The organism is Photorhabdus sp. RM71S, assembly GCF_042879355.1.
Lineage (GTDB): Bacteria > Pseudomonadota > Gammaproteobacteria > Enterobacterales > Enterobacteriaceae > Photorhabdus > Photorhabdus kayaii.
Genome location: NZ_JBHFKV010000001.1, coordinates 57,672 through 173,014 on the forward strand (window position 1 = coordinate 57,672; position 115,343 = coordinate 173,014).

Annotated in this window: 84 protein-coding genes, 1 tRNA gene, 1 other RNA gene, 6 pseudogenes and 1 other annotated feature (2 of these 93 cut by a window edge); of the genes and pseudogenes, 37 read left to right on the forward strand and 55 right to left on the reverse strand. The window is 40.6% G+C overall.

All coding sequences use genetic code 11. The features are described 5' to 3' along the window. The 4 genes from ACGF5R_RS00240 to ACGF5R_RS00255 form a co-directional block, all read right to left on the reverse strand. Window positions 1–181 carry the 5' portion of a glycoside hydrolase family 18 protein gene (locus ACGF5R_RS00240; RefSeq protein ID WP_387689099.1) on the reverse strand. It extends 1,688 nt beyond the left edge of the window, so only the first 181 of its 1,869 coding nucleotides appear in the window; the start codon lies at window positions 179–181; its stop codon lies beyond the left edge, outside the window. Between the two features lie 127 nt (window positions 182–308). Continuing rightward, window positions 309–4,400 (reverse strand): neuraminidase-like domain-containing protein, encoded by a 4,092-nt coding sequence (locus ACGF5R_RS00245; RefSeq protein WP_387689102.1) that lies wholly within the window; start codon window positions 4,398–4,400, stop codon window positions 309–311. Continuing rightward, window positions 4,393–7,914 (reverse strand): Tc toxin subunit A, encoded by a 3,522-nt coding sequence (locus ACGF5R_RS00250; protein WP_387689105.1) that lies wholly within the window; start codon window positions 7,912–7,914, stop codon window positions 4,393–4,395. The genes ACGF5R_RS00245 and ACGF5R_RS00250 overlap by 8 nt, the downstream gene beginning before the upstream one ends. Window positions 7,915–8,010: 96 nt before the next feature. Then, window positions 8,011–9,645, reverse strand: a complete 1,635-nt coding sequence (locus tag ACGF5R_RS00255) for a glycoside hydrolase family 18 protein (protein ID WP_387689108.1) — start codon at window positions 9,643–9,645, stop codon at window positions 8,011–8,013. Between the two features lie 792 nt (window positions 9,646–10,437). Further along, window positions 10,438–10,538 (forward strand) — a sequence feature (Trp leader region). A 28-nt stretch (window positions 10,539–10,566) separates the two neighbouring features. Here ACGF5R_RS00255 and ACGF5R_RS00260 point away from each other — a divergent pair. The 6 genes from ACGF5R_RS00260 to trpA all read left to right on the forward strand — a co-directional run bounded on the left by ACGF5R_RS00260 (window position 10,567) and on the right by trpA (window position 17,189). Continuing rightward, window positions 10,567–12,141, forward strand: a complete 1,575-nt coding sequence (locus ACGF5R_RS00260) for an anthranilate synthase component 1 (protein ID WP_262980034.1) — start codon at window positions 10,567–10,569, stop codon at window positions 12,139–12,141. Continuing rightward, a complete protein-coding gene (locus tag ACGF5R_RS00265; protein WP_387689111.1) occupies window positions 12,141–12,719 on the forward strand; it encodes a gamma-glutamyl-gamma-aminobutyrate hydrolase family protein in 579 nt (192 codons plus the stop codon). Before ACGF5R_RS00260 ends, ACGF5R_RS00265 begins: the two co-directional genes overlap by 1 nt. A gap of 13 nt (window positions 12,720–12,732) precedes the next feature. Further along, the gene (gene trpD / locus ACGF5R_RS00270) at window positions 12,733–13,731 is read left to right on the forward strand and encodes an anthranilate phosphoribosyltransferase (protein ID WP_225816101.1); all 999 of its coding nucleotides are present in this window, start codon (window positions 12,733–12,735) and stop codon (window positions 13,729–13,731) included. A 2-nt stretch (window positions 13,732–13,733) separates the two neighbouring features. Further along, the gene (gene trpCF / locus ACGF5R_RS00275) at window positions 13,734–15,098 is read left to right on the forward strand and encodes a bifunctional indole-3-glycerol-phosphate synthase TrpC/phosphoribosylanthranilate isomerase TrpF (RefSeq protein WP_387689114.1); all 1,365 of its coding nucleotides are present in this window, start codon (window positions 13,734–13,736) and stop codon (window positions 15,096–15,098) included. Window positions 15,099–15,192: 94 nt separating this feature from the next. Next, entirely contained in the window at window positions 15,193–16,383 is a 1,191-nt protein-coding gene (gene trpB / locus ACGF5R_RS00280; protein WP_112875908.1) for a tryptophan synthase subunit beta, read from the forward strand. After that, window positions 16,383–17,189, forward strand: coding sequence for a tryptophan synthase subunit alpha (gene trpA, locus ACGF5R_RS00285; RefSeq protein ID WP_387689119.1), 807 nt, complete (start codon window positions 16,383–16,385; stop codon window positions 17,187–17,189). Before trpB ends, trpA begins: the two co-directional genes overlap by 1 nt. A gap of 36 nt (window positions 17,190–17,225) precedes the next feature. Here trpA and ompW read toward each other — a convergent pair whose 3' ends face one another. Continuing rightward, entirely contained in the window at window positions 17,226–17,867 is a 642-nt protein-coding gene (gene ompW, locus ACGF5R_RS00290) for an outer membrane protein OmpW (protein ID WP_011146701.1), read from the reverse strand. 431 nt (window positions 17,868–18,298) lie between these two features. Between ompW and ACGF5R_RS00295 the strand changes: the two genes are divergently transcribed. Next, window positions 18,299–19,069, forward strand: coding sequence for a YciC family protein (locus ACGF5R_RS00295; protein WP_387689123.1), 771 nt, complete (start codon window positions 18,299–18,301; stop codon window positions 19,067–19,069). A 162-nt stretch (window positions 19,070–19,231) separates the two neighbouring features. Here ACGF5R_RS00295 and ACGF5R_RS00300 read toward each other — a convergent pair whose 3' ends face one another. From ACGF5R_RS00300 to ACGF5R_RS00315, 4 genes are all read right to left on the reverse strand, one after another. Then, on the reverse strand, window positions 19,232–19,765 hold the full coding sequence (locus tag ACGF5R_RS00300) for an Ail/Lom family outer membrane beta-barrel protein (protein WP_387689126.1): 534 nt from the start codon (window positions 19,763–19,765) through the stop codon (window positions 19,232–19,234). Between the two features lie 598 nt (window positions 19,766–20,363). Continuing rightward, complete coding sequence (locus ACGF5R_RS00305) at window positions 20,364–20,915, reverse strand: Ail/Lom family outer membrane beta-barrel protein (protein ID WP_112875883.1); 552 nt, start codon at window positions 20,913–20,915, stop codon at window positions 20,364–20,366. Window positions 20,916–21,324: 409 nt separating this feature from the next. Then, a complete protein-coding gene (locus ACGF5R_RS00310; RefSeq protein ID WP_387689129.1) occupies window positions 21,325–21,612 on the reverse strand; it encodes a MarR family transcriptional regulator in 288 nt (95 codons plus the stop codon). Window positions 21,613–21,643: 31 nt separating this feature from the next. Then, window positions 21,644–23,374, reverse strand: coding sequence for a SulP family inorganic anion transporter (locus tag ACGF5R_RS00315; protein WP_387689132.1), 1,731 nt, complete (start codon window positions 23,372–23,374; stop codon window positions 21,644–21,646). A gap of 349 nt (window positions 23,375–23,723) precedes the next feature. On the opposite strand from ACGF5R_RS00315, the gene ACGF5R_RS00320 reads away from it, so the two are divergent. Both ACGF5R_RS00320 and yciA read left to right on the forward strand, forming a co-directional pair. Beyond that, window positions 23,724–24,260, forward strand: coding sequence for a septation protein A (locus ACGF5R_RS00320; RefSeq protein ID WP_112875880.1), 537 nt, complete (start codon window positions 23,724–23,726; stop codon window positions 24,258–24,260). A gap of 77 nt (window positions 24,261–24,337) precedes the next feature. Beyond that, window positions 24,338–24,769, forward strand: coding sequence for an acyl-CoA thioester hydrolase YciA (gene yciA, locus ACGF5R_RS00325; RefSeq protein ID WP_112875879.1), 432 nt, complete (start codon window positions 24,338–24,340; stop codon window positions 24,767–24,769). Between the two features lie 61 nt (window positions 24,770–24,830). On the opposite strand, the gene tonB is transcribed toward yciA, so the two are convergent. Then, entirely contained in the window at window positions 24,831–25,511 is a 681-nt protein-coding gene (gene tonB / locus ACGF5R_RS00330) for a TonB system transport protein TonB (RefSeq protein ID WP_112875878.1), read from the reverse strand. 102 nt (window positions 25,512–25,613) lie between these two features. Beyond that, window positions 25,614–25,796 (reverse strand): YciY family protein, encoded by a 183-nt coding sequence (locus ACGF5R_RS00335; protein ID WP_112875877.1) that lies wholly within the window; start codon window positions 25,794–25,796, stop codon window positions 25,614–25,616. 371 nt (window positions 25,797–26,167) lie between these two features. Between ACGF5R_RS00335 and cls the strand changes: the two genes are divergently transcribed. Both cls and ACGF5R_RS00345 read left to right on the forward strand, forming a co-directional pair. Beyond that, window positions 26,168–27,628, forward strand: coding sequence for a cardiolipin synthase (gene cls / locus ACGF5R_RS00340; protein WP_112875876.1), 1,461 nt, complete (start codon window positions 26,168–26,170; stop codon window positions 27,626–27,628). A 111-nt stretch (window positions 27,629–27,739) separates the two neighbouring features. Beyond that, window positions 27,740–28,069: an HI1450 family dsDNA-mimic protein gene (locus tag ACGF5R_RS00345; protein WP_112875875.1), complete on the forward strand. Its 330-nt coding sequence runs from the start codon at window positions 27,740–27,742 to the stop codon at window positions 28,067–28,069. Between the two features lie 178 nt (window positions 28,070–28,247). On the opposite strand, the gene oppF is transcribed toward ACGF5R_RS00345, so the two are convergent. The 7 genes from oppF to ACGF5R_RS00380 form a co-directional block, all read right to left on the reverse strand. Next, window positions 28,248–29,249: a murein tripeptide/oligopeptide ABC transporter ATP binding protein OppF gene (gene oppF, locus ACGF5R_RS00350; RefSeq protein WP_112875874.1), complete on the reverse strand. Its 1,002-nt coding sequence runs from the start codon at window positions 29,247–29,249 to the stop codon at window positions 28,248–28,250. Continuing rightward, window positions 29,246–30,244, reverse strand: a complete 999-nt coding sequence (locus tag ACGF5R_RS00355) for an ABC transporter ATP-binding protein (RefSeq protein ID WP_112875873.1) — start codon at window positions 30,242–30,244, stop codon at window positions 29,246–29,248. Before ACGF5R_RS00355 ends, oppF begins: the two co-directional genes overlap by 4 nt. Window positions 30,245–30,253: 9 nt before the next feature. Continuing rightward, window positions 30,254–31,162, reverse strand: a complete 909-nt coding sequence (gene oppC / locus ACGF5R_RS00360) for an oligopeptide ABC transporter permease OppC (RefSeq protein WP_112875872.1) — start codon at window positions 31,160–31,162, stop codon at window positions 30,254–30,256. Between the two features lie 14 nt (window positions 31,163–31,176). Beyond that, window positions 31,177–32,097 carry an oligopeptide ABC transporter permease OppB gene (gene oppB / locus ACGF5R_RS00365; RefSeq protein WP_112875871.1) on the reverse strand — a complete coding sequence of 307 codons (921 nt, stop codon included), beginning with the start codon at window positions 32,095–32,097 and terminating at the stop codon, window positions 31,177–31,179. A gap of 85 nt (window positions 32,098–32,182) precedes the next feature. Further along, window positions 32,183–33,823: an oligopeptide ABC transporter substrate-binding protein OppA gene (gene oppA, locus ACGF5R_RS00370; protein ID WP_112875870.1), complete on the reverse strand. Its 1,641-nt coding sequence runs from the start codon at window positions 33,821–33,823 to the stop codon at window positions 32,183–32,185. A 138-nt stretch (window positions 33,824–33,961) separates the two neighbouring features. Next, on the reverse strand, window positions 33,962–35,599 hold the full coding sequence (locus ACGF5R_RS00375; protein ID WP_112875869.1) for an ABC transporter substrate-binding protein: 1,638 nt from the start codon (window positions 35,597–35,599) through the stop codon (window positions 33,962–33,964). A 554-nt stretch (window positions 35,600–36,153) separates the two neighbouring features. Continuing rightward, the gene (locus ACGF5R_RS00380) at window positions 36,154–36,798 is read right to left on the reverse strand and encodes a YchE family NAAT transporter (protein ID WP_112875868.1); all 645 of its coding nucleotides are present in this window, start codon (window positions 36,796–36,798) and stop codon (window positions 36,154–36,156) included. A gap of 411 nt (window positions 36,799–37,209) precedes the next feature. Between ACGF5R_RS00380 and adhE the strand changes: the two genes are divergently transcribed. After that, entirely contained in the window at window positions 37,210–39,843 is a 2,634-nt protein-coding gene (gene adhE / locus ACGF5R_RS00385) for a bifunctional acetaldehyde-CoA/alcohol dehydrogenase (RefSeq protein ID WP_387689135.1), read from the forward strand. Between the two features lie 130 nt (window positions 39,844–39,973). Here adhE and ACGF5R_RS00390 read toward each other — a convergent pair whose 3' ends face one another. Further along, window positions 39,974–40,579: a thymidine kinase gene (locus ACGF5R_RS00390; protein WP_112875866.1), complete on the reverse strand. Its 606-nt coding sequence runs from the start codon at window positions 40,577–40,579 to the stop codon at window positions 39,974–39,976. Between the two features lie 644 nt (window positions 40,580–41,223). Between ACGF5R_RS00390 and hns the strand changes: the two genes are divergently transcribed. Beyond that, window positions 41,224–41,628, forward strand: a complete 405-nt coding sequence (gene hns, locus ACGF5R_RS00395) for a histone-like nucleoid-structuring protein H-NS (RefSeq protein ID WP_112875865.1) — start codon at window positions 41,224–41,226, stop codon at window positions 41,626–41,628. A 298-nt stretch (window positions 41,629–41,926) separates the two neighbouring features. Here hns and ACGF5R_RS00400 read toward each other — a convergent pair whose 3' ends face one another. The 4 genes from ACGF5R_RS00400 to rssB form a co-directional block, all read right to left on the reverse strand. After that, window positions 41,927–42,940 carry an NAD-dependent epimerase gene (locus ACGF5R_RS00400; RefSeq protein WP_112875864.1) on the reverse strand — a complete coding sequence of 338 codons (1,014 nt, stop codon included), beginning with the start codon at window positions 42,938–42,940 and terminating at the stop codon, window positions 41,927–41,929. Window positions 42,941–42,948: 8 nt separating this feature from the next. Further along, a complete protein-coding gene (locus ACGF5R_RS00405) occupies window positions 42,949–44,292 on the reverse strand; it encodes a UDP-glucose/GDP-mannose dehydrogenase family protein (protein ID WP_262980025.1) in 1,344 nt (447 codons plus the stop codon). Window positions 44,293–44,317: 25 nt separating this feature from the next. After that, on the reverse strand, window positions 44,318–45,265 hold the full coding sequence (galU, locus tag ACGF5R_RS00410) for a UTP--glucose-1-phosphate uridylyltransferase GalU (protein WP_112875862.1): 948 nt from the start codon (window positions 45,263–45,265) through the stop codon (window positions 44,318–44,320). Between the two features lie 393 nt (window positions 45,266–45,658). After that, a complete protein-coding gene (gene rssB / locus ACGF5R_RS00415; protein ID WP_112875861.1) occupies window positions 45,659–46,684 on the reverse strand; it encodes a two-component system response regulator RssB in 1,026 nt (341 codons plus the stop codon). Window positions 46,685–46,841: 157 nt separating this feature from the next. On the opposite strand from rssB, the gene ACGF5R_RS00420 reads away from it, so the two are divergent. The 11 genes from ACGF5R_RS00420 to ACGF5R_RS00470 all read left to right on the forward strand — a co-directional run bounded on the left by ACGF5R_RS00420 (window position 46,842) and on the right by ACGF5R_RS00470 (window position 55,934). Beyond that, window positions 46,842–47,321 (forward strand): YchJ family protein, encoded by a 480-nt coding sequence (locus ACGF5R_RS00420; RefSeq protein WP_112875860.1) that lies wholly within the window; start codon window positions 46,842–46,844, stop codon window positions 47,319–47,321. Between the two features lie 45 nt (window positions 47,322–47,366). After that, on the forward strand, window positions 47,367–48,215 hold the full coding sequence (gene purU / locus ACGF5R_RS00425) for a formyltetrahydrofolate deformylase (protein WP_387689139.1): 849 nt from the start codon (window positions 47,367–47,369) through the stop codon (window positions 48,213–48,215). A gap of 250 nt (window positions 48,216–48,465) precedes the next feature. Then, window positions 48,466–48,550 (forward strand) — tRNA-Tyr (locus tag ACGF5R_RS00430). A 43-nt stretch (window positions 48,551–48,593) separates the two neighbouring features. Beyond that, window positions 48,594–48,729: non-coding RNA, RtT sRNA (locus tag ACGF5R_RS00435), on the forward strand. Between the two features lie 391 nt (window positions 48,730–49,120). Then, complete coding sequence (ltnD, locus tag ACGF5R_RS00440; RefSeq protein ID WP_112875858.1) at window positions 49,121–50,026, forward strand: L-threonate dehydrogenase; 906 nt, start codon at window positions 49,121–49,123, stop codon at window positions 50,024–50,026. Next, a complete protein-coding gene (gene otnK / locus ACGF5R_RS00445; RefSeq protein ID WP_112875857.1) occupies window positions 50,026–51,303 on the forward strand; it encodes a 3-oxo-tetronate kinase in 1,278 nt (425 codons plus the stop codon). Before ltnD ends, otnK begins: the two co-directional genes overlap by 1 nt. Beyond that, window positions 51,296–51,937 (forward strand): aldolase, encoded by a 642-nt coding sequence (locus ACGF5R_RS00450; RefSeq protein WP_112875856.1) that lies wholly within the window; start codon window positions 51,296–51,298, stop codon window positions 51,935–51,937. Before otnK ends, ACGF5R_RS00450 begins: the two co-directional genes overlap by 8 nt. Before the next feature lie 18 nt (window positions 51,938–51,955). Further along, window positions 51,956–52,735: a 2-oxo-tetronate isomerase gene (gene otnI, locus ACGF5R_RS00455; protein WP_387689142.1), complete on the forward strand. Its 780-nt coding sequence runs from the start codon at window positions 51,956–51,958 to the stop codon at window positions 52,733–52,735. Window positions 52,736–52,747: 12 nt separating this feature from the next. After that, window positions 52,748–53,515: a DeoR/GlpR family DNA-binding transcription regulator gene (locus ACGF5R_RS00460; RefSeq protein ID WP_112875854.1), complete on the forward strand. Its 768-nt coding sequence runs from the start codon at window positions 52,748–52,750 to the stop codon at window positions 53,513–53,515. A 65-nt stretch (window positions 53,516–53,580) separates the two neighbouring features. Next, a complete protein-coding gene (gene denD / locus ACGF5R_RS00465) occupies window positions 53,581–54,546 on the forward strand; it encodes a D-erythronate dehydrogenase (protein ID WP_387689146.1) in 966 nt (321 codons plus the stop codon). Window positions 54,547–54,548: 2 nt separating this feature from the next. Then, window positions 54,549–55,934, forward strand: coding sequence for a GntP family permease (locus ACGF5R_RS00470; protein ID WP_112875852.1), 1,386 nt, complete (start codon window positions 54,549–54,551; stop codon window positions 55,932–55,934). A 483-nt stretch (window positions 55,935–56,417) separates the two neighbouring features. Here the strand turns inward: ACGF5R_RS00470 and ACGF5R_RS00475 are convergent. After that, window positions 56,418–57,540: pseudogene (locus ACGF5R_RS00475) on the reverse strand (ISAs1 family transposase). A 233-nt stretch (window positions 57,541–57,773) separates the two neighbouring features. Then, a pseudogene (locus ACGF5R_RS00480) lies at window positions 57,774–58,718 on the reverse strand (IS1595 family transposase). 560 nt (window positions 58,719–59,278) lie between these two features. Between ACGF5R_RS00480 and ACGF5R_RS00485 the strand changes: the two are divergent. Continuing rightward, a pseudogene (locus ACGF5R_RS00485) lies at window positions 59,279–59,707 on the forward strand (transposase); the annotation flags it as partial. A gap of 235 nt (window positions 59,708–59,942) precedes the next feature. Here ACGF5R_RS00485 and ACGF5R_RS00490 read toward each other — a convergent pair. After that, window positions 59,943–60,946 (reverse strand): annotated as a pseudogene (locus tag ACGF5R_RS00490) (IS110 family transposase). A gap of 70 nt (window positions 60,947–61,016) precedes the next feature. On the opposite strand from ACGF5R_RS00490, the pseudogene ACGF5R_RS00495 reads away from it, so the two are divergent. Next, window positions 61,017–61,646: pseudogene (locus ACGF5R_RS00495) on the forward strand (IS630 family transposase); the annotation flags it as partial. 60 nt (window positions 61,647–61,706) lie between these two features. After that, the gene (locus ACGF5R_RS00500; RefSeq protein WP_387689150.1) at window positions 61,707–62,498 is read left to right on the forward strand and encodes a S1 family peptidase; all 792 of its coding nucleotides are present in this window, start codon (window positions 61,707–61,709) and stop codon (window positions 62,496–62,498) included. A gap of 158 nt (window positions 62,499–62,656) precedes the next feature. Here ACGF5R_RS00500 and ACGF5R_RS00505 read toward each other — a convergent pair whose 3' ends face one another. The 20 genes and pseudogenes from ACGF5R_RS00505 to ACGF5R_RS00600 form a co-directional block, all read right to left on the reverse strand. Continuing rightward, on the reverse strand, window positions 62,657–65,242 hold the full coding sequence (locus ACGF5R_RS00505) for a hypothetical protein (protein WP_387689153.1): 2,586 nt from the start codon (window positions 65,240–65,242) through the stop codon (window positions 62,657–62,659). A gap of 60 nt (window positions 65,243–65,302) precedes the next feature. Then, window positions 65,303–65,440 carry a hypothetical protein gene (locus ACGF5R_RS00510; RefSeq protein WP_387689156.1) on the reverse strand — a complete coding sequence of 46 codons (138 nt, stop codon included), beginning with the start codon at window positions 65,438–65,440 and terminating at the stop codon, window positions 65,303–65,305. Beyond that, the gene (locus ACGF5R_RS00515) at window positions 65,440–70,845 is read right to left on the reverse strand and encodes a hypothetical protein (RefSeq protein ID WP_387689159.1); all 5,406 of its coding nucleotides are present in this window, start codon (window positions 70,843–70,845) and stop codon (window positions 65,440–65,442) included. Before ACGF5R_RS00515 ends, ACGF5R_RS00510 begins: the two co-directional genes overlap by 1 nt. Window positions 70,846–71,042: 197 nt before the next feature. After that, the gene (locus tag ACGF5R_RS00520; RefSeq protein WP_387689162.1) at window positions 71,043–75,614 is read right to left on the reverse strand and encodes a hypothetical protein; all 4,572 of its coding nucleotides are present in this window, start codon (window positions 75,612–75,614) and stop codon (window positions 71,043–71,045) included. Between the two features lie 132 nt (window positions 75,615–75,746). Next, window positions 75,747–76,040, reverse strand: coding sequence for a hypothetical protein (locus ACGF5R_RS00525; protein ID WP_387689164.1), 294 nt, complete (start codon window positions 76,038–76,040; stop codon window positions 75,747–75,749). 68 nt (window positions 76,041–76,108) lie between these two features. Further along, window positions 76,109–76,699 (reverse strand): annotated as a pseudogene (locus ACGF5R_RS00530) (DUF4255 domain-containing protein); the annotation flags it as partial. Window positions 76,700–76,723: 24 nt separating this feature from the next. Further along, complete coding sequence (locus ACGF5R_RS00535; protein ID WP_387689167.1) at window positions 76,724–78,820, reverse strand: ATP-binding protein; 2,097 nt, start codon at window positions 78,818–78,820, stop codon at window positions 76,724–76,726. 9 nt (window positions 78,821–78,829) lie between these two features. Next, window positions 78,830–80,665: a contractile injection system tape measure protein gene (locus ACGF5R_RS00540; protein WP_387689171.1), complete on the reverse strand. Its 1,836-nt coding sequence runs from the start codon at window positions 80,663–80,665 to the stop codon at window positions 78,830–78,832. Between the two features lie 63 nt (window positions 80,666–80,728). Then, window positions 80,729–81,640 carry a tail fiber protein gene (locus tag ACGF5R_RS00545; RefSeq protein ID WP_387689174.1) on the reverse strand — a complete coding sequence of 304 codons (912 nt, stop codon included), beginning with the start codon at window positions 81,638–81,640 and terminating at the stop codon, window positions 80,729–80,731. A 141-nt stretch (window positions 81,641–81,781) separates the two neighbouring features. Continuing rightward, window positions 81,782–84,580 carry a hypothetical protein gene (locus ACGF5R_RS00550; protein WP_387689177.1) on the reverse strand — a complete coding sequence of 933 codons (2,799 nt, stop codon included), beginning with the start codon at window positions 84,578–84,580 and terminating at the stop codon, window positions 81,782–81,784. A gap of 13 nt (window positions 84,581–84,593) precedes the next feature. Beyond that, window positions 84,594–87,278 (reverse strand): hypothetical protein, encoded by a 2,685-nt coding sequence (locus tag ACGF5R_RS00555; protein WP_387689180.1) that lies wholly within the window; start codon window positions 87,276–87,278, stop codon window positions 84,594–84,596. Window positions 87,279–87,289: 11 nt separating this feature from the next. Beyond that, window positions 87,290–87,709: a hypothetical protein gene (locus tag ACGF5R_RS00560; protein WP_387689183.1), complete on the reverse strand. Its 420-nt coding sequence runs from the start codon at window positions 87,707–87,709 to the stop codon at window positions 87,290–87,292. Continuing rightward, on the reverse strand, window positions 87,706–88,140 hold the full coding sequence (locus ACGF5R_RS00565; RefSeq protein ID WP_387689185.1) for a GPW/gp25 family protein: 435 nt from the start codon (window positions 88,138–88,140) through the stop codon (window positions 87,706–87,708). Before ACGF5R_RS00565 ends, ACGF5R_RS00560 begins: the two co-directional genes overlap by 4 nt. 44 nt (window positions 88,141–88,184) lie before the next feature. Then, window positions 88,185–89,798, reverse strand: a complete 1,614-nt coding sequence (gene vgrG / locus ACGF5R_RS00570; RefSeq protein WP_387689188.1) for a type VI secretion system tip protein VgrG — start codon at window positions 89,796–89,798, stop codon at window positions 88,185–88,187. Then, window positions 89,795–90,469 carry a hypothetical protein gene (locus ACGF5R_RS00575; protein WP_387689191.1) on the reverse strand — a complete coding sequence of 225 codons (675 nt, stop codon included), beginning with the start codon at window positions 90,467–90,469 and terminating at the stop codon, window positions 89,795–89,797. The genes vgrG and ACGF5R_RS00575 overlap by 4 nt, the downstream gene beginning before the upstream one ends. Then, window positions 90,469–90,645 carry a DUF5908 family protein gene (locus tag ACGF5R_RS00580; RefSeq protein ID WP_387689194.1) on the reverse strand — a complete coding sequence of 59 codons (177 nt, stop codon included), beginning with the start codon at window positions 90,643–90,645 and terminating at the stop codon, window positions 90,469–90,471. The genes ACGF5R_RS00575 and ACGF5R_RS00580 overlap by 1 nt, the downstream gene beginning before the upstream one ends. After that, on the reverse strand, window positions 90,642–91,112 hold the full coding sequence (locus ACGF5R_RS00585; RefSeq protein WP_387689197.1) for a phage tail protein: 471 nt from the start codon (window positions 91,110–91,112) through the stop codon (window positions 90,642–90,644). Before ACGF5R_RS00585 ends, ACGF5R_RS00580 begins: the two co-directional genes overlap by 4 nt. Next, on the reverse strand, window positions 91,112–92,341 hold the full coding sequence (locus tag ACGF5R_RS00590; RefSeq protein ID WP_387689200.1) for a phage tail sheath family protein: 1,230 nt from the start codon (window positions 92,339–92,341) through the stop codon (window positions 91,112–91,114). Before ACGF5R_RS00590 ends, ACGF5R_RS00585 begins: the two co-directional genes overlap by 1 nt. 67 nt (window positions 92,342–92,408) lie before the next feature. Continuing rightward, a complete protein-coding gene (locus ACGF5R_RS00595) occupies window positions 92,409–93,794 on the reverse strand; it encodes a phage tail sheath family protein (RefSeq protein ID WP_387689203.1) in 1,386 nt (461 codons plus the stop codon). A gap of 63 nt (window positions 93,795–93,857) precedes the next feature. Next, window positions 93,858–94,307, reverse strand: a complete 450-nt coding sequence (locus tag ACGF5R_RS00600) for a phage tail protein (RefSeq protein ID WP_387689206.1) — start codon at window positions 94,305–94,307, stop codon at window positions 93,858–93,860. 600 nt (window positions 94,308–94,907) lie between these two features. On the opposite strand from ACGF5R_RS00600, the gene ACGF5R_RS00605 reads away from it, so the two are divergent. The 4 genes from ACGF5R_RS00605 to ACGF5R_RS00620 all read left to right on the forward strand — a co-directional run bounded on the left by ACGF5R_RS00605 (window position 94,908) and on the right by ACGF5R_RS00620 (window position 99,561). Then, window positions 94,908–95,390, forward strand: a complete 483-nt coding sequence (locus ACGF5R_RS00605) for a transcriptional regulator (RefSeq protein WP_387689208.1) — start codon at window positions 94,908–94,910, stop codon at window positions 95,388–95,390. 587 nt (window positions 95,391–95,977) lie between these two features. Then, window positions 95,978–96,766, forward strand: coding sequence for an Ig-like domain-containing protein (locus tag ACGF5R_RS00610; RefSeq protein WP_387689211.1), 789 nt, complete (start codon window positions 95,978–95,980; stop codon window positions 96,764–96,766). Between the two features lie 327 nt (window positions 96,767–97,093). After that, window positions 97,094–98,239, forward strand: a complete 1,146-nt coding sequence (locus ACGF5R_RS00615; RefSeq protein WP_387689214.1) for a hypothetical protein — start codon at window positions 97,094–97,096, stop codon at window positions 98,237–98,239. A gap of 368 nt (window positions 98,240–98,607) precedes the next feature. Further along, window positions 98,608–99,561: a hypothetical protein gene (locus ACGF5R_RS00620; protein WP_387689217.1), complete on the forward strand. Its 954-nt coding sequence runs from the start codon at window positions 98,608–98,610 to the stop codon at window positions 99,559–99,561. Window positions 99,562–99,957: 396 nt separating this feature from the next. Here the strand turns inward: ACGF5R_RS00620 and ACGF5R_RS00625 are convergent, their stop codons facing one another. Continuing rightward, a complete protein-coding gene (locus ACGF5R_RS00625; protein WP_112875830.1) occupies window positions 99,958–100,821 on the reverse strand; it encodes a LysR family transcriptional regulator in 864 nt (287 codons plus the stop codon). A 502-nt stretch (window positions 100,822–101,323) separates the two neighbouring features. Between ACGF5R_RS00625 and xthA the strand changes: the two genes are divergently transcribed. Continuing rightward, the gene (gene xthA / locus ACGF5R_RS00630; RefSeq protein ID WP_387689220.1) at window positions 101,324–102,130 is read left to right on the forward strand and encodes an exodeoxyribonuclease III; all 807 of its coding nucleotides are present in this window, start codon (window positions 101,324–101,326) and stop codon (window positions 102,128–102,130) included. Between the two features lie 59 nt (window positions 102,131–102,189). Here the strand turns inward: xthA and ACGF5R_RS00635 are convergent, their stop codons facing one another. The 3 genes from ACGF5R_RS00635 to ACGF5R_RS00645 are packed head-to-tail and all read right to left on the reverse strand — an operon-like array spanning window position 102,190 to window position 105,731. Further along, window positions 102,190–104,118, reverse strand: coding sequence for a DNA topoisomerase III (locus tag ACGF5R_RS00635; protein ID WP_262980010.1), 1,929 nt, complete (start codon window positions 104,116–104,118; stop codon window positions 102,190–102,192). Between the two features lie 5 nt (window positions 104,119–104,123). After that, entirely contained in the window at window positions 104,124–105,167 is a 1,044-nt protein-coding gene (gene selD, locus ACGF5R_RS00640) for a selenide, water dikinase SelD (protein ID WP_387689225.1), read from the reverse strand. 12 nt (window positions 105,168–105,179) lie between these two features. After that, a complete protein-coding gene (locus ACGF5R_RS00645) occupies window positions 105,180–105,731 on the reverse strand; it encodes an NAD(P)H nitroreductase (protein ID WP_387689228.1) in 552 nt (183 codons plus the stop codon). 170 nt (window positions 105,732–105,901) lie between these two features. Between ACGF5R_RS00645 and sppA the strand changes: the two genes are divergently transcribed. From sppA to pncA, 3 genes are all read left to right on the forward strand, one after another. Next, window positions 105,902–107,767 (forward strand): signal peptide peptidase SppA, encoded by a 1,866-nt coding sequence (gene sppA / locus ACGF5R_RS00650; protein ID WP_112875825.1) that lies wholly within the window; start codon window positions 105,902–105,904, stop codon window positions 107,765–107,767. Window positions 107,768–108,015: 248 nt separating this feature from the next. Next, window positions 108,016–109,035, forward strand: coding sequence for an asparaginase (gene ansA / locus ACGF5R_RS00655; RefSeq protein WP_112875824.1), 1,020 nt, complete (start codon window positions 108,016–108,018; stop codon window positions 109,033–109,035). A gap of 12 nt (window positions 109,036–109,047) precedes the next feature. Then, entirely contained in the window at window positions 109,048–109,686 is a 639-nt protein-coding gene (gene pncA / locus ACGF5R_RS00660; protein WP_112875823.1) for a bifunctional nicotinamidase/pyrazinamidase, read from the forward strand. A 63-nt stretch (window positions 109,687–109,749) separates the two neighbouring features. Here the strand turns inward: pncA and ACGF5R_RS00665 are convergent, their stop codons facing one another. Then, the gene (locus ACGF5R_RS00665; protein ID WP_112875822.1) at window positions 109,750–110,019 is read right to left on the reverse strand and encodes a YeaC family protein; all 270 of its coding nucleotides are present in this window, start codon (window positions 110,017–110,019) and stop codon (window positions 109,750–109,752) included. Window positions 110,020–110,101: 82 nt separating this feature from the next. After that, window positions 110,102–110,512, reverse strand: coding sequence for a peptide-methionine (R)-S-oxide reductase MsrB (msrB, locus tag ACGF5R_RS00670; protein WP_112875821.1), 411 nt, complete (start codon window positions 110,510–110,512; stop codon window positions 110,102–110,104). A 468-nt stretch (window positions 110,513–110,980) separates the two neighbouring features. Here msrB and gapA point away from each other — a divergent pair, with 468 nt between their 5' ends. Both gapA and ACGF5R_RS00680 read left to right on the forward strand, forming a co-directional pair. Then, a complete protein-coding gene (gene gapA / locus ACGF5R_RS00675) occupies window positions 110,981–111,976 on the forward strand; it encodes a glyceraldehyde-3-phosphate dehydrogenase (RefSeq protein ID WP_112875820.1) in 996 nt (331 codons plus the stop codon). A 128-nt stretch (window positions 111,977–112,104) separates the two neighbouring features. Further along, window positions 112,105–112,983 (forward strand): D-hexose-6-phosphate mutarotase, encoded by an 879-nt coding sequence (locus ACGF5R_RS00680; RefSeq protein ID WP_387689231.1) that lies wholly within the window; start codon window positions 112,105–112,107, stop codon window positions 112,981–112,983. An 80-nt stretch (window positions 112,984–113,063) separates the two neighbouring features. Here the strand turns inward: ACGF5R_RS00680 and ACGF5R_RS00685 are convergent, their stop codons facing one another. The 3 genes from ACGF5R_RS00685 to ACGF5R_RS00695 all read right to left on the reverse strand — a co-directional run. Then, window positions 113,064–113,816 carry a MipA/OmpV family protein gene (locus ACGF5R_RS00685; RefSeq protein WP_387689235.1) on the reverse strand — a complete coding sequence of 251 codons (753 nt, stop codon included), beginning with the start codon at window positions 113,814–113,816 and terminating at the stop codon, window positions 113,064–113,066. Between the two features lie 325 nt (window positions 113,817–114,141). Beyond that, complete coding sequence (gene dadX / locus ACGF5R_RS00690) at window positions 114,142–115,266, reverse strand: catabolic alanine racemase DadX (protein ID WP_387689238.1); 1,125 nt, start codon at window positions 115,264–115,266, stop codon at window positions 114,142–114,144. A 6-nt stretch (window positions 115,267–115,272) separates the two neighbouring features. Next, on the reverse strand, window positions 115,273–115,343 hold the final stretch of the coding sequence (locus ACGF5R_RS00695; RefSeq protein ID WP_112875816.1) for a D-amino acid dehydrogenase. Its footprint extends 1,240 nt past the window's final position; the window shows 71 of its 1,311 coding nt (coding positions 1,241–1,311); the start codon falls outside the window, past its right edge — the gene reads right to left on this strand; it ends in the stop codon at window positions 115,273–115,275.

A 115,343-nucleotide genomic window follows, 5' to 3' on the forward strand; every position in this document is an offset into this window, starting at 1 on the left:
CCGTAGGATCGGGAATATGCCAGCGTTCAACCCAATAAGTATTGGTATAAACACCACTATTAAAAATAACATTATAAACTTGGCCGCCTGCCTGATTATTCCATGCAGTTAATGGCTCACCAACAATATCACTTATGTCGGACATGGATTTCGATGAGGTATAAGTATATTTATTTACCATTTATAAACTCCAATGCGATTTATATTTAGCCTCCACATAATTAGAAGAGGCTAATTTGAATGTTAAAGATAATGAGTAAGCATTTTAAATTCAGGTGACTGATTCATTTAATGCTTAATTCTCGTTATCACAAATCTGGGTTTTCCTTTTTTAATAACTCTTTAACCGCCAGACCAAATGATGCAGATCCTTCTTGCGCGGTATATCGAATATGAAGAATAATATCGGTCAAACTTTCTAAATCCTGCGAGGTATTGGTAAATTGGAAATTCCAACTCGATCCTACTCCTACCCCCTCAAAGGGTAAGAAACGTTCATCATCGAAATTAAGCGTGAACATTCCGCTGTCATTAATCCCCGTAGATAAAGCAATTTGTTGATTAGGCTGGATACTGCGCACCGTATAAGGCGTTTCCGCACGAATTCCTTCTTTCAACATTTTTTCAACGGTTTTGAGATCCGCTTTTGTCGTATAACTGCTCACACCCGACAAACTTAGTTTGGCACAGATATCTTCATAAGGCCCAATTAACATAGGCAGCGTCACTGAAACTGATTTAATCCGCCGATTAAATAAACCCGGATAATCCGTACCAAATTGTTTTAACTCATCCAAATTAAAGGTGATTGCATTATGTGATTTCAGCACTTTGAGATTATCTTCCCAAGACTCGCCCAATAAAGATTTAAGCGAAATCGTTTTGATAATTTCCAATTTACGCGAATTTTGCTCAACGTAAGTGCGTTCCATACGTTGCAACGCCAATTTCAGATTTTCACCGACCAACAGCCCTTGATAGAGATCATTCCAGCTCGCGCCATCAATAAAATTCTGCTCGCCTAGCCCAAGTTCATATTGTAAAGAGGCTTGTGCGGATAAACACAACGATGAAACAGCATCATAAGCCTGCAAATAGAGGCTTGAGATCTGGCTAATCATCCAAGTATATAAGCTTTCATTAGTAAAACGGCTGGAGAAATACGCCAACAGTGCCTGAGATTGTTGTTGCTGTGCTTCAACTTGCGCCAAACGCTTACGTGCGGCACTAACCTGCAACTGCTGAATATTAATTTGCTGATCAATAGATTTTACTTCCCATTCAGCCTGTTTATATTGCAGTTCCCACTCTTGCCGGCGACGGCGATAAGATTCAGAAACACTGAGGCTATCAGCTTTAGTACTATCGGATTGATGTTTCAAGGTTGCTATTTCAGCAACAGCATTTAAAGCGGCCCCCCAATGTGAACCTCCAACTGCCAATCCATAAATATTGGGAACTAAATCCAGTGCCGCCGCCGCTGTTCTTGATACTTGTGAAGCCAACAGAGCAGAAGATGCCTGAGCCTGTAATTCAATAACCTGCTGTTCCGTTGACGAAATATTTTCATCATAAAGACTTTTATAATGTTCGTACCGCTCCTGAGCAGATTGTTTACTCACTTGCAACGCATCAAGACTGGCTTGGTTAATATTGATATCTTGTTGCTGAAGGTCAACCGCAAAACGGTAGAGATCATTATTCTGAACCATCTGAAATGATTCAAAACTCAAATTATCTTTCCGTTCCAACAAACTCAACAACGTGCTGCCAAATTGTATCAATGTATCGACACCCGATTTCGCCCGCGCCAACATCGGTTCAAAACGATAATTTGGTACTCTGAAATTCATTCTGCTGGCATTTCTGGCAGCAACAACCCGCTGATAACGCTGATTCATTAATCCACGAGGAGAAATTTTCGAATCATAAAGATCCATAGAAATTTCTTTACCATCCAGCGTTAAATTATGCCGTAAATTGTAAATCCGGCTTTCTATTTTATCCCACAGGGCCGTTAACTCTTCATTAATCGGTTTCATAAAGAGATCATTATCCAGCGCACGAATCGTTTTATCATGAACCACCGGGGCATAAGGCAAAGGATAACTTATCATCTCCAATGCACGTACTGTGCTACTCTTCTTATATAATGCATCCTCAAGAGTTATCGGCTGCCATGAACTGGCTAATTGGAGATCAGGACGCGCACCTAATAATGAACTTGCCGTTGCATAGCTCAGACGTGCCACCGTTCTGGCAGTAGGCTGTAACTTGCGATATTCCATGTCACCCTGATCGATAATATTCTTAACGTAGAAGTTAAAAATAGCCTTACGATAATGAATAGGTTCACTGGCAGAAATTGCATCAGGATCAGCCGGTTCTATTAAACTACGTAATCTCTTGGGTTCGTCAATGATCGGGCGACTATTCCAATAACGTGGCTTATCTTGTTCCAGCGCCGGTTCGTCATTACTTTCAAAAGGATTAAAAATAAACTTAATCCAGCGACTGGCTTCTTCATAACGCTGTTCGACATTAAACCGCCAGGCCACCATAAATGGCATATGGAAGAATAATTCCCAGAAATAAATACCATTTGCCCCTTTAAGGTCGATAGGTTTTGAAACATTACCGGTAATCGGCTCTTCATGAATATTTTGCGTTTCCCAACTGAGAACTTTATCCAGTTTTTGACTCGCCTTACTAATTAATTCTTTTGCAAACAGGGTATTTAGACGAATCGCCTTGTCAGAATACCAACTTTCTAATGGTTCCTCTGGTTGCTCTTCTTTTGGAAATTGCAAATACTGAGTTTGTTTAGTCTGTTTAATCTGAACCTTGTCACGGAGCAATTTCCCAACACTCAATTTTTGCTTAATTTTACCTGCAATATCTCCAGTTTCCGACGGCAAACTAAAACCCGTAACAACCGTCACATCACTCCTATCGCATCGATTCAATGTGACACTCAGCTTTGGATCATAATCTTCCGGGGTAAGCACTTTATAATTCAACCAACAGCGTTCACCCTGACTATCTTCTAACCAAATACAATAAAGGATATTTTTGCTTCTGCTAAAATCATATTTATACGTTGAAGTGGACGTAAGATACATATTCAATGTCCCGTCAACATAAGTCGCATCCAGCTTGAAATCGTCTATTTTACCCAGTTGTCCTTCAAATTCTTTTTCCCCTGCTATCGGCCATTTCATATTATTATTAACAGGGTAAAGCACCAATTGCTTATATTCGTCCGGCCCTCCATTTGCGGGTTCCCGGAAATAGAACCAGACTAAAGCAGCGCCATATGCATCCAGATCAGATAACTTCGAAGTGGATTTAGGCAAATCCGTTGCTTCCATTAATAAATTGTCACAAACATAGGTAAAAACTTCGTCATAATCGTATGCTTTTCCATCATTACCTGTACCCTGCATACGTACAAATGCCACCAACGCTAAACGTTCAACGTCTCCGGTACGATCGAGAACCGCAATCAACTCTTTCATAGAATGATCAAGTAAATCTTCACGAACGGTAGTGCCGGTACTCCAGGTACCATCAAACGCTAAATGAGCCAAATTAAGTTTGGTACGATATTTAATACTATTACCTTGATCTTGTTTTTCTTCAGAGACTTCAAACCAACTAATATATAATCGGTTATTCAAGATAATTGGACGAACAATACCGTTACACGCATTTTCCAAAGGAACATTAATCAGCTTCCACTCACTCCAGGCGGTAGGATAAAGTTCATCAGTCTGATTATTACGCTGTTTGGCATCTAAAGTTCGCCAGAAATAACGGTAAGGTTGAGTTCGTGTTTTAGCAATGAAATAGACCTTATCATCGGCAATATCAATACCATCTTCGTAGCCAGAAATAACCTCTAAATTACTGACCTCTTCGAAGTTATTCAAATATCCCAATATCGCTTTCTGAGCAACATCATCGGTGAGCTTACCCTGATTAAGTGCGCTTTCAAGTTGGAAAAAGAATTCTGTTTTGGTTAAACGTAATGTGGGATCAACATAGACTTCCGGGTAAATAGCCAGTTGTTGATTTGCCGCCCAATAACCATAACGATTAGCAAACTCCTGCCAATTATCTGCCTCTTCCTGAGTCATCGATAAACCTGACTCTAAATTCAAAACAATACGGTTAATATATTGTTGTATAGATTGGGTAATATGTGCGATACGGGCTGTTTTTACTTTGGAAGAGACCTGAGTGTCTAACAATAGAAAATCATACAAGTCATCAACATTTTGAATTCTTTCACGCAAGGATTGAAAAGCAGTATCATGCGGAACAATCTGACCAAGATAATAATCAACTAATGCATCACGCAAATTTTCCTGTAATTTTGCTTCAATTAAATTAGACATTCTCATTATCTCCTTGCGCTTTTAATGCAGCCATTACTGCTTCACCGATGCTTTGGAAAGCTTCAAAATCTGAATTAACATCAAGTGCACCAGCACCTAATAAAGGCTCAACGGATAAATTAGTTTTCACAGAAAATTGTTGTAGCCGTCGTATCCAATCTATTTGGGATAAGGTCATCGCACGTTTTCTTTCTAATCCTCCTTTATCGCAAGCAAGATAAATTTCATCAGGACCCCAATCTAAAATTTCAGCCAGTAATTGCGCACATTTATAATTATTATCATCCTCTTCCGTCTTCGGTAAAATTTCACTGTTAGCAAAAGTAAAATATTCCTGAACCTTATCTTCATTTTGTGTCGCATTTTCCAGTAAATCTTGATAGCGATTCAATAGGAAAATTTCATCTAAAGATAATGATATTTCTGTTGTTTCATCTATGGTTAGTCCAAGCCATTTAGGATTTGTCAGGCGCAATAACAATAGATTATTACCTATGCTCAACGCATTAATTAATTGGGTATAAATTAACAGACTATAGGTTAAATCCAGAAACTCTTTTTTAATATCTTCAACTTTTTCTGATGTATTATCTAACACCATTTTCAACACTGAATAAACACTACTTCCTAACCAACGCAATTGTAGTGGCACAATATCTCTTGATACCCCATATTCACCCGCAATAGCGCTAGATAATAGACTTTCTTGTGCGGTTTTAGCTTGCAATATAATCTGTACGACAATATTAATTTGATTATCATCTGGAATTTTATTCGCTACAATATCTTCTATCTTTTTCCTCAGAGATTCTTCATCTGTTTTTCCCCATACCAACGGAATATCTTTGATTAATCCATTATCCCTATCAAAAACACCATTTTCATCTGACAAAATGGTCCACCAATCTGTACCATTTATTTCTTGCCGATTAAAATCAGAGATTTGCAAACGTACATTATCAGTAAGACCGTCAGAAATTCCTTTATAAAAAGTTAACATACCACTTGTTGGCACGACCGGAAGCTGAGTTTTACCTAATAATAGAGAAAGCTTAATTGGTGTCAGTTTAGTTTTAGTGAGCCAGGAAGTTAAAACCTCCATTTGGGCAATAATACTGAGGATGTCATCTTTCTCTCCTAAATCCGGTATATTTGCCAGATATTCGCTTTTATCCGTTAAAATATCCACCAGAATTAATCCATCTTCCGCAGAAAAACCAAATAATCGTGGAATAGTCACCAAGCGATAAAGTCTGGATACGACATCAAGATTACGCACTAATTTGCCAGAAGAGAGTTTCAATGCTTTCTCAACGATAGGCGCAATCACTTGAAACGTGGATAAAGAAATAGCTAACCCTGCACATAATTGTTTAACTGTTTTTGCGCCATCTCCTTGATTTTCCGTATAATTAAATTCTTTCCCATCCAGAATTAAAGGCTGATCAAAAAGTTTAGACTGATTAAATAGTTGATCAAAAAATGGAATATTATTGCTAATAGCAAATGGCGTAATTTGATATATCCATCCGGCAAACGTCTCCGGTAATACTTTATATTGTGTCGATAAATGACGGAATAAACCTAATGCTCTTAATGTATTATTAGAGATAGCCAAATCGGTATTATTAGTCTCAGCTTTTATTGCTGAAATTACCAATAAATCAAGCTGATGATAAGGTAACGCTAACCAACGCTGTAAACGAATAAAGCGGTTCATTCGATCATAACGAAAATCAGAAACTGCATCTATTTCCCGTCCTGAGTCCGTTCTCACAATGCTTAATGCGTCTAATTGCCCCACATTTATATAAATTCCACCATAGTGATAAGGTGCAGGAAAGTGTTCTGATGTTTGCCCACTATCGAAGATAGGATTAGAAAATACCACATTTGGCGACACTAAAGGCCGGAAATCACCACTACTAAACAGGTGTTCGAGATCTGTCACTTTCGATCCTGTTTGTTGACCAAAAGATAAAATCTCTGTTAATTTCACACGTTCATCCGCAGAAACGCCATAGTTATCTTGGAAAAATTTTTCTGCTTCTGGCAATAATTCTGATTGTGCAGTCCCTTGCTTAGCAATAGCAAAACGATAAGTCATGGTCAGAAAATTAATGCCTTCAATATTTACCGTGGTATTATTTGTACTTTCTTTGGGTATCGCGGCATAAACTGTCATTTCACCAAAGAAAGGACCATTATCTAAATTACCGATATCACTATTATCACTTTCTACATAAGTTAATTTTAACTGTCGGCTAAATGGTGATGAATTATCGAAAGGCTCCATCCTCGCTTTTATGCGATTGTAGGTCAGAACATTTTCACCACGAAGTTTAACTTTGATCGTCTCTTTAGCTTTATTTTCACAGGTAACGACAATTTCATCATAAGCTTTATCAACATTATCACTCAATAATGTCGGGCCAGTGATATTTTCATCAGCATGAATAATATAAGCATGTTTTGCAACATCACGTTCAGGCAATATTTCTGTTGTACTTGTGCTGAAATAGCTATTAATAAGTTGTTCGCGTGATAAAAAGTTTTGCGCAAATGGGCTTTTCTCTGTCAGTAAACTCATTTGCTCCTTACTTAATTGAGTATAAGCAAGCAGAGCCTGATCACGTTTTTCCGTTAAGATATGCCAAGGAAATTGTTGATTCACTTGCTGAATAACTGTACCTAATTCAGTCTCTTTTTCGGCCAAACCTTTATTGATCTGTTGCGAGGGTAAACTATAGGGTAATGTAAAGGGAAAACGAGTCTCTCCCAAAACCTGATTAACCGGTTTTTCCGCCTGACCTGTCTGATCAATATATTCCCTGGCACTTTTCGACAAAACATCATTCACAATAGATATTGCCGTGATCTCTTTGTAAAGATTATCACTATTAAGTAATAAGTCAGGAATATCAGCACGCCTTTGCTCCAACCCCACGGCATTATTAGAGCCATCTAACTCTATTTGTTGTACAAACTTATAAAGATCAAGCAGGTAATTTACCGGACTGTCAAGAGATTCAATAGCGTTTGGCTGACAGAAGCTATCCCAAGGCTCAGGAAATAGGTTACTGTAATCAGGTAATTTTTCTTTCTCATCTGCATCATTATTGCTATAAGAAAAATATCTTGCCTGATGACTCGCTTTTGTTAATGATGCGCCATCGTAATCCCTCAATTGTCTTTGCCGATAACTTTGTACCAATTGATTAGCCGCACTCACTGCTTTATCAAAAATTACCTCTGCATGACCTGATAAAGATTGATTATGGCGTTTAATAAATCGTTGCTTTGATACTTCTACAATATCAAAAATTGAGTGATATCCCAGACGCTGGAGTGTATTAACCAGCGTGATAGTGGAATTATCTTCTTTCTCTACTGCGTTTAATAACATATAACCTGATGGCGATTTTGACGATTTGATTTCTGCCACCGCAGCTAATAATGGTGATACTTTTGTTATATCCTGTTTTTCACGAGAAATGCTTTTATATTTATCCATTATATTATTCCCAACCTAATTAATCGGAAACACCTGAACAGAACAGTTATAGAGACTATAACCATTTTAAGTAGTGAGATTTTTTAAAGCATAAATTCAATTTAATTTACATGCTTCACACTGTTTCTCTTTCGGTTTATCGTAAGAAGGAAGCTCACCTTCGAAATAGAATGGTTCCATTTCAATTACTTTTTTAATTGCTTTACGACCCAATCCTTCATGAACAGCATTTGTTAATAAGCCATTATCTTGATCGCCGCTCCAAATAAATAAACCACCAAGCCCTTTTTCTTTAACATAACGGCCTTTTTCTCTGACTGAGCGTGGTGTATCTAATGACATAAATACTTTGAGATCTTTATTGTAAAGATAATCAGCTTTCGCCACCGGATCATGGAAAACCGTAAAGCCATTACGACCTATTTGATTTTCATAATCAACATAGTTATAGATAATATCTGTCCATTCAATTACGCTGTATTCGAAACTCCCTACTGTGGATGTTCCATCAGTATATTTCCCAACCAGTTGTTCATTATCCTTACTCTCTAACTCCGCAGTTCTGGCATTACGAGTGTAACCCGAATAACCAATATAGATTGATTTTGGATTAATTTTTAAAGAAATAAGATAATTAACTGCATCATCGACTGAATATTTAGAATACTGGTCATCCTTATTGCGATAAAGATTAGTATGATGAGAAAGTTTTCCATCACCCAATGTAAAGAAATCATAAGTCATTAAGTTGATTTCATTGACACCGGCAGCGATCAATTCTGGAATATTCGCTGCTTTAATTTTTTCTACATCAGCAGAAGCTGCAATACTAATTCCTTTCAAATTACTGATATTTGCACTCTTCAAATCCTTAATAAGCTCAGCAAAGTACTTATAATCATCTTTATCAAATTGATTATTTTCCCCCGCAGAACCAGGATATTCCCAATCAAGATCAATATGGGTTAGCATGGGGAATCTGGTGTATAAATCTTTAACCCCCTCAACAAACCGTTGACGCAGTTTCTCATCACGACAAACTTTATAAAAAGCACCACTCATTGACCAACCGCCAACGCTAACAGAAATTTCCAAATCCGGGTTTTCTTCTTTGAGTAAGCGCAATCCTCCTAATACCCCTTGGGCTTTATCTTGCTGATATAAGTCTACAGGATTGCCCACCCACTGAGTAAAACCACAATTAAGATAGGCTGCAACATCAGCCCAGGGATCAATTGGAATAGGTTTGCCTTCGTGATTCTCAAGAATATCTTGTTCAGCATTCCCCATTTGCCATCCATTTTCACCCGCAGCAGCAATGATAGTTGTTCTTTTCTCTCCAGTGTCACCAATAATACCTGCAAAGCTAAAGATAATTCTCTGAAACGGCTTTCCCTTGTCTTTATCACCCTTAAGGCGCATTAAATCAGCGCCTCTGCCGCCATTCTTTTTAAAATCATCTTCGCTTGCTGTGTCAATAAAACGCGCATCATAAATTGACCAATCAGTTAAATAACAGAAAACACCAAAATCATCCTTCTCCTCATAAATATTAAAAACCGTTTTAGCAAGTCTTGTTGGGGTATAGGATAATGCGCTATCGGCCGTTTTAGGATCAAAACTATTTAACCGATAAGTTTTCTGCGCCGCACCTTCTTCCGAATCCTTAACCTTATATGGATCAGTTTCATATACCAATTGGCTATCTGCTTTTGGTTCATTTTCACTCATATATTACTCCACTAATAGTACAATTATTTTAAACATCAGAGAGTTAAATCATGGCAACCGATGCCAGAATTAAGTAGAGATCTATAAGTATTCAGATTAAAAATCGTTCCTCAGGCATACCTATAACGTATTAAATACAAATAATTACATAGTCTTAACTTATAAAGATCTAAATTTTAAATAACACGATATGTTAGAGTTATGAATACTACTTCTCACAGTAATATCGGTTAAACCTCTTTTTTTCATATACAGATATAAAAATTAATTATCTATTCTCCCCGTTTGCCTATTGACTCAAACAAAATCCAGCTAATTCTGCTCTTTAACCAATTTTTACTATCACTAAACTCTTTTTTTCATGAAACATGATTTACATACTTAATATTACTAAATATATATCATAGCTATGTCATAAAATAATATGATGAGTTATTTGTGACAATAAGATAATAATTTTATTAAAATTAAGTATCCGATATTATCTGATCTCTAACTATTAATTATTTTATGTTACACCGTAACAAAATGTCGCCAAATTAACCTTCAATTTTATCTAGTAATATTAAAATAGAGTTATCTCTTGAATAGATTCTGTGGGAAATTCACTACCTGTAACGTTGATCATTTCAAATTCGAGAAATAACACAGCAAATTAATAAACGCGCCAAAAAATACTTGACACACCAATTTCGTTCCAGTTTACTAGTACACAAGTGAAAACGATATTGTCTTGTATATCATCTAATCAATACTAAAGAGGCACTGAAAATGGCTGTATTTATGGCGTCTATCCGTTGGTGGCATAACTTCCCAGTAAGGGCGGTATGGTCACGCACATAAATCAACAGTGCCAAATTACCAAAACCCGCCTAATCAGCGGGTTTTTTTATATGCATAACTTATTGACAGGACGAAAAAATGACGGATAAACAACCAAAAATCACAGTAATTGAGCAGGAAACCGCTTACCAACCTGATCCTACGCTACTATTCAACCAACTCTGCGGTGAGCGACCAGCAACTTTATTACTAGAATCTGCGGAAATTAACAGCAAAAAAAACTTAAAAAGTCTGCTAATTATCGATAGTGCCTTACGCATCAGTGCCAACGGCAATCAGGTTACTTTTGACGCTTTAACAGAAAATGGCCGAAATTTATTACCCATTTTGGCCAACAAATTTTCCAGCAATATCCAATCTGAAATAACACACAATACTCTTCAAGTGATTTTCCCACCAATCAATCACAATATAGATGAAGATAATCGTCTGAAAGCAGTATCCGTATTTGATGCACTGCGTGCCCTGCTTTCTCTGGCGGAAGAGCCGTCACCATACAATTCGTCAAGCGCAGAAGCGATATTCGTTGGCGGCCTTTTTTCCTACGATCTGGTAGCCGGATTCGAACCATTACCCGCAGTAAAAACCGTTCAACGCTGCCCTGATTTCTGTTTTTATCTCGCAGAAACGCTATTGGTGGTCGACCACCAAAATAAAAATGCACGTTTGCAAATCTCTCTTTTCAGTGATTCTCAAGCAGAGGAGCAACGCCTTAAGCAACGATTGAAAACATTAGCGGCACTCATTACCGAGCCCATTGAGCCAGTACAACAAATCTCTCTGCCAACCATGAAAGTTTCATACAATCGGGATGACAAGACCTATGCAGAAATGGTGGCGCAATTACAACAATACATCCGCCAGGGGGATATCTTTCAGGTAGTGCCATCAAGACGCTTCTTTCTGCCCTGCCCGGCACCGCTTCATGCTTATCAAAAACTTAAGTACCACAATCCAAGTCCCTACATGTTTTTCATGCAGGACAAAGATTTCTGTCTGTTTGGCGCGTCTCCTGAAAGCGCGCTTAAATATGATGCATCCAACCGCCAAATTGAAATCTACCCGATCGCCGGCACACGCCCCCGTGGGCGCAATGCGGCTGGCGAGCTGGATGCTGATCTTGACAGCCGGACCGAACTGGAGATGCGAACAGATCATAAAGAATTAGCCGAACACCTGATGCTGGTCGATTTGGCTCGTAATGACCTGGCCCGCATTTGTGAACCGGGCAGCCGCTATGTCGCGGATCTGACAAAAGTCGATCGCTACTCTTTTGTTATGCATCTGGTCTCCCGCGTCGTGGGGACATTACGCCATGATTTAGACACCTTTCATGCCTATCAAGCTTGTATGAATATGGGTACCCTCACCGGCGCACCGAAAGTACGCGCAATGCAACTTATCGCTCACTATGAAAGCGAACGCCGTGGCAGTTACGGTGGTGCTGTCGGTTATTTCACCGGCAAAGGGGATATGGATAATTGTATCGTTATTCGCTCTGCTTACGTGGAAGACGGTATAGCCACTATTCAGGTTGGCGCAGGTATCGTACTGGATTCCGAACCTTTAGCCGAATCCGAAGAGACTCGTAACAAAGCAAGAGCAGTCATTCGTGCAATTATTGAGGCTCATCAGGCAGAGGAGACTTTCTAATGGCAAATATTCTTCTGCTCGACAACGTGGATTCATTCACCTATAACCTCGTCGATCAATTACGTCATCATGGTCATCAAGTTGTTATCTATCGCAATACGGTTGCAACTGAAATGATTATGCAGCAATTAAGAATGCTCTCCTCTCCGCTATTGATGCTTTCACCGGGACCGGGTAAACCATCTGACTCAGGTTGTATGCCTCAATTACTCCAACAAGTCATCGGCAAAATCCCAGTGATCGGCATCTGTCTTGGGCATCAAGCCATTATTGAAGCTTATGGTGGAAAAATTTCTGCTGCTGATGAAATCCTACACGGCAAAGCTTCTCTGGCAAAACACGATAATCAAGCTATGTTCGCTAATCTGGAAAACCCTCTACCCGTTGCCCGTTACCACTCTCTCATGGGTAGCCGAATTCCGTCTGAACTGACTATTTCTGCCCGTTGTGGCGACACCGTTATGGCCGTTCGCCACGATAAACATAAGGTTTGTGGATTTCAATTTCACCCAGAATCAATTCTCACAACTCATGGCGCTAAATTGCTTGAACAAACTCTGGTTTGGGCACTAAATTAAAAGGGAGATGAAAATGCAAGCTATTTTCAATAAATTGTTTAATGCGCAAACACTGACACAACAAGAAAGCCAGCAACTATTTGCCGCCATTATTCAAGGAGAATTAAGTGAACCACAACTCGCTGCTGTACTTATCAGCATGAAATTACGGGGTGAACAACCACAGGAGATTGCCGGTGCAGCCCAAGCATTATTGGCAAATGCCCTGCCATTTCCACGGCCGGATTACACTTTCTGCGATATCGTCGGAACGGGCGGTGATGGTGCGAACAGTATCAATATTTCAACCGCCAGTGCCTTTGTCGCCTCGGCTTGCCATATTAAAATTGCCAAACATGGTAACCGCAGTGTTTCCAGCCGATCAGGTTCTTCTGATTTGCTGGCAGCGTTTGGGATCGCCCTTGACATCAGCGCGGAATGTGCTCGTAGTGCACTGGATGAAATTGGCATCTGTTTCCTATTTGCGCCACATTATCATCTGGGATTCTGTCATGCGATGCCGGTACGTCAACAACTGAAAACCCGGACTATATTTAATATATTAGGTCCTTTGATTAACCCGGCACGTCCGCCATTGGCATTAATTGGCGTCTACAGTCCCGAGCTCGTTGAGCCTATCGCTCGAACCTTACTGGTTCTCGGCTATCAACGGGCAGCGGTTGTACACAGTGGTGGCATGGATGAAGTCGCACTGCATGCACCAACGAAAGTGGCGGAAATTAACGAGGGAGAAATTACCCATTATCAATTAAATGCCGAAGATTTTGGTTTACAACGTCATCCAATGTCCGCATTAAAAGGAGGTTCACCAGTGGATAATCGTGAAATGCTCAGTTTATTGTTACAAGGACGGGGTAAGAAAGCCCATGCAGATGCCGTTGCGGCTAACGTTGCTCTGTTAATGAAAATTCATGGACAGGAAGATTTACGTCATAACACACAACAAGCTCTCGAAACTATTCACAGTGGCCGAGCTTATGAACGAGTTATAGCACTTGCAACAAGGAGTTAATCATGCAAGCTACCATTTTACAGAAAATTGTTAATGATAAAGCCGAATATCTTATTAATCGCAAACAGCAACAACCATTGGAAAGTTTTATTAATGCTGTTGTTGCCAGCAACCGCCATTTTTATCAGGCACTAAACAGTGAACAGACGGTTTTTATTCTGGAATGCAAAAAGGCATCTCCTTCTAAAGGCGTTATTCGTCAGGATTTTGATCCCATTCAAATAGCGAAAATTTATCAGCCCCATGCAACCGCCATCTCTGTATTAACTGATGAAAAATATTTTCAAGGCAACTATGAATTTCTTCGTTTAGTCAGTGATACCGTTCACCAACCAGTATTGTGCAAAGATTTTATTATCGATCCTTATCAGGTTTATCTTGCCCGTTATTATCAAGCCGATGCGATTTTGCTGATGCTTTCTGTTCTTGATGATCAGCAATATATTACGCTGTCTGAACTTGCGCATAGCCTGAATATGGGCGTGCTGACTGAAATCAGCTCAGAGGAAGAGCGTGCCAGAGCAGTTGCACTAAAAGCTAAAATTATTGGTATTAATAACCGTGATCTGAGAGATCTTTCTATCGATTTAAACCGTACCAAACAACTTGCGCCACAGTTACCGGAAGAAACCATTGTTATTAGCGAATCGGGTATCCACCAGCATCAACAAATTCGCGAGCTTAGCCATTATGCTAATGGCTTTCTCATTGGCAGTGTTTTGATGGCCCAACCCAATCTGGACTTAGCATTACGTCAACTGATTCTGGGTGAAAATAAAGTCTGTGGATTAACTCGACCACAAGATGCGAAAGTGGCATTACAGGCAGGTGCTGTTTATGGTGGTTTGATATTTGCTGAACATTCACCACGTAAAATTAATATCCAACAGGCCCAACAAATTATCAATGCAGCAAATCTCAAATATGTCGGGGTATTTCAAAATCAATCATCTGCATTCATCAGTCATACCGCTCGTGCCCTTTCTCTGGCTGCGGTGCAATTACATGGTGCCGAAGGCGAAGTTTATATTGCGGAATTACGAAAAACATTGCCTGAAAATTGTCAAATTTGGAAAGCCATTGATATGTCGAAAGATGAATTTCACACCAAAGCCAGAAATGTTGACCGTTATTTACTTGATAACGGCAAAGGCGGAACCGGACAAAGTTTCGATTGGCAATTACTTGAAAAACAATCACTCGCCAATATCATGCTCGCCGGTGGATTAAATGAAGATAATTGCCAACAAGCAGCAAAATATGGCTGTTGCGGACTTGATTTTAACTCTGGCGTCGAAAACGCACCCGGCATCAAAAGCAGTCATAAATTAAATAAAGTGTTTCAGCTACTACGCTGTTACCAATAAACAGCAATTTTCCAATTAATTACTGTGTTCCGATTAATTACTGTGTTCCGATTAATTACTATGTTCCGATTAATAACAATGGACAAATAGAATGATGAGTAAGCTTAACCCCTATTTTGGTGATTTCGGTGGACAATTTGTACCACAGATCCTTATTCCAGCCCTTGAGCAATTAGAAGCCGCCTTTATTGCCGCTCAGCAAGATCCTGAATTCCAGCAAGAATTTCAAGATCTACTGAAAAATTATGCAGGCAGGCCAACGGCATTAACGTTATGCCGTAATCTGACGAAAGGCACCAAAACTCGCCTTTATCTGAAACGAGAAGATCTATTACACGGCGGTGCTCATAAAACCAATCAGGTACTTGGTCAGGCTCTATTGGCGAAACGCATGGGCAAAAACGAAATTATTGCAGAAACCGGTGCTGGTCAACATGGTGTAGCCACCGCCCTTACCTGCGCACTTTTAAATATGAAATGTCGCATTTATATGGGCGCTAAAGATGTGGAGCGCCAATCCCCTAATGTTTTCCGCATGCGTCTGATGGGAGCCGAAGTTATTCCGGTTCACAGCGGCTCTGCCACCTTAAAAGATGCTTGCAATGAAGCGTTACGTGATTGGTCTGGTAGCTATGATAAAGCCCACTATTTATTAGGAACTGCCGCCGGACCACACCCTTATCCGACGATGGTCCGAGAGTTCCAGCGTATGATTGGCGAAGAAGCCAAATCCCAGATTTTGGCAAGAGAGGGACGCTTGCCCGATGCCGTGTTGGCCTGTGTTGGTGGAGGCTCCAATGCCATTGGCATGTTTGCCGAATTTATTCCTGAAACATCGGTCCGCCTGATTGGTATTGAACCTGCCGGGCTTGGTATCGAAACCGGTAAACATGGCGCGCCATTGAAACATGGTAAATTGGGTATCTATTTTGGTATGAAATCGCCAATGATGCAGACAGATGAAGGCCAGATTGAAGAATCTTATTCTATTTCCGCCGGTCTGGATTTCCCTTCCGTTGGCCCTCAACATGCCTATCTGAACAGCATTGGACGGGCTGACTATGTTTCCATCACCGATAATGAAGCATTAGAAGCATTCAAAACCCTTTCCCACGAGGAAGGCATTATTCCAGCCCTCGAATCCTCTCATGCGCTGGCTTATGCTTTGAAAATGATCCATCAAGCTCCTGATAAAGAGCAATTACTGATCGTTAACCTATCTGGTCGCGGTGATAAAGACATATTTACTGTCCACGATATTTTAAAATCCAGGGGGGAAATTTAATGGAACGTTACGAGCAGCTATTTAAACAACTGGAAAGCCGTAAACAAGGTGCTTTTGTCCCCTTTGTCACACTCGGTGATCCAACCCCAGAATTATCATTGAAAATTATTGATGCACTGATTACCGGTGGCGCTGACGCTCTTGAGTTAAGTATTCCTTTTTCCGATCCGCTGGCTGACGGCCCGACAATTCAGAATGCTAATCTGCGCGCTTTCTCCTCAAATGTGACTCCTACGCTCTGTTTTGAACTATTAACAAAAGTTCGGGCAAAATATCCTGATATTCCTATTGGTTTATTAATGTATGCCAACCTGGTTTTTCATCATGGAATAGATGAGTTCTACCGCCGTTGCAAAGATACAGATATCGATTCAGTATTAGTTGCAGATGTTCCTATATCAGAATCACGGCCATTCCGTATTGCAGCCATGAAACATGGGATTGCCCCCATTTTTATTTGTCCCCCCGACGCGGAAGATGAACTATTACGTGAAATTGCTTCTTATGGCCGCGGATATACCTACTTATTATCAAGAGCAGGAGTGACCGGTATAGAAAAACGAGGTGAAAAACCGTTAAATCATCTAGTCAATAAACTATGGGAATATCATGCTGCACCACCGTTACAGGGATTTGGTATTTCAGAACCTAAGCAGGTAAAAGAAACATTAGCGAGTGGCACAGCGGGAGCCATTTCAGGATCTGCCGTCGTTAAAATTATCGAAGAAAATCTTTCTCAACCAGAAATAATGCTGAAAGAACTGACTGAATTTGTATCAAAAATGAAGTCTGCCACTCAACTTTAATACAAAAGATGGGGCAAAATCTGCCCCATCTTTTTATTAAAAGTGATAACCAACCCCAAACATAAATACCCACGGATCAAGCCGGGTATCAATTTTATATTGCTGGTCACCTGCTTTAAATTTCACATCCGTTTCAATGTTTACCCACCATACAGAGGCATTCAACATCCAATTCTGATCTAACTCATAATCCAGACCAACCTGCCCCGCAACCCCCCAGGAGTCCTTTAAGTCCAGACTATGTAAGTTATTATCTTTAACAGCCGAATTACCATTGAATTTTTCGTTAAAGAAAGTGGTATAGTTAAGACCAACACCAACATAAGGGCGGAAACTACTTTCTTTAGAGCCGAAATAGTATTGCGCCATTAATGTCGGCGGTAGATGTTTTACTTTAGCAATATCACCAACACCCGGTAAACTTACCCGATGCTGGAAGGGTGTCCCTGCCAGTAATTCAAAACCAATATTATCGGTCATCATATAACTGAAAGTTAAACCCATCTGGGTATTATTATCCGCACTAAAAGAACCCACCCCCAATACATTATCAGAACCTGTATTAGGTCTTACTGTTGCAGTACCTGTGCGGAAAATAAAATCACCCGCTTCATGAGCAAAAGCGAATGATGGTACTAAAGTTGCCGCTGCTAATACAAATGCAGAAATTTTTTTCATTATTCATCCCATTCCTGTGATTTAAAGTCAATCAAAATATACTCATATATTAGAAATTATGATCCAAGACAGATCACATCTTTCAAAGAATTTCAGTAAAACCGCATATCTATAATATTATTATTTCAATTAGGAATTATTTTAACTTGATCCAAATCAAAGTTTATTTATTATTAATCAGTTAGTAATCTTTTTACCCATTCCGATGTTTTATCTTTCCTCTCATTATATTTCCATTATGTTTTAATAAGGTTAATTTTATGTTTGTTTTTATCTTAAGAATATAATGTGAAGAATTTTTTTCTGTCATCAACAATCACAGCTAACCATTAATTTATCCGTATCATCTTGTTTCTACTATCCACGTTTCCCCATAACAAGGTACAATCATCCCCTATGTATTGTTGTTTAACCTGATAGGAGCTGTCTTCATGCCAATCACGGCGAATACCCTGTACCGTGACAGTTTTAACTTTTTCAAGAATCAACTGTTAAGTACCCTGACCCTAGCCGTTCTGGCGGCTCTGGTTACCACCTTATTGGGGCACCTGTTTATTCCTGACAGCGAACAGATGAAGTTGCTGACAGAAGCAGAATTCACGTTTGCCACCTCAGGCAAGGCCGGTATTCAGGAGCTGGTGTCTCAAATGACCCCAGAGCAACAGTCAATGATCATGCGGGCGGGAATCGGAACCATTTTCTCAAGTATGATTGGCAGCGTACTATTGGTCGGTGGTGTACTGACGCTGGTCGCAGCAGTTTCAGAGGGAAATCGTATCTCTTCATTACAGGCAATTGGTTTATCAGCAACCCAATTACCGAGATTGTTCCTATTACTGCTTATCTGCACCCTGCTGATTCAACTGGGCTTAATGCTTATGCTGGTGCCAGGCATTATTTTGTCGATCGCACTGGCTTTATCACCCGTTATTATGACTACCGAGCGTTGCGGCATTTTTGCTTCTATGAAAATAAGCTGGAAACTGGCATTTGCTAATATTCGCCTGCTGGTTCCGGCAATTCTTTTATGGCTGACTGCGAGGCTCTTGCTGGCATTTATTATTGACCGCCTAACACTCATTCACAACGAGATGGCAGGAATTATTCTTGGTGTGTTTAATAACCTCATTTCAGCCATTTTGCTGATTTACCTGTTCCGGTTGTATATGCTGGTTACCTCTTCACAACAAAAATCAATATAAAATAGCGATTCAAACAAAAACCCCGTAGCAATAAAACTATGGGGTAAACAGAATAAGCTAGTGATAGCTGGATTGAGCTAAAATGCAAAAAAATTCCCTGTTTTTTCAACAGGGAATTTTATAGAAAGGAGAGCTAATTAAATATCAATTAGCGAATTTCGGTTAGAATCGATAGCCAACACCAACTACCCAAGTTCCTACTTTAAGGTCATTCAGTTTTGAATATTCATAGGATGTATCAATTGTCCAATTTGGCACAGGGTTAAATTGTAATCCCAGTCCGTAGCCAATAGACGTTTTACTGTAACTCTCTGAATCAACAAAATCAGAGAGTTTAGCCTTTCCACGTGCAGCACCAACCATACCATATACGCTAACATAGTCATTAAAACGATATGTAGGCCCCGCCATCAAGGAATAATAATCTATATCAGCTTTAGCTACTTTTCGACCACCGTCATAAAATTCGTAACCCAAATGGGTATATGTGAGTGAGCTAATAACGCCCCAATTATTATCCAACTCATAACGGTATTTTAAGTTGAAGCCTTTTGGATGGTCGTCAATCTTATGATCTTTAAACTTTGCATGACTCTGAGCATAACCACCAGAAATCGTGCTTTCGCCGGCATTTGCCGCAAATGCAAATACAGATAAACCTGCTGCCACCACTGAGGCTACCAGTGCTCTTTTCATTCGAAATCCCTAATGTTATATAAAATATAGAAAAGATTAATTACGGGCCGCAATTATTTATCAGCAACTAATAGAAAACAACTCAATCCCGTTTATTGTTAACTTTTCGTTTAACTAAATAAACTAGTGACGCTCTCGCTATTATCATAAAAATCAACCCACTGCAATCGACTGTTGTTCGTATTTTATAGTTCTTTATTACTATTGGGATAAAAGCAAAAAAATTCCCTGTCTTACAACAGGGAATTTTGTCTAGAATAGATAGTGATAACTAATAAAGGAATAATCTTCAGATTACATGGCTAAACATGGACTAGCAATTTCAACTAAATACTAAATAGATATATGGACACTAAACCAACACAAATCTACAACTGGCAAAGTAGTCACAACATATATCCTGTTTCAATAATCCCTGATGAAAATCCGTACTCTCTATCCTCATTATTTCGACAGCCTTTAAATCAACCATCTAACAAGCTAACAGAGAGTTGGTTCTAACATTAATTTATTATCTTCAGTCACTTAATTGGATTTTTCAAATCACAAAAACTGGACTGAATTCCCTTTAAAGGAACAACTACATTGGAAACACTATTTAGAATCGATAACCCGCACCAATTACCCAAGTGCCTATTTTATAGTCACCTACTTTTGAATATTCATACGATGCATCAATAACCCAATTTGGCATAGGGTTAAACTGTAATCCTAGACCATAAGCAGCAGATGTCTTACTCTCTTTATATTCAACATCATAGCCCAACACAGCAGCATTACCCTTTGCCTTTTCCTTTCCGTGTGCAGCACCAACCAGACCATATACACTTACGTACTCATTAAAGCGATATGTAGGACCTGCCATTAAAGAATAATAATCTAAATCACCAGTGCCAATCTTTCTACTACCATAATAGTAATTATAACCCTGATGTGTCAGGGTGAATGAGCCAATAACACCAAAATTATTATCCAGCTCGTAACGATATTTCAGGTTAAAACCTTTTGGGTTTTCATCAAGCTTTTCACCATCAACCTTCACATGACTCTGAGCATAGCCGCCAGAAATCGAACTTTCTCCAGCATTTGCTGCAAATGTGAATACAGATAAACCAACTGCCACCGCTGAGGCTATCAATGCCTTTTTCATTGGAACGTCCTAAATAGTTATTGTACAAGTAATAATGATTTTGCTTTGTTAAAATATACTTATCAAAAAACAAAATGTAACGTGGTATTAAATACGTAATACTTCAATCACATTGTTTTTTAACAAGAAATATTAATGAAAGGCAGGGATTTAGGATCTGATATCTCAAATTAATAGAAAAGCAGTGGTCAATAATCACACGTGCGAAAATTAAAAACTATTTTTTTAATATAATTTCATATATGACTACTTTATTTATCGTATTCATTTGCTAATACCAATAATTCTATTACAAATGAACTATAGCTTAACAATTGTTCAATCAGACCTCACAGTAATAAAACTATGAGGCTGAAAGTCATAAACAAGTTTGCGTTGTATTAACTTACGTTGTATTAAATTTGCTATTTCAAGCTGCTATATTTTTAGCCCCACAAGAAGACATAACCCTTTCGCTGATTTTTTGTTCAATTTTTATTTCAAAATCAGTAAACAGCGCCTTTGGTTTTACGCTTCTATTACTTTTTTCCAGCGTTACAAAACCATGTTGGCTAAGCGTCTTTAATGTCACTGACAGATTGCTTGGTTTCCTTCCTGATAAATTAGCCAGCTCCGCGATTGTCTCTGGTTTGTGCTCATCTATAAGACGCAGAAGCGCAATATTATCACTGCTAAGTACTTGAGCAAGAGCAATCATGGAAGTAAACCAGATTTTAGGCTCTAAATTATTATCTTTTAGCGTAATTAGAGTACCATTCAGGCTTACTTTGAATCATTCGTACCGCAAAATAGAGATCGGGCGCCACAATCAGATCGTCATCGCTACTTTGCAGTTTATTCTGTTTTATCCAACGGGTAAGTTCTGTCCGACGACCGGCGAGCACCAATGTGATATCTCTTACTTTCAATTCACTAATCAACTCATCAATAGCAGCAAATACACTGACATCATCATGGGTAAAACTAACAGCCGCATCGACAACCAGCCAACCCGGACGTTTTTGCGTTTTGTTAATTTTTTGAATTCTGTCAACATGCCGTAGTACCCGTTTTTTAAAATAGCTAACATTGAAATAAGTCAATGGCGAGTTAAATCGGTACATCATCACACCATCTATTGGTTTAATATCATTGCCATGATTAATCGAATGAATCATTCCTTGGTCATTTACCCCCAAGAGCTGATCTGTCGGGCGGAATATAATTCGCAAAAACTGTAATAAACCAAGCAGAACAGCGAAACCAACACCGTTAATCAAACCAACCACCAGCACAGCAATCAACGTAAACAGTGATAAAGTAAATGCCTGATGATTTCGTTTCCTCAGTGACCAAATCCGCCGTAAATCCAACAGTGACGATGCTGAATAAATCAGTACTACACCAAGAGATGACAATGGGATATAAGCCAGGAAACGGGTCATAAATAACAAAACCAGCAAAATAATAGTCGCTGCAATAACAGAGACCAATTGCGTTTTCCCACCAATCGCATCATTAACCGCAGTACGACTGCTGGCAGCACTGACAGCAAATCCTTGTGATAAAGCAGAAGCAATGTTCGCAATGCCTAAGGCCCTAAGTTCACAATCTGCATCAATCTGATAACCGTTTTTACTGGCGAAGCTACGGGCCGTCATCATGAAACTGACAAAACTGATAACAGCAAGGTTCAAAGATGGGATAACTAGCTCACGCATAATGCCTGGCTGGAAATCGGGCATTGGCACAACAGGTAATCCCCCACCACTGACACTGCCAACAATCTGAATGCCATATTTTTCCAGATCAAATTGCCAGCTTATATAAGTCGCTAATACCATTGCCAACAAAGGCCCAGGCCAAGTCGGACGCAAGAAACGCACAGTGAGCAAAATCAATACTATAGCAACAGACATTGCTAACGTCGGTAAATGTGTACTCATGAGCTTGACAGGTAATGCGATCACCCGTTCAATCAATCCCGCCGGAACGCCAGCAAAACCAAAGACTTTAGCTAGCTGATCCACAATGATTGTCAATGCAACACCGTTCATTAATCCTTTCAGGATAGGTTTGGAAAGAAAATCAGCAAACGCGCCTAATCGGAAATGACTGGCGAGAACACACCATATCCCGGTCATTAAGGTCATGACGATCGTGAGCTGCCAGCGTACATCTTCATTATCAAAAACCAATGGCGCGACAGCCGCTGCAATAACGGCACACGTTGCGGCATCTGGCCCGACAATCAACTGTCTTGAAGTACCAAATAGTGCATAAGCGAACATGGGTAAAATGCATGCATAAAGACCAATAATTGCACTTATTCCCATCAATTCGGCGTAAGCAATAGCAACTGGCAGAGCAACTGCGGCGACAGAAAGCCCAGCTCTTAAATCATGACTAAACCATTCCTTACGATAATGAGAAAAATTACCCAACCCTGGCATCCAACGCTGTAGTTTTTTCCACTGCATCTGGTTTATGCCCTCTTATTTTTCAACGGGTTTTCGTTATAATGCTGCGTTATATGTTCACTGACAACCGGAAGTTAATTACGCCGCTCTTTATGGTAAAATTGTGCGAAACCGATCGATAAAAACCTTTTTTATTGATAGATATACCCTATGGATTTCAAGATGCATCGCGACGGCAAGGGAGCGAATCCCCGGGAGCATAGCAAACTATATGACCGGGGTGAGTGAGTGCAGCCAACAAAGAGGCAACTTGAAAGATAACGGGTATAAAACCATACTGTTGCTGCTAGTCCATTCAATGACTAAAACCGGATGATAATCAAATGCCGGAATTACAATAGGTTCAAATATGAAACAACTTTTAGACTTTCTACCTCTAGTCGTCTTTTTTGTCGTATACAAAATGTATGACATTTTCTACGCTTCCGGGGCGTTGATCGCCGCCACCGGTTTAGCTGTCGCTATTACTTATTCCATCTACCGGAAAGTAGAGAAAGCCTCCCTGATCACGTTTATCATGGTTGCTGTTTTCGGTACGTTAACTTTAGCTTTCCATAGTGATCTATTTATTAAATGGAAAGTCACTGTAATCTATGCATTATTCGCATTAGCTTTGCTAGGCAGCCAGTGGTTTATGAAAAAACCACTCATTCAGAAAATGCTAGGAAAAGAGTTAATTTTACCCGATCTTGTTTGGAATAAGCTCAATATGGCATGGGCGCTGTTTTTTACAGCCTGTGCGCTAGCTAATATTTATGTCGCATTCTGGTTACCACAAGATGTCTGGGTTAACTTTAAAGTATTTGGTCTGACTGCCCTGACTCTGGTTTTCACCGTGCTCAGTGTAGTATATATTTACCGTCACCTGCCACGCGAACAGAAGTAACCTTATTCAAATGGATACCTGCCTGCTATCGTCTGTAGGCAGGTATTGTTTTTTCATCAAATAAAGTAAAGTTTTCAATGACACAACAACAATTACCTAACGGAGAGTTAGTCCTCCGCACACTGGCTATGCCCGCTGATACCAACGCCAATGGAGATATTTTTGGTGGATGGTTAATGTCACAAATGGATATTGGTGGTGCAATTCTGGCAAAAGAAATTGCGGAAGGCCGTGTTGTCACTGTCAGAGTAGATGGTATTACTTTCCTGAAACCTGTTGCCGTTGGTGATGTCGTCTGCTGCTATGCGCATTGCCTCAAAACCGGTAACAGTTCGATTACCATCAACATCGAAGTCTGGGTGAAGAAAGTCGCCTCTGAACCTGTCGGCCAACGCTATCGTGCAACCGAAGCGGTATTCACTTATGTTGCGGTTAATGAAGATAATACCTCACGTCGGTTACCAGAAGGTAAAACTCAGTTCCAACTCGCTAGCAGTACTAGCGAATAAACATTAATGGAAAAAGGAGCGTGTTAATAATGCTCCTTTTTTATTTGCATTTCCCCGACAATCAGGATTGAGATATACCCGTAATTTTAAATTCGACGGTTGTGATATAACCAATCGCGGGTATTTTTTCAAAGCGCCATTTTCTCATCGCCTTTTTCACTTCCCTTTCAAAAACATTGGGTGGATTAGCGCCAATCACTTCTATATTTTTTACCCGTCCATCTCCATCAATATCATATTTGACTTTCACATAACCTTCGGTGCCCAATGCTGAAGCTCTGGATGGGTAGACAGGTAACGCTTTACTTAATGCTCTTGGCCCATTCTGCGGTTTAACCACCGGTTTATTCTGATTATTATCAGTACGGTTAGCCAATGCATTCTGATTAAACAACGGCTTTTCCGGTTGTTCAGCCCTCTTTTCAACGGGTTCAGATTGCTTTTTAACAACCTTTTTCTTCACTTCCGGTTTCGGCTTCTTCACCTCTGGTTTTGGAATTACCGGCTCTGGAACAGGTTCCGGCTCCTCTGGCTCTGATTCAGGCTCAGGCGCTGCCGGCTCTGAAACAGAAGCTTCCTCGGCAGCTAACTGAATCATAGCAACAGACATAAGTGCAGCATCAGGCTGCTTTTCCGGTATTGCAGAACAAAAAAGTGCGGCAGCAACAGAAACGTGTAAACAAACTGACAACAATATTGGCCAATGTATCCAGCGCATAAGGGAATTCTTGATTAGCAGCATAATAGTCAATCCTCGAATGACTGCTAGTTTAAATGCAAATAGCAATCATATTCAATAAAGATTGTAGGTGAGCGTGAATATAAGGCCAAAAATATTATTTTTTCAATGTATCCATTCGCCATGCTGAACAAACAATAAAGCTCGACGCTGTTTATAACCATCTAATTTACGCAGTGAATAAATACGCAAATTACGTCTTGACTGCCCTTCCAGCCAACGGCGACGGCGGTTGAAATTCTGGCGTAATATCCGCCACCGCCCTACTTCATTCCGACTACGTTTCATAAAACCTACCTATAAAAACATCACGCTCATTATAAGCCTTTAAAAAAGATATCCAAGGCGTATCTGGATAGTACTTTTTATATCAATAATGCGAAATGACCAATATCAAGTATGATGCTTGCAGTATATTTGCCGATTTTTTGGTAAATTCACCAAGTTAATTAGATCGTTTATATACCCTATTGATTTCAAGATGCATCGCGACGGCAAGGGAGTGAATCCCCGGGAGCATAGCAAACTATGTGACCGGGGTGAGTGAGCGCAGCCAACAAAGAGGCAACTTGAAAGATGACGGGTATATCTCGAGTCTTGAGGAAACCATGTTAAACGCCACCAAAGATGTCTGAACAAAACAGGATTGATTGCCGAATATGACAACCTTTTATTCCGTCCTAAGTTGGCTTGCTATTTTCTTTTATTGGCTGATTGTTGCCAGTATCACTTTACGCATTCTGATAAAACGCCGGCCTGTCACTTCTGCCATGACCTGGCTGCTGATTATTTATATCCTACCCTTAGTTGGAATCATCGCTTACCTGTCATTTGGTGAGCTGCATTTGGGAAAACGCAGAGTTGAACAAGCAAAAGCCATGTGGCCTTCAACAACCGTATGGCTTGAAGAATTGCGCAAATCTCGTCATATCTTCGCCACAGAAAATAGCGAAGTCGCGACACCGCTATTCCAGCTTTGCGAACGACGGCAAGGGCTTGCGGGTGTTAAAGGTAACAAGATCCAACTACTGACAACCTATGACCATTCACTAAAAACCATTATCAAAGATATTGAGAATGCCAAACACAGTATTGATATGGTGTTTTACATCTGGCAAACCGGCGGCTTGGTTGAACAAGTGACGGATGCTCTTATGGCCGCAGCACACCGAGGAGTCAGATGCCGTATTATGGTGGATTCAGCCGGTAGCTGGTTATATTGCCGTAGCCAATACCCGGATATCATGCGCAAGGCAGGAATTGAATTTGTTGAAGCTTTGCGAGTCAATATATTCCGTTTATTTCTACGCCGTATGGATCTGCGCCAGCATCGTAAAATTATCTTGATAGATAATTATATCTCTTATGCCGGCAGTATGAATATGGTCGATCCACGCTTCTTTAAACAAGATGCCGGCGTTGGGCAATGGATCGACATTATGGTACGAATGGAAGGGCCGGTTACCACGACTATGGGGGTTATTTACGCTTGTGACTGGGAAATGGAAACAGGTCAGCGTATCTTTCCGCCATCACCAGATAACAATATCATGCCATTTGAACAGGCCAGCGGACACACAACTCAGGTTATTGCATCCGGCCCTGGATTCCCTGAGGAATTGATTCAACAATCTTTAATGACGGCTATTTTCTCTGCCCGTAAGCAACTGATTTTAACTACCCCTTATTTTGTTCCCAGTGATGACCTGACAAATGCTATTTGCACCGCAGCTTTACGAGGGGTTGAAGTTATTGTTATCGTTCCACGCAGAAATAATTTCTTCTTAGTTCGTTGGGCAAGCCGGGCATTTTTTGCTGAACTATTAAACGCCGGTGTTAAGATTTATCAGTTTGAAGATGGATTGCTACATACCAAAAGCGTTTTAGTTGATGGCCAACTCAGTATGGTGGGTTCCGTTAATCTTGATATGCGTAGCCTGTGGCTAAATTTTGAAATTACCGTGGTTATTGATGATGAAAACTTTGGTCATGATCTAACGCTGGTGCAATACGATTATATCGCCCATTCCACATTGCTGGAAATCAATGAGTGGGAGCAACGCCCTTTGTGGCATCGGATTATTGAGCGTATTTGTTACTTTTTTAGTCCACTACTGTGATCAATACCCTCGTCTTTACAAGACGGGGGTATCAATCAAGACTTCATCATGTTTTAATTCTTCATCACGACCCACAAATAAATCAATATGGACAACAGATCCTCACAAACTATGGATTTAGACCTCAATAACCGAATGACAGAAGATGAAACCCTTGAGAAAGCCTATGACATCTTTCTTGAACTGGCTTCGTTCAACCTTGATCCCGCTGATATTCTGCTATTTAGCTTGCAATTCGAAATACGTGGCGGCGCAGAATTATTGCCCCCTTCTGATGAGTGGCTTGAACACGTGGATTTCACTCCAAACCCCGATTTTTTTGCCGAAGTCATTATCGGGCTAGCAGAATCTGAAGATGCCGAGATCAACGATGTTTTTGCCCGTATCCTCATTTGCCGGGAAAAATCTCACCTGATTTACCATATTTTGTGGAAAGAGTGAAAAATTAAAGTCAGTTATTTTGATCTGCTCTTTTTTCTGCAAAAAATGAGAGCTACCCGTTTTAATGCAGGTCTGAGTCCTGATATAAAACCCCAAAAGTAACTCTCACATTGAATGTCTTACAAAGTTCCTCAATAACTACAATTGATTAACCTTAACGACAATCGATCAATCTTAACTACAGCGGATCAACCTTCAAACAAGACACAGCATGGCGGAAACTCCCTTCCATCAATGGCCGTGTTTTAGCACATTCAGGATCTGCCATTGGGCAGCGTGTACGAAAAACACATCCTGATGGCGGGTTGATGGGTGATGGTAATTCTCCTTCCAACAATTCAATGTGCTTATCCCGTTCTTTATCTGGATCAGGCACCGGCACTGCCGACATCAACGCTTTGGTATAAGGGTGCTGTGGATTATGATAAACCTCATCATAAGTGCCCAATTCCACCGCATGCCCGAGATACATCACCAGTACACGGTCAGATATGTGCTTAACCACCGCCAAATCATGGGCGATAAAAATTAGCGACAGCCCCATTTCCCGTTGTAATTCCTGCAATAGGTTCACTACCTGAGCCTGAATGGATACATCAAGTGCAGATACCGGTTCATCGCAAATCACCAACTTAGGTTCAAGAATAAGCGCACGAGCAATCCCGATACGTTGGCACTGACCGCCAGAGAATTCATGCGGATAGCGGTTAATTAGATTCGGCAGTAATCCAACCTTCATCATCATGGTTTTTACCCGCTCTTTAATTTCTGGCCCTTTCATCTTTGGATGATAGGTACGCAATGGCTCAGCGATAATATCGCCAATCGTCATTCGCGGGTTTAAGGATGCTAATGGATCTTGGAATATCATCTGGATATCACTACGAATATCCTGCCACTGCTTATCATTCATATCCAGCAAGCTTTTTCCCAACCACGTCACCGAACCACCGGAAGATTTGACCAATCCGATAATTGCACGAGCAAAAGTCGACTTACCGCAACCAGACTCACCAACCACACCAAGAGTTTCCCCTTCGTATAACCTTAATGTGACGCCATCAACCGCTTTCAAGGTCTTTGTTGGTTGCCAAAACCACTGTTTGCCATCTTTGATATCAAAGTGAACTTTCAAATCTGCTACTTCCAGCAGCACACGTCTTTCTTCAATCGGACTCATACCAATTCTCCCGGTGCTTTAAAACAAGCTCGCAAACGTCCGTTGCCAAATGTCTCCAACCCTGGCTCACAATTTATACAACGATCTACTGAAAACTGGCAGCGTGGCTGGAACGGACATCCTTTCGGCAACCGTAATAAGTTGGGCGGATTTCCGGGAATGGTCGTCAGTGACTCTTCATCACCATCAAGACGCGGAACAGCATTAAGCAGGCCAATAGAATAAGGATGGGTGGGTTGATAAAATACTTCACGGGCCGAGCCATATTCCATTGTTCTCCCCGCATACATCACCAACACTTTGTCACAAATACCTGCAACTACGCCCAAATCGTGAGTAATCATAATAATCGCAGTATTAAATTCTCGTTTCAGTTCATTCAGTAAAGTCATAATCTGAGCCTGAACCGTGACATCAAGCGCGGTCGTTGGTTCATCAGCAATCAACAATTTTGGTCGACATAACAACGCCATTGCGATCATCACACGCTGACGCATTCCACCAGAAAATTCATGAGGATACATCCGCATTCGCTTAAGCGCTTCTGGCATTTTGACGGCATCCAGCATCCGTATCGATTCAAGGTATGCCTCACTTTTACTCATATGCTTATGCAACATCAATACTTCTGTCAGTTGATCGCCGATACGCATATAGGGATTGAGAGATGTCATTGGGTCCTGAAATATCATTGATATCTCTTCCGCTCTCATGCGGTTAAGCTTTTTTTCTTCAAGGTTAAGAATTTCCCTGCCATTAAAAATAGCGGAACCCCCAATTTTGCCGTTTCTGGCAAGTAGCCCCATCAAAGCAAAAGCGGTTTGTGATTTGCCCGAACCAGACTCCCCTACAATTCCCAGAGTTTCCCCCGCTCGTAAATCAAAATTCAGCTTATTCACCGCTGTCACATCCCCGTCAGGGGTACTAAAAGTCACGTCCAACTCTTTAACAATTAACAACGGCTCAGAACTTTTCTGGTTTTTAACGCTGTCCATGTTACCTCCTTAACGATCTTTCGGATCGAGGGCATCACGCAAGCCGTCGCCGATAAAGTTAAAACAAAACAGTGTCACCACCAGAAAACCGGCAGGAAACATCAGCAACCACGGGGAAACTTCCATCGAATTCGCACCATCACTTAACAATGCGCCCCAACTGCTTAACGGCTCTTGAGTTCCCAATCCCAGAAAGCTAAGAAATGATTCAAACAAAATCATGCTTGGCACTAATAAAGATGCATAAACCACCACCACTCCCAATACATTAGGGACAATATGGCGCAGCACAATATGACGGGTTGGCACACCACACACCAACGCCGCTTCAATAAACTCCTTACGTTTCAAGCTCAGTGTCTGACCGCGGACAATACGCGCCATATCCAACCATGACACCATGCCGATAGCGACAAATATCAGAAAAATATTCTGTCCGAAGAAAGTCACCAACAGGATCACAAAGAACATAAATGGAAATGAATTCAAAATTTCCAGCAGACGCATCATGACTGAATCTATTTTTCCGCCCATATAGCCGGATAATGATCCATATAATGTTCCGACGACTACCGCCACCAAAGCGGCTGCCACCCCAACCATCAACGAAATGCGCCCCCCAATGGCAACACGCACCAACAAATCACGACCGGAAGAATCAGTACCAAAATAGTGACCCGATTCAAAATCAGGCTGCATCGACATCATGGCCCAGTCAGTATCGTCATAAGTAAATTGAGCTAACATCGGCGCCAGGATCACAAACAAGGTAATCAAAGATAACAGACACAAACTGGCAATCGCTGCCCGGTTGTGAATAAAACGACGCCGTGCATCCTGCCACAAACTACGGCCTTCAATTTCTAATTGCTCAGAGAAATTTTCCAAAGCTTCGCTGTTTTGTTTATTAACTATCATTGCATGCTCCAATCTTAATAACGAATCTTCGGATCGATAACAGCGTACAGCACATCAACAATCGCATTGAACAGAATAGTCAAACTGCCAACTAAAATAGTCAGACTTAACACTAACGAATAGTCACGGTTCAATGCCCCATTAACAAACAACTGCCCTATTCCCGGTAACCCGAAGATTGTTTCAATCACCATCGAGCCGGTGATGATGCCGACAAAAGCCGGTCCCATATAAGAGATAACCGGTAACAATGCGGGTTTTAAAGCATGGCGGAAAATAATAATGCGCAATGGCAACCCTTTGGCTCGCGCAGTACGAATAAAATTAGAGTGCAGCACTTCTATCATCGAACTCCGGGTAATACGGGAAATACTGGCGATATAGGCCAAAGACAGCGCTACCATCGGCAAAATCATATACTTAGGCGCCCCGCCATTCCAGCCTCCTCCCGGCAGCCATTTAAGATGAATAGCGAACCCCAACACCAGTAACGGCGCCACGACAAAACCTGGAATAACAACCCCCGTCATGGCGAACCCCATAACCGTATAATCCCATTTGGTATTTTGGTTAAGTGCAGCAATAACCCCGGCGCTGACCCCCAAGACAACCGCCATGATAAATGCCGAGGCACCTAATTTAGCCGATACTGGAAATGCTGTTGCTACCAGATCGTTAACCGAGTAGTCCTTATATTTGAAAGAAGGCCCAAAATCTCCTTTAGTGAGTTGAATTAAGTAATCAAAATATTGTTTATAAATTGGGTCATTCAAATGATATTTCGCTTCAATGTTTGCCATCACTTCTGGTGGCAATTTCCGCTCACCAGTAAATGGGCTGCCCGGCGCCAACCGCATCATGAAAAACGAAATAGTAATAAGAATAAAAAGTGTCGGGATCGCCTCTAAACAACGGCGTAAAATAAACTTAATCATCGCCCGTTCCTATGTGTTGGCCCTTAACCCTGGCCTTAAAATAATTTGACACTAAAGCAGCCCTTTCCGGGCTGCTTTACAACGATTAGTGTTTGATAATATAAAAATCTTTGGTGTGTAAATTATCCAAAGGATCTTTCCCTGTATAGCCACCAACATAGGGCTTCACTAACCGGGTATTCACATAGTAATAAAGGGGGACAATAGCCGAATCTTTATCTAACTGCGCTTCTGCTTTCTGATAAACCGCAGCACGTTCATCATCTGTCGCCACTTTCAGAGATTCTTTCATCAGCTTATCAAACTCATCACTCTTATAATGAGATGTGTTATTACTACTGTAAGAAAGCATTGAATTCAAGAATGAAGAAGGTTCGTTGTAATCCGCACACCAGCCAGCACGGGCTACGTCATAATTACCCTGATGTCGAGTATCGAGGAAAGTTTTCCACTCTTGGTTTTCTAAACGAACATCAGCACCTAAATTTTTCTTCCAAACAGAAGATACAGCGATTGCAATTTTTTTATGCAGATCAGAGGTGTTATAAAGCAAGTTAAATTTCAATGGATTATCTTTATTATAACCTGCTTCGGCCAGTAATTTCTTAGCTTCTTGGTTGCGCTGTTCCTGACTCCAACCAGTAAACCACACTGGTTTTGTTTCTTTAAAACCATCAGTAAACGGCGGTGTATAACCGGAAGCAGGAATATCACCCTGTGCTTTGACTTTATTGGTCACAATATCGCGATCCATAGACAATTTCAGTGCAGTACGGACGCGGGGATCATTAAATGGGGGTTTTTCGTTATTAATTTCGTAGTAGTAAGTACATAAATATGGGTTAATATGCAACTCGTTCGGGCTCTCTTTTTTCAGCTTCTGGAATAGCTCAATCGGTAAATTGGCATAAGTCATATCAATTTCGCCACTGCGATAGCGGTTTACATCCGTGACCTCTGACGAAATTGGTAGGAAAGTAACCTGATCAATAACGGTATTTTTGTTATCCCAGTATGTCGGGCTACGCTCCATCACAATACGTTCGTTGACTATCCAATTTTTTAGTTTATAGGCCCCATTACCGACAAAATTCTGTGGCTGAGTCCATTTTTCGCCATATTTTTCTACCGTAGCTTTATGCACCGGAGCCATTGAAGAGTGAGCTAAAAGTTTTGGCAGATAAGGAACCGCTTCGCTCAATGTAAGCTGCAATGTATAGTCATCCAACGCCTTTACTCCCAAAGTATCTGGTTTCTTTTTACCACTAATGATGTCATCAATATTGGTGAAATGGGCATACTGGAGATAACTTTCATAGGGAGAAGCAGTATTGGGATCAGCTAAACGTTGCCAACTGTAAACAAAATCATGCGCTGTGACAGGATCACCATTAGACCACTTAGCCTCTTTACGCATATGGAATGTCCAGACGGTGAAGTCTTTATTCTCCCAACTGGTCGCAGAACCCGGTAAAATTTCACCATTCGGGCCAACGATGACAACACCTTCAAACAGATCGCGTGCCAAATGTGATTCTGGTACCCCTTCAATCTTATGTGGATCTAACGATTGCGGCTCAGAGCCGTTATTACGGACTAAAACCTGTTTATCAGCTAATTGAACACCTTCAGGCACTTTTGCAGCAAAGACCTGACTTGCGATTATCATACTCAGTGCAGCGCTGATGCTGACAGTAAGTAGTTTCTTTTTCGTTGTGTTTATCATCTTTTTCTACTCCAATTTTATACCGTCAGATTTGTTATCAGCCGACGGCCCAGAAATAAGGGGTGAATTACCACCTGCATACAAAAGGAACGATTTTGTTTGCAGGGTCTCAGTAACTCTTTTGAATAAAGCTATTGTCTAATTTTTTATCATATACAGTCGCTTAATATCCATATAATCCAATGGGTCTTTCCCTGAAAACCCTCCCACTGATGGGCTAACAAGCCGTACACTTACCCGGTAATAAACGGGAATCAGCACCGAGTCTTTATCCAATTGAAACTCGGCTTGTTGGTATAATTTCTTACGCTCAATAGCATCCTTAGCGATTAATGCCTGTTCCAGATAGCTATCAAAATTTTTATTCTGATAAAAAGTCGTGTTATTGCTGCTGTCTGACAACAACATATTTAAAAATGCGGTAGGTTCATTGTAATCAGCACACCAGGTCGCTCTGGTCACCTCATAATTCCCTTGATGGCGGCTTTCAAGAGAAGTTTTCCATTCCTGATTCTGCAAAATCACATCCGCTCCTAGATTCTTTTTCCACATAGAAGCGGCGGCAATAGCCTGCTGTTTATTTTGCTCAGATGTGTTGTATAACAATGTGAACTTCAATGGATTCGCCTGATTGAAACCGGCCTGAGCCAACAATTCTCTCGCGCGTTTATTACGCTGCTCCTGTGTCCAATTAGCCCATTCTGGTTTAGCAAAATCGCCGCCCCCGATAAATGTTGGCGTAAAACCATAAGCCGGTATTTGCCCCTGCCCCATAATTTTCCCCGCAATAATATCCCGGTCAAGAGTTAGCTTGACTGCTTCGCGGACTCTGGCATCAGTAAACGGCGGTTTTTTATTGTTGATTTCGTAATAAAACGTACAGAGATAAGGGCTGACGCGAACCTGATCGGGGATATCTTTTTTCATTTTCTGATACAGAGTCGGCGGAATGACGCTGTGGGTGATATTTATCTCTCCACTCCGATAGCGGTTAATATCACTGGTTTCAGATTGAAGAGGTAAGAGAGTCGCTTGATCAATAACTGTTTTTGCATTATTCCAATATCTAGGGTTGCGTTCGAGCACTATCCGCTCATTGACCACCCACTCTTTCAACGAATACGCCCCATTACCGACATAATTTTCTGGCAGCGTCCATTTATTGCCCCATTTTTCAACCACATCCTTTTTCACCGGTTTCATTGCCGTATGGCTGAGCATACTGACGAAATAAGGCACAGGATGCGTCAGAGTCACCTGTAAACGATGATCATCCAACGCCTTTACGCCCAACTGATCAGGAGATTTTTTACCTCTCAGAACATCACTAATATTTTCAACATAAGCATATTGAAGATAGCTAGCATAAGGTGAACCCACTTTTGGGTCAGCTAACCGTTGCCAGCTATAGACAAAATCGTGGGCAGTGACAGGCGTTCCATCACTCCATTTAGCATTATCACGCAGATAAAACGTCCATACTTGGGAATCCTGATTTTCCCAATGGGTCGCAACGCCTGGCACAATTTCTCCCTCAGAACCCGTCCTCACTAACCCTTCCAGGAGATTAAGAATAATGTTGCTTTCTGGTACTCCTTCAACTTTATGTGGATCAAGCGAGGCAACTTCGGTGCCATTATTAATAATAATTTGTTGTTTATCCGCAAGTTTCACACCATCTGGAAGTTCAACGGCAGACACGGCGGTAACAAGAAACGCTGATAATAAAAATATACAGGAAATAAACTTATGTAATTTTAATTGTTTGATCTTCATTTTTTACCTCCAGTTTGATGGATCTGTTCATTCAACATATCCCATCAAGGCCGGTATCTTCACATTATTTAGCCCAAAGTAACGGATTAAATATTAAAGGCAACTTATCATATCTATTGTTAAAATATCGTTCTCATATTGTAAAAATCATCCTTACAAGCAACTTAGTACGACTTATTACATTAATTGATAAAACATCCCAAAATTCATTATAACAAATTGATATGTATAGCATTATTAACTTAAAACTTAACTAAAATAGTAAACAAAGCTAGACCAAAGATGAAAATAAACATAATTTTAACAAATTGCAATCAATGCAAATTAAAAACCTACATTCATCACAAAACTGTGGTGGAAGCAACCAGTTACACATCGAACTAACAGGAAAGAATAATTTAGAAAAATATTGGGTTATTTGTATAAAATTCAGGAAGTACCGGTAAAAGAAAGGAGAAAAGCCTATGAAATAGGCTTTATAATAAAAATGATAAGAATATTATAATTTGTAATTTCACTAGAATGAAAGCTAACACCTTTTATCGTAAATCATATCAAAGCAACCCTGGGAATAGCGCTCTGATCCCTGTCACAATCAGTTCAATTCCCAAAGACATCAATAGCAGTCCCATAATTCGGGTGATAACGTTAATGCCTGTTTGCCCAAGATATTTGACGACTAAAGGTGCAGATCGAAATAATAACCAGCAGCAAAGCGCAAACAACGCGCTGGTAATCATCAAACCAATAAAATTCTGCCATCCCTGATAACGAGAACTCCAGACAATACAAGAACTGATTGCACCGGGACCTGCCATTAACGGCAATGCCAGCGGCACAACACCAACACTTTCTCTAACGGCTGTTTCTGATTTTTCCTGCTTATTCTGTTTGTCCTCTCCAAGTTTACCGTTAATCATCGACATCGCGATAGTCACAACCAAAATCCCACCAGCAATACGAAAAGAGTCAATGGAAATGCCGAACATACGCAGTATCGAGTCACCTAACAGCAAAGCTGTCCATAAAATGATGGCAACAGAAATATTGGCAATAAAGTTAGTTCTATTACGAGCCGATTGGGCTTGGTAGTGAGTCATACTGATAAAAACCGGCAAAATACCAACAGGATTGACCAGTGCAAACAGCCCAACAAAAAACTTAATGTAACCAGGCAGATCCAGCAGTAAGTCACCCACAAAGAACCTCTATTGAGTTACGCTGTGTTGTTAAAAACATTCTCATGATTGCTCTCCCAAAAACCATAGAAAACTTAATTTTTTCTTCACCTTATACTGGCGAAGTTCTCTTTTCCATCGACCACAACGCATTTTTTAATTTAAAATATCTTATATAACAAGTTGTTAACCCGATATTTTTATTAGATTAAAAATTCAACTTCTTAACGCTATTTACAACCCAATCAATAATAACTATCACTGACCCAAGCTGAAAGGAATCAGCTTGGGGATTTATGTGATTAAGATCAATATATATTTAATACCAAATGGTAACCTGTAGTTACCAAAAAATCACCAAGTTAAATAGTCTAAAAAATACTTATTCATTGATATTAAAAGATTTTTAATATTTTTCAGGAGTACTTCTTTATGACTGTAACTCATGTTACTGAACTGAACGAACTCGTTGCCAGGGTAAAAAAAGCACAACGTGAATTTGCTAACTTTTCTCAGGAGCAAGTTGACAAAATCTTCCGCGCAGCGGCCCTTGCAGCGGCAGATGCACGTATCCCTTTAGCAAAATTAGCCGTAGCAGAATCCGGTATGGGCATTGTCGAAGACAAAGTAATCAAAAACCACTTTGCTTCCGAATATATCTATAACGCTTATAAAGATGATAAAACCTGCGGCATTTTGTCTGAGGATAAAACATTCGGCACCATCACTATCGCCGAACCTATTGGCTTAATCTGCGGTATCGTGCCAACCACCAACCCAACATCTACCGCTATTTTTAAGGCCCTCATCAGCCTAAAAACCCGTAACGGTATTATTCTCTCACCCCACCCACGCGCCAAAAAAGCAACAACTAAAGCAGCAGAATTGGTTTTATCCGCTGCGGTTGCCGCTGGTGCGCCAAAAGATATTATTGGCTGGATTGATGAACCCTCCGTTGAACTTTCCACTGCATTGATGCACCACCAAGACATCAATCTAATCTTGGCGACCGGTGGCCCAGGTATGGTAAAAGCGGCGTACAGCTCTGGTAAGCCCGCAATCGGCGTCGGTGCCGGTAACACCCCGGTTGTCATTGATGAATCAGCTGATATTAAACGTGCTGTTGCATCTATTCTGATGTCTAAAACCTTTGACAACGGCGTCATCTGCGCTTCAGAGCAATCCGTTATCGTGGTGGATGCAGTGTATGATCAGGTGCGTAAACGTTTCTTTACTCATGGCGGTTATCTGTTACAAGGCAAGGAACTGAAAGCTGTTCAAGATATCATTCTGAAAAACGGGAGTCTAAATGCGGAAATTGTTGGTCAATCTGCAACAAAAATTGCCGAAATGGCAGGCATTAATGTTCCTGAAAGGACCAAGATCTTGATTGGAGAAGTGAGTTTAACTGATAAAGTAGAACCCTTTGCTCACGAAAAATTGTCTCCACTGCTCGCTATGTATCGTGGTAATAGCTTTGAAGATGCCGTAGAAAAGGCAGAAAAATTGGTTGAAATGGGCGGAATTGGTCACACTTCCTGCTTGTATACCGATCAGGACAATCAGGCGGCACGAATCAAGTATTTCGGCGATAAAATGAAAACAGCTCGTATTCTCGTGAATACTCCTGCTTCTCAGGGCGGTATCGGTGATCTCTACAACTTCAAGCTTGCTCCCTCTCTGACACTAGGTTGCGGCTCTTGGGGAGGAAATTCCATCTCTGAAAATGTCGGGCCCAAACATCTCATCAATACCAAAACCGTGGCGAAAAGAGCAGAAAATATGCTGTGGCATAAACTTCCGAAATCAATTTACTTCCGTCGCGGCTCCCTGCCTGTGGCATTAGAAGAAATTGCAACCGACGGTGCAAAACGCGCTTTTATCGTAACAGACCGTTTCTTATTTAATCATGGTTATGCTGATCAAGTCACTGATGTGCTGAAATCCCATGGGATAGAAACAGAAGTTTTCTTTGAAGTTGAAGCAGACCCTACCCTAAGCACTGTTCGTAAGGGTGCGGAACAAATGCACTCATTCAAACCGGACATCATTATTGCCCTGGGGGGAGGGTCCCCAATGGATGCGGCCAAAATTATGTGGGTGATGTATGAACACCCTGAAACTCATTTCGAAGAGCTAGCTCTACGGTTTATGGATATCCGTAAACGCATCTATAGATTCCCCAAAATGGGGGTTAAAGCGAAAATGGTCGCCATTACCACAACTTCCGGCACCGGTTCTGAAGTGACACCATTTGCAGTTGTCACTGATGATGCAACCGGTCAGAAATATCCACTGGCTGATTATGAATTGACTCCTAATATAGCTATCGTTGATGCCAATCTAGTCATGGATATGCCGAAATCACTCTGTGCTTTTGGTGGGTTAGATGCCATCACTCACGCTTTGGAAGCTTATGTATCAGTCTTAGCAAACGAATACTCTGACGGACAAGCACTGCAAGCGCTAAAACTACTGAAAGAGTTCCTCCCAACCAGCTATCATGAAGGGGCCACTAACCCAGTTGCCCGTGAACGGGTTCATAATGCAGCAACTATTGCAGGGATTGCATTTGCTAATGCTTTCTTGGGGGTATGCCACTCTATGGCGCATAAACTGGGTTCTGAGTTCCATATCCCGCATGGCCTGGCTAACGCATTGCTGATTTGTAATGTTATTCGTTATAACGCTAATGATAACCCAACCAAACAGACTGCATTCAGTCAATATGATCGCCCACAGGCCCGCCGTCGTTACGCTGAAATTGCCGATCATCTCGGTTTATCTGCTACTGGTGACCATACTGTCACAAAAATTGAAAAACTGTTAGCCTGGCTGAAAGAGCTCAAGTCTGAGCTAAGTATCCCGACATCTATCCGTGAAGCAGGCATTCAAGAAGCTGACTTCTTGGCAAAAATTGATAAGTTATCTGAAGATGCCTTCGACGACCAATGTACCGGTGCTAATCCGCGCTACCCGCTGATTTCTGAGCTAAAACAATTGCTGTTGGATTCATACTATGGACGAGAATTTACAGAAACCGTTGCAACAGAAAAAAGCCAATAAGAACAAATTTATTAACTGATTAAATACCACTTAAGGGTGCTGATATCAGCACCCTTTAACTTACCGCTGCTCTATTCTTAATACAAACTCTCAAACAGAGCATCCGACCGCTTCACAGAAAGTCTATCCATTACATGCTGTCTTTTCTGTTTTTCCTCGCCTCACTAATAGCATCCATATAGTGCTTACGGCAAACAGACACATATTTTTCATTGCCACCGATATCAACTTGTTCACCATCATAAATGACCGCACCTTCGCTATCAAAACGTAATACACGGTTCGCTTTGCGTCCACAATAGCAAATAGTTTTTAATTCAACTAACTTATCAGCCCACGCCAGAAGATACTGGCTACCACTGAAAAGCTCGCCTCTGAAATCAGTTCTCAGCCCATAACAAAGAACCGGAATATCATCGTAGTCGGTCACCTTACATATCTGTTCAATCTGTGCTTTCGTGAGAAAATGGCACTCATCAATAAGCACACAATGCACTTTTGCCTGCTTATTTTCATTTCTGATCAACTCACCAATATCTGTCTGTTGACTAAATAGAAGTGCATCAGAAGATAATCCAATCCGAGAATTGACTTTTCCATTTTCAAACCGGGTGTCAATTTCCGCGGTAAAAACCAGCGTTTTCATCCCTCTTTCATTATAGTTATAAGAGGATTGCAACAAGGATGTCGATTTTCCAGCATTCATTGCGGAGTAATAAAAATAAAGTTGAGCCATCAACCCTGCCCCTTAACAAAATTTATAAAGCCATATAGTCAGATGAGTTTACCATAAACTTGAGTTGTGATTATCCATCTCAGTAAGCTGCACTGGTTGATATACCGAAATATTTAGCTTAGTGATGTCTTAATGATTCATGACCACCATCACACCAGCCGAGTAATAAAGCGCATTTGAATGACAAATGTTCATGTTTAAATTAAAAAATGAAAGCCAGTCTGATTTGTTGCATATCGTATGCAAATTAATAATGTGCGTGATTTACTTCCAGAAAACGGTAACAGTAAATCAACGATAACTCATGGATTAGTCATAAGTTTTTTTTAACTTAGTATTATCCTGCTTTATCAGGTATGATAAGAAACAGTTAAAATTACTTACCGATTTAGTATATACCTGGTTTATAAATTAGAGAGATTATCATGTCCCCTCTTTGTTAAAGGTACCCTGAACATGTTATTGGGGAATGACAATCGAAATAGCTGTATAAAAAGCGCTATATAACTTTTGTAAAGAAATTACGTTTAAAAAAAAGAGCCATTTTATCGGAATATGAGAAATTGACTATTGCAGAAAATAAAATAGCATTCTATTATTATATCCACATCCGCCATCATCATTAATAATTTGAGACCAGGACAATGAGCGATTTAAAAACCCTAAATAACATCCGTACTTTACGAGCCCAAGCAAGAGAATGCCAACTTGAGTTCTTAGATGAAATACTTGAAAAACTGACCGTCGTTGTTGAAGAACGTCGTGAAGAAGAAAGTCAGGTACAAGCTGAATTAGAGGAACGTACACGTAAATTGGAAGAAGTTCGTAAAATGATTCTTGACCAAGGAATTGATCCAAGCGAATTGCTTCAGACAATGAGCTCCGGCAAATCTGCTGGTAAAGCAAAACGTCCCGCACGTCCAGCTAAATACCAATATGTTGATACAAATGGTGAAACTAAAACTTGGACTGGCCAAGGACGTACACCTGCTGTTATCAAAAAAGCAATTGAAGAAGAAGGAAGAACACTGGAAAGTTTCTTACTCTAATCCATTGTTTTTCAAGTTAATTTAATTAAAAACACCCTTTTAAAATAGAAGGGTGTTTTTATTATAAAACAACTTAGCTGACAAAAGAATTAACGTCTATCGTATAAGCGAGATAAGTATCTTTGAGAAGAATTTAGTCGAGTTGCCCGTTTTTTGTATCATTTCTTTATGGTAAAGCAAGGCTAGTTACTCACTTAGCCAATGCCTAGATAAATTAATAATCAAACAGACACAACTATTTACTTCTCTCTGGTCACTGTCGTTGATTCAATAGATAAGGAGCCAATGGCTCCTTATCTTATTTAGACTTATGATAGAAACTCAAATACCACTCTACAAACTGCTTCACACCCTGCTTCACAGATGTATTTGGGGCAAACCCTATTTTTTGGAAAATGTCACTTGAATCAGCACAGGTCGACAGAACATCACCATCTTGCATGGGCATAAAATTTTTCTTAGCCAGAATGCCTAATGATTCTTCTATTGCTTCAATAAAATCACCTAGTCTAGTTGGTTGACCATTACCAATATTATAAATACAGTAAGGGGCAGAGCTGGCAGATATTTGCCCATCTTCAACCATCCAGCTCTCATTTGGTGTGGGAATGATGTCTTGCAATCTGATTATTGATTCAACGATATCATCTATATACGTAAAATCTCTAACCATATTACCGTGGTTATAAACATCAATAGGCTGCCCTGATAACATGGCCTTGGTGAACTTAAATAAAGCCATATCAGGACGTCCCCACGGACCATATACTGTAAAGAAGCGCAAGCCTGTCGTTGGCAACTGATAAAGATGAGAGTAACTGTGAGACATTAATTCATCTGATTTTTTCGTTGCCGCATATAGTGAAACTGGATGATCAACCGAATCATTTGTAGAAAACGGTTGCTTTCTATTTAATCCATAAACAGAACTAGAAGAAGAATATAATAAATGCTCAACATTATTATAACGGCAACCTTCCAGGATATTGATATGCCCTATTATATTCGAATCAATGTAAGCCATTGGGTTTTGCAACGAATAGCGAACACCCGCCTGAGCTCCCAGATGGATAACCCGCTGAAATTGGTGTCGCGAAAAAAGATCGGGAATGGCTATTCTGTCAGCTAAATCTAGCTTTTCAAATTTAAAACCTGACTTATCAAATAATAGATCTAACCGTGCTTGTTTGAGACTCACATCATAATAGTCATTAAGGTTGTCGATACCCACAACCTCATGCCCCATTTGCAATAATCTCTGGCTCACATGAAAGCCAATAAAACCAGCAGCACCTGTGACTAAGAATTTCATTGTATTACTCAGATAACCGGATTAATGGATGCACCACGACCAATCCCATAATAAATAAAACCTCGGGATTGCAGGCGTTCAGGATCATAGAGATTCCGGCCATCAAAGATAACCGGCGTTTTGAGAGACTCTTTGATGACATCAAAATCTGGCGCACGAAAACTTTGCCATTCAGTACAAATGATCAAGGCATCGGCTCCCTTAAGCGCTGCTTCTTTAGTCCCCATCAATAATAAATCATCACGCTGACCATAAATACGCTGAGCTTCCTGCATCGCCTCAGGATCGTAAGCCTGTATTTTGGCTCCGGCCTGCCATAATGCTTCCATCAAAACACGGCTTGATGCTTCACGCATATCATCGGTATTCGGTTTGAACGATAATCCCCAGACCGCAAACATCTTACCGGATAAATCCTCCCCGAAATGGCGTTTGACAAAAGAAGGTAATTTACTCTTTTGCAGCTCATTCACTTGTTCTACAGCAAGAAGAATCTTGGGTTGATAGCCAATTTGCTCTGCGGTACGAATTAACGCCTGCACATCTTTCGGAAAACATGAGCCACCATAACCACAGCCCGGATAGATAAAATGATAGCCAATACGGGAATCAGAACCCATTCCTTGACGAACATGCTCAATATCAGCGCCAAGCATCTCAGCTAAATTAGATATCTCATTCATAAAACTGATTTTCGTTGCCAACATACAGTTAGCAGCATATTTAGTCAGTTCTGCACTACGGATATCCATCACAATCATACGATCATGATTACGGTTAAATGGCTCATACAACTCACGTATCAGGTCAACGACTCTGTCGTTGTCACACCCAATAATAATCCGCTCAGGGCGCATACAATCTGCAACAGCGGCCCCTTCTTTGAGAAACTCCGGGTTAGAAACCACATCAAATGGGATATCAATATTGCGTTTACGCAGAGTCTCATTGACAACCGCATTAACTTTATCTGCTGTACCAACAGGAACCGTAGATTTATCAATAATAACTTTATAGCTATCCATGTACTCCGCAATAGTACGGGCAACGGCGGAGACATACTTCAAATCCGCTGAACCATCTTCATCGGGAGGCGTACCTACCGCAATAAACTGTAACTTACCGTGAGCAACACCGGCTTTTGCATCAGTGCTGAAATTCAGACGGCCTTCTTCATAATTCTTCTTAACCAGTGGCGCTAAACCAGGCTCAAAAATGGGGACTTGACCATTTTTCAGGTTCTCAACTTTATTTTCATCTACATCAATGCAAAGGACATCATGCCCTACTTCAGCTAAAACCGTAGCCTGAACCAGGCCAACATAGCCAATACCAAATACTGTAACTTTCATATGATACCTAAAAATTTCCACAAGATTATTCTTTAGCTTGATCCTGCAAAGCCACTAACCAGTCAGTAAACTCTTTGCCTAAAGCATGATGTTTCATACCATATTGGACAAACGCCTGCATATAACCAAGCTTATTACCGCAATCATGGCTTACACCCTGCAAATGATAGGCTTCCACAGGCTCCCTTTCTATTAACATGGCAATTGCATCAGTGAGTTGAATTTCATCACCGGCACCTGGCGCTGTTTTTGCTAATAATGACCAAATTTTCTCGGACAACACATAACGGCCAACAATGGAAAGATTTGACGGCGCTTCTTTAGGTTGAGGTTTTTCAACTACGCGCTTAATTAGCTTGCTGTCGCCGGGTTGCAGATTTTCTCCCTGGCAATCGACAATACCATAACTGGAAACATCTTCATGAGGTACAGGTTCTACTAATATCTGGCTGGCTCCCGTTTCATTATAACGAACCAACATCTCGCTCAGATTATATCTGGTCAGATCTGTACTGTATTCATCAAGAATAACATCAGGCAGTATCACAGCAAAAGGTTCATCACCGATTAAAGGCTTGGCACATAACACCGCATGTCCTAATCCTTTAGCAATTCCCTGACGAGTTTGCATAATAGTGACATGACTTGGGCAAATAGATTGAACTTCGTCCAATAACTGACGCTTCACCCTTTTCTCAAGGATAGCTTCTAACTCAAAACTGGTATCAAAATGATTTTCAATTGAATTTTTTGATGAATGAGTCACCAAGATAATTTCATTAATGCCAGCGGCAATACATTCATTAACAACATACTGAATAAGAGGTTTATCTACTAAAGGTAACATCTCTTTAGGAATTGCTTTCGTAGCAGGTAACATCCTCGTTCCCAAGCCTGCGACTGGAATAACGGCTTTCTTTACTATTTTGTCTACTGATAGTTTGTCTACTGATCGTTTTTCTACTGATGGCATTAACCTTTCTCCCGATGTTTTTTGGCTGAAACAAATCCGTCTTCAACTCAAAATCAGTGCCAATTCTTTAATAAGGTATCACTATTACTGATTATTTTGTGTCAATAAACCGCGCACACGAACAGCACGCAGGAACCAATACATACAAAAGTTCACTGCTTCGTTCACCCTTCTGACCACTCAAAAAGTTATCACTTTTATCTGAGCAGTGCTAAATCCGCTCTTTGTACTAAAGAGCGGCAAATAAAATAGCCTGATTAGATAGATTTCCAAGCATAATAGGCGGAGTATACCAGCTAATTCTCTTCGATAAACATCACCATTCTGCTTAATTACATTACCGTGACTTGATGTTTAAAATCCATTTTAAACAAAATTCCACCTTGGTAATATTCACCCAAAATACATTGAAGAAAGCATCAGATTTATTTGACTATTTGTATTCCAAATCCGACATTGCCATTCAGCACTATGAGAACAAACTTGGTTCGAACAAATCGTTCTCAATGTCCCAAGAGGAACACCACTGTCTAATTGGATTTGGCGATTACCCGACTTAATACTGGCATGTAACCCCGCAGAAGTGAGCAGAACCGTTTTATTGATTGTATGATAATATCCAAGCAGCAATGGAAATTGCCCTTGTAACCCTGCACCTTCCAGTAACTTATTAATTCTATTTAGAATGCCTTCCATATTGGGTAAACGTCGGGAATGGTGGATGATATGCTCTTGTAACAAACTATTAAATATGACTCTAAGTAATAATGCTGAAATCACACCATACTCTTTTGAACGGCTAATATCTAGACAATAAAAAGCTAATTCATTGTCAGATAACGCCGCCATATCGAGAATTAATCCTGGATTATCAATCATATTTAATTTTCGGTAATTGACTTTACAGTGGGCAATCACTTGAGAAACTGGGGGTTGCAACTGCTTAAGCATATTTAATGCTTCATCTGAATTATGCTTTAGGGTTAACCAATCTTTATTCAAGTTATTCTGTTCAATCGCACCAGACATAAAGACCGTAGGATGTAAATAGGCCAACACCGATTTTTTTATCTCATTAAGATCTGAAACTGGTTTTAATAAAACATCTTTTGCACCCAAACGAAGCACTTCATCAATTTCGGCCATCTTGTTAGTTGCTGAAATAATAATAACTGGAATGCTAATACCCTCATTCGTCAATTTCGCAATAAATTCAATGCCATTCATGACCGGCATATCTAAATCACATAAAATAAGTTCAACATGAGCTTCGCGTCCTAGCACCTGTAGTGCAACAGCGCCATTAGATGCGACTAATACCTTAGCGCCCAACGTTCGCAAATACCCTGCCAGCAAAGAACAAAAAACAGGTTCATCCTCCACAATCAGAATTTTTTTGCCTGCCAATGCCTTTTCCATAAATACGCTCCCTTACCTTAATATTGCGACCTTGACCTTTTCTTAGGTACTATCACTCATATTAGTTCAATTAAGTGACTATCATTTGTTCTCTTACGTTTCTTTGCAATAGAAAACCCATAAAAATGGTATTTCACCCTTTACAATTGGAGTTATTTTGACAGAGCTATGTCCTTGTGGTAGTGGAATAGATTTTGCGGATTGCTGTTCCCCTTATCTCCAAAACATAAAATTTGCCCAAACTGCCGAATCACTGATGCGTTCCCGATACAGTGCCTATGTAAAGCACAACGCCGATTATCTAATTACCAGTTGGCATCCTGACTGCCAAGCTGAAAAGTGGCGTTTAGATATAGAACAAAGTTTTATTGTTACCCAGTGGCTCGGACTACATGTCATTACAACTGAAAAAGGCGAAAATGATAACGAAGCCTATGTTGAATTTTCAGCTTGCTTTCTTGATCAGAAATCCCAAGATAAGCAACTTATTCATGAGCGTTCACGTTTTCTTCGTATAGACCAGCGTTGGTACTATATTGATGGTGTAAAACCTATTGATGGCGTAAAACCTCAAACTGGCCGTAATAGCCCCTGCCCATGTGGTTCGGGTAAAAAATACAAAAAATGTTGTGGTTAAGACCCATAAACAGAAAACGCAAAATATTTAAGGATAATCCCATTCATGCAGCACCAACATATACAAAAGAAAATTTTACGCACTATTTGCCCTGATGCCAAAGGACTGATCGCCAAAATTACTAATATTTGCTACAAACACCAACTGAATATAGTTCAGAATAATGAATTCGTCGATCATCGTACTGGCCGCTTTTTTATGCGTACTGAGCTTGAAGGAATTTTCAATGATGAGACATTTCTTGCTGATTTAGATGATGCACTGCCGGTGGGCTCTCAACGGGAATTAAATAGTTCGGGGCGTCGACGTATTGTCATTATGGTGACAAAAGAAGCGCATTGTCTTGGGGATTTGCTCATGAAAAGCGCTTATGACGGGCTTGATGTTGAAATTGCGGCGGTTATCGGCAACCACGCAACATTACAATCATTGGTTGAACAATTTGGCATTCCTTTCCATTTAATCAGTCACGAAGGTTTAACCCGTGAACAACATGATGAAAAACTGATTGCCCAGATTGACCAATACAAACCTGACTACGTGGTATTAGCTAAATACATGCGAGTACTGACACCAGAATTCGTTCAGCATTATCCAAATCAGATTATTAACATTCACCACTCCTTTTTACCTGCATTTATCGGGGCGCGTCCTTATCATCAAGCTTATGAGAGAGGAGTAAAAATCATCGGAGCAACAGCGCATTATGTAAATAATAACTTAGATGAAGGCCCAATTATTACTCAGAAGGTCATTAACATAGACCATACATACACTGCTGAAGATATGATGAGAGCGGGCCGGGATGTTGAAAAAAATGTTCTGAGCCATGCTTTATATTGGGTTCTTGCTCAGAGGGTTTTTGTTTACGGCAACCGTACTGTAATTCTTTAAAGCTGAATTAATTGGGACAGCGAAACAACAATGCGGCGCTTGCGACGCATTGGCCCGCAGGGCGAGGAACGCAGTGACGAGTCATCCTTCCCCCTCCACCAACAAACAGACCGCTTATTTGCTCACAACAAGATCAATAAGGGTGGAAAATCAACATATAGTCACTTATTTTTAAATATCTACTTTACAGCAGCGGTTCATCTGATATGATTCCGTCCGCTGTAAGCAACAGCGATACTTCTCAAAATTTGGTGGGGTTCCCGAGCGGCCAAAGGGAGCAGACTGTAAATCTGCCGTCACAGACTTCGAAGGTTCGAATCCTTCCCCCACCACCATAAATATCCTTCAGGCCTTACAAAAACAAACCCAATAAGAACATACTCCTCATTTGGGGGAAGGTGAGAACCTTCGCTAAGGTTCGAGTTGAGCGTAGCGAAACAACAATGCGACGCTTGCGGCGCGTTAGCCCGCAGGGCGAGGAACGCAGTGACGAGTCATCCTTCCCCCACCACCATAAATATCCTTCAAGCCTTGCAAACAAACCTAAGTTCCTAAGTTAACATCCAATACCCCTTAATTCCTCCAAAAGCAGCCTACCTATACATCCCCCTAAATTATCTATCCTTAAACAGCTCCAGAGACTAATTAACATCTTTAAAAGAATTCAGTGAAAAGCATTTACCCAACCCTTAATGTACCCACAATGATATTTCTTATCACATCTTTATGTGAAGCTTAACATTTTGCAACAATCAACAATAAACCATATAAATCAATCAATTAAAACAAAAATCACCTTCAAGCAGCGAGCTTTCGAATGTGATAACCATCGTATATTTGTGAAATGATGTGTGAAATAATTATAAAAGAATAACAAATTATAACAACAACACCAGGGAACCATCATGAACCAATCAATACAAAAAATAGGAATTATAGGATTGGGGGCTATGGGCATGGGAATTGCCCGCGCGTTAATACGCGCGGGTATTCCCACATATGGATTTGATTTAAACCAAAAAGCCTGTGACCAACTACTACAAGCAGGCGCTAAAACGGCGACAAACAACGCTGCAAATTGGGCATCAGAGCTGGATGCTATCTTACTTGTTGTCGTCAATGGTGCTCAAATAGAAAGCATACTGTTTGAAGGCGAAACACCGTTAGTCAACCAGTTAAGAGCCGGTACGATCATTGTGCTTCACAGTACCGTTGCCGCAGAACAGGCTAAAGATTTTGCCCATCGTCTTAGCCAATACAATCTAAACATGCTGGACGCACCTATTTCAGGTGGCGCACTAAAAGCTGAACAAGGCCAACTCACCGTTATGGCCTCCGGTGAACCCGCATTATTTGAACAACTAAAACCCGTATTTGATGCCACCACCGAACGTCTCTACCATGTTGGAAATGAAATTGGTCAAGGCTCTACCGTCAAAACAATCCATCAATTACTTGCCGGTATACATATTGCTGCCGCGGCTGAAAGTATGGCATTGGCAGCCAAAGCTGGCATTTCCCTGGAGCTGATGTACGACATTGTAACCCACGCGGCTGGTAACTCTTGGATGTTTGAAAACCGCGTTCCCCACATTCTGGCAGGGGATTACACCGCCAAATCTTCCGTAGACATTTTTGTCAAAGATCTGGGATTAGCATTAGAAACAGGTAAGGATCTGAAATTCCCATTACCATTATCAGCCACTGCACATCAAATGTTCCTTGCTGCCAGTAATGAAGGTTTTGGCCAATGGGATGACAGCGCGATTATCAAAACATTTAAAGGTATCACTTTGCCGGAGAAAAAATAATGACCATTAAATTGGGCGTTATCGCTGATGACTTTACCGGCGCAACCGATATAGCCGGTTTTATGGCACAAAGTGGTTGGCGAGTTGTCCAGCTATTGGATACACCTGATGAAAATACCGCCATTCCACAGGATATTGATGCTATCGTTATCAGCCTGAAAAGCCGTTCCTGCCCGATAGTCGAAGCCGTGAATAACGCGGTGAAATCCTGCCGCTGGTTACGTCATAAAACAGGTTGTCAACAAATATTCTTCAAATACTGCTCAACTTTTGACTCTACCAGCAAAGGCAATATTGGGCCGGTCACTGATGCCCTGATGGATGAACTACAAACAGACATCACGCTAATCTCCCCTGCCCTTCCCGTTAACGGGCGAACAGTTGTACATGGGCATCTATTTGTCAACGGTCAACTACTTAATGAAAGCGGTATGCAGCACCATCCCGTGACACCAATGGCAGATGCCAATCTGCTACGCTTAATGGAACAACAAGCTCAAGGGAAAGCAGGTTTGGTGGATCTGGCATGTGTACACCAGGGAGAACAAGCAATCCGCGTGAGACTAAATCATTTACAACAACAAAACATACGCTACGCAATAACAGACACCCTCTCCATGAATGATCTACTGCCTATTGCCAGAGCGGCATCAGAACTGAAATTAATCACTGGTGGTTCCGGTCTTGGCGCTGCTCTTGCCAGCATAGACACTGGTAAGCCATTGATGCCATGCCAACCAGAAGGAGCAACACCACCCGCCGAGAATAGACGCACTGTGATCCTATCTGGCAGTTGTTCTGTCATGACCAACAAACAAGTTGCCCTGTACCAGAAACTGGCCCCTGCTCAATCCTTGAATATTGATTCATGTATCAATGATCCACAATATGCCGAAAAACTGGTTGCGTGGGTTATTCTGCAATCAGAAAACCATCTGGCTCCCATGCTATACGCCACTCAATCCCCAGAAACATTACAGAAAACCCAACAGCAATATGGTGCGGCTATTGCCAGTGAAGCAATAGAAAACACCTTCGCCCGCGTTGTAAAAAACCTGTGTCAGCTAGGATTCAATACCTTTATTATCGCAGGCGGCGAAACTGCCGGTAAAATAGTACAAAGTCTGGACATTCAACAACTCAGTATCGGCGCACCTATTGCGCCTGGCGTACCTTGGGTACACGATCGACAACACAATTATTGGCTGGCATTGAAATCAGGTAACTTCGGCAATATCGATTTCTTCCTGCATGTACAGGAGATGTTTCATGAGTGAGCAAGCACTAAGGTCAGAGTTAGTCGAATGGGCTCGTTCAATGTTCTACCGGGGTTATAGCAGTGGCGGTGCAGGTAACATCAGCGCCAAACTGGAAGATGGCACGATTATCATCACGCCGACCAACTCCAGTTTTGGTGACTTGCAAGCTGATCGCCTGAGTAAGCTAGATGCAGAAGGTGATTGGCTATCCGGTGACAAACCCACAAAAGAAGTTTCCATGCATTTGGCAATGTACCGCAACCGTCCCGAATGCCATGCGGTGGTCCATCTACATTCCCCTTGGTTAACCGCTCTTTCCTGCCTACCCAATCTGGACAAAAGTAACTGTCTACCACCCATTACGCCCTACTATGTAATGCGGGTCGGAAAACTGCCTCTGGTCAAATATCTGCCACCAGGAGATGAAAGAATCGGTGAAGAAATTGCGAAGCTGGCCGCAAAACACAACGCAATCCTCCTCTCAAACCACGGACCTGTTGTCGGCGGCAAAACTTTACGGCAAGCTTTTTTCAACGCAGAGGAATTGGAAGATACCGCACGGCTCTATTTAACCTTATTGCCACACGGCTTCACGACATTAAATAAAGAGCAAGTACAAGAACTTGAAACTCGTTACCCAAAAACTGAGTGAACAAACAAGGAATTCGTCATGGCTAAATTCGCGGCAAACTTGAGCATGATGTTCAATGATGTACCTTTCACAGAACGGTTTGCCCGTGCAGCCAAAGCTGGATTTAAAGGCATTGAATATCTGTTTCCTTATGAAGTCGCAGCGGAAGAGCTTGCTGCCCTATTAAAACAGCATCAATTAACACAGGCTCTATTCAACATGCCCGCCGGAAACTGGGCGGCAGGAGAAAGAGGAATAGCCTCTATGCCTGGCCGTGAAAAAGAATTTATTGAAGGTACACAAATAGCTCTGAAATATGCACTGGCTCTGAATTGCAAGCAAGTTCATGCTATGGCCGGGAAATTGCATGAACAATTCACACCAGAACAACAACGTGAGTGTTATATCAAAAACATTCGATATGCCGCTGATGTCATGGCAGAACGTAACATCAACGTATTAATTGAACCAATTAATACTCGTGATATGCCGGGTTACTTTTTAACAACTCAACATCAGGCTGAAACATTACTCAAAGAAATTGACCGTCAAAATGTTTTTATCCAGTTGGATCTTTATCACTGCCAGATCATGGAAGGAGATTTGCTACGCACCATCGAGCGTCTATGGGGAAAATTCAGTCACATCCAGATTGCCTCCGTGCCTGAACGCCACGAACCCGATAGCGGCGAAGTGAACTATCCGTGGCTATTTAACAAACTGGATGAAATGGGCTATCAAGGGTGGTTGGGCTGTGAATATCACCCCGCTGGTTACACCGAAGATGGTCTGGATTGGTTGACCAAAGCACAGAAATAATCAGGAGAAGATATGCTTCCATCAGAGCGTAGAGACTTTATTTATCGCTATGTACATGAATATCAGACAATTTCTATCAGCGCACTGGTTAAACTGATGAACGTCTCACATATGACAGTACGGCGGGATATCCGCACTCTGGAGGAAGAAGGAAAAGTCGTTAGTGTCAGTGGCGGTGTGCAACTTAGTGATGTTTTACGTCAGGAATTGCCTTGGAATGAAAAAGCCCAGCTTAATCATCGTCATAAGCGGGAAATTGGTCAATACGCCGTATCTATGGTTGAAGATGGACAAGTGGTCTATCTTGATGCTGGCACCACCACGTTTGAAATTGCCAGAGTCCTAGCTGAGCGTTTTAACCTCACTATCATCACGAACGATTTTTCCATTACCCAATATCTGATGAACAAACCCCAATTAAATCTGTTCCATACCGGGGGGCAGGTAGATAAGAGAAATCATTCCTGTGTTGGCCCTATCGCCGCTATGTTGCTTCGCAACTTAAATGTGGATATTGCCTTTATTAGCACCAGCTCATGGGATCTGGAGCATGGTGTCTCCACGCCGCATGAAGAAAAAGTTTTAGTCAAACAAGCAGTATTGGAAATCGCCCGCCGACGTGTTTTGGTGTCTGATAGCAGTAAATATGGCAAATACGGCATGTTTCGGGTCTGCCCGCTTTCGAGTTTGGATGATATTGTCTGTGATAGCCAGCTTCCGCCGAAAGTGCAGCAACAATTACGAGAACATAATCTGATATTACATACCGTCAGCGTATAAAGGATAAGAACCCTACTATACCCTATAAGCAAATAGCCCAAAGCTATTAAACAAGGAGAGTTACAATGAAAGTGATAATCACTGGTGGCGCAGGTTTTCTGGGTCAGCAACTAGCCAGCGCTTTACTAAACAACAATCAAACATTAAATTTCGACCAACTCATATTGACCGATATTCAATGTCCTGTTTCACCCGTTAATGATCCCCGCGTTCAGTGTCTGGCGCTGGATTTAACTCAATCAGGAGCTGCGGAAAAGCTGATCGATGAAAACAGTGCGGTGTTATTCCATCTCGCCGCCATTGTCAGTAGTCACGCTGAAAGCGATTTTGATCTCGGCTTGCAAGTTAACTTTGATGTTACTCGCAACTTATTAAACGTTGCACGGGCTAAAAATCCAAAATTGAAATTTATCTTCACCAGTTCCCTGGCCGTATTTGGCGGAGAATTACCATCAACCATTACGGATCAGTGTGCGGTTAATCCTCAATCATCCTATGGCGCACAGAAAGCCATGTGTGAATTGATGATTAACGACTATTCCCGCAAAGGATATGTCGATGGCCGCATACTTCGTCTGCCAACAATCAGTATCCGCCCAGGTAAACCAAACAAAGCTGCATCCTCTTTTGCCAGTGGCATTATCCGTGAACCTCTGCACGGAGAAAGCAGTATCTGCCCAGTTTCCCGCGATCTGACTTTATGGCTTTCCAGCCCTGAAACCGTGATCCGCAACTTTATACATGCAGCTCAAATTCCGGCAGAAAAATTTGGTCTTTCCCGCACCGTTAATTTACCGGGTATTAGCGTCACAGTTCAGAACATGATTGATGCACTGGCCGAGATTGCCGGGCAGAAAGCGGTGGATCTCATCCGCTTTGAACCAGACGAAAACATTAACCGTATTGTTGCCAGTTGGCCGGGTCACTTCGATATCAACCGTGGCTTATCACTGGGTTTTCATGTTGATAATACTTTCAGTGATGCAATCCGTGCTTTTATCTCCAATAACCTGTCCCAAGCTGGAGGCTAATTATGGAACGCTACATTCCGGTCATTGGTCTGGGTATTGCCGTATTTACGTTGATCTTTCTGGTACTACGTACCCGTGTTCATGCTTTATTAGCAATGCTCATCGCAGCGGCGATTGCCGGGCTCACGGGTGGCTTAACCGCAGCAAATACCATTGATGTTATGACTAAAGGTTTTGGCTCCACACTGGGCAGTATCGGGATTGTTATCGGTCTGGGGGTCATGATGGGACGGGTGCTGGAAGTTTCCGGCGCCGCGGAACAGATAGCCTACAGTTTTATCAAATGGTTAGGTAAAAAACGCGAAGAATGGGCATTAGCGATCACCGGTTATATCGTCAGTATCCCAATTTTCGTCGACTCTGCCTTTGTTATTCTCTATCCACTGGCAAAGGCTCTCGCAAAAAAGGGAAAACGTCATCTTCTAACGCTTGGCGTGGCCCTAGCCGGCGGATTGGTTGTTACCCACCACACTGTTCCGCCAACACCGGGGCCACTGGGAGTTGCTGGTATTTTCGGTGTCGATGTCGGCGCCATGATGTTAACCGGTATGGTTCTGGCGGTACCTTGCGTTATTGGCATTGTATTTTATGCCAAATGGTTAGCAGTAAAATATCCTGAATTTCAACCCATTGATGAAGCCGAAGAAGCTCAAGATCTACAAACAATTCATCAACGCTATATAGAAGAAAAAGCGAACAAACCACTACCGAGTCTATTTCTTTCCCTGTTGCCGATTATTGTTCCTATTGTTTTGATCTTCATTAAAGCCATTAATGGCCTGTTATTAAACACTGAAACTTTTACTGGACAAGAAAACAACTTCTATTTTCAGACATTCGATTTCCTTGGTGCACCAGTTATTGCCTTAGCCATTAGTGTATTATTGGCGGTTTATACCTTGATGCCAAAAGCCAATAAACATGAAGTCATTGACCGTCTGGAAGAAGGTTTACAGGCTGCCGGTATTATTTTATTAGTGACAGGAGCAGGCGGTGCGTTAGGCGCGGTATTGCGTGAAAGTGGTACCGGCGCCATTCTGGCGCAATATATAGCCAATCTCCCCCTAACACCGGTGCTGATTCCATTTATCATCGCAACACTGGTTCGCTTAATTCAAGGTTCCGGCACTGTGGCAATGATTACCGCTGCTTCTATTTCTGCACCAATTATTAGTCAAATTCCGGGGATCAACATGTTGGTTGCCGCACAAGCAGCAACGATGGGTTCGTTATTCTTCGGTTATTTTAATGACAGCCTATTCTGGGTCGTTAACCGCATGATGGGAATCAAAGATGCCAAACAACAGATGATCGTTTGGTCAATACCAACCACTATTGCATGGGCGATTGGCTTGTGTGGCGTCATCATCTTGGATCTAGTGTTATAAATACCAAATCATTAGCAAAACTATCATTTAGCCTCCTTAAAATTAAGAGGCTAAATTAATATATTGATCATACTATGACCTTTTATAAAATTTCATTTATCAATCATCGAAATTTTATCTCAGACTGAAAAACATTACGCCAATCCTTCGTTTACCCCTTTTGCGGGAAACAACACCAAGTAAAATTTTTTGCACCCTTCTCCAATCCATACCAAACCACTCTGATTCTCAGAAATAGTAAAACAATAACTGTATAAATATGACTAAATGAAAATATGATTCGTTATCATAATAATAGGAATAAATTACAACCAAAAATTAGACTTTACTCCTATTAGTGACTATCACAATGTAAAAACAATCTATACCCGTCACTTTTCAAGTTGCCTCTTTGTTGGCTGCACTCACTCACCCCAGTCACATAGTTATCTATGCTCCCGGGGATTCGTTCACTTGCCGCCAGGGCTAACGCATCAAAGCTCATTATATAAACAAACTCAAGGATTCGAATAAATAATCATCATTTAAACAACAGAGCCTGCGTTTATTTTCCATGCTTAAATTACGGGATTTATTCTGTTTCAGCATGTTCAAAATCCATTTTCTTAGTACAGCTAAATTTTCACCGGCAAATCCCATCCGGGCCTAGAGTTTATCTTCTCGAAACACAACATCAAGTGACCGGTGTAAATGATTCTCCACCGACCAGTGAGAGCGTGTCGCCTGCAAGGCTTTCTCCGCATTCATTGGCTGGCTACTGATATAAAATCGGACAAAATCATGCCCACGTCCTTTTTCTGTCCGTTCAGATTGGACTGCTATTATCGTCTTTGCTTTCCATTTCTGACAAATGGGCATCTGCTCACCCACAGGGAATTGCCAGCATCGGCGATGTTCCCGGCGACCATGCTGATTATCAAATTGTTCGCAGAAAGAGGGGCCGGCAATATCTTTTGGCGTATTCGCCCAAAAAGCGTGAAATTGCGCGCTGACTTCAGCGGCTAGTGTCGGCTGATTATCTTTGACTGCCAGCAAATAATCCGCGGATTTTTCCAGAATAATCTCGGCGATTTTTGTTTGCGTTCCCGCCGCATCAATGCTCACAAGACATCCTTCCAGCGCCAATAATTGGAGAAGTTCAGGAATGGCTTTTATTTCATTGGATTTTTTCTCCACTTTTTGTTGCCCAAGGCAGAGGCCCAGTTCAGTTGACCAGACATTGACGGTATGGATACGATTAGCTCCCCGACCTTTTGCTGTTGCCCTTAACGCCTTACCGTCAACCGCCAGTTGCCCTGAAAGACCTTCCTTTTTCAAAATATGACTCACCCATTCCTGAAACAATGATTGCAGGGTACTGGCTGGCATAATGGCAAAATCCGGTTAAAGGTGTCATGTGGGGGAACTCCATTTGCCAGGGTTAACCAACGCTTAAACCATTTTTCGCGTTCCTGAGCAAAGAGCGCAATTTCGGACCCGGTATCAAACCACACATCATGGCACAGAGTGTCATAAAAATGACCTCAGATAGCACATGAGAACATTTTGCTTGTTGACGTGGGTCAGGTAAGGCTTCAAGGTAGTCAAACAGGGCTTTCTGAGTCATAAATAAGGCCATTATTATGGGAAGTTGTGGATAAATAACGGCAAACAGATAAGATTGCAACAAGAATAAAACGTGGCTTATTTTGTACGGTTAATTTGTCATCTTATGGATAAAAAATGATCATGCGTTAGCCCTGCACTTGCCGCCGCGCTGCGGCTCGAAATCTATTAGATATATATATTTTCATAATATTATCCAATAAAATCAAAATATAATTTCAAATATTTACCTGATTACCATCGAATCTCAGCTAGCTTGAGTAAATACTCAGGTATAGGTGCTGCCCGGATACATGAATAAATAAGCTGTTCGAATGTTTTTTTAAGGTTAAAGCGCCAATTAAACTTGAAACAGAATTCGGCAAGATAACGAGGTAAATACTTTTTGCTAATCGAATGATAGGTTCCGCGTATCGAATTTTTTACATTACTCATCATTGTGTTAACCCACTGAAAATAAGGAAGCTTAACACTCTGCGCTCCACCGCCAGTGACGAGGGGCAAATGGAAAGTCCCGGCTTGCTCAATCCCCCGAAAGCAAGCTAATCCATCTGAAATAACAAGGGATTTTGGTTTAAGATGCACTTTAGCCCAACGGGTAAGTTCCCCGGTCTTAAACCCTTTCACAACGCTGAAACGCATGAACATAGGGTGGCCCTTTTCATTCATTGAAACCGCCGCAACGAAAGGGCATTTCCCTTTTGCCCCTCGCCCTCGGGGGCCATGCTGAGCCCCTCCCCAGTATGCGTCGTCAAGCTGAATAAACCCGCCGAGAGGCTTTTCGTCATCCCGTTCTTTCATTGCTTTCATTAGCTTGTGTTTCATACGCCATGCAGCGTTGTAGGAAATGCCCAGTTGACGTGACAATTCAAGTGCAGAAATCCCATTTTTCTCCTGAGTCATGAGATAAATCGCCAAAAACCACACAGTTAAAGGTAATTTTGACGCAGAAAACACTGTGCCGGCCGTCAAAGATGTCTGATGATGGCATTGATTGCACTGATAAAGGAGACGAGATTTTAACTGGCAATACTTATCATGCCCACAATGAGGGCAGTGATACCCCGTAGGCCAGCGCATATCGAACACCTGTTTCTGGCATTGTTCTTCATGACCCTATAATGAAATAAACTCATGAATAGAAATGCCTTTTTGGAATTGAATCTGATTTTTAGCCATTTTCATTTACCTCCACACAGACTTATTTTAAGTATACGCCTATGGGAGCTGAATTTAAGTGATAATCAGGAATATTTAATATTCTTCTTGACACTATTAATTGCAATAATATTTTTAAATGCCGAAAATAAATTAGAAATTAATTTTATCATTTCATAACATGAATAAATCATGCATTTATATAATCTAATTGAACAATAAAAACATTTAAAATAAAATCATAAAAATAATATATAAGATTACGTTATCCCTATTTCCTTGTTAATAATGTTTCAAGAATTACCAATAGTACAATTTAATCCAAAATAAAAATATCGTGCAAATCATAATTTCCTAATTGAATTTACATTAAAAAAACATTATCTGCATTGTAAATACACCAAGTTATTTAATAACAAATATTTATTTTTCTTTATTCTAAATAATAAAACTCCATTAATCATAAATGAGATATAAATATGCATATAATCGTTATTCCGCCAGACCATATTGATATAGTATATACCCGTAATCATTGAAGATGCTTGATTTTATCCGAAATGGAGATCATTATCCTCGCTATGAAAATATTTATTACATCAGAACAAAAAATCAAACTTGAGCATCTTCACGACACCACTCGTGATGGTCAAGTACGCGACAGAATAAAAGCTATCCTTCTGGCTTCTGAAGGGTGGAGTTCTGTGATGATAGCCCAGGCATTGCGACTCCATCAGACCACCGTTGACCGCCATATCAGTGATTACCTTAATCAAGGTAAACTTAAATCGGGTAATGGGGGGTCTGACAGTTTACTTTCCCGGGAACAAACTGATTTTTTAATCAACCACTTATCTCAACATCTTTTCCATCACACCCGTGAAATCGTGGCCTATGTCGCTCAGCTCTGGAATATGACCTTTAGCATTCCCGGCATGAATAAATGGTTACATCGTCAGGGTTTTTCTTATAAAAATCTATGGTCACCCCCGTTTTTGCAACACAAATTTTGATGTATGGTGGGCTTGCGTAAATCTATTCGGCGTCTGGTGAGCAGTCATGCCCGCGCCACGATGAGTTCCGTGCCTGCCGAACCTTAAAAACCGGTCGGCTTCAGAGAGCCATTTTTTATATCAGGTTCATCAGCAGGCCGATATGCCGTTCATGTCATCAATTATCTGTCGTCGCAAAACCAGATGGTAACTGCTTAACTTACTGAGCTAACGCAGTTTTTCGTTGGCTCTTTTATTTAATGAACACCGTCTGATGTGCCGTAACGGCCCAGGCTATTCGTGCCAGTTTGTTCGCCAGCGCACACGCTACAACGTTCGAGTGATGGCTGGCAAGCTGCCTGTTCACCCACTCTGCCAGACGCCCTGGATTATGCTCCAGCCGCTGCATAAAGACCCTGGCACACTGCGCCAGCAGCCGTCTCAGATTTTTATCACCCCGCTTGCTGATGCCCATCAGTGTCGTTTTTCCACCCGTGCTGTACTGGCGGGGAACCAGCCCTGTTGAAGCCGCAAAGTCACGGCTGCTGGCATAGTTTTTACCGTCCCCCAGCCGCATGGCTAACAGACTCGCCGTTACCGGCCCAACGCCAGGAATGGTCAGCAGGCGTTGAGCGGTTTCATCTTCCGACAGATGCGTTTTCAGTTCCTTATCGACTTCCTCAATTTCTCCGCTGAGGTAAACATAATGACTGTGGCGTCTGCTCAGAACCCTTGCCAGATACGGCGGAAAGTCATTTTCTTCCAGCACAGCGGCCAGACGTCGTATCACGGCAATACCGCGCGGCAGACTGACGCCGAACTCCAGCAAAAAAGCGCGCATCTGATTGGTGGTTTTAACGCGTTGCCGTATCAGTGAGTCTCTGACGCGATGGAGGGCGGCCATCGCCTGTTGGTCTTCTGTGCGGGGGGCACAAAGCGCATGGAGGGCCGGGAAGCTGCCTCGCAGATAGCTTCAGCATCGACAAAATCGTTCTTGTTACTCTTAACAAAAGGACGGACGAACTGCGGAGAAATCAGCTTTGCCTCATGGCCTAAATCAGCGATCCGGCGAGCCATAAAGTGCGCCCCACCGCAGGACTCCATCACTACGGTTGCAGCCTTGCAGGAACCGAGAAAATTAATAAGCTGAGTGCGGGAAAACTTCTTACGCATCAGGGCGTTACCCTGCCTGTCCTGACAGTGGACATGGAAGGAATGTTTACCGAGATCGATACCAATAAGCGTAATGTTTTGCATGATGGTTCCCTCTAAAATAAAATACCCTGCTAGCGTACCTCTCACAGGGTGGGAGTGACCATCTCATTAACCGTGTGGTGTCCCTCATAAATTCGAGGCAGAAAAACAGCGACAATTTATTGAATATTATGAAGCTCTTAAGGTTACAGCGAAAGACGAGTCCATCCTCTTTCTTGACGCGGTTCACCCGACTCAAGGCACCAAACTCGGTTATGGCTGGATGCGAAAAGGAGAGAAAAAAACAGTCAAAACAACGGGAAGCCGAACTCGCCTGAATCTATTGGGCACCCTCAACCTGAATGCCATTGGTCGTACGGTGTTCCAGGAATATCAAACCCTCAATGACTACAACATTTGCTGTTTTTTCAATGAAATAAGAAAGTCTTATCCTGACTATCATCAAAAAATTCATCTTATTGTGGATGGGGCGGGTTACAACAAAGCTCATCTTGTGAAGGAGTGGGCTTATGTTAGCAATATTAAGTGACATTACCTTCCGCCATACAGCCCGAATTTAAACCCGATAGAGCGATTATGGAAGGTCATGAATGAATATGTTCGAAATAACCGTTATTTCGCGGATAAACATGAATTTCGAGACAAAGTCTTCAAATTTTTCACCACAACGCTACCTGATATAGCGGACTCGCTGACGTCTAGAATTAACGACCATTTTCAGGTGCTAAAAACTGCATCTTGAAGTTTCTTGGGTATATAATGGAACTTTATCTCCATCATCATATTATACAAGGATTATATTATGAAAGAAAAATTGCTTTTTACTCTAGTTTTTATCGGCACGCTCTCATTATCATTAATGGCAAACAGCGCCAGAGAATTAGATATAATAAATGGTCAACCTGCGGAACCGGGTGAATTTCCATTTTATTCAGCACTTAACACAAAAGATGGAAACATTGAAGGGCACCGTTGTGGCTCGGTATTAATCAATAAACGTTGGGTTTTAACAGCAGCTCACTGCGTTGAAGATGATAATATAAAATCCACAATCTATGTAGGATTAGAAAGGTATAAACCTACACCAATTTATAAGAATAAAGTTGATATTGAAAAAATTATTATTCATCCAAAATGGTTTGCACGAAAACGGGGGCAATATGACATAGCGCTCATTAAGCTCAACCGAGATGCAAACAGTGATGCTTTTGCAAAACTCAATGGAATAGATGAAACTATTGATCTGCCAGTTGATACAGAATTAACGGTTATTGGTTTTGGAAAAACAGAAAGTGTATCAACACCGAATATATTAATGAAAACCGATGAATATATCCTTGATGATAAGAAATGTATCGAAGTTCCTCCGGGATACCCTGATACAAATTACGATCCGGCAATAAATATTTGTTCTAGTAATCAAAATGGAGGTGTCGGCGGTGGGGACTCAGGAGGGCCATTGATGGTTAAAACAAGTAATAAAGATGATATCGTTTCTGGGCTGGTATCTCGTTCACTCCTAAAACCAGCAGAACAGTTTACCAAGGTCAGTTTTTTCAAAGATTGGATAATTGAAACGGTGAAGGAAAATTAACTCTTATTAGGTCTGCTGTAAAATTGCTCTTATCGAATTAATCTGGCCTTAACATAAAAAAATTAATAAATAAGAAGGAAACTCAATGCCTGAGGCGTGATCAAATCTTTTACGATGAAGTGACTCACATAATCCTCAGGCATAAATAGCACACTATTTCATATTGTTCTCTTCGTTTGGAGTAAATACCATTTAGGTGTTGTTAAGATAACGGCCCCTTTTATTATATTCTCAGCTTTATGCACTGGATAGGAGTTAAACTCTGTTCTTGCACTTCTCGCATCACTGAAATCTTTATATTTAATTAGTCTCTTAGTTTCAGCTGGAACACCTGAGTATCTTGCCGCCCATTCTGTTTCCTCTAAAATAAGTGGAGCATTCAGTCTATCAATACCCCTATCTCCAAACTGTTGTGCAGTTAAATCGATTACATAATCTTTACCTTCTTTCTTACCAACTACTACAAAATGGTTCATCGGACTCGAACTCGTGGCGTTATCCCAAATAAATATCGCTCTAAATCTTATATGCTCCATTTCTTTCTTTTTCATAAAGTCAGCCACGGGTTCCATTAATGAATCACATTTTCCTGATGGATATTCAATCTTTTTCCCAATTGTTGGATTATTTTTAAATTCGTTTAAGTAGTCAGCAGCTGGAATATCTTCAGCTAAATTACGAGTAATCTTTTGTGGTGTCGTACTCCTTATCGGTTCGAACTCGGCTTCTACCACATTCTGGCTTTTCCAAGAACTACCTCTACCCTTTTTACTTAATTTTTCACCTTTGCTAAATCTCCGTGCAATTGCTCCAGTATTGAAAAGTGAATGTATTACAGATGTGACAACTAAATTCAATAAAGCCTCTTTTCGCAATGCAGTGCTTTCTTCATCTGTATTCGCTATTGCAGATTGAATAAGTGGTATTCCTGTATTGGCAATAATAGAAAGAATATAACCTACAATTGGTCTAAACGGGGTAACCATTGAACCAACATCAATAACATCCCTAGATATTTTAAGAAAATAATCTAATTTAATTTCATTTTCAGAAAAGCTTTTTTTATCCATATCTTTTATATACATATCAAGAAATTTATTTACTGTTATTCCTTGAAATCCTGAAAACTTACTAATTATCTCATTGATAAAATATTTCACATCTTCATCACTTCTAAATTCATCTATATATTTTTCATAATCAACTGTAATATAAAACAATTTACTTAAAACACCGTTAACATACTCATTATTTGTTTTCATTATCTGTGTTCTTCCACTATGCCTATTATTAAAAATTTTCCTATCATCTTTCAAGATTAACTCTTCCACCGTAAAACTATATAATATAGATTTACCTGGATTCCTACATACATCGAATGTTGGATTTAGTTTACATTTATCAGTTATGAAGGGTTTGCTTTCAATAGTAACTGTATCATTTAAATTAACTTTACCACCAGAGATCTCCTTTACTCTAAAATCAATATATTCTCTAAAAGGTAATATTTTACTAATAGAATCTTCTACTTCATTGATTTTCGCAATAAATTCATATAGTTTTCCAAAAAATTCCATGATGAATTCATCCATGTTATTACCTAAATTATTAATGAATAAATCCTGCTGCATTTCAGATGTCACTTCTTTAGGGAAAATAATTTTCTGTTTAATATCATCTGACACAATTCCTTTTAATAAATCAGAAACCAGAATTTTATCTTCACTACCATCAATAACCAGTTGGGTTCCTATACCAATCTTAGAAATCACATTATATTTCTCTAGTAACCCTTTAAGATAATCAGTCAAAAAAAGATTTATAAATTCCTCATCATGAGATAAAGTTTGATTAAAATACTTGGGTTTATCTGCAATAAGTTGAGATCTTGATTTTTTTTCATTAAGATTGATTTTAGTAAGAAGAGGAATATTTATATTATCAAGGTTATTCTGCTCCTGGAAACTACCCTGATCACTCTGTACTTCCTGTTGATGCTCCGGCTCTTGTTCACCTAATTCAGAACCGACTTTTTGTGGTATTGTTATTAGAGAGTGAATACTATCGGGAGTAGAATGAACACTTTTTCCTTTAGGAACCTCTCTTCTATTTTTCTTATTTTGCGTATTCTTTCCAGAGTTAAATTGCACTATCAGGTTATCTGGACTGGAATATCCAGCTGTTTCTGTTTTTGTTGCTTTCATTAGATTGGTACTATTTTCGCTTTCTATTGTCGACAATGGAATAGAATAATTCATATGTATTTTGAATAATGCTTCTTTTAAACCGGGTCTGCGAGGGGGAAGTGTTGGGCTTTCTCTTTCAGTTTTGGAGGCTTTCTCCTCATCCTGCCACTTTTTAAATATATTACGCTCTGTTACTGGTAATGTATCCTGGAAAGGTGGAGGAAAAGTAATTTCTTCTTTTACCTTTCTTACTATCATCAGAGTAAATACAATAATTACTAATCCAATTCCTAATCCAACTCCTAATCCAACTCCTAATCCAGTTGCTACCGCAATAGCAATAGCAATAGGGCTATATTTAATAATTTTATTTCGTGATAAAGTAGGATTTTCTGATTTCTGTTCAGTCCTATCCTTTGATAACATGGGTGAATTTAATTCACTTCCATCATTATTTATATCTATTGAAATATGTTGAGTTGATGAACTCTTATTACCATTATTAGTAGTTGCTTTTGTGTCGTTATTAGTTTTAACTAGCTCTTCATATTTTAACATTTCTGTCTCCGAAATTATTAATATAAATAATAGAATATTTATTTATATACCCTATAGATTTCAAGATGCATCGCGACGGCAAGGGAGCGAATCCCCGGGAGCATAGCGAACTATGTGATCGGGGTGAGCGAGTGCAGCCAACAAAGAGGCAACTTGAAAGATAACGGGTATATCAATATATTCCAGTAATAAACTCACTACACATTACCTGAAAGATAATTATCCAATAAATCAAAAGAGAATTGATTCAACGAAAGAATCGCGATACATAACTCAGCAAAAGAATCTGCATTTGTTGGGGCAGCTAACTTAATCAAAGAGGCCAATTCTGTTTGCATGACAGTATAAAGATCATTCTTTTTTCCAAAATATTCAAGATGTAATCGTAAAAAATCATCTACAGTGAATTTATTCAAAGCTAAGTCAGCAACATCATCAATCAACAGCTCAAACGAACTGGCAATTAGATTTACTTCTCGCCTACTACGCCGTAAGCCTGGACCACCCTTATATAAACCCAGTAATTTTTCCCAGAAGTTATGGTTTTTCATATGTTGTTTATGTGCTCTATCCAACTCACCAGCATTTAACGTGCGTGGTTCAAATATTTTTGGTCTCGGCCTCCACCATTCAGGGTTTTGAGCAATTACATTACTATATTTCAATGGGTAAGCAGTCACTCTTTTTCCTAACTTATCAGCCAATATTTGCCCTGAAGACTGCTTACCAAATGCACCATAACAAGATTGAAATTCGATGGCACCTACCATTCTGAAGTCAATGATATCACCGGCACGTAGACTTAAGCCACGAACAACGTCAGAGAACTCTATCGCATCCATATAGTTAACAATCCAAGGAGCACCATGGATTTTAATATGCAATTTGTTACCGTTTAATCCAAAAGATGAATCTTTACCAAGAAGTGCACTTTGCCGCATCGATTTTACATTAATTTGCCCCGCTACTACGGTATAAGTGCCCAATTTCCCATTTGAAAACTCGCCAAACTGGCTCGAAGAAACGACGGTATCCGCATGATTAAATGACGAACCAAGATTCTCTGGATTGAATATTGCAAATTCGCCCTCACCCAAACTGATCATAAGGTTTTTGACCGAATATTCACTCTCTTGAAACACAACCACGGTCCCTTTAGATAAGGTAGTAAGATCAGCAATATTATTGATATTTCTTTTGTTAGTTAGTAGATGATCAACCGTTCTCTGTACACTGTTTGGATCCAGAAGTGCTTTTACAACATCATTAAAAGCTGATGCCTGCTCAAAGGCTAGCTCACCAGATTGCTCCAAAAGATCAGAAATAAATTTTCCAATATCACCTGCTTGGCCTGATGATGTTAAAGACTGAGCAACTTCTTTTATAGATTTGCCATACCGTGCTTGTGCTCCCACTGGATAACCGGCGTAAATATCCAATAAAGATGAACTAGCTAAGTCATGGCTCTTTAAACCTTCCCCTTCAAATTTCCCCAATTGTTCCGCCGTTATGATCTTTTTACCATCACTAAGTGAGTTATCCAACACACTATTTTTCATTCCGGCAAATCTGCCATTGCCGATGCTGGCAACCACATGGACTGGTCTCGCTCCTTTATTAGGCATATTAGGAGCAACTTCCATGAAAACCAGCATTTCTCCTTCTTTCACACGTAATAGCTGTTCAACATTCGTTATCTTTCGGGGGCTTTCGAATAAGTCATCAATTCGCCCACTGTTGCTAATTCCTTTATATTGAGCGGCTTTTTCCAACCCATCAATCAATATCTGAGCTTGTGTGTCAGTAACCACTTTTGCTTTCTGCAACACATCAGTTGCAAAGCTCCAGCAGACATCTTGACTACTACTTCCCGAAAGAATACTTGTACGTGCTGCATCTCGTACAGGATTGCTGCAACCTAGCCCTGAATAACTCACAGGCATTTTTTTATTGCTTATATCCAGATCACGCTTTGCAGTGATATACCATTGAGGTTCTGTTAAGACGGTGGCTCCTTCTATTACATCAACAGGGTGATGCCCTGGATAGGAATTAAACGTTGTTCCTGCGCTTTTCGCATTACTGAAATCTTTATATTTAATGAGTTTCCTAGTTGAAGCACCTGAATATTTGTTCGCCCATTCTGATTCTTCCAAAATAAGTGGGCCGTTCAGGTCAAGCATACCTTTATTTTCAAACTGATGTGCAGATAAATCGAATACATAATCTTTACCATTTTTCTTACCAACTACTACAAAATGGTTCATCGGAGCCGCATTCATGGCATTATCCCAAATATACATCCCTCTATATTTTATATCCGTCATACCATTATCTTGCATAAAGCGAGCTACGGGTTCCATCAATGATTCACATTGCCCTGTTGGATTTGTAATCTTTTCCCTGATTTTTGGATTAGCTTTCAGTTGGTTTAAATAGTCGGCAGCTGAAATATCTTCAGCCAAATTATGAGTAATCTTTTCTGATGTCGTACTCCTTATTGGTTCGAACTCAACTTCTGCCTTTTGCATATGCTTTGGTGCTGATTTATCCAATCGAGCTCCCCCTCTTAAACCAACATCTGAATGTCTAATCCAGAGCCCATTGTTATCTCGTTTAACGGGAATTGCATAATTAAATCTACCGGAATTGGCCGGGTTCATTATCCTCCATGTTCGGTTATCATTATCCCAACGTGCCTGCCAGAAATCTCCGTGTTGTTTAATATAATAGTTTGTCTGCATATCGATATTGGCATTACTAGTACGTAACTTATAAATGTCTTCAAACCGACCATCACTAGTTCCTGCCGTCATTAGCTCAAATCCCTGATCGGGAACTTTCCATTTATCGGGCAATTTATTATATCTATTGACGTTTGATTCCAAAAAATTAATAGCATCATTTTGTACCTGAACTCCTTTTTTTAAAGAGATTGATTTTCTGAATATCTTATTAGCACCCTTTAAAATATCTTTGGTCGGTAAAGGTACGATTAAATCAATCATACCACTTTTTAACAAACGGAGAACCTGGCGGGCATCCAAGAGCTCCATCGAAGGCAATTCTCTGATTACTGCCCTTAATAACGCTCTGCCAGAATATCTGACGCTAAGTTCAACAGTTCTAGTCGTAATTTTCGTTAATACTTGATTTGATATTGGTAACCCCAATGTCATAACAGTGATAATGACACTGATCGAATCAAAAGCGATAGAAACTACATCCCCAGCATCTGGGCTATAATCGCTGTCGGTAACCGCCTGATAAATGACATCATAAAAAGGAATTAACACTGTAGCAATAGTATGTAAAAAAGAAGCATCATCTAAAGTAATTTTGCTTTTATCCGCAATATTATCTAGACCTTCTTTTAAAAGACTATTGATGACATTGAAAACATTGTATTCTTCTGGAAATTTCCTATCATAATCATAAGTATGAGAAAATGGTTCATTTCCCTTTATCTTAATTCTATTTTCAAAAAAATTATCCCAGAATTTTTCATGGCTATAAACTAAATGATAATCTGTAAAAAAAATCGGAAAAATCGCCTGATTACGGTTTATACTATTCATTTCTCTTAATACGGGAGAGTCAGGTCGATGCACAAAATTATTATCTGGTTCTTTCAGAGCTTTCAGTAAATCGTTACTATTTATTTCCTCTTGTTTGTATTTCTTCATCTTTATTATTCCATCAATGAAAGCAATTAATAACCAATCACCAGATATTAATTCTAGAAAATTAATTTTTCCGATATGATTATCAATAGAAAAAGAAAAAGCTTTTTTGGGTGGTGTCACAATTTCTGTAGGAGTTATCCCCAGATCTAAGGAAGAAAGATGTAATTTTGTTAACATGATTGCTTCATAATTACTATATTTATCTTTATATTTATTAAATTGAGTTGTAAATTCTCTTTGGCTATCAAATTCTTTTCTCCTTTTGAAATCGAGGAAAGAGTAATATCCTTCTGGTAAAGTGGCTCCATTTTGCATTGGATTATATTGACGTTCGTCCATCAGATATTTTTTTATGATAGTGTATATTGTAATGTTATCAAATGTATTAATGTCAAACGATTTATTAATCATCATCCAATAAACTGCCGCTCTTAGCCGGGTAGTATCAAAATAATCCTCATCAGAGGATTCATCTGGGATAGTAGTTGTTATATTATTATGATCTTTTTGTTGTTGTATCAGTGAAGATATTTCATTAGCTTTTAAAATATCTAAATAATTATTTGAGGTATGATGATTTTCAATGTCATGTATAATTTTTTTATCCAGATTATTAAGATTCAACAAGGTTTCTTGAAAGCTATATTTTAATGATTCAATATATTTAAGATAATATATGGCTACGGAAATAATATATGATATTACCTCATCGTTAGTTGCAAAATTTTTTTCTCCATAATTTTCGGTTGCCTCATGGTTTATTTTGTCAATTAAATAATCTATTAAATCAGAAAAATGATCAACATTTTCATAAGAAAAGAGATTATTATTGGAAATATAATTTTCAATATTTTTTAATGTTAATTTACAAATTTCGTATGATGATTTTTCCTCACTTTCTCGATTATTAAGTTCTTCTAGCTTACTCTTGTAAATGTCAGTCTGGTTCTTAAGATAATTTGATTCATTTTCCTTATATCTTTCAAGTTCATTGATTTTCTTATTATAATTATCTTTATCCTTATCATATGTATTCTCTCCCGATAAGTAATCTGCCAAAGCTACATCAAATACGGCTCTAATTTTTGTAACATCGAATGTATTATAATACTCTTCCCATTTAATATCATTGAGGCTAGTCTTAGTAAGGGGAGAGATATTTATATTATTAGGGTTACGCTGTTCCTGAGAAATACTCTGATCACTCTGTACTTCCTGTCGATGCTCCGGTTCTTGCTCATCTAATTCAGAACCGACTTTTTGTGATATTGTTGTCAGAGAGTGAACACTATCGGGAGTAGAATGAACACTATTTCCATTATGAAGATCCCTTCTACCTTTAGTATTTCGCGTATTCTTTCCAGAGTCAAATGGTACCATCCCGTCATTTGGACTTAAATATCCAGCTGTTGCTTCCATTTGATTGGCACTATTTGCAATTCCTCCTATCAGTGATTGCAATCCAGCAAAAATACATATAACTAGCCCGGCTTCTGCTTCTTTTTGCGTGGGCATGGGAGAGTAAACTGTTGGGTTATTTGCTTCATTGATCAAGGCCATATCCTCTTCAAATTCATTACGCTCTGTTACTGGTAATTCATCCAAGCATGAATCCCAGAGAGATGGAGGAGACAACAATATTGATTTTACGTATCTTACTATCGTCAGAATTCCTAACCCAGCTGCTACCATAATAGCGATAGCAATAGGGCTATATTTAATAATTTTATTTCGTGATAAAGTAGGATTTTCTGATTTCTGTTCAGTCCTATCCTTTGATAACATGGGTGAATTTAATTCACTTCCATCATTATTTATATCTATTGAAATATGTTGAGTTGATGAACTCTTATTACCATTATTAGTAGTTGCTTTTGTGTCGTTATTAGTTTTAACTAGCTCTTCATATTCTAACATTTCTGTCTCCGAAATTATTAATATAAATAATAGAATATTTATTTATATACCCTATAGATTTCAAGATGCATCGCGACGGCAAGGGAGCGAATCCCCGGGAGCATAGCGAACTATGTGATCGGGGTGAGCGAGTGCAGCCAACAAAGAGGCAACTTGAAAGATAACGGGTATATCAATATATTCCAGTAATAAACTCACTACACATTATCTGAAAGATAATTATCCAATAAATCAAAAGAGAATTGATTCAACGAAAGAATCGCGATACATAACTCAGCAAAAGAATCTGCATTTGTTGGGGCAGCTAACTTAATCAAAGAGGCCAATTCTGTTTGCATGACAGTATAAAGATCATTCTTTTTTCCAAAATATTCAGGATGTAATCGTAAAAAATCATCTACAGTGAATTTATTCAAAGCTAAGTCAGCAACATCATCAATCAACAGCTCAAACGAACTGGCAATTAGATTTACTTCTCGCTTACTACGCCGTAAGCTTGGACCACCCTTATATAAACCCAGTAATTTTTCCCAGAAGTTATGGTTTTTCATATGTTGTTTATGTGCTCTATCCAACTCACCAGCGTCACCAGCGTTTAAAGTGCGTGGTTCAAATATTTTTGGTCTCGGCCTCCACCATTCAGGGTTTTGAGCAATTGCACCGCTATATTTCAATGGATAAGCAGTCACTTTTTTTCTTAACTTATCAGCCAGTATTTGCCCTGAAGACTGCTTACCAAATGCACCATAACAAGATTGAAATTCGATGGCACCTACCATTTTAAAGTTGATGACATCACCGGTACGTAAACTTAAGCCACGAACAACGTCAGAGAACTCTATCGCATCCATATAGTTAACAATCCCAGGAGCACCGTGGACTTTGATATGCAATTTGTTACCCTTTAATACAAAAAGTGAATCTTTACCAAGAAGTGCACTTTTCCGCATCGAGTTTACATTAACTTGCCCCGCTACTACGGTATAAGCGCCCAATTTCCCATTGGAAAACTCGCCAAATTGGCTCGAAGCGACGACGGTATCCGCATGATTAAATGACGAACCAAGATTCTCTGGATTGAATATTGCAAATTCGCCCTCCCCCAAACTGACCATAAGGTTTTTGACCGAATATTCACTCTCTTGAAACACAACCACGCTCCCTTTAGACAAGGTAGTAAGATCAGCAATATTATTGATATTTCTTTTATTAGTTAGTAGATGATTAACCGTTCTCTGTACATTGTTTGGATCCAGAAGTGCTTTTACAACATCATTAAAAGCTGATGCCTGCTCAAAGGCTAACTCACCAGATTGCTCCAAAAGATCAGAAATAAATTTTCCAATATCACCTGCTTGGCCTGATGATGTTAAAGACTGAGCAACTTCTTTTATAGGTTTGCCATACCGTGCTTGTGCTCCCACTGGATAACCGGCGTAAATATCCAACAAAGGTGGACTAGCTGAGCCATAGCGCCTTAGACCTTCCCCTTCAAATTGCCCCAATTGTTCCGCCGTTATGATCTTCTTACCATCACCAAGTGAGTTATTCAACGCACTATTTTTCATTCCGGCAAATCTGCCATTGCCGATGCTGGCAACCACATGGACGGGTCTCGCTCCTTTATTAGGCATATTAGGATCAACTTCCATGAAAACCAGCATTTCTCCTTCTTTCACACGTAATAACTGTTCAATATTCGTTATCTTTCGAGGGCCTTCGAATAAGTCATCAATTCGCCCACTGTTGCTAATTCCTTTATATTGAGCGGCTTTTTTCAACCCATCAATCAATATCTGAGCTTGTGTGTCAGTAACCACTTTTGCTTTCTGCAACACATCAGTTGCAAAGCTCCAGCAGACATCTTGACTACTTCCCGAAAGCATACTTGTACGTGCTGCATCTCGCACAGGGTTACTATGACCTAGCCCTGAATAATTCACAGGCATTTTAACCATATCCTGGCTTTTTCCTATATAAACTCCAGTTTTTTCAATAACCGCTTTATTTTGTACTTGGGATCCTTTTTTTAAAAAACTTGATTTTTTAAGGCCCTTATAAGTACCATAAGTACCTCGAAAAATATCTCTGATAGGAAAAGGTTCGATTAAATCAATAATACCACTGGCTAATAGACGGGAAACCTGACCAGCATTCAGGAGCTTCATCGAGGGCAATTCTCTGATTACTGCCCTTAACAACGCTCTGCCAGAATATTTGAGGCTAAGTTCAGCAGTTTTAGTCGTAATTTTCGGTAATACTTGACTTGATATTGATAAACCCAATGTCATAACAGTGATAATGACACTTATCGAATCAAAAACGATAGAAACTACATCATTAGTATCTAAACTATGATGGCTATCAGTAACTTCTTCATAAATGACACCATAAAAAGGAATTACCATTGTAGCAACAGTATGTAAGAAGGATGCATCATCCAATATAATTTTACTGTTATCCGAAATATTATCCAAACCTTCTTTTAAAAGATTTTCAATTATATCAAAAGTATTAAATTTTTCTGGAAATTCTCTATCAGGCTTATCAATATAAAAGATTGGTTCTGTTATATTAATTTTATTTTCATAAAAATCATGCCAAAATTGTTGATAATTCTTATTTGAAGAAGAACCATCTGAATCCTTTATATTACCCAAACGTCCACCTGGGAAAATCTTTTTATTTGTCATAACATTACGAGCAACTTCACGAGCATAAATCAATTCAGAATTAAATCCTGTATTTGGGTTTACCAAGGCTTTCAAGAAATTATTATTATTTATTTCCTCCTGTGTATATTTCTTCATCTTTATCCCACCATCAATGAAAGAAATTAATAACCAATTACCAGATGCTAATTCTAACATATTAACTTTTCCTATATGACTAGTTATGGAAAAAGAAAAAACCCTTTTCGGTGATGTCACAATTTCCATAGCAGTCACGCCAAGATCCAAAGAAGAAAGGTGTTGTTTAGTTAATATGTTTGCTTCATAATTGCTGTATTTATCTTTATACTTATTAAATTGAGTTGTGAATTCTTTTTGAGTATCAAAATCCCTTCTTCTTTCAAAATCATAGAAAGAATAATATCCTTCTGGTAGGGTAGATATTTTCATCATTGGATTATATTGACGTTGATCCGTCAGATATTTTTTTAGGACAGTATATACTGAAATATCCTTCAACATATTAATGTTAAAATATTTATTGATCATCATCCAATAAACAATTGCATTCAACAGTGTAACTTCAAGATAATTTTCTTCAGATAATTCATCGGAGATAGTCACTGTTATATTCTGATAGTCTTTTTGTTGCTGTATAAATGAAGATATTTCATTAGTTTTTAAAATATCTAAATAATCATTTGAAATACGATGTTCTTCAATTTTATTTATAATTTCTTCGTTTATTTTATCAACATTCAACAAAACTCTCTGATAACTATTTGTTAGTAATTCAAAATATCTACAGTAATGTATTATTCCATAAATAAGATCTAATTTAGTTTCATTATCAATTAAAAAATCCGTTTCTCCATCATTGATATTGGTCGTCACCCCATTAATTTCATCAATTAAAGAATTTATTATATCAGGTATATATTCAACATTTCCATTAGAGTCATTACTTCTTATATAAATCGGATAATCAATCTTTGAAATTATTGATTTATAGTTTTTATACGATGATTTTTCATCTTTCATAAAGATATTAAGTTTTTCTAGTTTATTATTAATTTTTTTAATCATATCATCCAATTTTTTTAATTTATTTTCCTGAACCAGAATATCTGGATTAGGTTCAATGTTTTTATCTATTTTTTTCTTCTCTCTTTCGAGTTCATTTATTCTCTTATAAAGATCATTTTTCTCCTTATCATAAATATCATTTTCCGACAAATAATCCTCCAAAGCCACATCAAATACATCTCTACTTTTTGGATCATCAAATGTCTTATAATAATTTTCCCATTGAGTTTCATTGAGATTAAAATTAATATTATAAAGGAAAGAGGTATTTATATTATCAAGGTTATTCTGCTCCTGGAAACTACTCTGATCACTCTGTACTTCCTGTCGATGCTCCGGTTCTTGCTCATCTAATTCAGAACCGACTTTTTGTGATATTGTTGTCAGAGAGTGAACACTATCGGGAGTAGAATGAACACTATTTCCATTATGAAGATCCCTTCTACCTTTAGTATTTCGCGTATTCTTTCCAGAGTCAAATAGTACCATCCCGTCATTTGGACTTAAATATCCAGCTGTTGCTTCCATTTGATTGGCGCTATTTGCAATTCCTCCTGTCAGTGATGGCAATCCAGCAAAAATATACATACCTAGCTCGGCTTCTGCTTCTTTTCGCGTGGACACGGGAGGGTAAACTGTTGGGTTATTTGCTTCATTGATCAAGGTCATATCCTCTTTAAATTCATTACGCTCTGTTACTGGTAATTCATCCAAGCATGAATCCCAGAGAGATGGAGGAGACAACAATATTGATTTTACGTATCTTACTATCCCTAACCCAACTGCTACTATAATAGCGGTAGCGCTAACCTTAATAACTTTATTTCGTGATGAAGTAAGATTTTCTGATTTTTTTTCGGTCTCATCTTTTGATAACATGGGCATATTTAATTCAATTTCATCATTATTTATATCTATTGAAATATGTTGAGTTGATGAACTCTTATTACCATTATTAGTAGTTGCTTTTGTGTCGTTATTAGTTTTAACTAGCTCTTCATGTTCGAACATTTCTGTCTCCGAAATTATTAATATAAATAATAGAATATTTACATTAATGAAAAATTCATTATAAATCTTTAGAATATTGATAATGACTGTTAGTATAAAGCCATTATCAAATAACGCCTGAGATAGCTCTCTTTATACACCATTATAAATATTTATTGGAGTTTGACTTATTGATTCAATTTCCTTCCCATAAATATAAATGTTGGAATTTTTAAACTCTATATTGGTGATTTCCATTTTTGTCCCAGGAAGTAGTTCATTATTTTTTTCGCTTTTTTTAATTTCACTATTTCCTGGTTTATTTAACTCAAGAGGTGAAGTTATATTGCTATTCTCTAATTTTTTAGGCGTCATTAACTGACTCGTCGATTTTTTACCTTGACTGCTGTTTTCAAACATTTTTTTGAGGTCGTTAACATTTACCATGGTATTATCACCTATTCATTTTTGACAATGAGTATGTTAGTAAAATATAAAAAAGATATTTATATTTACTTTTGATCCACAGAAGCAAACGTCTGCTTAACCGCGGTTATATTATCTTTTTGAATACCTTCAAGTTGTACAGGTGCTGTCACTGAATACAATAAAGAAAGGCGTGGGTGATTGCCTAGAGCCTGCCAAAAGTTACCTAAGCTGTTTAGATTTTCCTGCGGTGGGATCACTTTAGTGTATGCCCCAGGAATTTCAGGTAATTGACGGTTGTTAATCAATGCCTTCAAAACATATGTCATTACTTGTGCTGCCTGATTATCAGGCTTACTGTCAGGATTGGAACCTCCACCTGGCTTACTCGAATGCCAGTAAGTAATTAAATAGTTATAATTAATATTGACCCATCCCGGTAATAATAAATTATTCGTGTGGTTATAACGTCTTGGTTCGGCAGAACGTAATTGTAGATCCTCGTGTATATCATAGAGAAATACACTTACTGTAGGCTCCGACGGGATTGAATTTGTTTCTGGCAAATCAAAACGAATATCAATAGTCTGACCAGAAGCATTTAAATACTGATATAAAATATCATTTAATGCTTTATTAACTTCTACGATAGCATTGCTTGGATCAATTATACTTGTCATATCAACTCCAATTTTATTCAATGTTTAAAAAACCAATCGACCCGTTTTATTTAATTCGAGGATCACTGCCCGCTCTATATGTTTATTCTCAATTTGTTCACTATTATCATTTGCTGCTAACATTGATGATAATAAAGCAATATTTCTGATATTAGCACCGGTCAGGTCAGCCCGTTTAGCCAAATGCTTAAAATCAAGTTTATCCGATAAGTTAAGTTGCTCAGGCCAAATTGTTTGCCACATTTTTTCACGTAATCCTTCATCGGGATAAGTAAAACGGGTAATAAAGGTAAAGCGGCGGTTAAATGCACTGTCCAGATGGCTGCGATTATTGGTGGCTAAAATCACCAGTCCAGGGTAATTTTCTAGTCGTTGTAATAGGTAAGAAACTTCAATATTGGCATGTCTGTCTTGTGCATCTTTGGTTTCACTGCGTTTGCCAAACAGGGCATCCGCCTCATCGAAAAACAGCACCCCAGCATCCGCTTCGGCCAGATCGAAAATGCGGGAGATATTTTTTTCGGTTTCACCAATGTATTTATTAACCACCGTAGAAAGATCGACTTTAATCAAATCAACACCCAAATGCCCGGCAATCACTTCTGCGGCCATCGTTTTGCCAGTACCTGATTCACCGTAAAATAATGCACTAATCCCCGTACCGTAACTTATTTTTTCCTGAAAACCAACACCCAGAATCTGGTCACGATAATGAATGGCCGCGATGATTTCTTTTAACTGTTGAGCTAATGCATCTGAAACCACTAAATCATCAAAACTGCGCTTTGGGGCTATGCGTTGAGCCAGTTTGCCGAAATTCTGTTGAGCGCGGAAACTTAATGCCTTACGTAGATCGGCTTCTTCTAATTGGCCTTCCGGTTGTCGGAGCATTTGGTATTGAGTGGCTTCTTTGATAATTAACGGCAACGTTTCCGCTGTAAATGAAAAACGCTGACACAATTGAACGATATCCACTGCTCCAATGATATTATCCGGTAAATTTGCTTCCAGCATAGCTTTCTTATCTGCCAGAGTCATCACTGGCATATTCATTTGCACTATTGGCAGATGTTCAATCCACACTAAGGAGTCCTCCGACTCTGCCAGGCAAATGACTTTTAGTTTTGGCTGATTTAATAAGATGGATAATTCGCTGAACCCTATTTTCTCTCCCTCTGCCAGCAAAGAAAAATTGCGAATTAATAAGCAAGCATCGTGTAACCGGGTTTCCCGTATTGCGTCTACTAACAAGCTGGATATTACCGTGGTATTACCTTTATCTGGCAGACGAGCTAAATCTAGGGTTAAAGTGTTTATGCCATGAAACGCCATAATATTAGTCACCGCTAATTCTCTGGCGCTGGCTTCTTTTCCTCTGAGTACCACCAATGGATACACCTCATCCGCTTCATTCAATAATAACTTTTCAAGTGAATGACAAAGAGTTTGTGGATACCAGGTGTATGAGGTAGGAAAATGCCAATAAGCACACGTTATCAAAGGAGGTAAAATAACTCGCTGGCCCGATAAAAAATGCCAGACGGCGCTGTGAGTTAAAAATTGTGTTTGAAGCCAAATAGGTTCCTCGTGATTATTGAGCCGTAACAGACGATAACTAATTAACGGTGTTTGTGGTAAAAAGCTATTTTGCAGTAATTGCCAATCACTTTGGCGTTGGCTAAATAATTCAATCGCTAAAGTAAAACCAGGCCACTGTTTTTTACTGTTACCATTTAGGGCAGCAAACAGCGTATGATAACGACTGTCGAAATGTGGCAATAAACCTAACAATAAAACGTCCCGTTCAAATTCAGTGAGTTCAAAACGTTCGACCAACAGTGACAATGCATCAAAAGAAAGACCTTCATCTGTTTCAGGAAGGCTAACAATATCCCCCGTTTTAGGCAACCAATGAGGAATACCCTTTGGTGATGCCAAATGTTGTTCTATTTCATCTTCGCTCAGTAAAAAACTCTCTGGCAATGAATCGTATCTATCTCTCTTTTGGTAATAGTAGTGTTGCAACAACAAATCAATACGTTCCAGATGGGGATAAATCCAATGTAGTCCGGTTGCCATATATTGTTGTGCACCGTGGTTATTTGTTAGTAAGTAGTCCATATAAACCTTTTAAATGTTTTGCCAGTCAATGAATAAAGGACACTCCAACCAAGGAAGTTTGGCAATATTTAATGGCCACGGCCAATCGGCTAATAACACATCAAATGGTTGATGCTGTATTGTGATTTTGATTTCCTGTTCACTTATCAGCAATTCGCCTGGGCGTTGTAAAAACAACTGACGAACATCGTTGCAGCTTAATTTTTTCCAGGTGGGAAGTTGGACGATAATGGAATCTAGCCATTGTTCTGCTATCAACTGTTTCTCTAGCTCAAGACAGACTGATTCAGTAGTTTCATTGGACATTAATCCACATAGAACGCTATTTAGGACCTTTCGTTCTTCTGGTACTTCTTCAGTTCCCCAAATCAGGTAATCAAGGAAATCAACGGCATCAAACTGGGCCTGACGATGGATAAATTTCTGCGTTTCAAGCAGACCAAGCTGATTAAACAATTGGGGTAACATTGGCCATAGAACCAATATTCCAGCATTATTCACTTGATGTGGAAGAGTTTGTTCAGGTAATAGAATTGGTTTAGATGTCATAATTGATTTTTGACTGGATTTATTTTTATCCTCGCGGTTTGAAACAAAGCGTTCCGATAGATATTGGTATTCTTCAACTGATAGATGTTTTTTACATAGTTGTGAGACAGGAGCCAATTGCCATAACGGCGCTAACCAAGCTGTACCTGCGCTGCTGGATAATGCAGGATGTTGAAACAGCTGGAGGATATTTTGTGTTTTGACTTCTCCTTGTTGAATGGCTGTCGCGATTAATGAAAGTTGATGCTGATTTAATTGTGGTAAATTTTGCTTATGCTCTGTTACTAATGCCTGCAATATCTCCGTGAATGTTGAATCAACAGAAATCATTTGCTGTAAAGGGTGTTCACTGAGACGCGGGTTTTTATAGTTAAAGCGATTGAGTAAGTTCTTGTACTCCCAAATAGAGAGGTGTTTTTCACATAGTTGTGAAATGGGTTTTGTTTGCCAAAGCTGTTCTAACCATTCATCTAGTGAGGAATTGTGAACTTCAGCTTGGCGGAATAGCTCAATAACAACTACGATGTTAAGTGCTCCATTATTTAGCCCAGTCGTGATACGTGATATGACTTGCGTATCGGGTTTGGGTATATCTTGTGTGTTATGCCGCTGTATATATCCCAGCGCATTGAGTATTAATTGTTCGGAGGAAACATATTCCTCCTGATACAGTGATATATTTACTTTCCCGGATAGTCTGAAGCTAATGGTATTTAATAAATCAGGTTGTCTAATAGCTAAAAGCCGTTGTAAGCTCTGTTCAGATAAACAACTTTTTGCCAATAATAATACCCATTTGTTCTCTATCCATGTTAATTGATCAATGAATTTCTTAATATTGGCATCAGTGATTTTATTGTTCGTTATTGCCTCCATCGGATTTGATAAGGAATCTTTTCGGTGTAAATAGTGAATAAACCCCTCAATATCAATTAAACAATCATTACCTGATAGTTGAAGTTTATGATTAAGTTTTCGTGGTGTTGATTCCTTCAGGTGTATTCCATCCTCATTATTATATAGTTGATATTTACTTAGTGCTTGTTTGAGCGCATAATTAAGCCGCACAGGAAAGAGTAAATTAAAGTCGTGAAAGCTTATTTCTCCAAGGTTTAGTGTTAATGTTTCTAAGTATATATCTTGATTAAGAGTATATTCATTAAAAAATGAATTGAGTAAGTTATTTACATCATACTGATTAAGCAAGGAACCATACAATACTTTTCTAGCTGCCTGTGGGTTATTAGCTTCAATAGTAATGATAATCCGATTTAACAACCTTGGCGAAAAAGCCATATTAACATTCTCTTTTTAATTAATAATTAACATGTTATTTAAATCTGCCAATGTGGAATAGAATTAAAGCTTCATAATAAAAGCTAATAAATAGTACGGTGGAATAACATCAACATGATGAGAATGTCCGGGAGATTCTGCGCTTGCATTATGTTTATGTCCTTTATTTTCTCCTGCGTTTGATGTTTGTGCTTGATAAGCCCCAGTACTACTCCACTGAGTAGCCTCTAAAGGAGTATTTTCAGCATTATTCAGTGAATTATATTTATTGCGTTCCAATTGTATCTTAGATGAGCCATAATTAAACCCTGTACTGTCTGTCGAGAAAGTTATGCCAGATAAATGGCAGTGGCTTGGTATTTGTTCTTCTGTTAATTCTGTCTCTTCTACAGTGACAGTGACAGAAACTCCGGTTAGTTCGGTTTTTTGTAAGAAACTTTTTTTATTTTCGCTACCACTGGCTCTATTATCACTTTGCCCTGTTTCAGAAATGGTTTCACCACACATCACAAAACGACTTCTTAAATCTGGGGTTTCTTGACTACCATCACAGAAAGCCCAACCAGTAGGTGCTACCTGCCCTGAAAACATCACAATCACTCCTCTGGGAAGTATGCTACTGGGATTAATACTAATACCGCTTGAATTAACAGTGATACCATTACCGGCTTTAACTGCAACACCATCTGAATCAACCAAAATACCGTTACCCGCTTTGATCTGGATCTTCTTGCCCGTCTCAAAAGTATCTCCACCATCTTCAGATTCTAAACCAGTACCTAATTTCCCATCTTGATCAGGATTTTGCCCCAAAGCATCACGCCCTACCGTAGCAATATCAATTAAATCAGAGAAATCTTTTTCCAGCGGAATCGACCGCGCTTTAAATTTATTTTTCAATTCATCAGTTTTTTGTCCCGTGTAGCTAATTGCACTTTGATCAGCTATAGATACCTTTTTTTCTTTATCTGACATAAATAACTCCACTCATTAATCATTGACAATAGCGAACCATAAGAAAATGTCAGTAAACATTACTGATATTATTCTCTGTATATTTTAATTTCAAATAACACCACGTTATAAATAGAAAAATAATATTGCTATTTATCCCCCTTAATTCTTTGGTATAAAGAATAATTCATTATCCGTAATAACTTGTTCACGCCACTCCGTCCCAGATTGTCCTACTACATCTGTACGCTGCTGCTCTGTAGCAATACGCATATATCCGATGCCATTCAGTACACCCAGTGTTGTCCCCAAGGTCAATTGCCTCAACAACTGATAAGAGTGATCACCTAATGGCATATGATAAGAGTGATCACCCAATGGCATACCATTATTTTGCCATTCCTGATAGGTTCTGCCGAAGGTGGTAAACGCCGTATTATCTAACCAATGGATTAATGCTGAGATATGGCATGGGATCTCCTCTGAAATACATTGCTTAATCCAATTTTCGGTCATGACTTGATCATCAATATTATTTAAAAGAGTTTGTGGAAATACCAGACTGATCATAAAAGAAAAACGGTCTTTCATCGGCTTACTACTATCAACATCAATATACCAACGGTAGTTCTTATCGCTATCAGGCAGTATGTCACTGCCCTTTGCTTTAATCACGAAACTACCATTAATCCGATTCGTCTTTACCACCTCAGCATGAATAATCTTGTCATCAATATCGTGCAATGAAATTGTATCATCCACTTGTAACATTACCGGATAAGGTGCATCCAGCGTTGCTTTGATACGCTTTTCTCCCATATTAAGGTGAGTATCCGAATCATAATGTAACGGATACCACATATCCTGTAGCCAAATATCGCTATTTTTCCAACGTAATTTTTTATCATCATGCGCCTCAACCAAACGTGCCACATTATGGTTCAGCTGGGCATTATCCTGCAAACTACAGAATAATAATGTGCCCGTAGACTCCACCTTTATCTCTTTCACCATCACTGTCGGTAACGTGTAATCCTGCCCCACACCATCATCGCTTTTAATAATCAAATCAATCATTAACCCGACATGCAGTGGATGTCCATCTTCCACTTTCACTGTTAGTTGAAAATTCTGCTGATCATTGTCAGCAGCCATTGGTACCTGCTCCTCCTCATATTGAGGATCCGGCAATGCTGGCAGCAATGCCCGATGTTCAACCAGATAAAATGGCAAATTATCCATTGCGGGTTTCTCAGTAAACAAGGCTTTCCCTATACCCAAGCGGGCAGCAATCCGTTTTTGTAATGCCGAAACACTCTGAATTTGAATACTAGCTCGATGATACCCAAGTACTGCATGCTGATTGAGGTAACTGCGCTGTACAGTGAGAAAATCTTCCTTATCAATGGGAAGCGTGCGCGGAGAGCGCTGACTACCAAAATAGCCCAGTAAGTCATTAATAATCGCTAGCTCTTTATCACTATCTTCCTGATATTCACTTAAATATTTATTCAAGTTATCACGATATTGAGCGTGTACTTTATTGACTATGCTATCGTCATCAGCAAATGGCCACTGCCCCCCCCATACTGGGGTCGATTGAGTGCGGTTAAATGCCAATAAGTCCGGCAGCAAGGCCAATTGCTGGCAACCATTCGCCAGCACCTGTTCAAACGGCAGCATAAATTGATGCAACTGTATTTGTGACGCTAAGGAAGCTGGCTCCTGCAAACCATAACATGGCGGCATCCGGCCACCGAGACTATGGTATTTCGCTGGCTGGCGATAGCGACCATAGGGCATAACTACATCATCCTCATCAATCAGCGCTGGTGTTACCACATATCTTTTTATCGCATCAGCAGCAGCCGTACACTGCTGCCCTCGCTTCACCAATTTAACACTCGCTGTTGACGACTCATCAGATAAGATCTTAAAGGGGTCATCTCCCCATAACTGAGGATAACGACCAACATTCGATGACCACATCCAGGTACCAGCAGTTCTCCCTTGCAATTGCAATCCCTGAATACTTTTCACGCCATCAATAGATAACCAAAGACTGGCCAGCGGGCTGATATCAACCGAAATACGTTCTCTATAATTATAGGGTGGTGGTAATTTCGTGATCCAACCATGCTGGAGCTTTGGCCCTTGATAAACCGCATCACTGCTAGCCCCCTGCGCCAACAAATCAGCGGCGGTTGTTCGCCTGGCCTGTGGGCTAATAAAAGCTTCTGCGGTCATGTATATTTCAGCTAGCACCCGTGCATAGTCGGTGCAATCATCCTCTAGCTCTATCGTGCTTTCAATATTCAAAGGTTGAGCTATTACCCAAGTGACCTCTCGCACCCGCTCACACAGATTGCGATGCTTATCCAGAAAATTATCTAGCGCTTCCTGTGCCTGACTTTGATCGACATCACTCATTAATTCGAGATAAATGTGGTAATTCCCTTTCAATATTAAAAATGTTAACTCCGCATTGGCCTCCTCCTTGGGTTTACTAAAGGTAAAAATACGTTTACCTGGACTGGCATCAAACCAGTATTTGTACTGTTCGTCCTTCTCATCTTCTAGTGCCAATTGCACATTGCGAAAATAGAACTTCCCCGGATTGCCATTATCGTGCAAATCCAGTACGGCACGCCGATAGTCATCCATCGTAACCGGACCGCAGGTTAACGCCTGTTGGGGACCAAATGCAGCGGGAAATATCCCTTCTTTTTGATCTTTCAGCTTCGGTGTCAGCAAATCTTTCAATGGCAAACAATGCCGATAAGCCAAATCAGAGGTGCCATAACAGAAATCCTGTAATAATGTCACACCCGGATCATGCTCTGCTGTGTCAGTCCAGATCTGTCCCGCATAGATGTCGATGGCCTCCATTCCCTGTTCCAGCAAGGTATCGAAATGGATGCTATCACGTACTTGCGAAAATAATGTGTTGTTATCGCTCATAATTATCCTACTGTTAACTCGCGTTCGGCCAAGTCAAAATCAATACCTGAGTATCGCTGCTGACCACTGATTCGCATTTCTCATCAAGTGTCAAGCTCACCACCCGTTCGACGAAAGGCAACTGTTGAATAAACGCCACCATAGCGTAATAATCCAACTCAGTGCCAACGGCGGCACTACTCTGCCCATCCCATGCCCACGGCATATACTGTCGTTCCAGTCGCTGTTTCAGCTGGCGATTACCATAATCTGTATTTGTTCCCTGAATAAACGTCACTTCGTATTGCACCGGTACAGAACGATAATCAGGATTGACCACGCTGATTTTTACCCAAGGGCTACTCAATGCTTGCAGATAATTCTGCATAGCAACTAAACGCGACGGGGCAAATTTAGGCTTCAACAGGTCATTATTGTCCTGTTCACCATTGGCAGGTATAACAATAAGTTGTTGTGTAGTGCGCGCTGGCACGCCGGACAATTGCTCAGATAGCGGAATATGTACGTTACCGATCTCCGGGTAACCCTCACTTAATAATGCCACCATATCGGACCAGGTTAGCGCCCGGCCCCGATGGGATAATCTCTGAGCCACTCGTGGTAAAAATGCCGACTCAGATTCAGCCATACGCCCACCCTGTGATGGCCAGGGCTGTTCCACCTGTGCCAACCCTTTAAGCCGTTGTACCGGTTGGTTCACTGTCCCCGCTGGCAACGGCTGGTGGAAATGAGTGTCATCTAACGACTCACCGTTAACCAAAGTGGCCGTCACTGCGTTGGTTCGCAACCCTTGCAAACGGGGATAGACAGATATTGATGGATCTGATTTGTTATTTGACGTTTTTACTACTGCACGGAGCCAATAACGCCCCGCTGGCATTTGTGCACCTTGAGCAGCATCCTCCGGCAGTGGCGCAGACCACAAGCCAGAAGCGAACAAACTCTCTGTATTGTCGTTTACGGTTGCATCCAGAGGGTGCCAGCTATTTTCCTGATTAAGATACTGCCAGTTTATTTCCTGTGGCTGCGGGCTTTTCAGTTGCCAATGTAACGTTAACTCTTGCCCTGGCTCGATATCGCTGAACCCCAGATACAACTGAGGAGGATCATCAGCTGCCATTGCACTAACCTGCTGTTCAGTACCATAACCAAACGGCGTTAACACATATTGCTCTTTGATCTTAGTGTCTGTTCCGCTGTAACTCACAACCAATGATTTAATCTGCGGGGTGTAAGGTGGATTTAGACCCGTTTTTCCCTGGGATAGTAGGGTCAGATATTCTTGATGTAAAAAATCATGACCATTTAACTCTAACCGGAAACAGTCTTGCCAATCTAGGGGATCGACACTGTTAATCGGCTGCCCCGTCAGATTCTTCACTGATAACTTGATGTCCTGCGCTGTCGGAACGACATCGCTTTGACTTCCAGAGACAAATAAACTGCTGGATTGTTCTAAAATATGAAGTGATGCCACCTTGAAAATATCATTATTACCAATCTGGCTATCATAGCCTGCATACCATTTATCAAACGACATCTCAGGCAAATTCAACCATTCCGGCTTCAAAGTAATGGTCAATGTCTGTGGTTTATTGCACCAGTCGGCGGCTATCAGATTAAAACCATTCCCCATAACAGGGCTATAGCCGAATGGATAGCTGCTGCCGGTCACTTTATCTACTCCATCATCCGTGCGGTACATCACCTGCGTGAAATCAGTCACTTCAACACAAAGTTCTGCCACTTTAGGTACCGGCAACCCGTCATGACGACTTAATTTCAGTAACGGTACCGCCGAGGTAAAACCATCCAATCCAACAGGCGGCGTCATTGCTCCCGCCGTAGCAGGCAGGGTGAAGGTAAGCAACTTGTCTTTTATTTCAGTTACTTCAGTAACACTAAGTACCAGCCACTGCCCACCACTACTGACATGACCTTGAATCTTCTCAGGCGTTGCCGTGTTGTCCTCCAGCATCACCGTAATCGTCCGCTCACCACCGGACATGGCTAACAACTCAGAGCCAATGACACGTCCAGTGACTACCTCTTGATCTTCGGTCGCTGAGAGATTAAATAACCGCACACCTGCAACCGGCCAGTCGATTTTATTACTCTGGTCAAAAAGCACACGTGATACCCATGAAGATTTGCCCGGCTGACACCAACGCAAATCGTTCCACTGTCCTTGATTCGCCAGTAAAGCCTTATCCAATGCATACTGGACAGGGTTGCCTTGGCTGTCCTGCCCCCCCTCCATCAACATACCCGCCGGTAGTAATAATTCTCGGGTACCTTTCTCCAACTGACAGGACAACGCCACCCTATCAGGAACCATTTCCCGCGGTTTCAAACCTAATAAGCCACAGTAATAAAGTTGGCGATGCATGGCAGGCAAGCGATTCAATAATGTCTTTGGCGTTTCCAGCAATCGATAAAACGCCAGTAGCAGCGCCTGCTGTGGGCGCAATGAACCATCAGCCAGATTAGGTTGCTGGTAAAGTGCTGCTAATTGTTCAACATTAACGGGTGACAGGAAAATCCTGTCCCAGAACTTGTCTGATCCATCAAATGGGATCAATTTACTATAACCCTGAAGAAATTTCAGTAGGTCTTCGATAGTCCGATCATCCAACGTAAAACGATTATCTGATGGCATATCAAAAGCACTATCACTTAAGGTTCTTAAATCAAACATGATGAATTCCCTTATCCTGCAACGGCAAAAAATTGACTGGGAATAATCCGCCCTTTTCCCATACTAGGTGCAGATATGTCTGGTGTCGGTGCTGGACCGATAGTTTGTGCAGGCTGGAGCGGGGTAAAGCGTGCGATAAATTGCTGCCCTTTCACAATCAATGGCGCACCACTGCTACATCGGGGTGTTTGCTGGCTACTCTCCAGCGCGACAATGGTCAGCATACCGGTTCCTGGGGTATAACCGGGGATCTGATATGTCGCCGAAACTTGAACTTTTGTCTCGTCACCGAGGATGCACACTTTCTTTTGATTAATGGTCAACTGACCGCTGCCGTGGATGATTGCCGGACCGGTTGGTATGACTTGCCGATTACCGAACATCGGCTCAAATTGCAGTTGATCGCCCTCAACAATAATAACATCACTCATACCACCCCCACGCCCCGACCATCACCGATATCTAACTGCCCTTTCAACTGCTGAACGATATCGCTACCGCGCAGCCGGTAAGTCACCTGGATCTGTAATAAATTGGGATTTTCCCGCGGTTGTACCACTTGTACGTTGTCAACTACCGCCCGTGGTTCATAGTGCAACATTGCGTCATGAATAGTCGTTTTCACCTGCGCCAGTAATTCTTCGCGGATGTTGGTAAACATATAGCTCTGTAAATCGCAGCCATAGTCCGAGCGCATAATGCGCTCCCCCGGCTGGGTACTGAATAGGATGCGCAAGCTCTGATGCACATCTTCCTGGCCTTCAGTCATTTGCACTCCGTCACACAGAGTAAAACAGGGAGGAAACGCCCAGCCACGGCCATAGACCCTCGTGAGATTATTCTTCGTAAGATTGTTATTCATCTTCACCTCTGATAACCGATTGTCAGCGGATTTGGGATCACCCGTTAATGGGTTAAATCGACTTTAGCGCCTTTGATTTGTACTCCACTATTACCTGACACCCTGACTTGTTGCTTCGATTCCAGCGTCAGATTTTGCGCTGAGAGCGCCACATCCTGTTCGCTGTTAAGCTGTATACCTTGATGCAACGTCAGGTTATCTTTGCCCACTTGCAGCGTGGCGCTACCTTGTTGATTTTCAAACACCAACTGCTGCTTGTTATCGCCCCGGCCTAATACAATCCCCTTTTGACTGTTTTCCTCACTTGGCAGGAAAGGTGGCGGGTTCTTCGGATTATGCATGGCACCGAGGATGACTGGATAACACGGATCATCAGCAAAAAAAGCCACCACCACTTCATCCCCTTCTTCAGGATAGAAACACAATCCGCTCTCTTTACTGGCATAAGGTGTGGAAAAACGCGCCCACAGCGGCTTGTCATCCTGCATTAATTCGGGCACTTTGACCCGTAACCGGTTAAGTCTGGCTGGATCATCTTGATAGCTCGCTACCACACCCGTTAGCACACCCGTAACCCGGGGAACTAAATCCGCATCCACATCCTGTAATAATGGTTGACCAATCAATAAGGTGGTGCGCCAGAGTCCCTTACTCATGTGATGCTGTACTCCAGTAATTAACGCGGAGCCGTCAAAATAATCCCCAAAACCCGACAGCGTTAATGTTTGGCCCAGTTGATATTCGGTATTGCCTTCCACGATAAAACGGCCTTGAATACCTGCTGCCTGCTGTGCCAACCAGCGTCCATCTACTAGAGCAAGTTGCTCTTCCGCAGTTAATGGCTGACTATTCGCCAAAAGCCAGGTGCTACCACTTAATGTCGCTAATTTCTTCGAATCGAACGCCTGACTCCCCAGCGGTATTAAAGTCGGCGTCGTAGGGCGTGACATCGCTTGCTCCTGCACATCCCAGGCAGATACGGTCAATTGCTTCGGTTGTTCCTGGCAGGTAAATCGCCACTCGGCTTCTTCAATACCCACCCCCGGTTTGCCATTGTTAGCAAGGATGTGGTCGGCATTTCCTGACAATGTCGGTTTTATGACACTGATACCATCCAATTCAGGGATCAACCAAACACCGTTAGCGCGTAAACGGGCAGTGATAAATTGCCAGTCAGAACAAGCAAATTGCACCATTTGCGGATGAGTGACATTCATCCCTGTCAGCTTGTTAACCTTGATGTTTTGCGCTGCACACAATTCACGCAACACATCCCCCTCCTTCTCATCCATAAAAACCTGGCTACGTAACGAGGCGGTCAACCGTCTCAGTGGATGTACCACCGTCAGCGTTAATTCTGAGCGACCTTTTTGTAAGCGCAGTGATTGATGCATGACAATACCGCTAAACAAAGTTTGCCCAGACTGAGTACCTATACGCAATGCGCTGCCTGGCGTACAAAGCAAAACTTCCTTTTCTGTTTCAGCATCAAGCCGTGCAAGCGCATTATTCTCAGCACTCAGCACCAGTTTAGCGCCTGGGATCTGATTCACTTCAGCCTGGATTTCTATCAACAAGGGTGCCAATACGGATAACTGTTTCCCCCCTGCCCACAACATCAGCTTTAACGACGATATATTGAGATTAGCCGGGCTCATGATGCACCTCCTTGGTTTACCACTAATGTTTCCCCAGGCTGGATATCATCTAAGTTATTAAGGTCATTAGTTATGGCCAAATTCAGGTAATCTACCTCAGTTGAAGAGGCAATCAACGCCAACGGGCTGACATCAGGCACACTGACTACATTCATATTCGCCATACCTGGATTGAACGATGCCTGCCACATTTCCAGGCTCTCGTCAGCCGTTAACGATAATGTTGCTGTGGCTCGCAAAGGGGTTGCATCACGATCAAATAAGGTATAACTCACAACGAGATTAGCCATACGCCCCGCAAAATAGCCATTACCATTCCAGCTCATTTTGCCCCATTTGATCTGCAAAAACCGGGGTTCATTATTACTGTTATCCACTTCGCAACACAAACTGCGTAAGTGAGCCAGTTGGTTATCCAATGAAGCGGTATTGTCCGGTAAGTGAGCATCAAACAGCAGTTCTAAACTTAATCCACCCGGACGCGCTTTTCGGTATTTACTGACTCCTTTATCACAATTAATAAAATAATATTCTGTAAAATCAGTACGATAATCTAGCTGGATGCTGGCAGGGTTATACATTGCCCTGATTTCGCCCTTCTTTCTTTTCATCTCCCGGTCACTAAATGCCGTGATAGTCAGTTTTGCCAGCCCGATATCTAAAAGCCCCATTAGCGCCTCCCCTGTTCATCACGAAGTCTTTCCAGTACCGCCCGGGTAATTTCATCAATCAACCGAGCCTGCTCCCGATATTCCAATTGAGATAAGGTCGCTACCGGCGATGATGTCACCGCTTCCGGCGAGGTTACCCGCGCCTGGATCACTAATTCTTTGATCTCGATAGTCATGCTTTTACCCCCATCCAGTGCATATCTTGATAACGTAGCTCCAGGGTATTGAGCAAAATGCTGTTACTGTTAGCATCCAGATCACTGGTACTCCATTTCACCGGTAACGCTTTACTGATAGTCCAACTGCATGCCGGTAATGAAAGGTGATTCATCAACATAACAACAACATTGCAATAGCTTACTGAAGCCCCGCTCAGCACCTGATTGAAGTTTAAAGTCAACGGACTGATTGCCATCACACCCCGCTGCAAAACTAAAGATCCATGTTGAATATTTTCCGGCAGATATAAATTACGGCTATTATCGCCCCCCTCGCGATAAGTACTGACATTTAATTCCCGACTCAAACCCGAAATCTGCTGAAAATAAATATCCACCGGGCTGGGGATAATGCCATTAAAGAAGAAAGTCGCCATAAATCGGTGTGATACTGAAGGTTCGAATATTTCGGATGTGATACTCATCAGAATTCATTCCTGTTCAATGCCCAGGCCTGTTGCCGGGTATGACTTTCACTGGTGGTAAATTGCAGGCTTAGATCAATGAACTCAGCGGGTAACAGCAATGCCAGGGAAACGCGCATAATTAATCGGCCAGCATGAATATCATCCTGAGTCATGGTTTCCCCTAGCCCCAAAGATAATTGAAATGCTTCATTTTCTTGTTGACCAAAAAGCGCACCTTGTCGCCATAGTTCACGTAGCCAGGTGGTTGCCTGCCCCTTAAGCTTCAGCCAAGTGATCTCATTATTGGATTCGAATACCACGAAGCGGGCAATTTCACTCAGATTGGTTTCAATATAAGAAACTAAGCGACGATGTTGGATATATACCCAGGGCGCATTCATTCCACTCTTAGCGGAATCGGAACACAGGGTACGTGCCCCCCAAACCCTTACACCTCGGCCTGGAAAGCTTCGAATGACATTTAGGGAAACACCTGAGTTATTAAACAGAGATAATCCTGCCTGATAAGGTTTATTAGGTTTGACCACTTCCGCCAGCGCTATATTAGCTGGTGCAGTCCAGATACCCTGTTCACGATCAACATGTTGATACACTGCCGCAATCGCTGCCGACGGGGGCACCACAATGAAAGCATCACCCTTTTGCATGTAGCTGGTCACCAGATGGGGCCAATACCCTGCCCCTGACATGCCTTGAGAACTCTCAATACCCTGAGCAATTCTGCCTGCCATAGCCACATCCGCAGGTGCATCCAATATTGCAAACAACCCACACCGCTGCTGGCAGATAGTCAACAGTACCTTCCAGCACGACAGCCAATCTTTTTCAGCATCAGCCGTTTCTTCCAGCAACACCAGATCCGGCGCTGCCACCAGAGTGATAATGGGTTCTGCCGAGATTAATTGTTTCACCTTTTCATCAGCCAATGCTGTTTTGAATGATGGATTGTTTATCGCCGAATAAGGCCCTAGTGAGAGCACAAAACACGCCCCACCGCCATTACCAAAGTAATGCTGTATGGCATAAGCCAAAATGCCACGTTGGGATTTATCATAAAGGCCTAGCTGATGCTGATAATCAATCCAATCCGTAATGGTATAAAGCGTATTAGTTTCACCCTTTTCGCAATAACCGATAAATACCGGCACCGCAGTCGAGATATCTGCTTGCACTCGACTTAATGGGGTATCTGAGAACTGAACACCTGGGAAATTCATCTCCATCATAATTACACCTTCATATGTTATGGGAAATAGCGCCCACAGGTGCTATTTCGCCTCACAGAGATAAATCTTATTGCCCAACGTTCTGAGTAAATTGCAGAATAATAAATTCTGCCGGGCGCACAGCGGCCATGCCAATTTTGACGATCATTTTCCCTTGATTAATATCGTCCTCAGTCATGGTGACGCCTTTACCAATCTGAATAAAATAGGCTTCACTGGATTTAGTTCCCACTAAGCCACCCTGTTGCCACAGACTATATAAATAGCTATCAATGGCTCTGCGCACCGCTTCCCAAGTTGGTTGGCTATTAGGTTCAAAAACGGCAAATTGCATTGCCTGCTTGATATCGCGTTCTGCGCTATTAAATAAGCGACGTACCGGAATGTAGCGCCAATCGTCACTTTTGTTCAGGGTACGGGCACCCCACACAACAAAACCCTGGTTGGTGAAGTAGCGGATAGCATTGATACCACTCGAATTCATAGTGCCCTGTTTATCGTCAGTGAGCCGTTCGGTGACATCGCTAACCCCATTCAGCACAATGTTAGCCGGCGCTTTCCAGACACCGCGGCTTGCATCAGTTGCAGCATATACACCGGCGATTGCAGCGCTTGGGGGTAAGGTAATGGGTGTTGTCGGTACGTTAGCATCCTTCCATTTATCATTAACTTCATTTTCAGCTTTAACATATTCGTCTGGCGAAGCAATTTTCAGTGCGGCCAAGGTAGAAACACCCTCATAACCTCTCAGCACTATATCTGCATCCGCCGGTTTGCTATAAGTAAAAGCGGTGACTAAATTAGGGTAGTAGACAGCGGTTTTATCTGCCTGAGTCGTTGGTTTCTCTGTCCCATTCATGCTATCAGCAATCAGGAAGTAATCGACTTTGTGCTGCAACAAAGGGTTTACCGCATTGTAAACATCCTGTTTTTTGCAAGATACTAATGTTGCATCCGTTTCAGGGCAGACCAGTAAGGTAATCTCCTGCTGTTTTTCAATCAGGTCCGGCAGCGTTGCTAGTTCTGTTGTTACAGCATTTGAGTCAGTTTCTATCAACGGCAGCAGATAACAGATACCGCCACCATTATTAAAATAATGTTGTACTGCAAAGGCACTTAAAGAAGTTGCCGTGACAGTGGCAGTATAGGTATAAGTGTTTTTAACCTCTGCTCCCTCATTACTAACTTCAACCTGTTTCTGATCATTTTGTTGCTTTGCATTAGCTTTAACTGGAGTTGCTGCTACTGACACTACAGGTGATAATGAAAACTGCGAGATAAAATCCAACCAACTGGTGATTTTAATACAGCTCCCTTTCTCAGGTTGACTCCCATTTTTTTTGAAAAACTTGCCAATAAAAACCGGAATGGCGGTTGGACTGGTGTTAATTGATAACGATAATGAAGCATCTTCTTCAATATACACACCCGGATAAGTTGTACTCATTGTCATAATATTGGCCTTTAAAAAGTATTGGATTTATGTGCCAGATTATTCCTGACATCAAACAATGTATTAATGGAATTCAACGGTAACCCGATCTGCTTTCAGGCTCATTTCTTGTACCGCCACTTCATTACTGGAGGCATCAAAACTCGGCGCAGTCAATTTTTCCGGGAAGGCATTGGTAATACTCCAGGTGATCAGCAGATTTGAACCCGTTTCATCGGTCAGACTGATGGAAATATCTTTCTTTTCCACCTGATTAAGGGAGATAGAATTAATCCAATCATACAGTTTAGATTGTCCCTTAAAGATACCGCGCTTCAAGGTAATGGTTGGTCTCTGACGTTGGCCCGGCATTTGTAGCCAATTACCACATCCATCACGATATTCAATCGTGTCATAGCTGATATCTAATCCCGATACGCTTTGAAAACACATTTGTTCATCACCAACGGTAACAGCAAAGCGGTAGGTTGGAATGGGATATTGAACAGCAATTTGATCAGCAGTTGTAGACATCGTTATTTCCTTCTAAAGAGTTAATTAAATTTACAACCGGGTTAAGACACACATCATTTCAGGTACGCTACCGCCCTTAGGGATCACGCCTAATTCTGGTGGATTGACTTGGCTTTAATTTTTAAATCCCCATTGACTAATAAATGAGGTAATCAGGCCAACCAAGTTAATATATGATAAACATCACATTAAAGTTGTTCGATAGCATACATTCTTATCGCTGATTTGATAATAATCACTCAGACATATTTAATAAAAGTTAAAAATAAAAACTAATTATTTTTATCGATATATTTCCCAGTTGACCGGATAAACCCCACCAGGAATAACCAGCTAACATTTAAAAACCTCCATTTCTTTGTCGATGGTTTTCCTTAAATTTTTAAAGTAGACACTCATCACAAAAAAACAAAAGTGATAAATAAACAATTATAATTAATTTTAATTTTATATCTTTACAAAAATAAAATAAAAAATTAAGTTATTTATTTTCTTGCATTAATGTAAAAATTATATAAATTTTAATAAGCATAAGCCTATTTTTAACCTTCCTGGCTATAGCGCATAGATAAACACTAAAACAGAGGAAAAATCTTTATTATGTTAAAAATAACGAAAGATGTTTATTTAGACTATGATTCAAACAAAATAGTCCATGGAAAGAATGTATTTGCTATTACAGAGAAAGAGAAACGTTTGCTGCTTGCACTGTGGGAACATGCACCACAAGGGAATATATTAAGTCGGGAACAACTGATCCCTCTGGTCTGGCCCGAACGCAAAAATGGAGTGGCAGAAACTAATCTACTACAATTAATCTGTAAGCTACGCCGGACACTACGCTATTGTGAACTAGGAGAAGCAATACATACCGTATACCGGCAGGGCTATCGTTTTATCCCACCACTTCAGAATGATGAATTAGATAATAAACAACCAGAAGATACCGAATTACCCATCCCCGTCGACACAACCCAAAAACCATCTTATTGGCGTTCCATCAGGTTCTTCGTTATTATTATGTTCATCACAGCAAGCATCTGGCTATCTACTACCTTATACACAGCTCCATTTTCTGGCTGAAAATGAGAATATAGTTATGACTTATTCTTTAATAATCGATAAAAATATTATGATTTTTTATTTACTGACCTATTAGCTCCCTACCGATGGAGGTACAGCACCTAAAGTTAATCTAAAGAGAATATAACTAGGTTAACTCTACTGTCCTCTGCGGCTCATTCTAGCAATTGATGGGCCGCTTTAATAAAAAAAGATCATGACTCATAACTATGAAAAGACAAATAATATAAGAGTGAAAATATTCTTTCACATTAGACAACACCATGAAAGATCAATAGAATATTGAATCTGGACTCACCAAAGTACAGCAAGCTTAGGAGTAGCCATATTAGCATGAAGAATATTAAAAGAATAAGCAGTTCATCTTTCACAATAGTTAATTCTGAGATCAAACAAGGAAATACAACCAACTATAAAGAAAACATTTTAAATTTATGCTCAAGTTATCATAACTACGATAATGCCCTTGACATATATCGAGGGTTACTATTACCTCTCATTAAATTGAAGGGAATTTTTTGTTCTGGGTTAGTCAATTGATGTCTTATCTCTAAATTAAATGTTATATGTAACATAAGGTATATGCCATGAAAAAAACCGGGAAAGAACAATCCGAAAACCAAAATACTATACCGACAGTAAATAAAATAAAGGATGATTCTTATGTTGATGGAAAAGATCCCCACAAAAAGCAAACATCCATGCTTGAGACAGCACGCTATTCTATTTCATTATCCAAAGATACAGATAATCAACCAGCAGATGGGAAGAGTTTAAACCAGGCAACAGCGACTCTATTACGTAACGACTCTCCTTATGCCGGTCAAGTTGTATTTACCTTAACGGGCTCAGCCTATTTTGATGATGGCTCACAGAATAAAACCATAGAGACTAATTCCAAAGATGGCAAAGCAACCGTCAGTTTTTACGACACTAAAAAAGAAGGAGAAACCGTTACACTCAGTGTAGCATACCCGAACGATATTGCTCCGAATGCAACTGACAAAAAGCATTTCTCTTTTACTCCATATACTCCACACCCAGTTTTAATGTTCAATAACGTTCCTTACTCTATGGTGACTTGGGAGGACTCTATTCAGATATCTATATCAGTGACAGATGAAAGTTACTTGCCATGTACTTTACATGTGGATACAGACATGATTTCCCTCTTGTCAGTTGACCCAAAAGAAATCAATGTGGGAAACGATGGAAAGGCTTCGACAGTCTTGACATGCTCTTCGACTGTGGATATGCCTAGTAGTGTGGATACGGCTAGTAGTTATGTCACTGCCACTCTATCAGCTAGCATATTAGGCAAACCATCTACTAAAATTTACGAGGAAATTAAAGTCTTCTTCTTCTTTTATATATAGACATATCAGATAAGACTCTTCTAAGCAAAGTTGCGATGAAGGAGATATTCTTAACATGGTTAGAAGCTTATTTTTTTAGTAACCATATCGACATAGAGAATATTATTAAGAATAAGCAGTTTACCTTCGATAGAAGTGAATACTGAAATAAAGCAAGAATATACAGCTCATATAAAGAAAACATTTTAAATTTGTGATCAAATTATCATCAACACGATAATGCCCTTGACACATACCAAGGATTTCTAGGAAATTCTTTGTTCTGGGGTTAGTCAACTGATGTTTTATCTCTAAATTAAATGTTATATATAACATAAGGTATATGCCATGAAAAAAACCGAGAAAGAACAATCCGAAAACCAAAATACTATACCGACAGTAAATAAAATAAAGGATGATTCTTATGTTGATGGAAAAGATTCCTACAAAAAGCAAACATCCATGCTTGAGACAGCACACTATACTATTTCATTATCCAAAGATACAAATAATCAACCAGCAGATGGGAAGAGTTTAAACCAAGCAACAGCGACTTTGTTACGTAACGACTCTCCTTATGCCGGTCAAGTTGTGTTTGCCTTAACGGGTTCAGCCTATTTTGATGATGGCTCACAGAATAAAACCTTAGAAACTAACTCCGAAGAGGGTAAAACGACAGTCAACTTTTACGACAAAAAACCAGAAGGAGAAACTGTTACGCTCAGTGTAGCATACCCGAACGATATTATTCCGGATGCAACTGACGAAAAGCGTTTCTCCTTTACTCCATTCAAGCCAGAAGACTTTTCTATTTCATTAACCAAAGATACAGATAATCAACCAGCAGATGGGAAGAGTTTAAACCAGGCAACAGCGGCTCTGTTACGTAATGACTCTCCTTATGCCGGTCAAGTTGTGTTTACCTTAACGGACTCAGCCTATTTTGATGATGGCTCCCAGAATAAAACCATAGAGACTAATTCCAAAGATGGCAAAGCAACCGTCAGTTTTTACGACACTAAAAAAGAAGGAGAAACCGTTACACTCAGTGTAGAATATATTGGATCCCAGAATAGTTCAGATGCTCATGACAGCACGCCTTTCTCCTTTACACCACCATTCGTGGATCCGAATTCCATTTTAATATTCAAGAATGTTCCTGACTCTATGACGACTGATGGTAACTCTTTTCATGATATATCTGTATCAGTGATAGATAAAAACTACTTGCCATGTACTATACAGATACAGGTGAAAACAAACAGCGATAAATTACACGTTACACCAGAATACGTCACACTAAATGATCCTGGAACTTTTAAAACAGTTCAGCTTTCTACATCTCCTTACACAGTGGAGTCACCGACGAATATTGGCCACCCCCATTTCCATGGTGAACATGATATTATCTCAGCTAGTATAGTAAATAACCCATCTGTTGAGATTCAAAAAGAAATTGAAGTTCGTTACGTTGTACACGGTTATTATATTTAGGACTAACCTTGGCTGAAAACTTCCCAGAAAAAATGACAGGTATAGAGAAAAATATGATCTATTCATTACGCCAATAAAACGGTGGGGGATCATTTCTATATCTGTTATTTAAGTTTGTCAGGATTCTTTTCAAAAATCTCTATCGTCATTACATTTATATTGGCAAAATGCGCTAATGAATATGACTGTTACTCTCAACCAAAACAGTAATAGGTAGATTCACATAATAAATGCAACATCGTTCATATTCACTTCAATAAATCAGTCCTTCACAGTTAAAGTCATCAATCCCATTCAGCAATCGTACCAAACGACCATATGATAACAAATCATGCATAAATACCCTTAATTTAAGGATGAAAATAATAATGTTAAAGCCACTCACCTCTGCTGCTCTGATTTTTAGCTTACTGTCAACTACTGCATTAGCAGCAAAACCACAAAACTATCTCTACACTTCATCCGATGAGTTCGATCAATTACGTCCTCTGTTAGCACGTCAAGATATTGACGGTGTACAAGTTGTTTATAGCTGGAAACAATTGGAGGGTGCATCAGGGAAATATGATTTTTCCGCAATCGAAAAAGATTTGTCGTTGCTTGACAGAATAAAAAAGAAGCTGTTTATTCAGATCCAGGATCGCTTTTTTGAGAAAAATGCCCGCTATATTCCATTTTATCTCCAACAAGGCACAAAATACCAAGGCGGTTTAGTTGCTCAAGTTGATAATCCCGGTGAAGGCAAAGCACAAGGTTATGGTTGGGTTGCTATTCAGTGGAATACAGCGTTGCGCAAACGCTATCAGGATCTGCTTTCTGAGCTGGCAAAAGAGCTTGATGGTCGTATTACCGGGATTAATCTACCAGAAACCGCCGTTGATATTGACATGAAACAGGATAAGACCGGTTTTAGCTGTGACCGCTATTTTGCCGCCGAACTTGATAATATCAAATTTGCCCGCCAGGTATTTAAAAAACCCTACGTAGTACAATATGTTAATTTCTGGCCATGTGAATGGGATAACGATCATCAGTATATGTCTCGCTTTTTTAATTTCGCGTCGAAAAATAAGATCGGTCTCGGTGGCCCCGATATCGTGCCATATCAATCTGCTCAGATGAAAAACGCTTATCCCTTTTTCAATCGTTACAAAGGCAAACTGGATTTGGTGACAATGGCAGTTCAAGAACCAACACTGACCTACACCAACCCAAAAACTAAAAAACCCTTCACTAAGGAGGAGTTTACTAATTTTGCTGAAAACTACTTGGGGGCTAACATTATTTTTTGGAGTACCACAACACCATGGCTAAAGCAGTAAAGCAAAGGCCATGCAGATTTTGTGCATGCACAATGGGCTGTGCCAAACACCAGACGAGGATGAATAGATAATGTCGAGCTTGTAGTACAAGTTGCTCCAAAAGGCGAGGAACAGTCCATTTTTCCTCACCACGACCAAACATTCACTCGGAATATTCAAATAAGAATTATATACCCGTCATCTTTCAAGTTGCCTCTTTGTTGGCTGCACTCACTCACCCCGGTCACATAGTTACCTATGCTCCCGGGGATTCGCTCCCTTGCCGTCGCGATCCATCTTGAAATCCATAGGGTATAAATATAAATTTATCATTTAGGTACAGTGAAAAATCTTTATGATTATCTCCACATAATAACAACGCGGAGCTTACAATAATCCTCTCCGCGTAGATAAATTTTAACTCATGTCATTAACTGAATCGATAAAACGATTAAGAACACTTGAGTGTGATTTAGACTTATAAATATAACATTGATTTGCTGCACCAGGTTTTTCAATGGGAACAAAACTCAAAGCATCTCCTCCTTCCAATTCATCAGGATGAGAATCTGTAATAAATATATAATCTCTGGAATAAATGAAATTCATGCAGCATCCCATATTATCCATCTGACGCATATTTACTTTTCCACCACTTTGAATAACTTCTTCTTCCAAGTTTTTAATGAAGCTACTTTTATAAAGTACAGGATCGCATAGCCAAGTATTACTCTTTAGTAATTGCATCACATCGCCATTAGCAATATCTAATAACTCTTTTCGGCAGCAAATTCCCAATTCAGGCCCTTTTATTTTGCGAATGAGAAGAAAACGGTCACTTAGTATCTTTTCTGAGCTCAGAATGAGCGTATTGCCGTCATAATCCACTATTTCTTCAATGTTATCATAACTAAACCGGAATATATTTACCTGTGAGCTATTTCTGTCAGCTGCCTTATATAAATAAATAAGATGTTTGTTTTTCCCCCAATCGTAATAAATATTAACTATGTTACATATACTACCACTGATATGTTTTTTAGTTATTTCTTTTTCTTGTAAATAAAGATCTTTAAGATCATTATATAATTCTAAACCATCTTTAGTCAGACTCATCCCAAATTTCTCCCTTTTGAAAAGGCGCTTCCCTAATGTTGCTTCGAAGTCTTTGATTGATTTAGCTACTGGAGGAGTTGTACGGTTCATCACTCTTGCCGCTTTACTTAAAGAACCATTTTCCACCACTGCCATGAATGCTTCTAATTTACGAGAAAAAAACATAATTCACCGTTCCTATATAACTTGTGGCTAAAATAATTTCTTTGAAATAGCCTTCACCAAATGACAGCTAAATCAAGTTTGATACTGTGAAGGCATAAATTTTGTACAAAAAAACAAATACTTCTCAAACATATACCACATAAAAAAAGCGTATGTTCAATACATAGGTGGCTCAATAAACTCTATTATTCATGTTTATCATGGTTCAAAAATTAATCTCAACCAATCAACCATTAGAAAATATAAACATTACTAACGAGCTCAATTTTCTATCAAAGATTAGGATAGGGTTCTACATTTTTCAGTAATCAATTTTTGTAACACTAGAGATAAAAACGGTCTAACAGAGGCTCTTTCTCACTACAAATTATTATATTTTTCACAACAAATTATAATATTAGGGGATCCGTTACTATTTCGTGCTGACCATTGTCAATAGTTACTTTTTAAGATCCATCTGTTATTATTGTTCCTGTGTCTTTTTACTGGATGGCTGTAAAAGATGAAATTTATCTCTTTTAATATTAATGGATTACGTGCCCGCCCCCATCAGTTAGCTGCGATCATCGAGCAACATCAACCCGACGTTATCGGTCTACAGGAAACAAAAGTCCATGATGACGCGTTTCCTTTAGGAGAGGTTGGGGAGCTTGGCTATCATGTATTTTATTACGGCCAGAAAGCCCATTACGGCGTTGCTCTGTTAACGCGCCAGAAGCCTCTTGCGGTGTATCGTGGTTTTCCAGGGGATGATGAAGATGCTCAACGCCGTGTTATCATGGCAGAAATGGAAACCCCACACGGGTTATTGACCGTTATTAATGGCTATTTCCCACAGGGAGAAAATCGTGAACATCCAGTGAAATTTCCGGCAAAAGAGAAATTTTATCAGGATCTGCAAAACTACCTGGAGCAAAACTTAACCCCTCAATCACAAGTGATTATCATGGGTGATATGAATATCAGCCCGACAGATATGGATATCGGAATTGGTGAAAACAACCAAAAACGCTGGTTAAAAACAGGTAAATGTTCTTTTCTGCCAGAAGAGAGAGATTGGATGGATCGCCTGAAAAATTGGGGTCTGGTTGATACATTCCGGCATCTCAATCCTGAATGTAATGACCAATTTTCCTGGTTTGATTATCGATCCAAAGGGTTTGATGATAACCGCGGATTGCGGATTGATTTACTGCTTGCAAGTAACCCCCTGGCGGAGCGCTGTATCGCAACAGGCATTGATTACAAAATCCGTGAGATGGAAAAACCGTCAGATCATGCCCCAGTTTGGGCAGAATTTGAAATTTGATATTCCGTTAACACCGAATATCAATCGTTTTTTTAAAATAATGTAATAATTGCTGCGCTCTATGGCGCAGCTGTTTTGGCATTTTTCGTTGCTTTTATTTTTTTCCCCTTTTTATCTTTCACTGGAAGTGGTGGTAAGTCACTAAAAGCAGTTAAATTACGGTTCTGTTTGGCCTGCAAAATTAATTGCTGCAATGTCTCCTCAAGTGGCCCCATGAAATCTTGATAGCGGAACTGTTTTTCACTGATTTGCGTTAACCGAGACTCCCAATGGGCGGTCATATCCGGTAAAGCGGCCATATCAGGCAATACATGGATCAATGCCCTACCCGCAGGTGTTGCATGAATATGACGCCCTTTTTTATAAAGAAACTCCCGTTTAAACAACAGTTCGATAATGCCAGCCCGCGTTGCTTCCGTTCCCAACCCATCTGTTGCACGAAGGACTTTTTTCAGCTCTTTATCCTGTACAAAACGGGCAATTCCGGTCATAGCAGAAAGGATAGACGCATCAGTAAATGGCTTTGGCGGTTGGGTTTGGCGCTCTACCACCTCTCCTCTTTCACACAATAATTCATCACCTTTAGCAACAACGGGTAATGGCGTTCCGTCATTCTCTTCATCACGCTCTTTATTACCAAGTAACGTTCTCCAACCTGCCTCAGCAAGAAAACGGGCTTTAGCAATAAATTTTCCACCCGCAATTTCCAATTCAATAACACATTTACGGAATATGGCATCCGGGAAAAATTGCATCAAATATTGTCGGGCAATCAAACCATAAATATTAGCCTCGTTATCCGTCAGATTTATATGGCTACTTCGAGCTGTAGGAATAATTGCATGGTGAGCATCAACCTTTTTATCGTCCCAACAACGATTCTTTCTATCTATTTCCAGTAACTCTTGTGGCAACAGATTTGTTGCGTGAATAGATATCGCATTAAGCACTGCATGACGACCAGCAAAGTGTTCATCCGGCAAATAACGGCAATCAGAACGGGGATAAGTAATTAGCTTATGTGTTTCATACAATCGCTGACAAATATCCAACACTTGCTGCGCATTTAGGCCAAAACGTTTAGCGGCTTCAATTTGCAAAGAAGATAATGAAAAGGGCAAAGGAGCGACTTCAGATTCCCGTTTATCCTGATAAGAGATCACATAGGCTGGTTGACCGGTTATTCTGGCAACAACATGTTCAGCCAGAGGCCGGTGTATCAATCGCCCTTCTTCATCTAAAAAATCGATACAAGATTCACTTGGTTGCCAGATAGCGATAAAACGTTCATCTTTCGGCGTAACAATATGCGCTTTTACCTCAAAAAAATCTTTGGGTACGAAATGCTCAATCTCTTCATCCCGGCGAACCACTAAACCCAAAACCGGCGTCTGAACTCGCCCAACTGATAATACCCCCTGATACCCCGCATTGCGGCCAAGCAAGGTATAAGCACGGGTCATATTAATGCCATAAAGCCAATCAGCCCTAGCTCTGGCGAGAGCTGAAACACATAGCGGAATAAAATCCCGGTTATCTCTTAACCGATCAACAGCTCTGGTTACCGCTTGTGGATTTAGATCACTTATCAAGCAGCGGCGAACATTTTTCCGCCTCACAGCATCCAGTTTCAAAAAATCCAAAACCTCATCCACCAACAGCTGCCCTTCCCGATCTGGGTCACCGGCATGCACTATTTCATCAGCTTTTTCCAACAATGTCTGGACAATGTTGAGCTGTTTCTCAACAGAAGGTCGCGGTTTTAACTGCCATTTTTCAGGAATGATTGGAAGATCAACCAATGACCAACGAGCAAAACGACTGTCATAGGCATCAGGTTCCGCCTGTTCCAGCAAGTGCCCAATACACCAAGTAACAAACTGGTTATCTCCACAAGCGATAAAGCCATCGCCACGGCGATGCGGTTTTGGTAGAACATCGGCAATCGCCCTGGCTAGACTTGGTTTTTCTGCAATAAAAAGCCGCATGGATATTATTCATTAACCTCAATGAGTACTCTGCCTGACTGTTGCTCAGACAATTCACCAATCGCGGTCAGTTCGATGCCATGACATCGTGCAATCGCTTTCACTTCATCTATAGCTTCTGGTAGAACAGCCAACAGCAGGCCACCGGATGTTTGCGGATCACATAACAGTTTGCGCTGAAGTTCTGTCATTTCACCAATAAGATGACCGTAACTATCAAAGTTACGCCCAGTTCCCCCCGGAACACAACCCTTTTCAATATAGGATCCTACTTCCGGCAGTTTAGGCACTTTTGCAAAATGGAGAGTTGCCTGAACCCCCGATCCTACACAAATTTCACTTAAATGCCCTAAAAGACCAAACCCGGTTACATCGGTCATTGCTGTAACGCCAGCCACCTCGGCAAAATCCATCCCCAAGTTATTTAAGCGGCACATGGTTTCTATCGCAATTCCCTGATGTTCAGGTAACAGCAAGCCTTTTTTCTCCGCCGTGGCCAATACGCCAATTCCAAGTGGCTTTGTCAGAAATAGCTGGCTTCCCGCTTTCGCGGCACTGTTCTGTTTCACTCGGCCAATATTAACGATACCGGTTACAGCCAAACCAAAAATAGGTTCAAGCGCATCAATAGAGTGCCCTCCCGCCAGTACAATCCCAGCCTCTTTACACGCAGCCCGGCCACCTTCAATCACCTTACGGGCAATTTCCGGCGCCAATTTATCAATAGGCCATGCCAAAATAGCTATCGCCATAATAGGTTTACCGCCCATCGCATAAATATCGCTGATAGCATTTGTGGCAGCAATGCGCCCAAAATCAAATGGATCATCGACAATCGGCATGAAAAAATCTGTCGTACTGATAATGCCGGTACCATTGCCAATATCATAAACCGCAGCATCATCACGGGTTTCATTACCAACCAGTAAGTGAGGATCAAGAAATTTTTCCTGCTCACTATGCAGAATGGTTTCCAAAACTTTTGGTGAAATTTTACAACCGCATCCAGCACCGTGGCTGTATTGGGTAAGACGAACTTCTGTTGACATAACAGACCCCGGTTACAAGTAGCTGACAAAATTGGTCATATCAGGCACAGTAACCTTATTTGGTGCTTTTAGTGCAGGCGTTCCAAGGTAGAGAAAACCCACTATTTTGTCATGTTCATGACAACCCAAACCGGCACGCACGGTATTATCATCAGTCCATGAACCCGTACGCCAGATACCACCAAACCCTTGAGCCACAGCAGCCATTTGCATCGCATGCACCGCACAACCAGCTGAAACCACCTGCTCCCATTCAGGTATTTTGGAATTCTCAGCCACTTTTGCAATAACAGTGATGATTAATGGTGCACGATAAGGCGCATTTTTCGCTTTTTCTTCCGCCTCAGCACCAAGCTGACTATCAATGGCTGCTTGATGGAGTAATCGACTGAATCGCTCAATTCCTTCATCCTGCATGACAATAAAGTGCCACGGACGTAATGCGCCATGATCAGGTGCTCTCATTGCCGCCGCCAGAATATGCTGTAATGCTTCACCTTGAGGTGCGGGGGTTGTTAAACGTGATACTGAACGTCTGTTCAACAAAAGTTCTAGTGCATCCATCTTTTCTCTCCTAAGTAATGTATTTTGGTATAAGCTAACATTTTCTGTTTATTTGTTAACAAATAAAAGCCCTAAAGCCGTCTTTTCAGGCAATATGCCACTATTTGAAGCTGACATTTACATGCCTGATCATTAGGATAGCTTCACTTGATCCTATTTTTGGAGATGATATGCGTATTTTATGGAAGTTGATCGCAAGATTATTTAAATGGAGTTGGCGACTATTAAATTTTATTCGAGAAGTCATTTCAAACCTGATTTTTATCATGCTAATTCTGATTGTGGTTGGTGGTTTTCTGATTTACCAACAGACAAACAAAACGGCAGATAGTTATCAAGGAGCATTATATGTCAATCTCACCGGTATCATTGTGGATCAGGTCTCCAGCCGTACTCCATTGACTCAATTAGGCCGTGAGTTGTTTGGTACATCCAGCAATAAATTCCAGGAAAACTCCCTGTTTGATATTATTGATAGCATTCGCCAAGCAAAAACCGATAACAAAATCACCGGTCTGGTGCTGAAACTTGATGATTTCATCGGCGCCGACCAGCCATCTATGCAGTATATCGGTAAGGCAATTAATGAGTTTAAAGCTTCCGGTAAACCGGTTTATGCTATCAGTGATAGTTATAATCAATCACAATATTATCTGGCTACCTTTGCCGATAAAATCTATCTATCGCCACAAGGAACGGTTGGCCTTTATGGCTATTCAACCAATAACCTGTATTACAAATCCCTGTTGGATTCACTGAAAGTCACCGCGCATATTTTCCGTGTCGGGACGTATAAATCAGCCGTTGAACCAGTTATGCGTGATGATATGTCTCCCGCTGCCCGCGAAGCTGATAGCCGTTGGATCAACGGTCTGTGGGATAACTACCTCAATACTGTCGCTGCCAACCGCAAGCTTTCTGTTCATCAAGTATTCCCAGGCGCTGATGAGATGATTGCTAACTTACGTGCTGTTGGCGGAGACAATGCGCAATATGCACTTAAATACAAACTGGTCGATTATGTTGCGCCACGCAATGTCATTGAAAATGATATGACAAAAGCCTTTGGTTGGGACGAGAAAAACCGTCACTTCAATGCTATCAGCATTTATGATTATGCACCGCAATTAGTAGAAGGCAGGTTATCATCTAAAGGTAATATCGCCGTTATTGTCGCACAAGGTGCAATCATCGATGGGCAGCAGACTCAAGGTATGGTTGGCGGTGACACGACCGCCGCGCAAATCCGTCAAGCTCGTCTGGATGATAATATCAAAGCCGTTATTCTGCGGGTAAACAGCCCTGGTGGCAGTGTGAGTGCTTCTGATGTTATCCGCACTGAACTGGCTGCGCTACGTGCAACGAATAAACCTGTGGTGGTTTCTATGGGGGGAATGGCCGCGTCCGGTGGCTATTGGATCTCTACCCCGGCTAATTACATCATCGCAAACCAAAGTACGTTGACGGGTTCTATCGGTATCTTCGGTGTCATTACCACTTATGAAAACAGTCTGGAACATATTGGTATCCACACCGATGGCGTTTCTACCACACCACTCGCGGGCATTTCTGTTACTAAAGGACTCAGCAAAGAGTTCTCAGCACTGATGCAACTTAATATTGAGAACGGCTATAACAACTTTATTGGCCTTGTTGCTGCTTCACGCCATAAAACACGTGAAGAAGTCGATAAAATTGCTCAGGGGCATGTGTGGACGGGTAATGATGCGAAAACCAATGGATTGGTCGACCAATTAGGGGATTTCGATGATGCGGTCACCAAAGCGGCTGAATTGGCGAAATTGGATAACCCTGAGCTTGACTGGATGCAACCTGAAATGTCATTCAGTGAGTTGCTGATGAACCAGTTGACAACAACCGCACAGGCTATCGTGCCGGAAGCAGTTCAAGCCTGGCTACCCGCTCCATTGGTGCAGGTAGCTCAGGAAGTGAAACAACAGAGTGAGTTCTATCGCCATCTGAATGATCCACAAAATCGTTATGCATTCTGTTTAAATTGCGGAGATGTTCGCTAAACAACCTATACCCAATGGATTTCAAGATGCATCGCGACGGCAAGGGAGTAAATCCCCGGGAGCATAGGTAACGATGTGACCGGGGTGAGCGAGTGCAGCCAACAAAGAGGCAACTTGAAAGATAACGGGTATAACAATGCATGATTCTAGTAATAACTCGATTAATTTAGCCTGACAGATTCCCTGTCAGGCTTTTTTTATTCTGCAATACTCCTATAATCCTGCTGATCTTTTTATGGGGTACAGTCATGCAGAAGAAATCTATTTATGTCGTCTATACTGGTGGAACCATTGGGATGCAACGCTCATCTCAGGGATACATCCCCGTTTCCGGGCATTTACAACGCCAATTAACAAAGATGCCCGAATTTCATCGACCGGAGATGCCGACATTCACCATCCGTGAACATCAACCATTGATCGATTCTTCTGATATGACTCCAGAAGACTGGCAATTTATCGCTGATGATATCCGAGAAAATTACCATGATTATGATGGGTTCGTGATCCTGCATGGCACGGATACAATGGCATTTACGGCATCTGCCCTCTCCTTTATGTTTGAGAATCTGGGTAAACCAGTCATTGTCACCGGGTCACAAATCCCATTGGAAGCACTGCGCTCTGATGGGCAGACAAACTTGTTGAATGCGCTTTATCTTGCCGCTAATTACCCGGTTAACGAGGTCAGCCTGTTTTTCAATAATAAACTGTTTCGTGGGAACCGGACCGTCAAAGCACATGCCGACGGTTTCGATGCTTTTGCTTCACCAAACTGTTCTCCATTAATGGAAGCCGGTATTAATATTAAAACCTTCAATACAGATTCCACCTTTGCTAGTCACGGTAAATTTATTACCCATCAGATTACCCCTCAGCCCATTGGCGTAATCACCATTTATCCCGGCCTTTCCAGTCAGATTGTGAATAATATTTTGATGCAACCAGTTAAGGCTCTCATCCTGCGCTCATATGGCGTCGGAAACGCACCTCAACACCCTGAATTATTAAAAGAGCTAAAACAGGCAACAGAGAGAGGGATCGTGGTCGTTAATTTGACTCAATGCATTTCTGGCCGAGTAAATATGGAAGGGTATGCAACGGGCCATGCTCTGGCTGAAGCGGGGGTGATAAGCGGCTACGATATGACTTTTGAAGCAACTTTAACCAAGTTGCACTATTTACTCAGTCAACCCTATGGCAATGAAAAAATTCGTTATTTAATGCAACAAAATTTACGTGGTGAATTAAGTTATGCTGATAAATAATCAAGGAAAGAGATGAAAACGACCCTATTACTTATTGATCTACAGAACGACTTCTGTACCGGCGGTGCTTTAGCCGTAGAAGAGAGTGAACAAGTCATTGCTGCGGCAAATCAGGCGATTGCTATTTGTCTGAAACACAATATCAGCATTATTGCCAGCCAAGACTGGCATCCTGCTGAACATATGAGCTTTGCCGTAAATTCCGGCCAGAAGATCGGCAATATCGGTCTATTAAACGGTATTCCACAAGTATGGTGGCCGGTACACTGCGTTCAAAGTCAGCATGGCGCTGATTTCCATCCACAGCTAAACAAGCAAGCAATTGTTGAAATTTTCCACAAAGGAGAAAATCCACAGATCGATAGTTACAGTGCTTTCTTTGACAACGGCCATCAGAATAAAACCCGACTTGATGACTGGTTACAAACACAGCAAATTGAACGCCTGTTTATTATTGGGATTGCCACTGACTATTGTGTGAAATTTACCGCGCTAGATGCGCTGGCATTAGGTTATGAAACCTGGGTCATTACGGATGGCTGTCGAGGGGTTAACCTTAGTCCAAATGATAGCCAATCAGCCTTCAAAGAGCTAAAAGAGCAAGGCGCTATATTGATAGAACTTGATCAACTAGAAGATGCTCTTCTCTGATATCAATCCAAGGTCAGGCTGAGTCTTACACACTCAGCCTTTTCATATCTAATTTGCCAAAGATTATGGCTTGAATGTTGCCACCATTTTAGACTGAAAGATCGCTTTCAGTTCTTGTTTACTCTTCATCACCAACTGACCATCAGTACCAATCGTCATATGCTGCGGATCATGGTTATGCCTTGATTGCCATAGCATAATCATTTGCAAACTATGCTCTTTCTGCTCTACCGTTAAAGGCACACCATCCTGCCATTTACCCAGTTCTACTGCCTGAACCAAGCGTTGATATATTTCTGGTGTCATTACAGATAACAGATCATCCAGTTCCATTGATATTTCCTCATTATTTTCCAGAATTAGCTGAAACGATTTTTTACGTAAACTAAGATTATGCCCGCAATAATAAAAACGATTAACCTACTGTTTTTTCGCCTGTATTTTCATCAGTAAAGCTTAATGCAACCGAGTTGATACAAAAACGCTCTCCTGTCGGCTGCGGTCCATCAGGGAACACATGCCCCAAATGAGCGTTACAATGACCGCAACGAACCTCAATACGATGCATATTGTGACTATCATCATCAAGATACTGCACTGCATCATGAGTGGCAGGCTGGTAAAAACTCGGCCAGCCACAACCAGAATCAAATTTAGTGTCGGACATAAATAACGGCTGCTCGCAGCACAAACAATGATACACGCCACTTTTCTTATTATGTAGCAATTTCCCTGAAAATGGCGGCTCTGTCCCGGCATTCTGGGTTACGTGACGCTGAATATCAGTTAGTTCTTTATAAAGGGAAACATCAGGATTCTTAGTCATAACGACCACCTTAATAATAAGACTCATGTTCTCAATAAAATTGATTAATAATAACAAAAAATTAACATTATATCAGTGGAATTTATTTTAAGTGGTTAACTGAATCTGTCTATACCCCATGGATTTCAAGATGGATCGCGACGGCAAGGGAGCGAATCCCCGGGAGCATAGATAACTATGTGACCGGGGTGAGTGAGTGCAGCCAACAAAGAGGCAACTTGAAAGATAACGGGTATATCCTACTATTTGTGATGTGACTCGCATATCTAACCAATTAACTTTCAATATCTGTCTGCACCTTGATAATGATGGGCGGCTCGATTGCCAGTACCCTATAACAAGCGTCTAAATGATGAACTCAAAGCTAATGTTTTTCAGCTATTGACACGATTCCGCTTGACGGCTGGCAAGGTTTTGGTAACTTTAGTAATAATTTTTAATTCACTAAAAAATAGCTGGTGGAACACTATGACTATCAAAGTAGGTATCAACGGTTTTGGTCGTATTGGCCGTATTGTTTTCCGTGCTGCACAAGAACGTTCAGACATCGAAATCGTTGCAATCAACGATTTGCTCGACGCCGAATACATGGCTTACATGCTGAAATACGATTCAACTCACGGTCGCTTCAACGGCACTGTTGAAGTAAAAGACGGCCGCCTGATTGTTAACGGCAAAGCTATCCGCGTTACAGCAGAAAGAGATCCAGCTAACCTGAAATGGAATGAAGTAGGTGTTGATGTTGTTGCAGAAGCAACAGGTATCTTCCTGACTGACGAAACTGCACGTAAGCACATTGCCGCTGGTGCGAAAAAAGTTGTTCTGACCGGCCCATCCAAAGATGACACGCCTATGTTTGTTATGGGAGTTAATCACAAAACTTATGCAGGCCAGGAGATCGTTTCCAATGCTTCCTGTACCACTAACTGTCTGGCACCGCTGGCTAAAGTTATCAATGATAAATTCCGCATTGTTGAAGGTCTGATGACCACTGTTCACGCAACAACAGCAACTCAGAAAACAGTTGACGGTCCTTCTGCGAAAGATTGGCGTGGTGGTCGTGGCGCTGCTCAGAATATTATCCCATCATCTACCGGCGCAGCTAAAGCTGTGGGTAAAGTTATCCCTGAACTAAATGGTAAGCTGACTGGCATGGCTTTCCGCGTTCCTACTCCTAACGTATCTGTTGTTGACCTGACTGTACGTCTGGAAAAACCAGCTACTTATCAACAAATCTGCGATGCAATCAAAGATGCGGCTGAAGGTGAACTGAAAGGCGTTCTGGGTTACACCGAAGATGATGTCGTATCTAACGATTTCAATGGCGAAAAACTGACTTCTGTATTTGACGCAAAAGCAGGTATCGCTCTGAACGACAACTTTGTAAAACTGGTTTCCTGGTACGACAACGAAACCGGTTACTCTAACAAAGTTCTGGATCTGATTGCTCATATCTCCAAATAACTGAGTAATTACTTTGTCTGAAAAGAGCTGCCTTCCCCCGGCAGCTCTTTTGTTTCAATCTGTGTACAACATGCGTTATTCTTGGGCTATTGCCATTAGCCCGGCTTTGGTTCTACAAGGTTATACGGATGAACGATAAAATCTTTTCATTACCGGTTGCAGAACAGATTTCTCCTGCTATTAGTCAACGAAATATAGATGGCTTTCCACTGATAGTCGTCTCTCATCCTAAAGTTCGTGGTGCAATCAGCTTACAAGGGGCGCACCTTATCGCCTGGCAACCCAGTGGTGAAGAACCGGGGTTATGGCTGAGCAAGAAAACCGCATTTGCAGCAGGTACCGCTATCCGCGGTGGTATACCTATTTGTTGGCCTTGGTTTGGTGTCTCAAGAGCACCAAGTCATGGCTTTGCCAGAATTCTTCCCTGGGAATTTAGCGCACATAATGAACATGAAAATGGCGTCATATTAACTTTCACACTGAAAGACAATGAATATACCCATAAATTGTGGCCTTATGACTTTACCTTGATTGCCCGTTTCAAACTGTGTGAAACCTGTGAAGTGGAGCTAGAAACCTATGGTGATTATCAAGCAACTTGTGCCCTGCACACTTATCTAAATATAGGCGATATTAATCAGGTTTCGATTAGCGGTTTAGGTAAACATTTTATTGATACGGTTGCTGACAAAGAGCAACACATCACAGCAGAGCATCTTATTTTCAATGGTCGCACTGATCGCATTTATACCGAGCCGGAAAATTTCAATTTGATAAGGGATAAATCGCTGAAACGGACTATTGAAATTCACCATTATCATCACAGTGATGTTGTATGCTGGAATCCAGGTGCCCAATTGTCAAACAGTATGAAAGATATGTGCAATGAAGGTTATAAAAATATGATTTGTGTAGAAACAGCTCGCATCAATAAGCCACTAATCTCTAAAGATGATAGCCCAGCCCATATTTCGGTGTTAATCCGTTGCCGGAAAGACTACCAATAAATATATCACTCATTCACATTAAAAAGACTGAATACTATCCCATGAATTCAGTCTCTATTCGATATTATCGCCGTGAGTAATTAAAAACTATATGTAACACCTGTCCAAACAATACTTGAATATGACTTATTAACCATTGGGCTATCTTTAATTTCACTCGGTAAACGCTCAACGCGCCCCATCATAAATACAGACCATTCCTGGTTAAATTTATAATTAGCAGATAATTCCAGATAGGGAGTCCAACTATCATCTGGCGTATATTTTTCTAGTCCGCTATGGCGTGATTCACTATCTTTAATACCATATTCATAACGATTTTGTTTTTTACTATTCCAAACCACACCTAATCCTGGTTGTAATGACCAATCATCACTTTTAAATTCATATAAATAAGCCAGGTCAATCGTTATGCCTTTACTTTTACCCAAAGTATCCGCAGCAAAAGAGCTACGCAACGTTCCCCAATCTTCAATATGACGATAGCTAAAACCCCCCATCATGGTATCATCGCGACGATCCAGCTTTTTCATCTGCTTATCTTCATTATCTTTTGGGCGAAAATTTTGAGGATAGTAATAGACATCTAAAGATAGCTGATCTTTTGGTTCATTCCACAAATAATACCCAGCGGCTAAAGTATGAAAATAGAAATTGTCACTTTCATAATTAACCACTGGAACAAACAACACTTTATCTTTATTCTTTACCCCTTTATAAGGTGATGCCTCAGCCAAAACAGAGGCACCAATTGACCACTGCCCCGCATAAGCCAAAGATGAAGAAAGACAAAAAGTGACGACTGTGGCTAAAACTTTAGCTTTGTTGATCATGATTAACTATTTCCTTTAAAACAATTATGCGATTAGCTATATCAAGTGTAAAAGATCATCTCCCTTATTTCCAAGTAATAACGTCCTATTTTGCCTTAAAAAGCACGATATGTTTAGTACCCGCCTAATTATTCTGACAAAAATAGGCAGATTATAGAAAACAAAGATATATTAATTTAGCGAAAACGGTAACTTATTTCCTGTAATAATACCAGAAACTAACGACTATTTAACACGCTACCTGGTATTTAACGACATATATACCCGTTATCTTTCAAGTTGCCTCTTTGTTGGCTGCACTCGCTCACCCCGGTCACATAGTTTGCTATGCTCCCGGGGATTCTCTCCCTTGCCGTCGCGATGCATCTTGAAATCCATTGGGTATAGATACCGGGACCCGATCTGCCAATGCGCACAATAATTCATAGCCAATTGTTCCAGAGCTCTCCGCCACATCATCCACCGGCAAATTTTGCCCCCACAATTCAACAGAACTACCAATTTGGGCCTGCGGACAAGGCGTTAAATCCACCGACAACATGTCCATTGATACTGTACCTAATACTTGAGTCTTAACGCCATCAACAATAATCGATGTTCCTGTCATTGCACGACGGGGATAACCATCAGCATAACCACAGGCAACGGTACCGACTCGCATAGGGCCTGACGCGGTATATTTACTGCCATAACCAATTTTATCTCCTGCCTTGAGATTCTGAATAGCAATAATCTCACTTTGCAGACTCATCACTGCTTTCAACCCGATATCGGCAATATCTTTCCACTTTCCACTCGGTGAGGCACCATAAAGCACGATACCGGGACGTACCCAATCTCTATGAGTTTGTGGATACCACAAAGAAGCAGCTGAATTAGCCAAACACTGAGAAATATCCAATTCCTGATTGACCGAATTAATAACGTCAAGTTGTTCAGTAACGCCAATCTCCTTATTATCCGCATTCGCAAAATGTGACATTAATGTTATTTTCCCAATTTGCCGGATACCTCTTGTTAATGATAAAACCGCGCTATATTGATCCGCAGGAAATCCCAATCGATTCATACCGCTATTGAGTTTGAGATAAATATTGATGGGTCTACTCAAATTGGCCGCTTCTATTGCTTCAAGTTGCCAATGGCTGTGCACTACCGTTGTCAACTGATATTCATCAATTATTGGCAAATCTTCGGGTTTGAAAAACCCTTCCAATAGCAAGATTGGCCCCTGCCACCCCTGCTCCCGCAATAAAATCGCTTCATCAAAATCAAGTAAAGCAAATCCATCAGCCTGATCGAGATGCCGCCATATACAACGCAAACCATGCCCATAAGCATTTGCTTTAACAACCGCCCAAATTTTACTATTACCGACCCTATTACGAATAATCGCCAAATTATTTTCCAATGCATCAAGATGGATCGTTGCCGAAATCGGACGTGGCATATTATATTAGCCTCTCAGTTCAGTGTGTAATTGATGGCTAAATGGCACCAATTTTGTATTAAAACCATTAATATAAC

Excerpts from the sequence above, each read along its gene's own strand:
- ACGF5R_RS00245 (WP_387689102.1), bottom strand. The coding sequence starts at position 4,400 with ATGTCTAATTTAATTGAAGCAAAATTACAGGAAAATTTGCGTGATGCA.
- adhE (WP_387689135.1), top strand. The coding sequence starts at position 37,210 with ATGACTGTAACTCATGTTACTGAACTGAACGAACTCGTTGCCAGGGTA.
- ACGF5R_RS00595 (WP_387689203.1), bottom strand. The coding sequence starts at position 93,794 with ATGACAATGAGTACAACTTATCCGGGTGTGTATATTGAAGAAGATGCT.
- ACGF5R_RS00355 (WP_112875873.1), bottom strand. The coding sequence starts at position 30,244 with ATGGACAGCGTTAAAAACCAGAAAAGTTCTGAGCCGTTGTTAATTGTT.
- ACGF5R_RS00515 (WP_387689159.1), bottom strand. The coding sequence starts at position 70,845 with ATGTTAGAATATGAAGAGCTAGTTAAAACTAATAACGACACAAAAGCA.
- denD (WP_387689146.1), top strand. The coding sequence starts at position 53,581 with ATGAAAGTGATAATCACTGGTGGCGCAGGTTTTCTGGGTCAGCAACTA.
- ansA (WP_112875824.1), top strand. The coding sequence starts at position 108,016 with ATGCAGAAGAAATCTATTTATGTCGTCTATACTGGTGGAACCATTGGG.
- ACGF5R_RS00500 (WP_387689150.1), top strand. The coding sequence starts at position 61,707 with ATGAAAGAAAAATTGCTTTTTACTCTAGTTTTTATCGGCACGCTCTCA.
- ACGF5R_RS00600 (WP_387689206.1), bottom strand. The coding sequence starts at position 94,307 with ATGTCTACAACTGCTGATCAAATTGCTGTTCAATATCCCATTCCAACC.
- ACGF5R_RS00520 (WP_387689162.1), bottom strand. The coding sequence starts at position 75,614 with ATGTTCGAACATGAAGAGCTAGTTAAAACTAATAACGACACAAAAGCA.
- selD (WP_387689225.1), bottom strand. The coding sequence starts at position 105,167 with ATGTCAACAGAAGTTCGTCTTACCCAATACAGCCACGGTGCTGGATGC.
- ACGF5R_RS00685 (WP_387689235.1), bottom strand. The coding sequence starts at position 113,816 with ATGATCAACAAAGCTAAAGTTTTAGCCACAGTCGTCACTTTTTGTCTT.
- trpB (WP_112875908.1), top strand. The coding sequence starts at position 15,193 with ATGAGTAAGCTTAACCCCTATTTTGGTGATTTCGGTGGACAATTTGTA.
- ACGF5R_RS00460 (WP_112875854.1), top strand. The coding sequence starts at position 52,748 with ATGCTTCCATCAGAGCGTAGAGACTTTATTTATCGCTATGTACATGAA.
- ACGF5R_RS00590 (WP_387689200.1), bottom strand. The coding sequence starts at position 92,341 with ATGATGGAGATGAATTTCCCAGGTGTTCAGTTCTCAGATACCCCATTA.
- hns (WP_112875865.1), top strand. The coding sequence starts at position 41,224 with ATGAGCGATTTAAAAACCCTAAATAACATCCGTACTTTACGAGCCCAA.
- ACGF5R_RS00565 (WP_387689185.1), bottom strand. The coding sequence starts at position 88,140 with ATGAATAACAATCTTACGAAGAATAATCTCACGAGGGTCTATGGCCGT.
- oppB (WP_112875871.1), bottom strand. The coding sequence starts at position 32,097 with ATGATTAAGTTTATTTTACGCCGTTGTTTAGAGGCGATCCCGACACTT.
- ACGF5R_RS00260 (WP_262980034.1), top strand. The coding sequence starts at position 10,567 with ATGACGGATAAACAACCAAAAATCACAGTAATTGAGCAGGAAACCGCT.
- ACGF5R_RS00390 (WP_112875866.1), bottom strand. The coding sequence starts at position 40,579 with ATGGCTCAACTTTATTTTTATTACTCCGCAATGAATGCTGGAAAATCG.
- ACGF5R_RS00375 (WP_112875869.1), bottom strand. The coding sequence starts at position 35,599 with ATGAAGATCAAACAATTAAAATTACATAAGTTTATTTCCTGTATATTT.
- ACGF5R_RS00335 (WP_112875877.1), bottom strand. The coding sequence starts at position 25,796 with ATGAAACGTAGTCGGAATGAAGTAGGGCGGTGGCGGATATTACGCCAG.
- ACGF5R_RS00645 (WP_387689228.1), bottom strand. The coding sequence starts at position 105,731 with ATGGATGCACTAGAACTTTTGTTGAACAGACGTTCAGTATCACGTTTA.
- otnK (WP_112875857.1), top strand. The coding sequence starts at position 50,026 with ATGACCATTAAATTGGGCGTTATCGCTGATGACTTTACCGGCGCAACC.
- trpCF (WP_387689114.1), top strand. The coding sequence starts at position 13,734 with ATGCAAGCTACCATTTTACAGAAAATTGTTAATGATAAAGCCGAATAT.
- ACGF5R_RS00625 (WP_112875830.1), bottom strand. The coding sequence starts at position 100,821 with ATGTTTTTTTCTCGTAAATTAGAAGCATTCATGGCAGTGGTGGAAAAT.
- ACGF5R_RS00295 (WP_387689123.1), top strand. The coding sequence starts at position 18,299 with ATGCCAATCACGGCGAATACCCTGTACCGTGACAGTTTTAACTTTTTC.
- ACGF5R_RS00505 (WP_387689153.1), bottom strand. The coding sequence starts at position 65,242 with ATGTTAAAATATGAAGAGCTAGTTAAAACTAATAACGACACAAAAGCA.
- ACGF5R_RS00265 (WP_387689111.1), top strand. The coding sequence starts at position 12,141 with ATGGCAAATATTCTTCTGCTCGACAACGTGGATTCATTCACCTATAAC.
- oppC (WP_112875872.1), bottom strand. The coding sequence starts at position 31,162 with ATGATAGTTAATAAACAAAACAGCGAAGCTTTGGAAAATTTCTCTGAG.
- ACGF5R_RS00605 (WP_387689208.1), top strand. The coding sequence starts at position 94,908 with ATGTTAAAAATAACGAAAGATGTTTATTTAGACTATGATTCAAACAAA.
- cls (WP_112875876.1), top strand. The coding sequence starts at position 26,168 with ATGACAACCTTTTATTCCGTCCTAAGTTGGCTTGCTATTTTCTTTTAT.
- ACGF5R_RS00305 (WP_112875883.1), bottom strand. The coding sequence starts at position 20,915 with ATGAAAAAGGCATTGATAGCCTCAGCGGTGGCAGTTGGTTTATCTGTA.
- ACGF5R_RS00310 (WP_387689129.1), bottom strand. The coding sequence starts at position 21,612 with ATGATTGCTCTTGCTCAAGTACTTAGCAGTGATAATATTGCGCTTCTG.
- ACGF5R_RS00525 (WP_387689164.1), bottom strand. The coding sequence starts at position 76,040 with ATGGTAAATGTTAACGACCTCAAAAAAATGTTTGAAAACAGCAGTCAA.
- galU (WP_112875862.1), bottom strand. The coding sequence starts at position 45,265 with ATGCCATCAGTAGAAAAACGATCAGTAGACAAACTATCAGTAGACAAA.
- ACGF5R_RS00320 (WP_112875880.1), top strand. The coding sequence starts at position 23,724 with ATGAAACAACTTTTAGACTTTCTACCTCTAGTCGTCTTTTTTGTCGTA.
- ACGF5R_RS00470 (WP_112875852.1), top strand. The coding sequence starts at position 54,549 with ATGGAACGCTACATTCCGGTCATTGGTCTGGGTATTGCCGTATTTACG.
- msrB (WP_112875821.1), bottom strand. The coding sequence starts at position 110,512 with ATGACTAAGAATCCTGATGTTTCCCTTTATAAAGAACTAACTGATATT.
- gapA (WP_112875820.1), top strand. The coding sequence starts at position 110,981 with ATGACTATCAAAGTAGGTATCAACGGTTTTGGTCGTATTGGCCGTATT.
- ACGF5R_RS00665 (WP_112875822.1), bottom strand. The coding sequence starts at position 110,019 with ATGGAACTGGATGATCTGTTATCTGTAATGACACCAGAAATATATCAA.
- ACGF5R_RS00300 (WP_387689126.1), bottom strand. The coding sequence starts at position 19,765 with ATGAAAAGAGCACTGGTAGCCTCAGTGGTGGCAGCAGGTTTATCTGTA.
- ACGF5R_RS00405 (WP_262980025.1), bottom strand. The coding sequence starts at position 44,292 with ATGAAAGTTACAGTATTTGGTATTGGCTATGTTGGCCTGGTTCAGGCT.
- xthA (WP_387689220.1), top strand. The coding sequence starts at position 101,324 with ATGAAATTTATCTCTTTTAATATTAATGGATTACGTGCCCGCCCCCAT.
- ACGF5R_RS00560 (WP_387689183.1), bottom strand. The coding sequence starts at position 87,709 with ATGAGTGATGTTATTATTGTTGAGGGCGATCAACTGCAATTTGAGCCG.
- ACGF5R_RS00585 (WP_387689197.1), bottom strand. The coding sequence starts at position 91,112 with ATGAGTATCACATCCGAAATATTCGAACCTTCAGTATCACACCGATTT.
- ACGF5R_RS00345 (WP_112875875.1), top strand. The coding sequence starts at position 27,740 with ATGGATTTAGACCTCAATAACCGAATGACAGAAGATGAAACCCTTGAG.
- ACGF5R_RS00580 (WP_387689194.1), bottom strand. The coding sequence starts at position 90,645 with ATGACTATCGAGATCAAAGAATTAGTGATCCAGGCGCGGGTAACCTCG.
- ACGF5R_RS00400 (WP_112875864.1), bottom strand. The coding sequence starts at position 42,940 with ATGAAATTCTTAGTCACAGGTGCTGCTGGTTTTATTGGCTTTCATGTG.
- ACGF5R_RS00610 (WP_387689211.1), top strand. The coding sequence starts at position 95,978 with ATGAAAAAAACCGGGAAAGAACAATCCGAAAACCAAAATACTATACCG.
- rssB (WP_112875861.1), bottom strand. The coding sequence starts at position 46,684 with ATGGAAAAGGCATTGGCAGGCAAAAAAATTCTGATTGTGGAGGATGAA.
- ACGF5R_RS00535 (WP_387689167.1), bottom strand. The coding sequence starts at position 78,820 with ATGGACTACTTACTAACAAATAACCACGGTGCACAACAATATATGGCA.
- ACGF5R_RS00255 (WP_387689108.1), bottom strand. The coding sequence starts at position 9,645 with ATGAGTGAAAATGAACCAAAAGCAGATAGCCAATTGGTATATGAAACT.
- ltnD (WP_112875858.1), top strand. The coding sequence starts at position 49,121 with ATGAACCAATCAATACAAAAAATAGGAATTATAGGATTGGGGGCTATG.
- vgrG (WP_387689188.1), bottom strand. The coding sequence starts at position 89,798 with ATGAGCCCGGCTAATCTCAATATATCGTCGTTAAAGCTGATGTTGTGG.
- ompW (WP_011146701.1), bottom strand. The coding sequence starts at position 17,867 with ATGAAAAAAATTTCTGCATTTGTATTAGCAGCGGCAACTTTAGTACCA.
- pncA (WP_112875823.1), top strand. The coding sequence starts at position 109,048 with ATGAAAACGACCCTATTACTTATTGATCTACAGAACGACTTCTGTACC.
- ACGF5R_RS00315 (WP_387689132.1), bottom strand. The coding sequence starts at position 23,374 with ATGCAGTGGAAAAAACTACAGCGTTGGATGCCAGGGTTGGGTAATTTT.
- ACGF5R_RS00540 (WP_387689171.1), bottom strand. The coding sequence starts at position 80,665 with ATGGCTTTTTCGCCAAGGTTGTTAAATCGGATTATCATTACTATTGAA.
- ACGF5R_RS00550 (WP_387689177.1), bottom strand. The coding sequence starts at position 84,580 with ATGAGCGATAACAACACATTATTTTCGCAAGTACGTGATAGCATCCAT.
- oppA (WP_112875870.1), bottom strand. The coding sequence starts at position 33,823 with ATGATAAACACAACGAAAAAGAAACTACTTACTGTCAGCATCAGCGCT.
- trpD (WP_225816101.1), top strand. The coding sequence starts at position 12,733 with ATGCAAGCTATTTTCAATAAATTGTTTAATGCGCAAACACTGACACAA.
- ACGF5R_RS00615 (WP_387689214.1), top strand. The coding sequence starts at position 97,094 with ATGAAAAAAACCGAGAAAGAACAATCCGAAAACCAAAATACTATACCG.
- ACGF5R_RS00250 (WP_387689105.1), bottom strand. The coding sequence starts at position 7,914 with ATGGATAAATATAAAAGCATTTCTCGTGAAAAACAGGATATAACAAAA.
- ACGF5R_RS00680 (WP_387689231.1), top strand. The coding sequence starts at position 112,105 with ATGAACGATAAAATCTTTTCATTACCGGTTGCAGAACAGATTTCTCCT.
- ACGF5R_RS00620 (WP_387689217.1), top strand. The coding sequence starts at position 98,608 with ATGTTAAAGCCACTCACCTCTGCTGCTCTGATTTTTAGCTTACTGTCA.
- ACGF5R_RS00545 (WP_387689174.1), bottom strand. The coding sequence starts at position 81,640 with ATGTCAGATAAAGAAAAAAAGGTATCTATAGCTGATCAAAGTGCAATT.
- ACGF5R_RS00450 (WP_112875856.1), top strand. The coding sequence starts at position 51,296 with ATGAGTGAGCAAGCACTAAGGTCAGAGTTAGTCGAATGGGCTCGTTCA.
- oppF (WP_112875874.1), bottom strand. The coding sequence starts at position 29,249 with ATGAGTCCGATTGAAGAAAGACGTGTGCTGCTGGAAGTAGCAGATTTG.
- ACGF5R_RS00555 (WP_387689180.1), bottom strand. The coding sequence starts at position 87,278 with ATGTTTGATTTAAGAACCTTAAGTGATAGTGCTTTTGATATGCCATCA.
- tonB (WP_112875878.1), bottom strand. The coding sequence starts at position 25,511 with ATGCTGCTAATCAAGAATTCCCTTATGCGCTGGATACATTGGCCAATA.
- purU (WP_387689139.1), top strand. The coding sequence starts at position 47,367 with ATGCAGCACCAACATATACAAAAGAAAATTTTACGCACTATTTGCCCT.
- otnI (WP_387689142.1), top strand. The coding sequence starts at position 51,956 with ATGGCTAAATTCGCGGCAAACTTGAGCATGATGTTCAATGATGTACCT.
- dadX (WP_387689238.1), bottom strand. The coding sequence starts at position 115,266 with ATGCCACGTCCGATTTCGGCAACGATCCATCTTGATGCATTGGAAAAT.
- ACGF5R_RS00575 (WP_387689191.1), bottom strand. The coding sequence starts at position 90,469 with ATGGGGCTTTTAGATATCGGGCTGGCAAAACTGACTATCACGGCATTT.
- ACGF5R_RS00635 (WP_262980010.1), bottom strand. The coding sequence starts at position 104,118 with ATGCGGCTTTTTATTGCAGAAAAACCAAGTCTAGCCAGGGCGATTGCC.
- yciA (WP_112875879.1), top strand. The coding sequence starts at position 24,338 with ATGACACAACAACAATTACCTAACGGAGAGTTAGTCCTCCGCACACTG.
- sppA (WP_112875825.1), top strand. The coding sequence starts at position 105,902 with ATGCGTATTTTATGGAAGTTGATCGCAAGATTATTTAAATGGAGTTGG.
- trpA (WP_387689119.1), top strand. The coding sequence starts at position 16,383 with ATGGAACGTTACGAGCAGCTATTTAAACAACTGGAAAGCCGTAAACAA.